Here is a 115,343-nt window from a genome sequence, read left to right as displayed (position 1 = left end):
GCTCGTCGAAAATATCAGTGAGCCCTGTTTCCTTCCAATACCTATAGGAGAGGCGTATCGAAAAGCATAGCGAATCCAGCTCGAATTTCCGCTCCCATACCCAAGGGGACATTTCCGTATCGTCATTCGCGTCCCAATGCCAATGATTTGCCGTTTCATTAAAAGCATTGGCGTATGGATCAATCGCAATATACGTCATATGACGCTTAATCAGTCCCGAAATGAGCCGCTGCAATCCCGCATCCTCTTTGGCAAAAGGCACGTAATGAATGAACTGCTCCACTGAATCCCGCAGCCACATCGCCGGAATATCGCCCGTAATGACGAAGGTCGTACCGTCGTCCATCAACTTCGTAGTCGTTTCCAGCGTATTGGGGAAACAATTGCGAAATTGCTGCTGGAGCTTCGGGCGATGGGCCAGCTTGACCTCCGCTTCCTCCAGCACCTTCATTATGGCTTCTGGCAGCACCAATTGCGGCAGCTTTACCTTCGGCAGCTTAAATCGTTCCATAACCTACAGCTCCCCTCCGCCTACTCCTGATCCTGTTCCCGTTCCAATGAAATGAGCTTCACCGTTTTTATTTCAAAAGGCTTGAAGGCCAGCTCGAATGCCCCTCGCTCACATGGCAGCTGCTCCATTTTATCCTCAAGCAAATTCACGATAGACGCCCTCACTTTCTCCTCCGGCCACTGGATACGCACCGTCTCTCTACCGCCTGATGATTCATAAAACCGCAGCACGGTTCCAGTCCCGTCCTCGGAAGCTTTAATCGTGTCCAAAATAACATGCTCGCTTTCAAAACCCAGCCATGCATGCCGTGCAGGAAATGCGGGAAGCGCTGGAACCGCAGGGAGTGCAGGAAGCCCTCCTCTGTTCGGCTGCCCTGCTGCCGTCATGACCGGATGATTTAATTCCATTGCTCGGCGAGCTACGTGAGCGCCCCGCCAATCCGCTTGATGAGGCAAAACAGAATAAGTGAACTCGTGCTCGCCTTGGTCCGCATGTTCATCTGGCCATTTCGGCGCGCGCAGCAGCGATAAGCGAATCGTCTGGCCCTTAATGTCGTACCCATATTTGCAGTCGTTCAGCACACTCAAGCCGCCGTTGCCCTCGGAAATATCGGCCCAGCGATGTCCGCACACTTCAAATTGCGCCTGCTCCCAGCTCGTATTGTTATGCGTTGGCCGCTCCAATGCACCGAATGGAATTTCATACGTCGCTTTCGCAGCAACAAGGTCAACCGGGAACGCTACCTTGAGCAATTTATGGCTCTCTGTCCAATTCACCTTCGTCTGAAAATCAACGCGGCGCTGATGGCGATACAATATCATATCCTGGCTAATTTCCGAATCATTCAGCTTCCAGCGGAAGCGAAGCACATCCTTGGTGCCCCCTCGCTGCACAACTTCTTTCGAGATCAGCTGCACAGTGCCGGCACGCTGCGCTTCAAAGCGCGGATCGATATCCCATGCATCCCAATAGGTCGGTTTATCATGAAAAAATTGCAGCTCATTTGCTTTATCACCCGGCTTCAGCCACTCCCGCTGCACAGACTTGTCATACCAACGGGTGATTTCTCCTGCATCATTAAATGCTAGCGTGTAAAAATCCGTCTCCCAAACGGCAGGAAAGGCCTCATCTGCTTGCGTATCCTTGGCGTCATCTGCATGCGCTGACACACGCAGCCATATCGTTGTATAACCGAAGGCCGGGATAGACGGAACGTACACGGATACCATCTGGACATCCCCACTCCGCTTGACATCGCAAGCCAGAAGCTCCCCGTTCACATCAACAACAGACAAGCCGCTCATTTCAGCGCTGCATGTCAAGCTGATTACTTCTCCGCGTTCCCAGCCCAGGCTGTTGAACACGATGTAAGGCAGCCCATCACCATCTGGCGCTATGCTGCCTGCAATGGCTTCAAGCGAGCGGTTGAGCTCAGCCGTCCCGATCTCCATCACCTTCGAATACTCCTCTGTAGACGTCACATAGGCTTCAGGAATAGATGTTCCCGGAATAATATCATGGAATTGATTGAGCAAAATGAGCTTCCAGCCTTCATCGAGTGCCTCCGTCACTGCGCTAGATAGCCCAGCGAACTGCGCCCACAGCTCCGCTTCACGGTACAGCACCTCCGCCTTGCGGTTGCTTCGCTTATTTCTTGCATGCGTCGTGTAAGTTCCGCGATGCAGCTCCAAATACAAATCGCCATGCCACTTAGGCAGCGCTTGCCCGTTTTTTCCGATTCCTTCAAAAAAAGCTCCGGCCGTGCTGAACCTGCTGACAGGCTGCCCGACCATAAAAGAAGACCGCTCGGCAAACTCGACCATTTCGTTCGTTACGCCGCCGCCACCGTCCCCATGCCCGTAAAGCAGCATTTGCTGCGGATGCAAATGCTTCTGTTTGTAAGACTTCCAATGTTCATCGACATCCTTTGGACGGGTATGCTCATTTACCCCATGGTTCAAATAGGCAATGACAGAGGTGCCGTCGATGCCTACCCAATCAAACAAGTCATAAGGGAAAGCGTTCGTGTCATTCCAATTGAGCTTTGTGGTCATAAAATACGGGATATCCGCCAGCTTCAGCATTTGCGGCAGCGACGCGCAGTAGCCAAACGTATCAGGAAGCCATTCGATGTTGGAGCGTTTGCCGAACTCTTCCTTATAGAAGCTTTGACCGTACAAAATTTGCCGCACCAGCGACTCGCCGCTCGGAATGTTCAAATCCGGCTCGACCCACATGCCGCCGACCAGCTCCCAGCGCCCTTCGGCGATCCGCGCCTTAATCCGCTCATACAATTCGGGATAATGCTCCTTCACAAAGGCATACAGCTGCGGCTGGCTCTGCGAATAGATGAACTCGGGGTATTCATCCATCAGCGTACATACCGTCGAAAACGTGCGGCTGGACTTGCGAACCGTTTCGCGGACAGGCCACAGCCACGCAATGTCGATATGCGACTGGCCGACCAAATGCATAAAGCCGCTGCGGCCGCCTTCCAAATCTTCTTCCTGCACCTTCTGGGCAAGCAACTGCTCCAGCCCGTTCACCCACTCAGCCTCATCCCAGCGCTGCGGCTCCGCATACATCCGATCCATGATGCGATGTATCGCACCCACAAGACGATTTCGCTTCATATCGCTCTCCGGCAGCGCGTTCAACGACTCCGATAACACCGTTACGCTGTACATCAAGCTTTGCAGCGGTTGATTCACTCGGACGAGCGCCGAGCGGATGCCAGCGATTGGCGGCTGAATGACCGCCTGGCGATTCAGCGGATCATGCGGCTCAGGAATCGGATCGTACAATTCGATTTCCAGCAGCGGCGCACTCCCTACTCGGCCCACCGGAAGCGGCACATACCAATGATTCCGGTCGAGCCCATGATAAGGAGCCCCGTTCACCTTCAGCAGCCCCTCCCCGCCCGCTTCGAAAATGAGACCAACCGCGTCTTGATGCCAAGCCTGCGGTATATCTGCTTTTTTCGTTAAAAAATAAGTCGTGCCATGTGTACTGTAAAGAGGATTCACATTTTGCACACCGACATTTTGCTCATCCAGCACGTATTCGCCGGGCCGGATATATTTCGCTTTTTGCATATGCCACTGCGGAAGCTCCACCTTATCCAGCCACTGCCGCTCGGCCATATCCTGAATGAACCGCTGAATTCGAATCATGGCTATTCCCCCTCGCGCTTAACATGCAAGCTGCATGCCAGCCAATCCTTCGAGCTGCTGCCGACCATTAAGCGGAATTCGCCCGGTTCCACAACCGGCTCCAGCTGGGCGTTAATCAATGCAAGATGCTCTTGATTTACAGGGAAAGTGACCAGCTTCGCCTCCCCCGGCTGCAAATGGATTTTGCGGAAGCCCTTGAGCGAGGTTTCGGCACGGGTCACCGATGCGGATACGTCGGTTACATACATTTGCACAACCTCATCTCCAGCCACACCGCCAATGTTCGTCACTTCGATTTGCACCTCGGCTTCTCCGCCCGGGGTTATCACTTCCGGTACAACCCGTATGTTATCGTAGCCAAATTGCGTATAGCTGAGCCCAAACCCGAATGGATACTGCGGCTCAAGATCCGTCTCCAAATACCGCTTGCCGCGCGTTCTCTTGGAATGATAATAAACCGGCAGCTGGCCGACATGCTTCGGAATGGAAACGGTAAGGCGCCCGGAAGGATTGACGTCGCCGAATAAAATGTCCGCAATCGCATTGCCGCCCTCCTGTCCCGGATACCACGCCTCCAAAATCGCATGAGCATGCTCTTCTATCCAAGGCTCGGCAATCGGCCTGCCGTTGATGTAGACGATGATAACCGGCTTGCCGAGCTTATAAATTTCCTGCACCAGTTCAAGCTGCACCCCCATGAGACTAAGCGTCGAACGGTCGATGCCTTCACCGCACTCCATGTCGTTCCATGCGTTATCCGTAACGACGGACGCACCTGTACGCAAATCAATGGTGCCTTCCCCGAAATCCCGGGCGCTGGAGCCGCCGATAACCATAACGATGGCATCCGCTTGCTCGGCGCAGGCGAGGGCATGGCCGAAGCCGTCTTTGGCGTCGCCCTTAATTCGGCAGCCAGGCGCATACAGCACCTGATCATCCGCATCCGCGCCGAGCTTGCGGCGGATACCCTCAAGCACGGTGACGATTTGTCCCTTAGGCTGCGGCGAGGTGTAATCACCGAGCTGATTGTAGACGTGGTTCGCATTCGGACCGATAACGGCTATTTTGGTGCCTGCTTTGCTGAGCGGAAGCGTGGCCTGTTCATTTTTGAGCAAAATAATGCCCTCCGCAGCTACTCTTCTCGCCAGCTCCACATGCTCCTCGCACCCAATAACCTGCTGGGCAAAATCAGGATCAACATAAGGCCGTTCGAATAAGCCAAGTCTGAATTTCATGTCGAGCACCCGTCCTGCTGCTGTATTCAGCTCATCCTCGGTCATCAGCCCCTGCGCAAGCGCGCCCGCTAAATGCTTGCCATACATATAGCCGGACATCTCCATATCGACGCCTGCTTTCAGGCTTTGCGCCACTGCCTGCTCCCCGTTCTCCGCCGTATTGTGGCCGCTGACCAGCATTTGAATCGCGCCAAAATCGGTAATGACAAAACCATCAAACCCCCATTCCTCGCGCAGCAGGTCGTTCAGCAAATAGGAATTTGAGGTGCAGGGCACACCGTCAATTTCGTTGTACGCCGTCATGACGGAGCAGGCACCCGCTTCGACCGCCTTTTTGAACGGCAGCAAATCGATTTCATGAAGCTCACGCAGCCCCATATGGACGGGAGCCGCATTGCGTCCGCCCTCGGAGCTGCCATAAGCGGCAAAATGCTTAAGCGTCGCCACAATCGTTTTGTCCGTATCCAGCCGTTCCCCTTGCAGCCCCTTAATCGCCTCGACCGCCAGCTCGCCGATTAAATAGGGATCTTCCGCGAAACATTCCTCCGTCCGCCCCCACCGCGGGTCGCGCACGACATCAAGGACAGGCGAATACGTCGCAGCGCCCCCCTGGCTTCGAGTCTCTGCCGCAATCGCCTCGCACATTTCCCGGTACAAATCCTTGTTCCAGGTGCTTCCGACCGTAAGCGGAACGGGAAATACCGTTGCCCCAATTGCCATATGACCATGAGAGCACTCCTCCCCGAACAAAATCGGAATGCCAAGGCGGGAGTTTTCAATCACGTATCGCTGGATTTCATTAGTCGCTACCGCGCCTTGCCTTGGTGTAAGTCCCGTCTCCAGCGTCACCTCTGTCCAAGGATCGGCGCGAAGAACGCCGTATAAAGAACCTACTCCGCCCCGCGCAACCTCTTCCTTGAACTGCTCCGTCACCTGCACGGTGCCGTCCGCTTCCTTGAGGTAGGTTTTCCATCCCATAGGCTGGATAAGCTGGCCGATTTTCTCCTCTGTCGTCATACGTTCAAGCAAATCCTGAACCCGTTCCCGAATCGGAAGCGAAGCGTCTTTATAGTCCATGTGCATAATCTCCTTCTGGGTTGATTTAGCGTTTGAAAGCTCTGATGCTCACTTGCTCGGGGCGATACACCGACAATAGCTGTCCTTCATGGTCAGCGGCAAACATGACCGTCCGTTCCTGTTCCAAAACAAACGCATATTGAGTGCCCGTCAACGGGTCCCGTATCTCCAGTTCCATATCACTGCTATATTCGGATACAAAAATATAAAGATTGCCTTCATCAAATTGCAGCTTCCGGCCATAAACGCCCGGAGCGTCGCCGCCGCTTAGCCATTCCAGCTCCATCTCGGCGCCAGAAGCACGCAGCGCCTCTTCATACAGCGCTTGCAGCGGCTCCCATCTGTCATTCAGCTCCAGCGGCAGCGGACACCAGATGAAGCTGCCTGCACCGAGCGCCATGCTGACCAGACTTAGGCCGGCATTGATGGCATTCCTGGTATTGCTGGCGCTGTTTGCACTGCTGGAATTGCTAGAATTGCTGCTACTGCTGCCAGACTGCGGAATCGGCCGATCGATAGCCAGCTGCCCGATTTTGCGTCCGCCGAACGATACGCTGTGCCGCTTGCCGCCTAGCAGCAGCGCCTCTTCACGACGCACATTGCCGGGCACCGTCTCGCCAATCTCAGCCCGAAGCCGCTCATTGGCAGCGCCCCAATAAGCGTCCAAGCGGAGCGGCCCCGTCCATAGCACGGTGCTGCCTTTCCTCGCCAGACTAACGAGCTGCTCAAACGCTTCGTCGCTAAAGTTATGGGCGCTCGGCACGATAATGAGCTTAGCTGGCTGGCGCGCAAGCTCCTCCAGCTGGTATTCGCCCACGCCTCGAGGATGTATGTTCATGCCAAAGGTGAGCACCCTTACCGCTTGCGAGGTAGCCTCGAAAGCCAGCTTTCGGCTCGAAAAATCATTAGAATACGGGTATACGACCGCAACGTCCTCCAATACCCGCCCCTCAAACAGTCCGCCAATGCCCTGCATAAAGCGGCCAAAATCGTACGTCACATCCGTTTCAGGTTTCTGGGTGCCATCGGCCCGAAGGGCCCCGATATTCGATTCATTCGCATTGTTCATAAAGGGATTAATATTCCATATCCATTGCACCGCTCCGGCGCCTCCAGTTGAGAAGGCGTAGGCATATTTTCGCTCCAAAATGCGATGCAGCTCTTCCTCCGAGCGTTTCGCCATGCCATCCGGGCGCTGAATATGCATAATGCCGGTTTCTTGGGTCAAGTTTGGCTTATCCAGCGTTTTGGTGAAAATTCCGTCCCACACCAGTTGATCCATCAGCCACCAGCTATGTACCGTCGTATAATCGACTACGGAACCGTAGAAAAAGGGAGAAGGACGCTGCCCGCCCAGCGCCTCATCCTGCCCAACCGTCACAAGCTGGTGCGGATTGGAGCTGCGAATGGTGGAGGCCAGCTCCAGCGCCCAGCGATTGTGCATGTCCATAGTGAACAGCGAATAGTCCAGCCATGGCCCCCATTTTTTCGGCAAAAGCACACTGTCAAAATGGATATCGCCCGGGTCCGGCGGCATCGCCGCCTCAAAGGATGGCAGCTCTCTGGGAGTCATATTCCATCGTTCCTGAAGCCGGACAAGGTCGCCGCCGTGGCGCTCCTCCAGCCACTCGGAAAACGCTGCCCGCTCATAGCGGTCTGCAAGCGATCTAGGCCCCTCGAACACACGAGCCGGATCGAATAACGAAGGCTCATTGATCAGATCCCAATGGACGTGCGTCGTGGCTTGATGGCGGGAGACGATGGAAGCGATGAACCGTTTTTGAGCCTCGACAGCCCTCGGGTCCAAATACGGATTAACTCCTTCCCACGCCTCGGGCGCAAACGAGAAGAAGGTAAAGGTGACCTCCAGCTCATTCCGCTTTGCCGTAAGCAGGAAAGCGTCGATAGCCCTCAGCACATCCTCGACGACATGCCCATCGGCGAACATCATATTCCGGTAGCCCGTCCAAATGCCGGTCCGTATCAGATTGACTCCAGCCCTTCGCATCTCTGCCATATCCCGCTCCCAGCGGCTCACATTCGGCAAATGGAGAAACTTGCGCGACACGTCGGAAGCCATATACGTCATGCCGACGATAGGCACAGGGCGTCCGCCGCGGTAGAAATAGTCTCTTCCGCAGGCAAGCAGCTCCCCGCTGTTCAGCAATTCCCTGTCCATTCCCCAATAAGCCTGCTTCATCAGCCGGACTTCGCCTGCATCTGAGCGGACTTCACAGGTGATCGAGTGAAGGCCCGCCACTGCTGGTACTGGCACAGAAATGCGGAGCAGCTGCAAATCCCGGCGCTGCGGCCCCGTCTCCGCTTGCAGCGCACTTTCCCAGACCGAGGTCTGTCCTTCACGCTCTACCTTCAGCTTGAACGTCCAGTTTTGCTCCATTAAGCAGGTACGGGACAACGACTGCAATTGAAGCGTCAAAATAGGCTGTTCACCCGGCTCATAAGCGGCGTAATTGAGCTTCAGCCACAATTCTGTGACGCCTCGTCCAACATATTCAGCGAGCTCCTTAAGCAGCTCAGCACCCGCAATGCCCGTAGTGTCCGCAGTGTCCGCTGTGTCAGCAGCACCCGCACCGTCCCAAAATGACTGCCCCAGTGTCTGATTAATCAATATCCAGCGGCCTCCTGCAAAACTCCCCTTCATGTTTTCCAGCAGAACGACCGGAGCAGCCCTTTCGCGCCCATCATGATCCACGCCAACAAGCAGCGGGTAAATAAAAGCATCCATTGGGCCACCCGAGCCCATCTCGGCGGGAATATCGCTTGATTTTGTCGCATGCAGCGTCAGTCCCCACGTCGGTTCAATGCCAAAAAGCGCTTCGCGCCCCAGAAGCAGCGGGAATTCGGCCGATGCGGCTGCCCGCACTACTTTCTGAACGGATGCTGGCAGTGTGTCATGGATATTCATGAGCTGATGATACGCGGTTTGCTCCCGCTCCACTCTCCAGCCGGCCCCAACTTTCACAACTGGCCTGCGAAAAGGGGCACCGCCTGCATGAAGCAAGCCGCCTCCTCGGTCCAGATGGGCTTTCACGCCGCTCCATGCGGATTTTGGAAAATACGGGCCGTGCAAATGAATAAGCGTTTCCCATTTCTCCTCTGCCAAACGATCGGATAGCGTATGTGCATCGGCGACTTCAGCCCATACGGAAAGCTTCTTCCATACTTCCTGCGAGGGACGCACGCCCTCGTAAGGAAATGCTTCATCGTAAAACACTAAAATTTTCATGGGCCCTCCAAATGAATATTGTTATTTTTGTTAGGTTATTATATAATAACGTTATGATAAAGCCAGTCTATAACTTTTGCCAACAAACGTCAACGCTGTTATTTAGCGTGATTTTAGCATGACGTTTGTTAGTCCTATCACCTAAGGAGAACAACATGCCACGTAAAGTATCGATCCAAATGATCGCCGACCAGCTCGGCCTATCCAAATATGCAGTATCCCGCGCGCTCAGCGGGAAATCTGGTGTCAGCCAGGCCACACGCGAGCGGGTTTTAGAGTTTGCCAAGACGCTGGGCTACGGGCTTCCTTCCCAGAAGTCGCCTTCCCCCGCTCCCGACGCTGCCTCTTCCTTTGTCCTAATCTGCATGAATCCTTCCAACCGAGTCGATCCTTTTTATTGGCAGCGAGTGCTCGAAGGAATCATTTCCGGCTGCAGCGAGCGAGGGTGGCCTCATGTCATCGTCTCCCAGCCGGTCTCGTTCCCGGCCGTATCCGATTTATCGCCGCAGGAAATTATCGCGCCGCACTTGGACTGGAACAGCTGCCTTGGGCTCATCGTCATGGGCGCATATCCTTATGCGGCCCTTCAGCTTATGGCTCGTACAGGCAAGCCATTGGTGCTGCTCGACCATAATGAGCCTTTGCTTGATGTGGATTCGGTCAATCATGCGAATATAGAAGCGGGAATTCTTATTGCCCATCATCTGCTGGTCGCTCAGAAATGCAGAAGTCTTATTTTTCTCGGTGATGATGGCCGTTCTGCCAGCTTTGCCGAAAGACGAATCGGCGTAAGGACCGCAATGGAGCGCTACGGCGGCCCGGATACGAAGCTGCAGGAGTGGGAGCTGGCCTATGAAGAGAAGGAATGGCTCGCTGCTGCCGCAGAACGGTTTGCCCAGCTGGCACCGGAGCAGCGCCCAGATGCCTGGATTTGCGCTAATGATGACATTGCCATGCAATGGATGCAGCAGCTGCAGAGGATGGGAGTAGCGATTCCCGAGGAGACGCGCGTGTCGGGTATCGACAATGTAGAGGCAGCGGCCCATACGTCACCTCGACTCACTACCGTGAACCTCAGCAAGGAGGCGCTCGGCAGCCGCGCGATCGAAGCGCTATCGCGCCGCCTTGAACGTCCAGGAACACCGATGGAGCGGCTGCATCTCAGCGCCACCTTAATTCCGCGAGACTCCGCTTAAGCAGCGTATTCCGTATAAGCTTGAACAGCGGCTTTCCCCCTATAAAAGACAAACGGCGATCGTTTTTTTGCGTATTCACAATGAACGATCGCCGTTTATTTTTGCGTGGGCTGCCCGCGCCGCTCCCTGCTATCTGTTCATATCGCCTTGCGGTAATCGCTTGGCGCTACGCCTACTACATTTTTGAACGCCCGATTAAAGGAGTTGTAGTTGGTATAGCCCACTTCCTCGCTAATTTCCTGAATCGCCCTGTCCGTCTCCAGCATAAGCTGCTTCGCCCGCTCTATACGGTGGCTGATGAGCAAATCGACGAACTTCTCGCCAACTTCATCCTTGAACAGCTTGCTTAAATATTTCGGGTTAATATCAAACAGATCGCTTAAATAATTCAGCGAAAGCTCGGGGTTATTATAGTTTTCCTCCACGTATTTGCGGATTTCTAAAATATGCGTCCGATGCTTCTTGCTGCAGCGCATCGCCTGCATCTGCTCCGCCAGCTCCCGAAACGTCTCCCAGCAGAGCAGCCGCAGATCATCTAGCACTTCCCATTCCTCCAGCCCGCGAAGAAGACGGTCGAACGAAGCCGACCACAGGTCTTGGTATTCACGAGGCAGCTCAGCGAATTCCCGATTATAATGCTGGAACAGCAGCTGCACCGTGTTCATCATTTCCTGACGGGACAATACGGAGGCGCTGATTTGATCAAACAAACGTTCAAAATGCTTTTCCCACGTTTCATCGGACAGCCGCATCGCTTGCACGAACAGAGAAATTGTCTTAAGAAACTCATATACATCATTTTTGGAATCCGGCACTTCCCCGCGCAAGATCACCCGGTTCATGCCCAACACCGCTTTATAGCCCAGAGCATGGGACGCTTCCTTAAGCGATGCTCTCAAGCCTCGCAGATCACTCGCAACTCCTCCCGTTCCAATCGTAACGGTGAAGTTCAAATACTGCCCAACCTTCTCCAAATAGCCGGACAGCACCTTGCGCTCAATCTGTTCAGACAACGCTGTTTCGGAAAGCCAAAGAATCGCATGCAGCCGGCGCTCTGAAATCCATTCCGCCCATACGTCCGCCCCCTCCTGCTGGGCACTTTCTTGCAGCACAGTGGAAAGGACGAACTTGAGCAGCGTCTGATCATGCTGATGATAATCAGCGGCAAATTGCGGATAACGGTCAATTTCCACAACCATGACCATCCATCTGCTATCCAGCTCCGGGAGCTTAAACTTCGCCATTTCAGCCTGCAGCTCGCTGCCCGTGAAACGGCGCGTTCCTTCAAGCAGCTCCTGAAAAAAATATTTCTTTTGCAAAATCAGATTTTCTTCGTATTTTTCTTGATATTGCTTCGTTTGATCGATCATCCTCTCAAGCGTGTTTTGAATAAACCGGAACTCATTTTCTTTCGCAGAGCTCGTTCCCGGTTGTTTTTGCGAGGCGACTGTCTGAATTAGCGTCACGATTTGCTGGATAGGCTTGTAGTTTCTCCGAGTGACGTAAATAACCCAAATGACGCCGATTAGAACAACTGCGATCGCGAAAGCAAACCATATATTATAAAATTGCAGCGCAAATTTAACGACTTTCCCGTTATTAATACCCGTCTCTACCTTCCAGCCGCTGTAGCTGGACGTAAAGGTTGAGAAAACCTCGCCAGAGGCAGGCTTAGCGCCCGCGCCTTGAGGCGTCTGCTCATCCCACAAATTCCCGCCAGAGCTGCTGATCACATTGACGAAGGTGTATTCGGGATCATACATTTGCATAATCGACTTCCGCAGCGTTTGCAAATCCACATTGACGACCACAAGGCCAGTTCCGCCCTCCATGCCGCGAACAAGCGTTACGACCTGCTGCGCCGATTGCGAAGGAAGAGCCTTGAAATTTCTGAAATCCACCCATTTTCGCGTCGGGTTGCTGCGGCTTTCTTCTATAAAAGAGGCATCTGGAAACTCCTCAATCGGTACCGCCTTCCCGTTGCTGAATACGATATTGTCCTTGTACCGAACCAAATAGATGGAATCGATCAATGGGAAGTTGATTTTCAGCTCATCAATAACGTCAAGAACCTGAATACCAGCGTACACATCATTGCTGCCAGCAGCCGTATAATAATTTTTCAAATCCGGATTCGTCAAAATTTCCCGCAGCACTTTAAAGTCAATCGAGCGCAGCGAATTGTCCAAATACTGCATCACTTGGGACGCCAGAAATTCATTGGCCTTTAAAGCTTCTTTGCGATTTTGCTCATTGAACAGCTGGAAGAAAATAATAAACAATATCGTCGTCACAATAAAAAAGACTGGCAAATAGGACAGCAGCAAACGTCTAAACCAATTGTTGTTCATCTCCGAGGTCCCCCCTCACTTTTTATACACGTGACAACAACCTTCAAAATATTCATTTATTATATAGGATGAAGCGGGACCGTCATAGGAGAAGACCGCTCCGAGTCATGTCTGACAACAAGGAGCAGCCCCCGAGAATAAACGTTTATGCTGTTTTATTTTTTCTCAATCGCACGCTGGTAGATCGCCAAATAATTGCTCAGGCCCAGTCCATCAAAGCCTTTGACATAGCTGTCCCAATCCTTCTCAATGCTCTTGTTGCCCAGGATAAATTGCGCCATATTCGTCTGTACATAATCTTTAACTGCGGTTGTCAGCTGAGCAGCAGCTTCCGTATCCTCTGGACGAATAAAGACGTTCGATGGATATACTTCCTTCGGCGCATAAGGCGCATACACATTCGTCGCCTGTGCCAGACGAGTGCCGTAGCCTTCGGACACTAGAGGGTCCTGTCCTTCTACGAACAAGTTGCGGAACGTATTGGATAAATCATGTGCGCCAATTTGCGACCAGCTTTCGTTAACGACGACGTTCGGATCACGCTCAGGCAGGTTGTAGTAGCTGTACTTGGCAGGCTCGCCATTAATATTTTTCTCATCGGCACCTGCCATTTGCCAGCCCTTGCCCTCCGTCGGGCCGTATTCCGCATAAAGCGCGCCTTCTTCGCTGAACATGTAATCGATAATTTCAATCGCGGCGATTTGCTGCGCTTCCGAAGCTTTATTCGTAATCGCAAACTCGAATTCGCCTACGCTTTGCGTAGCGCCTGTCGTTTGTACACCATCCGGCCCTTTGAGCGGAGGCACGATATCCCAGTGCTGATGGCGCGTAATCGTCTTATCATACGTATTGACCAGGTAGCTTACGAGCGCAGTCGTAATGGAACCAACCACTTCGTCACCTTCCCTGTTGCCGAGCTGTCCTACCGCTTGATCATTCTGCGTAAAAGCAGCCGGGTCGATCAAGCCTTCCGAATACAGCTTGTGCATATATTCCAGACCCTTCTTCCAGCCCTCTTGGTTAGCGGCAAAATCAACCTTGCCATCATTGACGATTAAATATTTATCGTTGTCGTTATAAATGAAGCTATTCATCAAATAAGCGTCAATATTCCCGTTCCATACATATTTGTTCGGAGCACCTGTAAGCGGAATTTCATCGGCTTTGCCATTGCCGTTAGGGTCTTTTTCTTTAAAAGCTTTAAGAACGGTGTACAGCTCATCGGTCGTTGTCGGCATTTCTAGCCCAACCTTGTCGAGCCAATCGGTATTGATCCAATATTTTTGCGCATACGTACAGTGATAGCATTCATTAAAAATAGGCAGGGCATAAATGTTGCCATCTGGAGCCGTAATCGCCTCTTTGAAATACGGTTTTTCTTCCATAATCTTTGTCAGATTCGGAGCATGCTGCGCAATTAAATCGTTCAGCCCAAGGAAGATCCCTTGACTACCGTATGTTTGAAGGTCTGAGGTTGTAAACTTGCCGTGTAGGAATACTTCGGGATAATCGCCGCTCGCCAGCAGCAGCTGCCTGCGGTCCTGAAGCGCGTCAGTTGGAGCGAGATCCCAATTCAGCTTAACGTCAAACTTGTTTTCAATGAATTTCGTGAATTCATTATCTTCCATAGGCGCTTTGCCTTGTGGAGCAAAAAAAGTCATCGTTACAGGCCCTGTGCTCTCTCCGCTGCCACCGCTGCTCTGTGTATTATTACTGGATGCGGAGCTGCAAGCCGACAGTACGGCTACCGTAGTAAAAACAAGCAACAACATCGAAATCCAAGATTTTTTCAAACCAGACTCCTCCTTTTAATGAACGCCATTTAAATGTTTGTGACTGCACTATTTTGTGACTGCCCTATATTGAACCCTGTCCCGGAAGCCCGCCAGACCTTCGCCCCCTTCCACAAAAGCTTCCGGATGGTAGTTATGGCAAATGCCCTACCCTTTCAAGGAACCAACCATAACCCCTTTGACGAAATGGCGTTGCACGAATGGATACATAATCAAAATCGGGATGCTCGCTACAACGATCAATGCGTATTTGAGCACCTGCTCGAACCCTTGATCGCGGAGCTGCTGGCTCGTATTAGCAAGCATCGCCGGATCGGCCGCGTTCAGAATGAGCAAATTGCGCAGCACATATTGCAGCGGGAACAAGTTTTCAGATCGCAAATAAATGAGGGCATCAAAGTAAGCATTCCAATGGCCTACCGCATACATGAGCGTCATAACCGCCAAAATCGGCTTCGACAAGGGCAGTACAACGCTGACCAAATAACGAATATCCTTGCAGCCATCGACCTCAGCAGCCTCCCGCAATTCATCCGGAATCGACGATTGGAAAAAGGTTCTGGCGACGATGACTTGAAATACCGCCAGCGCCCCCGGCAGCCACATCGCCCAGCGGGTATCGAGCAGGTGAAGATCCTTCATCAGCAAGTACGTCGGAATCAGGCCGCCATCGAAAAACATCGTAATCATCATGAAAATAATGATGGCGCCGCGGCCATAGAATGTCCGGCGGGATAACGGATACGCCAGCATCACCGTCAGGATGACATTGATCGCCGTTCCGACTACCGTGTAGATGATCGTATTATAAAAACCCATCATCAGCTGCGTGCTTTTAAAAATCGAAACATACGCCTTAATGTTGAAATCGACCGGCAGCAGCCATATTTGCCCGGCTGTAACCGCCCGGGAGGAGCTGAAGGAGGAACTGACGATATAGAGCAGCGGGTATGCGACGACGATCAGCACCAGCACGAGAAATAAATAATTGATGCCCATAAACACGCGGTCGCCGAGTGGGTCTTTAATTCGATTCCGATTAAACATAGATGGCCTCCTCCTCCTTTACCATAAGCTGTTCTTACTGACTTTCCGGGAAACCGCATTGACCAAAATAAGCAAAATCAGGTTGATGATTGAATTAAACAATCCAACTGCCGAGGAAAAGCTGAAATTCGCTCCAATTAATCCGACCTTGTACACATAGGTGGAAATGACTTCCGAAGCGCTCGTATTCAGCGGATTTTGCATTAAATAAATTTTCTCAAAGCCGACGCCCATAATGCTGCCGAGATTCAAAATCAGCAGGATGACGGTGACGGGGATGAGGCTCGGAATGTCGATATGCCATATTTTTTTGAGCCGGGAAGCCCCATCCATTCGGGCCGCTTCATAGAGCGAGGGGTCAACCCCGGCAAGCGCTGCAATATAAATAATCGAAGAATAGCCCATCCCCTGCCATACACCCGACCATACATAAATCGATTTAAAATATTCCGGTATGCCCATAAAGTTGGTCATGGTCATGCCAAGGAAGGTAAACAGCCGGTCTACGACCCCGACATGCGGCGAGAGCATCAAAATAATAATGGATACCATAACGACCGTTGAAATGAAATGCGGGGCGTAGGTGACCATCTGCACCGTCTTTTTGAAATAGCCCGTTCGCAGCTCATTGAGCGCCAAAGCAAGCAGGATCGGAATCGGAAAACCCGCAATCAGCGTGTAAAGGCTGATACCAATCGTATTTTTGAGCAGCAGCCAGAAGTTTGGAGAGTTGAAGAAGGTTTCAAAATGTTTAAGCCCTACCCATGGGCTTCCCCAAATGCCCTGAACGACGCTGTAGTTTTTGAAGGCAATTTGTACGCCAGCCATTGGCATGTACTTGAAGATAAATAGATACAGCACTGGAGGAAGCACCAATAAATACAGCTGCCAATGCCTTTTAAGACTTTTAAGGAAGGGGTGCTCTATTTTGCGTTCACTCTGATTCATGCTTTTTTGGGGCTTCGTTCGCGCTGGTATCGTTCCCGAGTTCTGACTCATCTGCATCATTCCCTCTATATTTTAATGTAATAATACCTAACGTAAATTTCATTATACAGCTTGTTTTTTTGATCAGACTTCGTTATTGCGTTATTTGTGTAAACTATTCTATCAGGTAGCGCTTTCTTGCATTGATCGTACCTTGAGTTGGACCAATTGCGCAATTTGCATTTTTCTCACACCTCTCCATATTCCAGAAACCCTTGTCAAATCAGGGAAAAACGGTGCTTTCCTCTCTTTTTTCGCCAATGGATAGTGGAGGTGCCAGGCAGAGGGGAGGAGGACGCCACACAAAAAAAATCCCGAGGGGCACGGATTCTCCCCCCGGGATTTCGAATGATGCTTATTACGATGTTAACAATCGGAACGTTTGTGTGATGGGTGCCTGCTCTGTAATGGACGCTTGCAGCAGCTTTACAGCCACTCCGGCTTCCATTCGGGTAAACGCAACATCCTCTTGATCATCCGCTCCAACAAGCTCAATTCGTTCCACATGGCCTGAGTATGGAATGACGAGCTGCTGATCGACCGCCTCATTTTCATTTGCGTATAGGCGGAAGGCATACGTTACATTATCCTTGCAGGTAAATGCCCAATCTCCTGTAAAATAAGGACCGCAAATCCGCGTTCCGTAGATGCCCTCGCCATGTACATTCAGCCAAGCGCCAAGCTCCTTGATGCTCTTAACCGCACCTGCTGGCAGGCGGCCATCCGGCTGCGGCCCTACGTTCAGCGCCAAATTCCCACCCTTGGCGACAACCTCCAGCAGAATATGGGCAAGCTGCCTAGCCGTCTTATATTTATCATCAAAGGCATAAGCAAAGGAGTTGCCAATCGTGATGCAGCTTTCCCATGGAATATTCATCGGCGACTCTGGAATCGTCTGCTCCGGCGTTACAATGTTCTCATAAGGTCCGCCAACCGTACGATCGGCAGCTAGAAGCCATGGCTGCGTCTTGCGCGCCCGCTCCACAACCTCGCCCAGACGGATATCCTGCCCCTTCCGGCCTTCCCGCACCCAGCCTGCATCGAGCCAGAGACATTCAATTCGGCCGTATTTCGTCAGCAGCTCCATAATCTGCTCATGCGTAAACTCTACGAACTTCTCCCACAGCCATGGATACTGCTCTGGATCATAGGAAGGCCCGCGCCACATATGATGTCCGCGCTCCATGCCCGGCGCCCAATAATAAGGCGTATGCCAGTCCGCTTTGGAAAAATAAGCCGAGATGCCCAGCCCCCTAGCCCGGAAGGCATCAAACAGCGTACGGCAAATGTCCGCATATTTATGCTTATGAAACGGCGTATCCGCTCCCGTAATGCGATAATCCGTCGTATGCGTATCCCACATGCAGAAGCCGTCATGATGCTTCGTCGTAAACAAAAAATATTTAAAGCCGTTGTCGGCGGCCAAATCCGCCCATACCTCGGGCTGAAAGCGAATCGGATTGAACGTTTTATTCAGATCAAAGTATTCGCGCTTGAAGTGCTCCATGTCGTCGGTCCAATCCACATCATGGCGGGACCAATCTCCGTCGTCATCGCTCAGCGCCCAGGATTCCACCAGCCCCAGCTGTGAATAAGGACCCCAATGCATCATTAGGCCAAGCTTCTGGTCCTTGAACCATTCCAATCGCTCATTCAGCAGCGGCTCCTCGGGCCTCACCCACTCGTCCTCTTTGCTGAAATGGTGGACGCCAGCTTCAACGACGTCCGTTTCCTGCTCGTGCTCTTGTTCCAGTTCCTGTTTCAGTTCCTGATCCAGCAAAATATCCTTTGGTTCGCTCCCACTCATCGCCATCGCTCCTAAAATTGAATTTCGCGTCCTTGACGAGCCGACTCGTAGATCGCACAAAGAATCTTCATCACTTCAACGCCGTCTTCTACCGGGCTCAGCGTCTCCTTGCGTCCTAATGTGCTGTCGATAAAATGGTTGATTTCATTGCTGAAGGAGCCCATGAAATCAAAGGATTTGAAATCCACCTGCGGCGTCATATTCAGGATCGTATCGAATTTTTCACCGATCATTGAAATTTCCGGTTCAAGCTCCGCGCCGCCCTTGTCTCCGTAAAGCTTGACGGAGATTTCGTCCTGCTTGGCATGCAGCGTGAAGCTGACGTCTACCAGCAAGCTCGCGCCATTTTCAAACCGAATCATCGCATTGGCCATATCCTCTACCGTATTCTCCTTCGCATCGTAGTCAGCGGCTTTATAGAACGACAGATTGCGGATGTTAGAACGGTTTCCTAAGCGATTGGAGAGGTTGGCCGATACCGACTTGACCTTGGGCTTGCCCATTAAATACCAGCAAATATCAATAATATGCACACCCAGATCAATGACTGGGCCGCCACCGGAGCGCTCGATATCCGAGAACCAGCCGCCAGGGTTGCCAAGTCGTCTCAAACAGGAGGCTTTCGCATAATAGATTTCGCCGAGCTCGCCCTCTTCAATGAATTTTTTCAAAATTTGGGCATTGTCGCTATAACGCCTTACAAACCCTACCTGCAGGAGCTTGCCACTACGATGCACCGCCTTCTCCACTTTGAGCGCTTCCTCGACGGTTTGGCAGAGCGGCTTTTCGCACAATACGTTTTTGCCCGCATCCAGGGCGGCAATGCTAATTTCGGCATGGGAATTGTTCCATGTACAAATGCTGATCGAGTGGATTTCAGGCAGCGCCAGCAGCTCTTTATAATCAGTGAACACTTTAGTCGCGTTATATTTTTTCGCCATTTCCTGCGCCCGGCCTTCGTTCAAGTCGCAGATGGCGTAGATTTCAACTTCTGGATTGCTGGCATACGCCTGCAAATGGCAATCGGATATAGAGCCCGCGCCGATGACGGCAACTTTTAATTTGGACATTTTCTTCCCTCCATGATCTGCTTATTAGCCTATTCATTTGCTTATGAGTTAGATGGTTACGCTTCTTGCCAGAAGCGGCGTACGTTGTCCATGGCTATTTTGGAAGCGGTTCTGCAATCCTCCATGCCTTCAAATTCAACGGAAATATACCCGTCATAGCCGGACTGCTTCAGCACGCGGAATACTTCGAACATATCGATATCTCCATGCCCCACAATCGCCCCCCGCAAATAATTGCCATGCGCGGTCTGAAACCAGCCTGCTCCCGGATTGCGGTAGGAGGGTCTAAGGTAAAAATCCTTGGCATGGACCATGGAGGCATAAGGAATGTTATTTTTCACAGCGCTGACAGCATCTTCGTCCACACAGAGGAAATTGCCGATGTCCAGTGTTGTTTTGAAATTATCCCGCGCTGTTTCATGCAGCAAACGCCGAATTCGCTCGCTGGATTGCACATAATAGCCGTGATTTTCCACACTCGTTGTAATACCGAAGCCTGCTGCATAATCAGCAATGGTGCGGCATGCCTCTACTAGAAGGGGCAGATCCGCTTCAAACTGGGCTACGCTTCCCTCATGTGCGGGACGGAAAGCGACGTCATGGCGCATTTTGGTGACGCCTAGCGCCCTCGCTACATCAACATGCTGCTTGACAGCTTGAATTTCGCTCTCTAGTGCTTCGGGGCCGTCATGCGCAACAAAATTGGCTCCGATAGCATAGTTGGAAATATCGATGCCCACTTCCTTGGCCGTCTGTACAATTTGCTCAACCAGCTCCGGATTGTCGATCAGGCTGTATCCAATAGGAACGATTTCTACATGTTCCCCGCCTTGCTCGGCGATAAAGCGAATCGCATCCGGTACGGTCATTTCTTTTTTGTCCAAAGCTTGCTGAAGACTGTATGTGCTGAGTCCTACCTTCATCTCTTCCCTCATCCTCTCCCGCATGTTTGTATCCTCACACCAACGTATACCCTTTTCCCGGTTATTACACAATTCGCAATAATCGTCTACTATTCTATTTTCCAGTCTAGCCGCCCAAATCCGGGGTATCTACAAACGTTACGCTCCGATTGGCCGTTCCATGCAGCTCGAATAGAACAATGACATTTTCACCCTGGCGTAAAAGCGGTGCTGGCACATACAGCGTTTGCTGCGGCCCTTTGTCCCAATATCTTCCCAGATTGAACCCGTTTACGAAGGCAACGCCCTTCGTCCAGCCTTCCAGCCGCAGGAATGTATCCTGCACATCGTCTACCTGAAGAGTCCCACGGTAAAAAGCAGGAGACGTCTGCGCAGCGGCAGTGCTGTTACTGGTTTTAGTGCTGGTACTAGCGTTGTCACTAGAGCTGAAATTAGTGCTAGCGAAGGCATCGGTGATCTCAGCCGCAAATTGCAAAGGCGATAAATCATCAAGCGGCAGACAATGGATCGTCCAGTCATATAAAAATTGAAAGCCAAAGCGGACGCCCTCCGTAATGCCCTTCGGGTCTCTGAGATACGGGCCATAATTGATCCGCCCCATATTTTCAACGAGAATCGCAATTTCGGCCCCTTCTGCTGGCACCTCGAACGACACCGTCTGCTCCTGATTGCCGCGCTCCAGCACACCTTCCAGCTTTCCATCCACAAATACTAGCGCACGATCGCGTACCTCCTGCACGACAAGCTCCTGTTTTTCCCTCGGCCCCGATATCGTTGTCTGGTATAAAATGAATCCATAATCCTGACCGAGCTTCTCCATCGGTTCGGGATTCGTTCGGCGAATCGGCGCAGACAGCCGATCTAACTGCGAGAGCAATTCTGCCTGCTCCGTCATTTCCACCTGACCGTATGCCCTTCTGCCAATAGGCTCTGGCAGCTTGAGCTCCCCAAGATTCATATAGCGGTCGATGACAGCTCGCACCGCATAAAATTTATCTGTCAGATCACCCGATTCGCTTAAGAGCGAGTCATAATCATAGCTCGTAATCGTCGGCTCATATTGATCCTTCTGCTGGCAGTTCGCACCATTATAGAAACCGAAGTTCGTTCCGCCATGGAACATGTAGAAGTTGACCGAAGCCTTCTCCTCCAGCATTTCCTCGAATACGCTCGCCACATCGCCTGCATCTCTAGTATGGTGCTGCTCTCCCCAATGATCGAACCAGCCAATCCAATATTCCATGCACATGACAGGCTGGTCTGCCTGATATTCACGCAACTTCAAAAAGGCCCCCTTCACGCCGGAGCCAAAATTCACAGTAGAAAGCTGTCCCGCCACCGATCCGCCTTGCAGCAAAGAGTCAGTAGGCCCATCAGAGGTGAACAGCAATACATTCATCCCGCGACGAACCATAGCTTGACGCAAATATTCCAAATAGCTGGCGTCGTTGCCATAGCTTCCGTATTCATTTTCAATTTGCAGCGCAATAATTGGCCCGCCGTTTGTACATAGGAGCGGCTGTAATTTGGGCAGCAGCACATCGTAATAAGCGTCCACCCGCTCCAGAAATTTCTCGTTATAGCAGCGAAGCTTAACCTCGCCATCCGCCAGCAGCCATGCAGGCAATCCGCCAAACTCCCATTCCGCGCAAATGAAGGGGCTTGCTCGCACAATTACGAGCAAACCCATCTCCCCTGCTGTCTGAATAAAACGCTCCAAATCCGCCATGCCATCAAAACGGAACTGTCCTGGCTTGGGCTCATGAAAATTCCACGGCACATAGGTTTCTACGGTATTGAAGCCGCAAGCTTTCAGCTTTTGCAGCCGGTCGGTCCAATATTCGGGGACGATTCTAAAATAATGCAGAGCTCCTGATAAAAGCTGTATCGGTTTTTCATCATAAAAAAACTGAGATTGCCTGCATTCAAAAATCGCCATTAAACAGCCTCCCCTTGATTGCTCAAATGAACACCCAGCCCAGACAAAGTAGGACACCATCTCGATCGTTGCACGGTGAGACGAATTTTCCTCGCGATTATCGGTTCGAAGCAGCAAATGCGCTTATAGCCAACAACCGTTCCTTCATATAAAAGCTTCCAGTCTTCCCCATCAAGGTATTCCACCTGAAAACGTTCAATTCGTTGTCCCGTCTTAATATGCTCCTTGAGCACGATTCGGTCAAAGCGCTGCTCTTCCTGCAAATCCAGCTCTATCCAAGCTTGCTCCGTCCCTTCGCGAGGACACCAGAACGTATCCGAATCATCGTTCAACAGCTGTGATGCCGCGTGATTGTCGTCCTTGGTTTCCGATGCTCGTATTTCCACCTGCTCTTGTGCTGCCAAATTATGCGCAAAGGTGCTGCGCAAAGCGTCGCCGAGCTGCTGTAAGCGCTGTATATCATGCTCATGAACAAGACCGCGCTTATCCGGTGGAAGATTCAGCAGGAAGGTCGCATTGCCGCCAACCGAGCCATTATAAATGCCTAGAAGCTCTTCCAGCGATTTCACCTGATCATCCTCAGCTTCATGGTAAAACCAGCCGGGTCGAATCGATGTATTCACTTCCGCTGGGTACCAGATTAATTCGTCGTACTGCTTGACGATCTCTCTGCTGCCTAGATCACTTTCCTGCGAATTGATTCGGGTTGCAAACTCGCGATCATCCGCTTGCTGCGATTGCTCTTGAATTTTTTCATTATCCTGCAAATGGGCCGGGACGACGCTCCATTCTGAAGCCCTTGTATGCCCTGCTTCATTGCCGCACCAGCGCACATCGGGGCCGCAGACAGAAATAACAGCATTGGGCTGCAGCTCGCGAATGACCGCATAGTAGCCGTCCCAATCATACACCTGCCTTTTGCCATTAGGCCCTTCCCCGCATGCACCGTCAAACCACACGCAAAAAATATCTCCATAATTCGTCAACAGCTCTCTGAGCTGATTTTTGAAAAATTCATTATAACGCTCCGAATCTCCATAGGAGGCTTCATGCCGGTCCCATGGCGACAAATAGACACCGAACTGGATTCCGCCCTTTCGGCATGCCTCGGCTACTTCCCGCACCAAATCGCCGGAACCCTTTTTCCAAGGGCTTGCCGCTACCGTATGATCCGTATACTTGCTAGGCCATAGGCAGAAACCATCGTGATGCTTGCAGGTTAAAATTAACCCCCGCATCCCAGCGGATTTGCAAGCCTCTACCCATTGATCAGCATTAAGCTCCGTCGGGTCAAAAATCGCCGGGTCCTCATTGCCGAGGCCCCATTCCTGATCCGTAAAGGTGTTTACCGTAAAATGAATAAACGCATAAAACTCCAGTGACTGCCATTTAAGCTGACGTTCTGACGGCGACACGCTTGCCGCCGATTCTACCCACTGCGCTTGGTTCATTGGGACCGCCTACCTTTCTCGACTCGATTCAGTTGAAATACCGCTTTATTGGTGCCTACTAGAAGGCCGCTGTCGTTTTTAAGCTCCCGCGACGCAAGCTGGTACATTAAGTCAATTGTAACGCGATTGCTATAATTTATCTGCTCCAAAATGGAAGCAATAATGAGCGCCCATTCCTCCTCAGAGCCGTCCAGCACCTTCAAAGCGAACGCCACTCTTTCCTTGCGAAGCGCGAACCCATAGATGCCTTTGGCACCGCCCTTCGCCACGATATTGCTATCCTTTAACAGATTGGAGCATATGAACCAAGGGGCCGAAACCATATTATGGTTTTCGTTCATCAGCCTTCCTACTTGCCCAGCTGCCTCTCGCGTTCGCTGATCTTCCAGCAAATCCGGGCAAGCAAGCTTTAGGAACATGGCCGCTATTTGCCGCAGGGGCAGCGCAAACACCGGAAAGCCGCAGCCATCCGTGCCCAGCTGGATTTCTTCCACTTTCGCCCCTGAGAATTCAGCGATTGTCTGTAAAATCTCTCTCTGCGCTGGGTGCTCCGGGTCCGCATATCCCTCTAGTGGATATCCCTTTGCTTGGCATAACGCGAGCACGCCTAAATGCTTGCCTGAGCAATTGTGATACAGACGACGCGGCGGCTGACTATGGAGCAGGAGCGTATCGCGTGCTTGCATACTTAAAGGATACGTTTCGGAGCAAATCAGACAACGTTCCTCTATTCCTATTTTGGAAAGCATCGCTTCCAGCGCTTCTACCTGATAAGGCTCAGCACGGTGCGAGGCTGTCATCAGTGTTTTTTCTGGTTCCGTCAAGCTGTAAGTATCAGGAACGCCATGTATAAAGGCTGGAATTGCCTGAAAAGGCTTGGCCGCAGAGCGCATATAGGACACCCATTCCGGGTCGCCCACACGATAAATGACCTTACCCTGATCATCGATTCCGCAAATGTGACCGTGATGAATATTTTCAAGCGTGCCGCCTCTATATTCCTCTACCAAATGTGGTGCCATAATCTGCATAACCGCATCACCTCTTGTTCTATGATTAGGGAATTAAAAGTTGTGAAGCTCTTTCGCTGCGTTTACAAGGTGCTGCTTTGCTTTTGCTACTAAATTCGAATCAACAGGTGAGTGAAAGCTGCCATCGCGGCGCACTCCTGAACCAAAATGCAATTCCGTAACGCCTGTATGCAGGACGAAAGGATGGATTTTATCTAAGATCAACCCTGCTCCGGCCATTACTGCAACGTTGCGTTCCCCACCTCGTTTGGATAGTTCCTTTAATTCGTTCATTGCCTCTAAGGCAGTGCTCTTGCCACCCGATGTGAGTACCCGTTCAATCTGGGAAAAAGCGCTTATGGCGTCTAACGTTTGGGTCAGGCTAGCACTCTCATCAATCGCCCGGTGAAAAGTAACGCCTAATTCTTGAGCTTCAGCCAAGCACTCCTGCAGCAGCGCTAGATCCGCTTCGCCCTTAGCTGTCAAAGCACCTATAACGATGCCGGATGCTCCTAGATCGCGAGCTATATGAATATCTCTTTTCATTGCCTTCCTGTCGTCCTCGTTGTAGCAGAACGATCGGCTATGCGGCCGAATCATAACGTACACTGGAATCGAAACACTGGAAACTACTTGCTCGATAATACCGAAGCTAGGCGTGAGCCCGCCTTCCGACATAGCGCAAACCAGCTCGATGCGATCCGCACCACCCGCTTCTGCCGCTTTCGCGTCTGCCTCATCCACTGCAATTACTTCTAATAAAGACTGCCTACTTGTCATAAAAACACCGCCTTTCTTTTTCACACTGGTCACTCACCCCAGTCACCTTGGTCAAGATCTATCCAAAGCCAGCTTCCAAAAAGCAATTCGATCCCTATCCACGTATAGGTTAAATTAGTGATAGCTGTTGAACGCAAAATACTTGTTATTTTTGTTATGTAAAATATAATAATCGTTATGTACCATCAGTCTAATAGGTTACGCTGTAAACGTCAATTAGAAGTCATTAATTGTTTGAGGACCCCGGTTTAAATTTGCGGGAGGCCCTACCCGCTCATTCCCCTTTTATATGAATGTGCAACTACAAATAGTGCGCACCCAAAAGGATGCGCACTGCATTTTTCATGTTGAATTAGGCTCAAAATCTAGAACTAGGGAAACAGCCTTCAAGAACAATCTTTATTTACTTTATTAAATTGGCAATCTCCTGCTCCGTTAAACCCGTAGCTTTGGATATCGTTGCAATGTCCAGATTCAGGCGCAACATATTTTCTGCCACTTCCCTAATGCCCGTCTTCATACCCTCTTGTAGGCCTGCCTCCTTACCCGCCTTCATACCTTCCTTCATACCTTCCTCCATGCCTGCCTTCATGCCCGCCTTCATGCCCGCCTGCATCGCGCTTTCCATCATGGATGCTTCATCATGCAAATACTTCTGTCTGGCCTCGTATAATCGTCTGGCTTCTGAATCCTGGCTCAAATATTGCAGCGTATCCATCGCCTTCTCCAAGCTCGGCTCATTCATTTTCAGCACCTCCCATTGTGATGTATGGGCCCCTTTCAAAAACAGCAGCCAATTAATCAACCCGCCCTCTGATGGAACGATTCGCTCACTCAGCTTAGGCAGTTCTAAGAAATGAACCTCAATATCGTCAATTAAGGCTATTCCTGTCTTATCTTCACGCAGATGAAACACATTATGGTATTGATCGTTCTTCAGGAACGAATAGTTTAAAATGTTGATCGTCACGCATTTCTTAAGCTCCGGATATTTATCGCCCTCACTGAGTTGACTCGCATACCGTTTGCTCCAATAAAACAGGGTTCGTTTCTCTATGTCGTACTTATTGAAAAGCTGCATCTCGATATCAATTAGTTTGCCTTCCGAGGTCTTGGCATAAACATCAAAAATGGACTGTTTATCGAGTGGATCGTCTTTATCCGTATACGGATTCATAAGAATAATTTCAGTCAGCGGAGTTTCTCCAGCTTCAATAAATATACTGTTCAGAAAAGCTAACAACACATCTTTATTGTTTTCACTTCCAAATATCCGTTTGAATACAAAATCCACACGCGGGTCCAACAAATCCATCGGCATCAGCTCCATTCGTTATTATTATATCATTTTTCCGTTTATTTGAACCTTGCAAAAAGGTGTAGAACAGCTCTTACACGCTGCCTCATCAAGTATGGCAGTTCCAAGTAGGCTGCGCACCTCTTGCCGCTACAATTGTTTGTTTGGCCTCAACCATCAAGCCCAAATATGGAATAAAACTTATTTGTTTAACAGTATAGTACTAGCATCATCGATATCGTACAGCTTGCCCTTATTACTATTCACAAGCTGAATAATTTGCTTATAGGCTGATCCGCTTTTTGGAGCTATTGCATCTAGGACAACCTTATTCGTTTTCAGCTCGGCAATTACCTGCTTAAGAGTGAAGCTGGATTTTGCTGACGTGGTGCCTTTATCGTGAACAGAGGCATCCGTTATAAAGATGATCCTTTTGGCATTCGTTCTGCCCGATAGCTTGTTCATTGCCATATAAATAGCATCGAGTCCCGACTCAGGCTCGTCCCCTCCTCCGGCAGCTTTTAATTGATCTAAATTAGTCTTTAACTCGTTTTTATTGTTGGTAAAAGAATAAAATTCTAGATTTTTGTTTTGATCAACATAATTAATATCCCGATAAGCAACAATTGCAAAATTGGAGCCGGCTGGAACAGAATCCACAAAACTTTTAACCGTTTCTTTTATATAATCGATGACCCCTCCCATACTGCCTGTAACGTCTATGACAAAAACAATATCCGTAGGAGCGGTAATGCCTTTCGATATTTTTGTTAAAATAGGCGAAGAACTAGTCGCGTCAGATTCCGCCTCCTTCTCACTTTCTACAGTTGTAGAGATAATCGGCTCACTCTGAAATACAACAACTGAATTAGCTGCCACGTTCCACTCTACCAATCCCCCTAGTGCCTCGCTAACGAATCGAACAGGAACCATTGTGGTTCCATTGATTAGTTGCGGTGCTGCGCTCAAAGTTATAGCCACACCGTTCACATAGGCAATGTTGGAGCCAATCGTTAATACGATGGTTTTTCCTTCTTTCGTTGCCGTAACGGTTTGAGTGGTGCTGTCCCATTCCACTTTTGCCCCCAGCGATTCAAAAATGGACCTGAACGGAACGAGTACATTCCCATTTGTATTCACTGGAGCTTGTGCATAAGCTTGCATATATCCTGAAATAAACACTTTAATATGTTTAGCTTCATTGTTAATCGGAACGAATATAGGTAGAGAAGCTGCCAATCCACCTGATTGATTAATGGTTTTCAAATAAACATAATATCCGCCTGAAGGCAGTCCAATCTTCCTCAGTGAATAGGTTGAAGTACTGCCGGCTTTAACTCTGATTCGCTTAACGACCTCACCACTTGCATTTTTGACCATTAAATAGGAAGTGTAGGCTGGTTGTTTAGCCTGAATGGTTATTTTAACCGTAAGCGTATAATTTTTGTTCAGCGTAATAGAGCCAGGGTAGCTTTCGCCCCCAAGCAGTTGAAATTCTGGTTCAGCCTCTGTACCTGTAGATCCAGTACCACCCGAGACAGGACTCTCCCCTGTTTCTCCAGATGGAGGATTCACCGTCGTTCCTCCAGAAGCAGGCTGCTCTGTTGTCCCGCCAGATATCGGCTCCTCTATTGTCCCACCAGAGGATGATTGGGTACCCGCGATTGAAGTTTCAGGGAAATAAAAGTATATTTCCTCATCAGCTCTAGGTGCCTGGCGTTTTGCTAATATGGTAATGGTATAATTCTCATGGTTAAAAGTGAACTCCGAGTTGGGAACCTTGTTTCCGTCTATTTTGAGAACGACTTTTTTACTCGAATTTATAATATATTTTGTAGTTAGTTTAAAAACCCTTGTTGAATCATCCCCATAGGAGAGAGCAATTCCTATATAAGACCCTCCCGAAATCCCTTCTTTCCATTCATAGGTCGGAATGATTGCGTATTTTATTGAAAGCTCTGATCCCGGATAAGGTGCTTTATTAAGGGTAATGGTGTAGCTCTCATAATCAACCGTATATTCCTCAGGTTCAATTTCTCTGGCATTGATAAACAGACGCAGCTTGGTATTACTGGCCGTAATTTTATTGGGAGTCTCGAATTTAAATACGCGGTTTTGTCCGTCTCCATCTTCCAGGATATTAACGAGGTAATCGTTTTGCCGATACTCAAACGGGGTATAGGCACTCGCCGTCCCTGTCCAAGACTCTAGTCCTCCGGCAAACATAATAAACACCATAAACAACAAAACCATTTTTTTAAAATTCATACTCTCTCACTCCGTTTTCGTAAGACATGGTGGGTTCATAATCTGCAGCTTATTCCTTTAAGTGTAATGATACTCACTTTACCATATATAACGGAGTTTTTATAGTAAAATATCCCTGAATTGTAGTAGTGATTTGGATTTTACCTAAGGGCTCTCCTAAATTACCATCAACATCCATTAAAACGCAAAAAAGAGCACCTGATACCGTGCTCTTTTAATAGCTTTATTTATTCAAGCGAAGAGCTGGCTGCGGTCGATAACCGCCGATTGCCCAAAAAGCTCCCAATGGCAGCAGCCGCCTGCTTATATCCACCAGCCTCGCGCAGCGTTTCGCCAATCACGCCAGCCTGCTCCCGGTAGGAGGCATTGCCGAGCACCTCTAATACAGCGTTCCTCAGCACCTCGGGCGTGAGGTTGTTCTTATCCACGATTACTCCCGCTCCCAGCTCCTTCACGCGGCTTGCTACACGAGGCTGATCAGAGGTTAATGGGAGCATAATCAATGGCACATTATAATACAAGGCTTCGCTTGTACTGTTCATGCCCGCATGTGTCAGAAAAGCATCTACACGCTGCAGCACTTCCAGCTGGGGAACATAGGGCCTTATGATGAAATTGTCAGGAATGAGATCTGCCACTGGCTCTAAATCGGTATCTTTCCCCGATGATAATATAAACTGTACAGGCAAATCATGAAAAGCGGTAAAGCAGAGCTTATAAAAATCAAGGTCTTTATTTAAAATCGTTCCCATCGAAATGTAAACCGTCTGTTTATAAGGAGCATGAAGCGGCTCATAGGCAAAGGCTGGCGCATCCTTGCGCGTTATAATAGATGGGCCGGTGAACACAAAGCTGTCATCCAGCGTGTCACCCATCGGTTGAAAATAACGGCTTGTATAGACAATCTTCAATTGTCCTGGATGTCCGGCAAGTTCATCCAAGGAAGGGGCAGCCACATTAAACTGGGCAGCTAGTTGCTGCGACAATTCCATGATGCCGTTATAAAGCTCCTTGACCTCATCATCGTCATCGTCCAGTTTATTGCCCGATCCAAGCAGCTCTACAAAAACAAAGGTAGTCGTCGAGCAAACCGTTGGTATACCCAGCTTTTCACCTAAAATTTGTCCTCCCCAGCCTATTAAGGAGTCAAAAATGATATAATCATAGGTTTCATTTTCAGTCAGCTTCAGAACATCCGGAATAAATCGCTGAATAATATGTTTTAAAATCATATATATAAATTGATAGGGATGCTTGATTTCAAAAGGCTTCATATCAGGGTTATTCATCAGGGTTGCCTCGTTGAACGAGTAAGCTCTAAATTGCACACCGATCTGTTCAATCTTCGTCCGGTATTTCTCCGTACAACAATAGACGACTTCATCGCCGTTCTCTACCAGCTCCTTGATCAATCCCAATGAGGGATTGATATGCCCTTCTGCAGGCATCATTACCACTAATACACGTGCCAAGTATTCCACCTCCAATAAAATTCCAATCAACTAATCGTGGGGACATTCTATCCTAATCTTTCAGACTCTACGGGATAAGCGACGTACTGAAGCTTTCGCTTCTATGGATATTTTATACATTAATACCATTTTTGTAAATAGTATGTCGTTTTTTGTTTTTACGAAAGGAACAGGCGCAACGAAAATATGCAGGCTATTTGCTTAAAATAATAAAAACTCTACAACCTCAAGGAGGCTGTAGAGTTTCTAATAGTGGAGACAGGAGCAATTAAGTCCATAATGTCTACCGTTATTTTACAATGACTGGCTGGTCACGGTACCCAAACATCCCTTTTGTAAAAGGTTACGCTGTAAGCTGCCGTGTCGCTGTAGCGTCCATCTTTGCTTATTACTTTAAAATATACATTATCGTAGTCGACAAGAACCGTATCCGTTCCTGACGTATTCGTAGAAGAAGCTACCAAATTCCCTGCACTGTCATAGGCGTATAAATCGTAATCATAGCCGGAAGGAGAACCTAACACGACAGATTTGCCATGCCCTCTGAATGTAAAGTAGTCCACATCTGTCGGGGATGATAAATAGGACCAAGCGCTTCCCCCCCAGTATGACGGGCCATAGGGAGTAGCCACCGTTTGCGTTGGAATTTTATACGCTGTGCTTAAAGTATCATTCGACTCGTAATTATCCGCCCAGGCGGCACCCGCAATCGATCCTGATAACAGCGTTAGCATAATAGCGGAATACAATGTTTTCTTCATTTCATTCTCCCTCCATTTCTTTTGATAGATTAGCACGCCAATAAGGCTTCAAGCTTTTTCCCCGTTCTTAGAAACGTCTGCTCAGAAAAAGCCCCAAACCACCCCCTATCAAAATATGGAATTAAATTGATTATAATGTAAACGGATACAAATTGTCCACTTTTTTCTCCCTCACTCAACCTCTATGAATTGACAAAGGATATTCGAGATGATAAGTTGGCGTAATACCCATTTTGATGGGTCATATTATAAGGGGTGTTTGCTATGTTTTTACCTGTGCACAAACGATTCCTCAATCAAGCAAAGGAAAAACTCAGTCAAGATCAACGAGTTCGCGGCCTTCTTGCCGGCGGCTCCATGATGACGAATACGATGGATGAGTATAGCGATCTAGACCTAATCATCGTTTACGACTCAGCCTACCAGGAGCAGATGATGAATCAACGGCTTCTCATCGCTGAAGGCTTGGGCAAGCTGCTGTCTGGATTTACAGGTGAACATGTCGGAGAGCCTCGCGTGGTGATTTGCTTATACGGGCCAGAAGCGCTGCATGTCGATCTTAAATTCGTCACATTGGAAGAGCTTGAAATTCGAATCGAAAACCCTCTTATTTTATGGGAAAAGGATCAGGAAATCAGTCACATTTTTGAAAAAACCGCTCCCTCTCATCCGTACCCGGATGCCCAATGGATAGAGGACCGTTTCTGGGTGTGGGTTCATTACGGCGCAGCGAAGCTAGGAAGAGGAGAATGGTTTGAATTAATCGACCATCTAACCTTTATTCGCAGCGCTGTCTTAGGTCCGTTGGTATTAATGAAAAACGGGCAGCTTCCTAGAGGCGTTAGAAAATTGGAACAGTATGGCATCAATGAAATAGACAACTAAAAAAGACGATTCCTTCGCACCATTTCGAAAGCTGCTACCATGCATTAAAAAGCACAATCGATTTATATAAACGCTTGCGTCAACAATCGGATACACTCGTTTTAAAAGAAGAAGCCGAGCAAGCTTCTATAGCTTACCTTGAAAAGATATATGCTTCTTCGGAGCATTAGAAAGCAAAAAGAGCACCTGATACGGTGCTCTGCTCTTTTTCATGATGATGGGTTATAACTTCTTTGCGAATTGATTAAGCTGCTCCGACATGCGATGAACCTCTTCAATAAAGGTCAAAACCTGCCGGGAAGATATAGCCTGCTGATCCACGATGGATGTCATACTTTCAATAGATAAACGCATGCCGTTTATTGCCTCTTCGAATGTTTTCAGAGTATGCTGAATCGCGTTTGTTGAGGCAACCGTCTCATTGGACAATTTCCGTATCTCGCCCGCTACAATGCCGAATCCTTTTCCTCGATCCCCTGCATGTGCTGCTTCAATCGCCGCATTAATGCCTAATAAGTTCGTCTGGTCCGCTACTTTTCTGACAATTGCTACAACTTTACCCGCTTCATCTACCTGCTCTACCGTCTGATGGGAGAGGGAAAGAAGCTGCTGGGCAGACTCAGCCAGTGTAAGCGAGCTATCTGCAACTTGCGAGAGCTGATTGTTAGCTTGCGATAATGAAAATGAAATTTGGTCCGCAATGGCTATTAATTCGCTCTGTTTTCGAAGCTGAATTGCTATTCCTCCGATTACATTGCCTTTGGAATCATGAAGCGGTGTTGCCGTCCCAATAAATTCAAAACCATAAAAGGTGGCAGGAACTTCTGCCCTTAGCGCTACATTATTCCGAATCGCATGCATTAGCGGTTCCTCGTGATGCAACGATTGGCCAACACGTATGTGCAAATCAATATTTTCGCCAGCCCAATAAGCAATAAATTTTTCTGTATCACAAATAGCAATCGATAATTCCGCAGGAACTGCCGCTTTAAAGATAGGAACCATGGTAATCAAAGCTTCAAGAGATTCTATGCTGTTCATTTTGGTGTTTCCCCTATCTATGTCTGTATATAGAAGCTTTAGCATTTTAAATATATCGCAGAAAACAAAAATGTGCTATTTATTCATGGTCTGATTGATGAACTGGATGCTTGTATAAGACAGAGTGATGAGGAGGCACTCTAATGTTGTTGATATTTACATAGAAAAACAATGCATCAATATTTTTAACAGCAAGTAAAAGTCACACTAATTCTTTATGCCATTCTGTATCGATATAGCCTCTACTAGTGTAAAAATCGGCCAACATTCTCCTCTGCTTTAACTCAAGCTCGGGATATGGTACTGCTAAATATGAAATTTTTTCAAAATATTCACTAAAGTAAGGTCCTTCTTTGAACTTCCTTGTAGCCCCAAAAGTATTATCATTTGCCGCCCATATGACCTGTTTTATGTTCGACAATAAAATAGTACATGTGCACATTGGGCAGGGTTCACAAGTAGAGTAAATCGTAAAATTGTTATCAACAAACCGTTTAGTACTCGTGTCTATTAATAGATTTGAGGCAGCTCGTATTAAATTAACTTCAGCATGGCCAGTTGTATCACAGTGCGAGAACACTCTATTTCGCTCTCTTGCAATAATTAACCCAGTACTATTGTCGACTAAAATGGCACCTATTGGGAATGTGCCCTCTTGTTTAGCAAGCTCCGCCTCTTCAAATGCAGCTAATAAATAATTATATATATCCACAGCTCATCACCTACCCTTATATTAATTTGATATATTATATCAAACTTATTTCTCCTCTAGCTTAAAGTTTACGACTATAGCTATAAGGATAGTTAAATACCACTCTGTCCAAAGCAAGATTTTTGCAGTCAGCGATATCTCATTTTCTGAATTTAGGGCAAGCCTAATTCATTTACTACCTTTGATATAATATCCTTTTCTTTTAATCTAGTTAGTTCAAGTTCATCTATAATTTTTGTAATAATCCTTTTTTCTCCTGAGAGCTTATATTTAAGTTGCATGTTTCGAAGAATTAGAAATTTATTCTCGATTTCGCTATATGCATTAGAATAACTCATGGAGGATAAGTAACCTTTCTGATAAAAATACTCAAATCGATTCTTCATACTTACTTTATGCTCCCATAACAGATGAAGCTGCCTAGAATCCCAGTACACCTCGCCTTGCGCCAGCCGATTAAAATAATCAATTAATAACATATACACATCAAGTCCATAGACCTGTTCATTTCTTACTTCTTTCTCCTTTAACTTTGGAATATAAAAATCAATAAACTGCAAGTTTAATCTTTGCAGAGAGTTTTTACTATTTACATAGTCATCCAATAAATCTCTTATATCATCTATATTCATTTTATAGCTATTAAGATTTGTGGTTGGTAGCAACGTGACCACCGTTTCATCGACATCAGTATTTAAGAAAGCATCCCGAAGATCATCATAATTCACTTTATTTTTGGTAAAAATCATATCTTGATTATAGCCTATTGATTGATACGTTTGTGTAGCTTCATCATACCCACATAACATAATTTCATGATAAAGCGATTCTTGTTGGTAAGTCTTCTTACCTGGTATGTAGAATTCATCAATACAAGTATAAATATAATATCCGCTCTCAATACATTGTGTAAAAAAACTTGTTATGTCGGGGTACAGCTTAAGAAGCATCTTTTTAGTTAGACATTCATGCTTTACAGAATCCCAAATAGTTCCGCAAAACCCCATTAAATAATTACTATCACAATTAATCTGAATAAAATTACTATTAATCCATTCTTTATAATTCCCGCAATTAGATAGAGCAATCAAATTGTATGCATAATACAAGTATCCTCTAAACTCAGGTTCATTAAGCGGTAATGTTTTTTGTTTATGAAGACCCATGAAAAACACCTCCATTTAACCTTTCGTCTACACATTTTATTAAATGATAGAGCACTTCTGATTCTTGCGCTTTGATCTCAACTATTAATTTCTGTGCTTTTTCAATTTGCGCCTCTGAAATAGAGTGATGAAATATATTGTTCAATGCAGCTGTCATTTCCAAAATTTCTTTGTATTTTTCAAAATGCTCTAAAGATAAACTCAACAATGAAGTCATTAACTCAATACGTGCTAATAACATATATTTGTGCTCCATTAAAGTTCTTACCATATGCTGGTTTTGCTTATTATTTGAAACAAATAACCTTGCACTTACTTGATTATAAACATCAAGCCCAAAACTTCCTTCTTGTGAATTTCCAAAATTAATTCCCCTTACCCGTATTGAAGAATTATAAGAATACAAATAATCATGTAGTAAATCCCGTATTAAAGAAATATCAATATCCCTTTCGTTTTTATCATACTGGAATGCATAGAGTATATGCATAGGTTCCATCATTTCTTCATAACCAACTTCAACGATTTCGAGTGTATGGTTGTTTATTAATAGCTTAAAGGTTTTCTCATCATTGTTATAACCAAAGAAAATAGCTGGCGTAAATTTATTCCATAACGTATATATATATTGATTTTCATCAATGGAAGCAATTATTAAAGCAACAGGGTTATTAAATCTTATATCACTCAGTAAGTTTTTCAAGTACATTGTTGGCCTGATGTGAGGGCATCTTATTAAAACCTCGTAGCTCCAACCTGGCACATAAAAATCAATGTGACACTCCTCATTTTCTTCATATGCAAACAGCTGGATAAAATTATTATAAAACCAGTTTTTATAGGAAGGGTCTGTTGTTAAAATAGAAAGCGCGAGTGCATGATTGTCATTTGTATACGTTGGTATATTGGTATTGACAGGAAGTGTTTTAATCATCTCTTAAACTCCCAACCGTTTATTAGTATTATGTGCCGGTGCCAGAATATCTATTAATTCCCCTTTTCCAAAGATAGATAGAAATCAATAGCCAGACCACAGCTAGAAGAGGCGTTAGCAGACCATAATTTCCATTTTCTTTATCCAGAAGAAATAACGATGGAAAATAACTTGTGAAAGATAAAGGAATAGCCATAAACAGAAATTTCACAGCTTTTGGGTAAATATCCATAGGATATCTGGTAGATAGCCAAAATATTCCTACTATTCCGTTTATGGCAGGGATATTTCCAAGCCAGAAAGAGATACTGACTACGGAGGCATATATAGCAAAATTTAATAGATTAGCAGAGATAACAAGTATAATAAGCCACAGCCACTCATTAAAGCCCCACAAAAAATTGCCCTCATTATAAGCATAAATAAAGATAACAACACCAATAATTAATCGGCTAATGGCTGAATAATTAAATTTTATTGTGGAGATATAAAATAACGGACTTGTCGGTTTAAGCATGATAACATCCAAATCACCACGTCTTACAATATCAGGCAAACGCTCTACATTTTGAATGAACATTTCATATAGTGAAAACCCCAACAGCCACATTGAATATAAGAACAGCATTTCTGCGTGATTCCAAGAATTTAATTCATTGATATTACTGAAGATAATGTCTATAAAAAACAAATTCAAAAAAGTTTCGAGCATACTGGCAAGAAGCTCTAATAAGAAATCGGCCCTGTATTGAGCGGCTCGAGATATATTTAATCTGAAAATATAATAATAGATCTTTACATACTGAATCATTATCAGCCACCCTGTACAACAATATAGTTTTTCGCCTTATTCCAGCATAAAGAACATAATATCATGAGCAGCAGAAGCCAAATTAACATATCCGCTAATAGACTGCCCCGTGTAGAAAATCCACAGTATTGCAAAAAACCACTTAATAAGGATGCGGTTTCTTCGTTCGTTGTTTTATTATTGATAATACTGAGAGGAACATAATATAAAGACCTGAGCGGCAAATTCATGACAATTCCCTTTAAAAATTTCGGATACATATCTAGAGGTACCCAGGCACCTGACAGAGCTAACACCATAAAATTTCTAAATCGCCAGACCCCAGTCGAATTAATCGTAAATACAACCAATAAACCAATTAAAAATTGAATACAAAAAAAAGTAACCCATGCTATTGCTACACTAATAAAAAAATAGAACCAAGTTGATAGTCCGATATTTAGATTAATGTTAAAAATGTAGATCATTAGTAAAGATAATGGCACGATTGAAATGAATAGACGATATGAAGTTTCTCCAAGTCGATCAAAAAATACATAGTTCGGAAACGAAATTGGTTTTAACAAGAAGTGGCTAATTGAGCCGTCTTGAAATTTGGATGAAATAAAATCCTCCACAAAGAAAAAATAGACAGTGGCAAGTAATTGCCCAATCAGTACGTAACGAATCATTTCATCAAATGAATATCCACCTACCATTTCCTTTTGTTGATACACAGCGACCCATAAATAATAAAGCATTGTCGTTTGTATAATAGTAAAAAAAACCTCTATAAGCATGTTTATTTTATAAGCTGATAGATTACGGAATGCCGTAATTGAAATAAATAAATACTTCATTAATCTATTTCTTCCTTTCATATGCTTGAATGCTAAAAGAAAGTTTACTGGTTAAAAGCTGCTTGATATTGTACCGGAATATTTAAAGTATTATTCAGTTCTTCGGCAGCACTCATTGCCCAGTACGGATTTTTCAGCATACCACGGCCGACTGCTATAAGATCAGCCTCTTTATTCTTGATAACTGCTTGTGCTAACGCTGGTGTGTCCAAACCTCCCACCGCTATAACGGGTATGCTCAATTTATCCTTCAATGTTCTAGCAAAAGGTACCTGATAGGCAGGATACCGATTTGGCAAAGCCCCTTCTCCACCTGAACTGACATGGAAAATATCAACGCCTGCATTTCTGTATTTTTTACATATACCTATTAACTCGTTTAAGTCATATCCTCCATCGGCATATTCCACTGCAGATACTCGCATGATAAGAGGCATAATGCTGGGCAACTCTGATTTCACTGCTTCAATAACCTGTACGCCAAACCGTTCTGGATGCACTCCATATTCGTCATTTCTTTTGTTGGTGAGAGGGGACATAAATTGATGAATTAAATATCCATGGGCACCATGAATTTCGATAGTATCTACCCCTGCCTGAATTGCACGCCTGACCGCAGTGGCATACAATTCAATAAGTCGATGTATCTCCTCTTTTGATAATTCTGCAGGCTTCTTAAAATTCGGACCATCAAACTTAATTGCTGACGGAGCTACTGGAATCAAAGCATCTTCAGCCTTTCGACCTGCATGGGCTATTTGAATTCCTACTTTCGCTCCATTTTGTTGCAATGTCTCTACTATTCTTGCATAACTAGCAATATGAAAATCGGACCATAAACCCAAATCATAATTTGTAGTGCGTCCATCAGGCTCAACTGCCGTCATCTCCATAATTATTAACCCAGCCCCGCCGATTGCCCTGCTTACATAATGGTGATAGTGCCAGTCATTAGGTATCCCATCTTTGGTAGCCACTGAATATTGACACATTGGGGGCATTACAATACGATTTTTTAGTGTAAGTCCCCTTAATGTGAAGGGGGATAACAAGCCCAATTCCTCTTTCATAAAAACCTCCTGTTAAATATAGTAAGCATTCCCCTGAATAGCAACTGGTGGAGATTGATAGGTACGAATAGCTGCTGCAGGCAGGTTCGAAACGATTTTCATCATATCTGTTTTCATTTTATGATTACTCGCTCCATACGATAACTGAACATGATTTTTTTCCCCTTCCCAAAAATAACAGTGAAAAGGATGATTAAAACTCCAATTACTTGCAATTAGATTACCATTTAAATGCCCATAATAATGAAAAGACGAAATAAAACCGAATTTCTCAACCGAATTATCGAGATCAACTGTTAAATTGAAAATTTCTTCCGGAGATTCGTCATAACATGAGAAACGGAATATACGATTTTCAGAATCGCTATTTAACGAATGAATAGATGATTCAAATGAGGCTTTAAACTTTGGTTCACCAAACAACATTTGGCCCGCAGCGATGGCATTATCATTATCGCAAGGAACTTGAATTCTATAATAACCAATGGAGTTGCTGTTCTCTCCGAATAATATAAATTGTTCAAAGCTCAATTTATAAACGCAATCCACTGCTTTCTCGGGAATACATACAATGCTCATCTCGATTTCTTTTGTTGAAAAGGATCCATCTGAAAATTGTGAGGTGTAATTTTGATAGTTCACAGTTACACACGCCTTATCACCAAATAATACCGGTTTAAGACCCGTGTTTTTAAGATAGGAATGTACAACAGATTCCTCGACTAGAAAAATGACTTCGAACATACTTAAAGATGAGTAATAAAATGGTAATAGGTATGGTGCTGGTACTAATGGAAGATTACTATTGCCTAAATTGCTCATTTGATTATTTTTGCTCATATGCTCATCTCCTTATTACTTTAAATATTCAAAAGACGGCCCCACAGGTAGTGGATGAAGGCCTGTAAATGAATTCTTCATTAACAAAATCGCTTTTTCCCTAATATTAAACATAATCAGTATAGCCTCTCTTAATAGCGACGGATTACCATTTACTACTGAGTCTAGCTGTTTTAAAAGAGCTGTATATAAATGGTTAAATTCTTCTGATGCCTTGGCCAAATCCTGGTGCTCAGCAAAATCAGCACTTTGAGGATTAAGTGCAGCAGAGTAGACCTGATCCCATCTCACTTTAAATGTTTTGCCCGTGGGCTCTCCATGAATCGTGTCCTTAGCTTTATAACGGCGGCCATATTTAATTTCTTTAAATCTGCAATAATGAGAAACATCACCCTGTTCGTCTGAGATTAAATTGCTATTTCCATGGCTTTGCTCTACCACAATATCCAGTGCATAAAGAGCACTTTGTAAATCAAGAACTTTAACTACTTCCCCCCCACTGTTGTAATAATGCTCGTTAGTCAATTGTCGAGTTGGACATCCAATGAAAAATCCACTCTCACCTAACTCACTTGTAAGGAACAGTAAAGCTTCTCTTATTACTTCGTACAAATCTCCTATAGAATGATATAGACCCGACTCTTGAGCTGAATGTTGTGTACTTTCCCTCTTTACATAAGGCTGCTCAATCATAATAAAATTTTCAACCGCCTCCGGTGAAAATTTTCTAAGATCCAGTCTTATTTTTTTGTTGTTATTAAGGATAGGCAATTCAAAAGGATAACGAGGAATAAACCCTTCATGCCCAATTTGTGGTTGTCCGCCGATAGCATTCAATATATTTGCGACCTGGATCATATGTAACATTTCTTCAACAACGACTGTACGTATTGTTTCAAATGCTTCTTCATTGGAGCCAGGCATGATTGAATACATTGCATATAAATAGGGTGGAATGGTTGCATGCTCTAGCTCAAGGGCAATCTGTAATAAACATTTCAACTCTTCGACTGAATTTATTCTATTTGGTAATTTCTCTGTTTTTTGTTTCATTGAATACCCCTCCCTTTAGGAATCAATATATTTTAGTTTTTTTATAATATTATCTGCAGCCATGAAAGTTAAAGCAGCCATCGTTAATGTTGGATTTGCAGTGCCAATAGAGGGCATATTTCCGCATCCTACCATATACAAGTTATCGTGCCCCCAAACCCTTTGCTCTGGGTTAACAACTGAATTACGACAGGATGTCCCCATAATATGTCCACCCGCAAAATGGCCTGCACCATAATAAACATATCCTTTTTCTTTATACTTGACGTATCCTGGTTCATGAGGTGAGTACCTTGTATGGTCTTGAATATTAAGCTCGCTATAAATATGCTTCGATGTTCTTGCTGCTTCTTCCATACCTGCTTTTAGATAATCACTAATTTGATAATGAATAACAGGGTACGGGTTTCCAATTGCATCTTTTTTTACAGGATCTATCGTAATATAGTTCTCTTCCTCAGCTGGTTGTTCCAACATAAAACCCAGCAATACTTGTCTTTGAGCAATGTTATGAGCATTTCCTCTTAGCACTTTTCCGAAAAGATTATTAGAATAGACCAAATCATATATTAAACGAAGTGGATCACCCTTTACCCAATTCCAACCCCAATTTGCGATTTCAATTCGGAAAGCACTTCGTCTTTTCCTAAACGGGCCCCAGCGTAAAGTCTCAATACCTGAAGTAGAACTAGGGCCCCTGAACGTTCCTAGATTGTCATTAGCTAAGCCCCAAGTAAGCATAAAAGGGTGATCCATTAAATACTTACCTATTTTTTCACCACCCAGCCCGGAATTAATCATTATTTTCACATTTTCTACCACATGAGCTGCTAAAACAAAAATTTTACCCCTAGCTTTACAAACACGATATGCTGGTGATTCCGGGCTGACATATGCTTTGTATTCGATCTCCCTTACTTTTCCATCACTCTCAACGTTGATCTTAGTTGCCACTGCCTGCGTAATTACATCGACTTTGCCAATTTTTATTGCATCGTTTATCGTTTTTAAAGCGTTATATTTGGCAAAAGAAGGGCAAATAGGTATGCAGCTGGCATAACCTTGACATCTATGTCCTTGATTATGATTTGTTATAGAACCTTTAGTTTTAAAGCCTTCCTTTGAAGCATAATTCATATTAGGTATGCTGTTTCGACCTTGAGGCGTGCTAGTGACACGAATGGGGTATGGTTTGTCCTCGAATGCTATAGTTGTATCTTTTAATCCATTTTTAAAATATTTATCCAAATAGCTTTGCGGTATGCGATGCATAGGATATACATAGCCATGATCAAATAACTCATCCGTTATCCCTGTTAATAATGCTAATTCCTTTTGATCCTCTACCTCAGCGGAGACACCTATTTCTTTTTCAGCCATATTGTAATATGGCTTTAACTCCTCGTACTCTATTGGCCAATCCAGGCCAACACCATAATTTTTTTTTAATTTAAAATCTTCGGGGTACATTCTCAAGCTCGTTCCCAGCCAATGCAAGGTGGTACCACCTAAAGTACGAGTGTAGTCACTTCTGAATGGAGAAGGCCCCTTCTGAATAAAATAACCTCTTCCTGATTCATCTCCAACATCAAGTACATCTGGTTGAGGCGAATTAGGATTATTAGGATAAGCGGAGTTAGGCACCTTAATATTACTTCTGTAAAATTGATCAAGGCTCTTATCATATTGTTTAAAATTTGTGCTTGTTCCAGATTCCAAGATTAAAACGCTCGATCCATTTTTAGCCAATTGTTTAGCTATTATTGCACCCGAAATGCCACCGCCAACAACAACTACATCATAGACACGATCATTTAAATCTGTGTATTCGAATAACCCCATTAGAATCTCCCCCTTAAGCTTCCTCAGGTAAACGGGCCCAGGCTCCAAATCCTAATGGTTTTCCACCCATTGCTCGGCTACCAATCGCCTTCCACATTAGACCTTCCCTATATGATTCTGCTGATAAAATAAATGAGGAGTCCTGATTCTTATACCAACTTCCGGTATACCACAACATAATTATTTTTTTAGCGAGTATTTCATATTGTTCATGCTTTAAAATTGTTTTCTCCAAACGTTTATAGTTTTCAGGGAAATCTTGCGGTTTCTGGATTATACGCCAATTATCCAGTAGATCAGAAAAGTTCGAAGCATTTTCCAAGATATAATCAAAGTAAATTTTATGCATACCGCTTCCCTGAAGATCATACTGTTCAAAACCGGTGAGACATTCCGATAATGATAAAAAGTCATGAAGATAGTCTAAATCGTTCACTTTCTTTTCTCCTATACTGAGTTAATCTATTTTTGCTCAAAATTGCATTGATTTAGCGGAATAGATTTGTTTGATGACATCTTCTATCTTAGGCTCTTCGACGACAACATCTTTTATTAATAGCTCCTGTGCTACTTGCGTAATAATCAATGATGCATTCGATTTCTCATGGTCATACGTAACTATTAATTTATTATCTATTCTCTCTATTTCAGTGAATGGCAATGTAAGCCCTGTCGAATCGGATGCTTCATCTAATTCAATTATTAATGTTCTATTTTTGGTATACTTACTTTTGAGATAACCCATGGTTCCATCGTAAATTAATTTACCTTGTTCAATAATCATTAGTCGATTACATGTCTTCTCAATGTCCAAAAAATCATGTGTGGTTAAAATAATTGTGACTCCATACTCTCTGTTTACAGATAATATCAAGTCACGAATTGCTTGCTTTGCAAATATATCCAATCCAATTGTTGGTTCATCCAAAAACAATATTTTTGGCGAGTGAATAAGTGATGCCACTAGATCCGAACGAACTCTCTGTCCTAAACTCAGCTTTCTTACAGGTGTGTTAATAAACTGTTTCAGATCAAATATTTCATAAAAATTACTTAAGCGTGCTTTAAAATCCTGGTCAGATATTCCATACAGCTTCTGGTTCAATTTCAACGAATCAATGAGAGGAAGATCCCACCAAAGTTGTGTCCGATGACCAAACACCGCTCCTATTTGGTTCACAATCTTTTTCCGGTTCTGTGTAGGGTTTAAACCATTTATTGTTACTGACCCCGATGAGGGATTTAAGATGCCACATAACATTTTAATAGAAGTGGATTTGCCGGCCCCATTTGGACCTATAAAACCAACGATTTCACCTGGAGCAATCTCAAAGCTAACATTATTAACTGCATTTTTATTTTTAAATTTAGGAAAGAAGAAGTCTGCTGATTTTCCAAGTAAACCCGATCTCGGCAACGGAATTTTATAAGTTTTCGAAACATTTTCAAACCTTATCACATAATCACCCCTTATAAATGACTCTTTTGATAGGGGATGCTATCCGCCTTTTTTGTCTCAGCAAGCAAGATCAATTGTTTTTTAATCCAATGAAACCATTCCAAATCTGATTTTGTTTTTGGAAACTCCATACTGTTATTTCTATATTCCGTTAATTCTCCACTTAATTTTGCACGCAACAAATAAAACCAGGAAGGCTCATAAAGAATGGAAAGCTTGTCTGCCCAGCATAATTTACTTGGATATTTGTCTTTCTTTCTGGCGTAATGTCTACTATGAAATAAAACCAGGTTATAATATTCATTACCAAAGAGAAAACCTGCAATTTTGGCTCCACACTCCGGGTGAATTACCCCTCCTTCTCCATCCATATCTTTTTTATTCCAATATCCCCAGTCATGAATAACTATACATACACTCTCTTTCCAGGTTGGCCTGCCATATAGATGACACCAAGCACGGTATACGGTATATGGATGCCATAAAAACTGATGAACTCCAAACAATAGGCTTTTTGTTCCAACAGGGAAAAGTTTTTGTATTAATCCATTCATAAATGTCCTTTCGCTACCGATTCTTTTTCATTCTTGCAGGTTAGTTATTGATTTTAAGAAACAGAGGCTCTGGTTTACTATTTGAAAATGATGAGCTATTTCCGTAATTAGCTATTGAATCTAATTCTTGAATAGATATTTCTCCTCGCATTAATTCCATCAAAGAGGATACCTCTGGAGTTTTATGCTTTTGACAAAAATAGTTAAAGCTTCTATCCATCGCCTCAAATAACGAACCTTGCTCCCTGGAGTGGGCTAAATGATAATTGATTGCTTTCTTGTTATTTTTAAAAATGACGCCTTGTTTATGTAACCGATAACCTAATTCAAAATGTTCAAAACCCCAGTCAGTAAACTCCTCATCAAACCAGTTGACTTGGTCTAATAACTCTTTAGTTAAAGACATATTACCGCTTAAAGTCGCAATCCAAGGAATTTGACAATCTGTAAAGCCATTTTCATTAAAGATCCCGTAAATCACTTTATGCACTGGAATTATTTTTGCACTTCTCGAATCATTCCTAACCACTTCCATAATCTGATTATTCTTTTCACCAATATTTGTGAAGTATATTTCCTTTGCCGTTCCAATGCACAGTTGCTTTTTATTCTGCTGATGAAAAGTGAAATGCTCCATTAAAAAATTAGGGCCAGGGATTCTGTCTGCATCATTAAAAACTACAATATCTCCTTTAATGGATGGCCTTGCGGCATTTCTGGCCTGTGATCTTCCCCTGTTTTTTTGATAGATGTATATTATATTCAATAATGGTCTATATTCATTTACAACTGTATCTGCTTTTGGGTTTGAACCGTCGTCAACTACATAAATCTCGTATTCTACTGGAAAATTCGATTGCTCGGAAAATCCTTTCAATGTAAGTCGCAATGATTCATTTGCATTATACACAGGTATAATTATACTAATCATATTTTATCCTCCTTTAAAGGATCTTTATTTTATAAACTTATATTTGCTGGCACATGAGATCAGATCAGCCAGCTTTTCTTCGTTTGTTATTATTAATTCCAACTGACTTTCATGCCATTTTAGATTAAAAACTCCAGTTAATTTACTTTTAATAAGTTTATTACGAAAATTAATCCACAATAAGTTGATCTCGTTAACTTTATCTATCATCGGATCAAATATTTTTGATTCTAATTTAAGCTTTTGATAAAACAAAAACTCCAGAAATGACTCTCGGACATTTATAACCTCATGCATCATGCTAGAAATATCCTCTAAGTTTATAAGCTCTAGTTCTTTTAAGTCTGAATGAAATTGTCGCATTCCCTGTATTCCTGTTCGTTTTTCTCCTATAATCTGACAGTTACATTTAAGAAATTGTTCTTTCAATGAAGGAAATTGTTCGACCATTGGCATGGATAATTCAAAACTATTTACTTTAATGTCCGAATCTAAAATTTTCTCTGTTATACAAGCATCTATTATTTTTTTTATCGGAACCCAGCCAGAATAATAAACAGGCAGCCATGCTACTACATAAACCTCATCTGATATAGAGTTATACGCAGTAATCGAAAAATAATTAGGCCTGTCACTCCTTCTATACTCTGGAATCCACGGTATTTCTCTAGTATCACCGCATGCAAACAAATACTGACCATCGCCAACGACATGCTTTATTAATTCCTCTGAAATCAATTGTTTGTCATAATCTTTTTTTTTAATATGATATATTTCTAATAGATTAATCCAAAATGGTGTTCCTAAAGTGTTAGATGTGGTAGAAATACTAAATTTTCTATTGTAAACAAATCCCCAACTATCAGACACAAGCCATTGGTAAGGAAGATCCTTTGATTCAATAAATGCCGAAATTGCAAATTCAACACAACTGAAAAACGTTTTTCTGGGCTGCAGAATAGTAATATTGTTTAGCAAGTGAAAACCTCCCAGGCCCTAATAGTCATATCATTTTTTCTATAATTTTTTCCGTTGGCATATTCGGTACCCAACCGATCATACTACGTAGTTTATTATTAGAAGGGATACGAATCCTTATGTCTTCAAAGCCACTCTTATACTCAGTATGATTAAACTGTATGGATGATTTGGACGCTGTCATACGGATTATTAACTCCGCTAACTCTCTTATTGATATTGGATTGCTCCCGGCAATGTTTACGATTTCTCCCACAGCCTGTTCCTGAGACATTAAATCTATTACCGCATCCGTCGCTTCATCAATATCCGTAAAAGTTCTAATTTGGTGACCATCACCATGTATCAGTAGAGGTTCTCCTTTTCTTGCCCAATTCAAAAAACGAGGAACGACCATCCCATAATCACCAATTTGTCCAGGCCCAATTATATTACAAAATCTCCCTATAACAACCTGTAAATTATCTTTTTCAGCCATAGATAAGGCTGTCATCTCATTAATAATTTTGGAGGCAGCATAGCTCCATCTCAGCTTAAGTGGTGATCCTATATGACAATCATCATTTTCTTCAAATGGAATTTTCGTTAATTTTCCATACACTTCAGAAGTTGATGCTAAAAATATCTTTTTTTTATAAACTCGACAAAGATTTAATATCCGTTCTGTTGTATTTACATTAAAATGAATCAGTTCATGAGGGTTACTCAAAATTTTCTTAATTCCTACGTAAGCTGCCAAGTGATATACGATATCAACTACCGGTATGATTTCTTCGAGACTTTTTGAATGAAGCAAATCCTCTTCTATTAGGTGCAAGACACCATTTTTTATACAGTGAACATTCTGTTTATTGCCAGTAGAATAATTGTCTAAAACATAAACCTCATGACCAAGTTTTAAATATTTTCGGGCTAGAGCCCCTCCTATAAAACCAGCCCCTCCAGTAATTAAAATTTTCATTTAATTTATCCTCTCTTCAGAACCATTATTTATATTATCTTTAGTCAATGTTTCGAATATATCAGCAGCCTTTTTAAAGCCACCTCGCTTTAAAGAAATACTTACTTTTTGTGCGGCTTCCTTCATGACTTTATTTTCTAAAAGTAGGGCTATGCTATCATTAAGCTCTTTATCACTAATTTTATCCATATTCCTCACAATTCCACTCCCAGAGGCTTTAACCCTAGCTGCCCATAATGGTGTATCGTTAATATGAGGAAATACCAGCAATGGCTTACCATAGTAAAGAGATTCTAAAGTTGTACTCATCCCCCCATGACAAATAACTGCATCAACAAGCTTAATTACTTCAATTTGCGGAAGGTACTCCTCGACAATAAAGTGCTTAGGTATTTGTATGGAATTGAGCAACTTACTTTTACCAATGCTCATGATAATCATTATGGGGGTGCTTCCAAATAATTTTATTAACTTAGCGAAAAAATCCACATTTTTAAATACGGTCCCTAGGGAAACATATATTTTAGGTCCGTTAAATCCTTTTATCTTGTTAACAGGATATTTATCATCATTGGATTGTGAATCATCGAATGATGCCCCTATATAAATCACATTATTCGTTTCTACGAATCCATTGATATCAAGATCAGGAGAAGAATACACGATTGCTTTATCATTTGAAATTGCAAATAACTCATCATCTGATCCTTCATCCAGGCCATAGTTGGTCCTGACTTTATTTAATAATCGATTTAATATGCCTGACAATTCCTCCATATGGAAGTCAGTAGGGCTAAAAAACCTGGCCCTCTCATCTTCAGAAACCATCGTAATGACAGAAGAAATTACTGGAATCCCTGCTGACTCCGCAGCAATTCTCGGTCCAGGCATTGTACTATCAACAAAAATACAATCTGGCTTCTCGCTCATCAATAAAGAACGTATTGGCTCAATAAGTTCTATAGCATCAAATACTGTTAGCGATAACTCTAATGCTTTTGAATATTCGAACGATTTCACAAGAGTTGCTAAAATGCTCTCTTTATTCATCCCATTATCGTTTAAAAGACGCATTGCTTTAACAGCTCTTCTCAATAATTCGGATGATGATTTATAATCCTTCACTAAAGAAATCGAGCCTCTAACCACCAAATCTTCTAGTGAAAAAAAGGGGATACCCGTATTGCTAATTACATTTCTGAATTTTTCATAGTTATAATATCTTACATGATGACCGCGCTCTAATAGCTCTCTTGCTATAGGAAGAGTAACATTCACATGTCCATAGGCAGCTATATTAAAAAAGAAAAAGGTGCTCGTAGTTATCCCCCCTTTTTTATTAAAATTCATCCTCTATATACTCACATTTTCTTGCATATAAATAGCCTTCTGCCTTCTTCACCAGCCATTTTGAAGTCATGCAACAGATCATAGGATGAAATATCAATAAACCCCTCATCTCTTAATGCGGCAATAATTTCAATCTCGGCGTAGCATCTTAATTCTTTACTAGTGTCGATGCGTTCCCAGGTATTTTCATTCTTAACAAAAAGAATAAATTTCTGAGCTCCCCTTTTAGTTTCAACATTATAATAGGATTGATCAAAATACACGTAGCCAGCCTCAACCATAGGCTTGCTGTTTTTTAATCGACGTAAGAGCCCCTCTTCAGTAGTCATATCGAAGACAAATGTGCCATTATTCTTCAAGGATAATATCACATTACGAAAGATGCTTCTTAAATCATTCAGTTCTTGTATATGGTTCAAACTATCAAAGGTACATGTTACAGCCTCAAAGCTATCAATTGCACAGTAATTAATAATATCTTCGACAATAAATGTGCTTCTGGGGGCATTTTTTTTTGCATATTCAATCATTTTTTCTGAAATATCTACTCCTGTGACCTGAAAGCCTTGTCTAGTTAAATAACTTGCTATTTGCCCAGTCCCGCAACATAAATCCAGTACTGCCGCATTCGAAGGAAGATCTGCAAATACCACTTTTTTCAATACTTGCGTAATACGTCTGCTAAATATGTTGCCCCAGTGTTTGTTATAAAAAGCTGCAATATCGTCATAGCCGTTAGTAAGATTAGACATACTTCCCTCCAGTAAAAAGCATTATTAATTTAATTTTTCTACAATTGCGACTATTTTGTTGATAGTATTGAACTTTTCAAATATCAGGTCCTCATCGTCAATGACGATTGAAAACATGGATTCCAGTTCTACAATCAACTGAATAGATTTCATGGAATCCATCCCCCATTCTTGTAGATTTTGATCGAAGCTAATTTCTGCTTCAGCAATTCCAAGCAAACCTTTTACTTTTTCATTTACCCTTTGAACAATCTCCACTATCATCACTCCTATCCATTCTTAAAACATTTCAATCTCAGGGAACCTGCACAGTTGTATCAGATTTATAGTTATAATAGATAGGGGCACCTAGTGTAACAATATTATCGCTTCTTTTTTTCAAGTGATTTCTTGTGTCTATAACCAATATGTCTTTATTCAATATTGGATTGTAATCAATACAATCATGTATAGTGAGAATAACTACACAATCACTGTTACTAGACTCAAATTGTTCTATGCTTATTGAATGAATTTTCACCCCATCTATAATTACATTTGGCACAAGTGGATCATAATAAACTACAGAATGGGCAATTTCTTCTAGTTTGGAAAAAATTTTTAAAGAAGGCGATTCTCTAACATCTGATACATTTGCTTTGTAGCTCATGCCAATTAGTAGTATCTGGCTTTCTTTAATCTGCTTACCCCTTGATTTCAATCCTTCCTGAATTAATTTTAGAATATGAACATACATATTCTCATTTGTATGCATTGCAGACACAAGCGTTGGTATATTTTTTTTGTTCTGATTAGCTGCCCATAGAAGATACCACGGATCAACTGGAATACAATGCCCCCCTACTCCCGGTCCTGGATAAAATGGCATATAGCCAAATGGTTTAGTAGAAGATGCATCTATTGTCTCCCATATATTGATCCCAAGATCGCCAGCTATTATAGCAAACTCATTAACAAGTGCAATATTTACAGCCCGAAAACTGTTCTCTAATAGCTTTGATAACTCAGCAATTTCAGGAGAACTAACAACATAGGTATTATCTACTACATCTGAATAAAAGTGTTTGGCCACAAGACTGCAGTTCGGGGTAATTCCACCGATTAACTTCGTTATATTTCTGGTTTGATATTCTCTATTTCCCGGATCTATACGCTCTGGTGAATAGCAAAGGAAGAGATCAGAACCTATCGTGAATCCCAAATCTTCAAATCGCTTCACCATTAATTCCCTCGTTGTTCCTGGATAAGTAGAGCTTTCCAGGCAAATAAGCGTACCTTGTCGAACATATTTCTCTATTGAAGTTAAAGAGCCCTGAATATATGATAAATCGGGCGAATACTCACGGGTAATAGGCGTCGGCAAACAAATACATATAATATCTATGGATTTAAGTTGTGAGTAATCGCTACCAAACTCAAGATTGTATTTTGATACAGCACAATGAATATCTTGATCTGACAAATCATCTAAATAGGAAATTTCATTTTCCAAAGAATTCAACTTATTTTGATCCGTATCTATTCCGTACACACGGTAGCCCAGTTCGGCTGCAAGCATAGCTAAGGGTAGTCCAACATAACCCAGGCCAATTATAGCAACACGCGCTTGTCGGTTAGTTATTTTCTCCAGAATATTGCCTAAATATTTATTAACCATTATTTATTTCCTCCCCCTCAGTCATTCGAACGTATATAATACGGAGGGTGCCGCATTAACCTTCAAAATAGCGATTATTTATAATGGCTTAGCAATTCATCACCTACATAAGACGCTTCGATATCATGGTTAATGCTTGCAAGTATAAAATCCTCAATACCCGCTTCTCTATATTTTTCCAAAGTGTCAATTACTTCCTGGGTAGATCCGACTAGTGTAGGCACACTTCCAGTACGCCCTGAAATAAACGAGGTCCATAAACAGGAATCCTGCACCTGACCGGTACTTGCATTATGTAACATTATTTTCTGACCTATAGAATCTGTCTGTTTTCCTATCAATTCTAGAACCCTTTTTGATTTAGTGAATTTTGCTAAGTACCTCTCGGCAAGTTCAACAGCTTCTGATCTATTTTTTCTAACGATTACATTTAATCTCAAGGCGCACGATACGTCTTTATTCATACTGTTTTTTTCTACAAAATAACTATTATGCTTTTTAATCGCCTCAACTGATTCAGCAAAAAGCAAATATGCCGTTTTGAAATTACTTGCAACCTCTTTAGCATTGGAAGAGGAGCCTGCTACGTACATTTTTATTTGTATGTGATTTGGAGGATACAGAGTAGAATTCTCTGTTTGATAGTAGGTTCCATTAAAACTATAAGGTCCGTTAGTTCGCAATAGATGGGTAAAAACGTCCATAAATTCTTGAGTACGCTCATACCGTTCTTTATGGTTTAAAAAGCAGCCTTCTTTCGCCAACTCAATAGGGGATCCTCCAGTTACAATATTAAGCTGTACTCGTCCATTACTTAAATGTGCCAACGTTGAAATCATTCTTGCCGCATAGACAGGTTCGATGTACCCTGTTCTCAATGCAATAATAGGCTGAATTCTCTTGGTCGCTTGTATCATATAAGTCGCAACTATCCAAGGATCCAGACAGTTTGAATCTGCAGGTGTTAAAATCGCATCAAATCCATTTTTTTCAGCTATTTCTGCTGATTTAACAACATCTTCAACTGTAAGGGTATAAGGTTGACCATTACCTCCCGGACCATGACTTGGACAAAACCAGGCAAAGGATGGAACTGACATTAGACTCCTCCTCCTATTATGCTGTAAATATTTTTCCGACATCATGTTCACTAAAGTAGTGATCTGCCCAAATATCCAAATCTTCTTCTACACTTATCCGTTCTACCAATAATGGCTTATGCCCAGTAGAAACGATAACCCCTTTCCCCTTTATTACACTCATGATTAGCCCCGGCTTTATTTGAGCATCCGAGTAGTCTTCATTTTGAATCTTTGAAACTTTCCATAGATATATCCGCTTCTGATCCAAGTAAGTAAAGGCTCCGGGAAATGGTTTGACAAGTGCCCGAACCAAATTAAATATTGTTGTTTCATCTTCATTCCAATGGACTAACCCATCAGACGGTTTTCTTTTTGGAAGCGGTGCCTCTTCTATTATTTCTTGCTTAATTCTATTAACAAGGCCGCTCTTAATCTTTGGTAGTGCATCAAGAACCATCTCTATCCCTAACTTTGTAGCTGTATTATAGATCGTCCTTGCATCATCCCTATCCTGTATTAAAAAATTTTCCTGACATATAATATCTCCGGAATCAACTCTTTCTTCCAGAAAATATAAAGTGTTCGCCCAGCTCTCCTCCCCCCGAATGATAGCCCAGTTGATCGGAGAGTGCCCCCGTGAATAGGGCAAGGGTGAAATGTGTGTGCCGATTGCACCCAGGCGTGGTATTTTCAATAAAGCTCCACCAATAATTTGTGACCAGCCCATTTCAACAATCAAATCAGGTTTTATGGCTTCAATTTGCTTCAAAATGGATGGTTCATTTATATCTACAACCTTGATTATCGGAATGCTATACTTCATTGAAATATCTTCATAGGACTTAAATGTAGCCTTTGTCGAGATTAACGATGTATCGATCGATATAATTCCGCACACATTATAACCCTTCTCTAATAAACTAGTTGTGCAAAACCAGCCTGAGGCCCCTGCACCAATCATCAAGATTCGCATCTGAATTAATAATCTCCAATCTTAATATTTAATCAACTTAATAATTTCAAATGCCTCAGCATGCGTCGTATTAATTCTAAAACCGTTACTGCGGGTCCGCCCATTTATCGCCTCAATCCAGCCTTCCCCGAATTTGGCTAACTGTGTTTTATGTGCTCGTATACTTTCTTCTTTTTTATTAATATAATTTGAGACATCAATAAAGAGATTTGGTTTAAAAACATGATTTGTTATCCCGCAAGGAATGATAGGCTCAAAAAAAATAAGATCAAAGCTGTTTTTTCTACTGACCGCAATAACGGATTTTGAAACAGCCTCGTGCTCTTGATGAGAGTCATGTCCCCAGCAAGTATAAATTCGATATGGTTCATACTCCATAATAAATTCATCTAGTTTATTAATTAAATCTCTGGAGACAGTTAAGAAGGTATTGTTAAAATCCATAAATATAATTTCTGCGCCCAATATTTGAGCTGCTTGTAAGGCTTCTTGCTTTCTAATATCCTCCGAGTTGTTCCAAACTGGAGATGTTACCTGAATAATAATAACTCTTTCACTTTCTTCAATATGCCTCAATATAGTTCCGCCCATTTGTGGTTCGATGTCATCTGGATGTGCCGCAATGACTAAAATATTTTTCATCAATCCTCAATCCCTCGCTTGATCCAGGATAGGGTCTTAGAGAAGAGCTCTTCGGCATGTTTTCTGTTTGCAAATAAGTGGCGGGCTTCCATAATTGTGTATTCTTCTACATCAAATGATGCGGTTTTATGACTTTGCATAAGCCTTTTGGTTTCTAGTGTCTGAGAATCATCGCCCCCCCAAACCATTAGTACTTTATCTTCGTATTTCAGCCATTTTTCGTGTATGTTCAGCTCTTTTTCTTGCACATCTTTATAGAAAGCAGAACTTAAGTATATACCGCCCACTGTCCACAAAATTTTCCCAATTTCCCTGTCAATTATGGGCTTATTACTACCCCCACTTATTTTATTGTAGACTAGCGTCGGGTTCCAAAATATAAGTCCGTTAACACATTCATTTCTTAATGCAATATCTAAAATATTGCGCGCCCCATCACTAAAGCCTAATAAAACCAACTGCTTGTTATGTCCAAACATATCCAAAATATATTTCATCACGTTTTCAATATCGAGTATTTTACTTGAGATTGTAATGTCCCATGAGTTCCCATCTGAAATACCGAGACCGCGATAATCAAAACGAACAACGCTTACTCCATTACGAGCTGCATATCTGCCGAATTTCACGCCTATTCGGTTGATGTCTGTTCTCTCGGCATTAAGTCCACCACAGTATAGAATCACGATCGATGAATCTGAATTTATTGGAGTATGAATCACTCCACGTACTACATTTCCGAGCTCATCATTCACTTGAACTTCAAAGAGTTGTTCTCTCTGCTCTTTATAATCCGTTGCATTACCTGATCTCATAGGCTCTCCTTTCTAAAAAACTCAGAGATAGCGTTAATTGCTTCTTGCTGCCATTTTGGATGCTCGTAAAGCAGGCCATCAATGTTATCAAATAATGTTATTCTTATATCTTCATTAGACATTGGTTGTTGTATCATGGAGCTTTTCCCTGCCAAAATATGCACGGGTATAGAAATATTCTCAAGCTCTTGCAACAACGAAAGAGAATCTACTTCCATAATAAAATCCGTATTAATTTCCTCAACAATATTTTCAAAAAGAATAGCCCCTAATTGAACTAATCGTTCATGCAGCTTTTTATTTTCGAATTTCCTTATGTCTCCAAACAGCCCATTCGTCTTCTCATACACGCAACCTAGAAATTCATCTATATAGACAAAGCAGCGTCCCTTATCCATTTCTAATCCAAATGCTGATGAGAATCCATTAAAACTATGTACAGGATCAAGCATGGTTATTGTAGCCACATTCATTTTTTTAGATGTTTGTTTATAAACCAGTGGAGCTAAAAAGTTACCGATACCAGTCCCTATCAGATGAACCTTCCGGATGTCCTTATTTTTATTAACCCAATCCAATACGTGTAAGGCCTCAGTAACCATTTTAGATAAGGTTAATTCGCCAATTTCACCAGTACTATCCCCATGACCTGAATAATCGAACTGAACACTAAGAAAATGATGCTTCTCTGTAAAATTACGAGCCATTTTAGTAAACATGAATTCTTTTTCAGACTTGGTTGATGTAAATCCATGTAAAAAAAGTACACATTCTTTTTTCGCCTCCTCCAAGTCGGGGGCAGTCATTAAAACGCATAATGCTGAATCATCACATTCAATGTATATCTGTTCAATCGTCATATTCATTCTCCAATAGATTTAGATTGAATATATTGAATGAGATGTTGCACCGATATATCGGTGGCATTTGCTACAAGCTCCTCAAACTCCATGTCAAAGGCAGTTTCCAATATAACTACAAATTCGATAAACGATAATGAATCGAATCCTAAATCAGCGAATAAATACGCTTCCATTCCTACTTTGTCAGCCGGTATTTTCTTTAGCTCAACTACCGTATCCAAAATCAACTGAAAAACTTCCTTTTCCTGAGCCAATTGATTAGTCATAAATAACAACCTCCATTTTATTTTCAATAAGTTCAATGATTTTTTTCCTATCAAGCTTTCCTGACAGCGTAAGTGGCATAGCAGTTCCTACGACAAATATCTTCGGCACCTTCCAAGATTCTAAACAGTTGGAAAGAATCATTTTTATCTGTTTAACAGTCTGATCTATTTCTAAATATCGTTCTTTGAATATAATAAACAGAGCAATTTTTCTACCTAGTAATCTGTCAGGTATCCCTACTGCAACACAATCATTCACTTCAGGAAAGTTGTGCGATACAGCGCTCTCAATCTCGAACGGTTCAATTCTATACCCATTTGACTTAAACATACTGTCTTTCCTGCCAACATAATAAAGATAACCTTCATTATCCTTATAAAATATATCCCCCGTTCTTAGGAATCGCTCGTTCTTAATATCAATAAAAGTGTCATCGCTTTTTAATGGCATTCTCCAATATCCTTGGCAAACATTAGGGCCCTGAATAAAAAGCTCACCCTCCCGATAGGATTCGCATTCTTTAAACTGATCGTCCATAACCTTGACCGTAGTTCCTGCCAAAGGAATACCTACCGAATCTATCTTTTTTGACAAATCGCCTACCGGGAGAATAGAAACCCTTTTACATTCTGAAAGTCCATACATTAAATGAATATTTGCATTAGGAAAACAGCCCTTGAGATTAGTCACTAATTGATTTGGCAGGTTATCTCCTGTATTTGTAATATATCTTAAATTTGGAAAAACGCTCCCCTTATCACTGATGAATGTAAACAGACTTCTCAGACCTGGAAAGCCCGTAATCAATTCCCTTGTCATAAGCTTGGTAATTTCAGCAGCAAACATTTTAGAATCTCTCAGATAAAGAGTTGCTCCAGTCGATACTGTCAAAAAAACTTGATACAAACCATAATCAAAAGATAAAGGAAGATAACTCAAAATTCGATCATTGAATGAGTTTCCTAGAAATTCGTTAATAGCATTAGTCGAAAAAATAATATTCTCATGCGAACTAATAATGCCTTTAGCTTTGCCTGTACTACCCGATGTATAGATTAAAGCAGCTATAGATGAATCACGCTCTGTTTCCATTACATAATGATCTTCACCCTCCAACCATTCATTATATGAGACGTAACAATCATTTTTTTCTCTATCTTGATTTTCAGAACTGTTTATGAAAATATTAAGCTTTACAAAAGGTACTAAATTTATAGACAACGGGCTCTCTGAGACCACCATATTTGGAGTGCAATCATTTAGCAAATCCAATATTTTAGAATCTGGCATGCTTGAATTAGCACATACAATTACCCCTCCAGCCTTTAGCACACCAAAAATCGATACGATAGCCTCTAAACGATTTGCAGTTGCGATGATTACTCTGTCACCTGGACTTAATCCTGAACTAATACAGGCACTCGTGAAGCGCCGTGCTTCTGCTAAGAGTTTAGAAAATGTTATTTCTCTGTCTTTGGTAATGATTGCTATCTTATTTGGCCATTTCTCTGCAGAAAGTTCAAGCCACTCATGAACCTTTCTCATATTTCCCTAATCCTTTCAATTTAGTTTATGTTAGAAGAAAAATTGAACTCTGTGATTATATTGGTCTTAGACAAGAACGTTAATCTATTGCTCCATAAAATACAGAAAAATAGGCGCTTTCATTATTAGGTACAGCTGAACACTTTTCATAAAAATTTGAGGAGTACTAGAGTTTACTTGGTTACATCAAGTATATTAGCACATCATTAAATGCACTCTCGATGGTATAAACCCACTCTTTAACGATGCGTTTTGTATACTAATTTAACATTCATGGTAGATACTTAATTGTTTTTGAATGTTTAACCATTTTAAGAAACAACCAAAATCAATTTTAGTATAAATTTGTAAATAAAAACACACTAAATATTTGCACATTTTTCATATAGAAATTAGTGGTTTATTGCATCCCGAATTTATTAACGTATGATATGAAGAAGTAAGAAAAATATAAACTATTAGTTAAAATCAGGAGTATTTGCGTTCTAGCTTTTAGGCCCCTATTAGGGAGGATCACCATCCTATTAAGCATATTATTACCGTTGAGATTGAATTTAAGGCTCGTAATAGTTGTGATTCTTGGGGTAATCTAGCTGCCCTCTATTAAAAAAATAATTAAAAGCCATTAACCCATTCACTGGTTAGTGGCTATTCTAAAAATCCATCCAAAAAAATTGGGAGACAGCAAGCACAAGCGCAATACCATTTGCAACGATAAACAGCCACTTTTTGGCTCTTCGGCTTACGGGCTCTTGTCCTGTAAATAAAGTCCAAGCTACAATTCCATTAAACACAACCATAATAATAAGAGCCAACCACCAATTAGCAACCATTTCGACTTCGTCCTCTCTAACCAGAATACCTATTCCATGGATTTCTATATAAAATTACTTTTATTTCCTCTTTACTGTCAAGCTTTAAAATGACATATTCCTACAAATTTCAATCAATAGAAGATGATCATATGAAGATCACCATGACAAAAAGCAAATAGTGACTCTCCACAGAAAAGAGTCACTATTTGCTTTAGGTTGGGCAGGTATTGAAGTTTTCCTAAAAAATCATGCCCAGCACCTCATCTAAACCCTGTTCTTGTCGGCTCCCGTTGAGGCAAAATCGAGATGCACTAGCTCGTTTATATCTACATTTATTTGTTGCTTTCAAGCAAGTTAACAATGATGTCCAACTGTTTTTCTACTGAAATCGGATCACTGAAAAGAAACTGATTGAAATCAATATTGTAGATCTTTCCTGCTTTCCCTGCTGGGGAATTTTGAATAAGCTTCTCCACCTTCTTCAGTTCTTCCTCTGCCCCTTCATTTACAGCTAACAATAGTCGATCACCTATGAAATCAGGAATGACCTCGGTAGATATTTCCCACGTATCGCCATTAATAACGTCTGTTTTTACTTTTTCGGTTGGCTTCAAACCCAAGTACTTGTAAAGAATATTGCCTCCCATATTCGTATCTCCGTAAACAAGGACGGCATCGGGACGCACATTTAAAATCGAGAAGGTTTCATCCGCTCCAATAAACGGGGTAATCTTCTCCTTGTAATCAGCTATTTTTGTCGCAAATGCTTCATTCCATTGCTTGGCTTCCTCTTGCTTGCCGAGAATATCGCCAAACATTTCGACATCCTTAATCGGATCGTTATATTGTTCCACAACAATGGTTGGCGCGATCTGGCTCAGTGCTTCGTACCCGCCATCTACTGCCTCTGCAAACGGTGCCGTTGTAACAATCAGGTCAGGCTCAAGCGAAAGAATCTTCTCCGCATCAGGCGGAACTCCAACATCTTCAATACCGGAAGTATCATTTAATAACGAATTATTCAAAATGTAGGTGGTTGCCCCTACCGGCTTTACCCCAATTGCCATCAGCTCACCCAAATGAAAGAGGCTGACCACCCGTTGAGGCTTCAGAGGAATTTCTGTTTTGCCCTTCAAATGCTCGTAAATGCGTGTTTCTGCAGCTGCGCTTTCTGTAGCGGCACCCGCTGAAGCAGGCTGGGATTCCGCTGCCCCTGTATTGCTGCCTGTATTACTGCCTGTATTGCTGCCTGTCTGACAAGCATTCAGCAGCAAGGCTGTGCATAATAGCAGCATTGCTCCGAACGCGGGTCTTGAAAATCTAAACATGGATGTGTCCCCTTCCCCATTGCATTGATAACAAATCTCATTCTCATTATGGGAAACAAGCTTTGGGGTTACAATAGACGATTTTAACAGACGTAATGGATTATTCTGAACAGCCCGCCGATTGTCCTCCCGAAATTGAAGCGGAGAGCAGCCCGTATGCTTCTTGAATAAGCGGCTAAAATAATAGACATCCGCATAGCCAACGCTGCTAGCTATTTCCTGGATACGTGCCTCCGATTTCAGCAAAAGCTGCTTTGATTTATGAATGCGTACATGAATCAGATATTCAATCGGGCCGGCTCCAATCTGGTTTTTGAACAAGCGAGACAAGTAGCTCGCGCTGCAGCTGTAAATCCCGGCCAATTCCTCGGCGGTAATTGCCTCCCTGTAATGCTCTTGAATATAGTGAATCGCTTCGGTTACCAAGTTCGGCCTGCTGTTTTCCATGGCCAGTGTGCGGATTTGCCGCATAACCTCATAAACAAATGGAAGAAAAACCGACTGTGCCTGCAATTTGTCCATCGGGGTTGCCTGCTGCCATAAGTAATGCATGGTTTGGCACTTTTCCTGCAGAGGCAGCGACGCATAAGGAGTGAATGCATACGGCATATGGAAGCTCTCTCCATCCTCCGGCGATTCACACTCGGCTTTATAAAGAAGCAAATAGCAGGCAAAGTCGTTTCCTAGCGGCTTAAAATCCAGCTCCGCATCCTTTCCTCCGTGCAAAATGTGAAGGGGTTGGGTGCGATAGACCGTTCCCGACAGGTTCACCCTTGCTTCTCCATGGGTAGTAACTACGAAAAAGCTGGTATGCACCATATAATGCTCAGGGACAGTTCCATTTTCCACGCCATACTTTTGAACATCCAGCAGTCTAACAGAGGCCCGGCTCCACCGTTCGATGTGGGCTTCCCAATCCATACGTTCTCCCCCTCTCTCTGTTTTGGCAAACTTCGCTCACTCGCCCAATTTCTTTATCTTGAGAGCTTATTTTTATAATATTGAAAAACATCAGGTTTACCTTGCGATTAATCCGCTTCACGGTTATGATGTCGCCCTAGCAAACGCCCTGACTATTTGATTAGCCTATCACATGTTGAAAAATGGGTACTGCTCCTTACACTTGTGTCCTCTTTCCAGAATATGATTGTTTAGAAAAGAATCGAAAGTGTGACGCATGCTCTAAAGGAGATGGGGTTCAATGGCAAAACGTTTAGGCTCAACGACATATTCGAGAAATTTGAAGAGGTTCTCCAGTCATGCACGCTATTTTATAAAAAAACTAGGCTGCGAGCAGAACGAACAACTGAATTTCATTTTAGTCCATGACGATAAGAACAAAAATACAAAATACAGTTCCACTTCCAAGCACCCAGCCATGACACTTCATAAACCGCTAAGTCTACTTGAAAGCCATACTCCTCAATTCACACTCTTTACCAAGAGGAATAAACGCATACATGTTCTCAGTCAAAATAAGAAAGGTTATGCCGTATTTATGGAGATCAATTACCGAGAATCAAAGACTAGTGATTTCAAAAAAATCAGAGCACAGTTTATCGATGTAGATCTAAACAAGATTTCCGTGCATTTAGACACCAAAGAACAGGTCAAACAGATGATTGAAACGATTCAATCCGACCCAGCAGAACAGCTTCAATCGATTACGGTTAAAAAAAATAAAAAAGGCCAATACCACCTGTTGGCTCTGCGAAAAAAACAGAGAGTAGCTAAATTGAAGAATGCATTTTTAAAAAAGTTTAACACTCACATTAAGGATACAATGATCGTCGAAACTAAAAACGGATATCACATCTACTGGGTTATCCAAGGTGGCTCCGTAAGCAAATTCGTTCCTATTCAAAAAGCTTTAGCCAAAAAATTCAGCTCTGATCCCATGATAACCAATCTATCCAGAGTCATGCGCATACCTGGCTTTTACCATATGAAAAATCCTAGAAGCCCCTTTATGGTAAGGGTTAAACAATTGGGCAGGAAAAAACCTTTCTCCCAAGCAGAAATTATTCAATCTCTAGCTTTAAAACCCTTTAATTAGCTTATATAGCTTAAGCAAATGACGCCTCATAATCGGAGGTCTATTTTGCTGCTTTTACTAACTTCTTCGCCGCCTTTTGAACGGAGCTTTTGGGATGGACTTCATAATCATATCCATACACCAAAACTTCGGCCGCTAAACTCGGGGAGACCTTAGCGATTCCAATCATGGCCGTTAACAATTTAGATAGAAATTTCTCTTCTAATTGAAGGAGTCCCTTCTTTAATATCGGCAGAATCATTTTGGCTTCCGCTTCACCGCAGGATGCCAGATTCCCCAAGCAAAGGATAGAATAATCTTTTACGATTGTACTTTGATCCAAAAACATCCGTTCTTGTATTTCTTCAAGTACATCGAAAATTCGATTAGGTATGCTAAAACTTATGAGAGCAACAGCATGCATGGACTCCCATCTCACCCGTGTATGTTTGTGATGAATCGAGGAGAGTAGCTGCTTGGCATATGGCGTAACTAGGTGAGGGTGAGTTTCTGCTACCTTTGTAAAAACTTCTGCGCAATCTCCCGCAATTTTCACGTCGGTATGTAATAAGCCTTCTGCAATTTGATTTAATAGGGTTGGGGTTTCTTTGCACATTAACGCTACATTTTCATTCGATTGCTGCGTCGAATCTCCAGTCTGCGAGGACAACATTGAGACTACAGTTCCTCTCTCCTCCACTTAACGATCACACTCCTTGTTTACTATCAGGTTAATAGTATCTGCAGAATGGTGTCTTGGCAAACACAAATAGGTTCTCATCGTAAAGGCTATGCCAGTAACACAAATGGGCTAATGGCTAATGCACATAGACTGGGGTTGAATATAACCCAGATTCTTTTGCATTGGAGATGTAAAAATTGAGCAATTTTAAAAATAAGGTTAAAGCTCAGCAAATTCCCATGAAAAAGCTTGCTCCCGTAAGCATTGCAAGAGAGCTTCCCACCGTCCGCGGTACTTTAAGGACCTCCTCCACCTCCACAAATCCTAAGGCCACCGATAATTTGGGATTCCGACAACCAATCCGTAGACGATTTCTTTAACAGTGTTCAATGGAGAGAGGTCTTTGCCAATTGGGCTGCAGAGGTAAGGGGTAACTATTTGCTTAGAACGGAACCCCTGTTCAATAATCAGCATTAATTAAAAATCCACAACCGTAATCGGTTGTGGATTTTGCAATATGGAGGCGAGGGGAGTCGATCCCCTGTCCGAAGATCTCGCCACTCTTGCTGCTTCTATGGGTGTAATCATTGTTTTGATTTCGTCTGCGGGAGCGCCCTGTACTAAACGGCCCTATTCGCTACAATCTCGTCTATTTCACACTTCAGTAACAGGTATCTATGGGCACTTCTCATGATTGGGACTTTTGTTAAGTGATATTTATCCACAAAGATCTTCATTTGATCTTTGGAGAGACCCATTAATCCTCCTGCCTCCGTAACGGTTAATACAACTAAGTTGCTCGTTGCATTAAACGTCTTTTTTACTTTTAGATTCCAGTCTTCAAATCTGTTCATATCGAGTTTCCTCTCTCGTTCCTAATCGATCGGAATACTTCATTATATCATGCCTTCAGACAAATACGGATTCTATTCCGAAAATCCTTTCCAACACAAAACCCAGCCCTCATGCGGACTGGGTTTTCATGGCGGAGGCGAGGGGAGTCGAACTCTATCCGAAGATCACGCCACGCAGGCATCTATGGGTGTAGTCACGATTTTGATGTCACCCAGGCGGAGACGAGACAGCGTATCCCACTACCCGCTGGCTAATCCACTATTATTTTCATTGCATCAACGTCGATTTTTGCTCCAATTCGTTTTAGAAAATTAAAACCTATTATCCCTTGCATTTCCAACCCATAATCCATATTTCCAATTTCAACTTGAAAGTTTTGAGTGACTGCTTCTCCGATTGCTATTGAATTAACAATTTTGGTATAAAAGTACTCAACACCGCTTCTTCCAGCACAGCTGCTGTTTCCTCAAGCTTTGCAGGAAGCTCATTTGGATCTGTAGCGGCGTATTCGCCAGCTTCTTGCTGCGTGAGGGTATGAATATGCGCAAGGGTCTCCTGCACCTTTACCTTGAGCTTTTCCTCAAAGCGCAGCGTGGATTTTTTTCCACACAAACAAATATTTGTTAGCATCGGCTTCGATCTTTGTACCGTCGAGAAAGCAGCTCTCCATCGTGATGTAGTGATCTGCAATGAGCTTGTGGGTCATCGTTTCAAACAACTCATCCATGAATGCTTTCATGCGCACGCCTCGGAAGTCGTTTAAGGTACGGAAGTCCGGCTTCTGCATCTCGGCCAGCCACATCGCGGGGATGTTTTCTCGCAGCAGCTTTTCGATCCCTCGGCATGCATCTAATAAAAACGGGGCGTCCAGTAGTCAGCTTTCACCGACTTTCTGGACAGCCCCTTTTGTAGTATGGAGGCGAACCGTGGTTGTGCAAAACAACAATTCCTCGCCGCGTGTTGAGCAGAATTTTAGATAGGTGGAATCATTTATTCTTGGAAGCATGTTGTATATAAAAAACTTCTTACCTCTCCAGCAATTGCTTATAACCATTTAGACATTTATATATCCCCTGATGCTAATTCTTAATACTAATGCTCTTCAACACGTGCCTGCAAAAAATCCTTCATCAGCTAATAAACAATAAAATCCCCAACGTCTGCATACGTCCTTACTTCGTGTTCACGGCCTAGATACATTCCTATGGCCTGCACAGCATCTTACTCGTCTTTAACTCTGACCGATTCGGCAATCAACTCTGGAGTTTCTTTTTCTGTCCTTTAAGGCTCAATTCCCCACACTAGGCTGCCGCCTTTATAGAGGGTCACCTTGTTCCAGTCCTGATAGGATGTTTTGGTTGGATCGTAGGAATAATCATTCGTTTCGTCAAAGTTGGTCCAGTCCGTTTTGTACATGCGGAGCTGGATATCCCCGGATTGTCCACCTGCCTGGATCGCGCTGGCTCCGGAAGTGAAGCTGAGCTCTACATACGTATCGGTGAACGTGCGCAGGATGTTGGTACCGCCAACCTGAGCCCAGTCAATGGCCGAGTCCATAGCTGCGGTGCCTTCCTTCGAGAAGTAATAACGGATTTTCAGATCACTCAGATCTACAGCCGTGCTGCCAATGTTTTTGATATTGAAATACGGCTTGATCTGGTTGTCTGTCGCATTGGTATCTCCCGCACGATATTGCAAGACCAGATCGCTGGTCGGAACAACCACGCTTTGCGGAGTTGCGGAAGCAGCGGCAGAATTGGCGCTTTCCCCCGCAGCGTTCACAGCAGTCACAACATAGTGATAGGTTGTACCATTGGTCAGACCTATATTCGTGTAAGAAGTGCCGCTCACATTGGCAGCAACGGTAGTGAATGGACCGGACGCGCTCAGCGCGCGTTTCACGTTATAACTGGTCGCTCCTGCAGAAGCCGTCCAGGATAGGCCGATCTGTGCATTGCCTGCTGTGGCCGTCAATGCAGTAGGTGCAGCAGGAGCGATGGCTCCAGCTACCGGCACAGCATTTTTTACAGCCGAATTCGCGCTTTCACCTGCGGTATTCACGGCGCTGACCACATAATAGTAGATCGTCCCGTTGGTCAGACCCGTATTGGTGTACGATGTGCCGCTCACATTGGCGGCAACGGTGGTAAACGGTCCGGACGCACTCAGCGACCGCTTCACGTTATAGCTCGTTGCTCCTGCGGAAGCCGTCCAGCTCAATGATACCTGTGCATTGCCTGCTATCGCAGTCAGTGCTGCCGGAGCTGCTGGAGCCGTCGTTCCGCCGCCATTGGTGGCCGGAAGAACAGGGAATGCGTTTTGCACCAGCATGACGAATTGATCATGGAACCAATGGCCAGATACCGGAGCGTTAGGAAGCGCCCCCGTCAATACACCATCACGAGTTGTAAACGTTGGATCACACATCCGGTCGAAGCCCTTGCCCTCATTGTTTGGAATTTCCGAACTGGAACCGTCGGATTCACCCGGAGGCTTGACCCACACATAGGCATCCAGATGGGCAGGTCCCGGTGCTGCCTTAGGTGCTTCACCTATGCCTGCTCCACTGTTGTTGCACCAGTTCCCCCGGTGATCCCGGCGATCGACACGCCCGGAATTCACGTAGGTGTTAATATCACTGCCTGTAGCCGATGTCGGACGGTTTACCCCTCCCCAGCCATTGCGGCTGGTATCAATCAGGAAGCCTATGCTGGCCGGCCAGCCTGCCTGCACAAACCCGCTATACAATGCAGCCGTAAAATCGGTTTCGTCAAAATACGGATTCCACTCATAAAACTTGGACGACTTGATCGGTTGTCCTCCGATGTTCAGATCCGGGTTGGGCAGATTCGGTTCATTCAGCGGAGTGCTGTTCGCCGTGTTGGTAATGAAGCCGTCTGCGCTATTCAGGCCAGCCGCTGTCCCCTGGACAACGCTCGTATACAGCGAGATAGTAGCTGTCCGGTTGTTATCCCATCCGAGCCAGCCGGAGTGACCGATATCCAGGTAGTTGTACACATTCGGAATGGCATGCAGCTTGTCCAGTGCATATTTCACGCCAGCTTCATAGATGCCTGTCGAACTGGCTTGAGCACAGGCTGGTGTATTGAGATTGGTGACCAGGTTAGGCAAACTGTCCGGTTCAATGATGGCAATGATGCGAATGTCCTGATACTTGGGTTTGGCAAAAATACCTGCGATGACATCAATATAATCCGTTTTGTACGTCTGCAATGCGGCCTGCGTCAGTGGCAATTCACCGTTGGACGCCAGCGCATGGCAGTCCCGGCCCGGCAGATTGTAAATGACGAATGAAGCGGTAATCGGAGTACCCACTTTCTTTTGAGCCAGAGCAGCATCCAGATGCTCCTCGATACTTTTGCGTCCGGCATTGTTCGCCCCGCCATTAATGGCGGCAATTCGGTCAATCCAGACTGCAGTTGGATAAGATTTGACCGTTTCCATCTTTGCTTTTAGCGACGTGTCACTGGTAAGCGTGATGGATGTATCGACAAGGGCGGAATAATCCGGGTTCAGGTACGCTGTAGCTCCGACAAACGGATTATTCTGATGCGCTTCCGCAGCCTGGATCGCCCCCGGGGCCATGCCATGGAAAATCCCCACCACAAGCAGCGCTATTACAAGTATTTGCTTTATACCTTCACGGAGAGCCTTACCGCCATTAAATTTAGTTTTCAATTTCATCATCATGGATCCACCTTTCCTTTGGTTAGATTTATTAAATATTCATAATTGATCCTCTGTCTCGGCATGATGTGTATGCACCCTAGAGAACGTACGGATGAACTGTGAATTTTCACCTCCGGCTAAAATGATAGCGCTTGCAATAAGGTGGCAGATAGCCTTTAAAGCTGCAAACAGAGCAATAGAAATAGTGACTAAATATGCAAATCAGTTTCCTTGGTGAGGGGTACCGCTTGTGGGTAAATGCGGGTAATCATCGGTGTAAAAGCTTCAGGACATGTAACCGGGCACCAAAAAAGAAAGCGCTTACTTTTTGAGCTTTTAAAAAAGGCTTATCCTCGATATAGACTTCACAGCGCATGTTCACCTCCTTATGAATCAATTATACTTTATGGATATTTTGCTGTAAATTGAATCAATTAAAATTATTTATATTTAATACCAAAAACTAGATGATAATTTAGATAGCCCCCTTCCCATCCCAATCACGGCCGTATCTCCATCTTTATCCCGCTTGTAAACACCTTATGAAATCTATGAACGAATATATACTCTAGTATATTTCTTATACCCTTTTTAAAAACTCATTATTTTATTACATTTTGTTTTTATTATTATATATTTTAGTTTAATGTAATGTGAACGGACTTCTGATCGGTGTTAGTCAAGATAGTTGTCGCGAATATATTAATATAAGATAGCCATGTTTGAGCTTTTTGCTCAGCTTGAATAGCGCTTGCTTTTTCCGGATTGAGCCCAACTTCTTCATCCAGGCCTCAATTGCGCCTTGCCCCTGACCAGCGACCAGGATTCGAGGCTTTCTGTCAAAGTAAAATCCCCTCGCAATCGCAATCAATGGCTTTATGTCCTATGTATTTTCATAACAGCGTTTCAACCCGCTAGACTGATTTTTGAAAAGCAGATCATAGGTTTCGTTTCTGTTACGCAGATTTTCATGGATATCAAAGGCTGCCATTGCGCCATCTTTTATAACCATCATCTTCTCGAATCAATTCAACCCTACCCTGAAGAACAGCTTCAATGGATTACAGTTAAAAGAAATAAAAATGGCCACTACCATCTGTTAGCTCTGCGCACAAAGCAGAGAGTACCGCAATTGAAGAGGGCGTTTATAAACAAATTCAGCTCCGATCCACTATTAACCAATTTATCAAGAGTCATGCGTATACCGGGCTTTTACCATATGAAAAATCCTAGAAGCCCTTTATCGTAAAAGTTAGACAACTGGACAGAAAAAAAACCGACCTTGTGCGGTCGGGATTTGCATATTGATTGTTGGGGGATTTGAAGTCCTATCCGAAAACCACACCACGCTTGCTTCTACGGGTGTACTGCCCGGTCCTCTGATTCCAACATAGCGTTCCCTCGCTTCTAATTCCGATCGAGAGGTGTGAAAGAAGCAATATTCACGACTAGGCTCTTCCCGATGAAGTTGACTGTACCGGCGAAGGGCTTCTGATGAATCAGCAAACGTATCGATTACAACGACTTCCTCAATGTAACGATGACCTCTTTCTGAGTGAGCCTTGTAAGCCTCCAAGAAACTTCAATATATATATTCATTGCAGCATAATTAAAATTCAGAAGAATAGAGACCTCAGCGAACCCCTGTACGAAGATCACGCCACACAGACATCTACGGGTGTAGTCACGATTTTGATGTCACCTTCGGAAAGCCTCCCCACTCTAGACCTTGGTAGTCTTCAGCACACCCTAGGTGCAGTTATAACCGTGTATCACGATGCAGTTTAGGTAACTTGACCTGAAATTTGACCGTACAATCGAACGATTGTAATTACGCTCATCTCTCTTGTATAATGGGCCTTTGGACTAAAATTATTATTCCCTGTGCCTTTCATGATTTCATTTGTTGTGCAAAAATAAACTGATTCTTCCGCCCAAGCAGAAATTTGATTATGATCGGTGAAGGATTTATTGGAATCTACCCTAATCTCGCTGTCTATTCCGATAAATTTTGACGTTTTCATTAAAATAAGTGACGCTTGTTCTCTGGTTATAAGACCATTCGGATTAAACCTACCATCTCCAACTCCGGTAATTATACCGAATGCAGCGATATTTAAAATGTTATTGTCGTCTGTATCATTAAAGGGTTCTGCCAATTTCAAGCCTTTCTCATTCATGATTGTATCTAATTCCTTGCCTGTTGTTGTTTCTATTAATGGGACAATTAAGGATATAAATTCTCCTCGTGTTATATTTTTCTCATATCCAGATTGCATCGACAAAGGTAATAGTTTATTTTTAATCGCAAAAGATACATCGTCTTTGGCCCAAACCGACGGAAAGGAAGCCGTCGTATAAGGGATTGCGACGTTATCCATTATCTGAATAGGTGTAGGATGAGGATCGTAATCGAATGTGTCAAGAGCTAATTCTCCCACACCATTAGATCCAGAGCCCATCAGGTTGCCATCGGATTTTAATGCGAACGTAAAAGCCGCTTTTGCCGTAATATCTATGACATCATCAAGAACTTTTTGAGGTGTATAACGCGACTCTGTTGAGCCATCCCCTAACTGTCCTTCTTGATTACCGCCCCAGGTCCATAGACTATGATCCTTTTTAATGACAGCTATGTGATTGCGTCCATCGACCTTTATAACATCACTCATAATCTTAACAGGTGTAAACTGTGCCTTCACTATACTTTGACTTCCATCAGCATAGGGCTTAAACGCCCACGTCTCTCCTTTACCTGTAAATAGGAGACCATCTTCATTCTTGCCCCAACCCCAAAGGGTGCTGTCCTTCTTAATTGCAAATGCGTTACTGCCAATCCCGTGAACGCTTTTTACATCCATCATTATTTTAACTGGTGCGATTATATCAACCTCTTGCGTCTTAATTCCTAATCCGCCAGAATAGTTATCTCCCCATCCCCAGAGTGAGTCATCCTCTTTCAAAGCATAATAGCAATTAAGATTAGCACTGATTTGTTTTACTCCAGACATAACTTGTTTGAAACTCTTGTTGTCTGCATAGGCAGGCTTCACCCATACGGTTCCGTCTGTTTTCAGTACTAACACTTTACTGTACGAAGCAGTAGCTTCTCGAACCCCCTCCATTACTTTAATGGGTTTTGTAACGCCTTGGTCGTTTTCATCACTTTGTATAGACCATAGACTGTGATCTGATTTAATGGCAAAACTACTCCACCAATTTCCATATACGGCTATGACATCATCCATTAATTTGGATTTGCTTGCTCGTTGAGGAGATTGATCACCTCTAGAATCATTAAATGTGCCCTTTCCCCAATACCACAGACTCCCATCTTTCTGGATTGCAAGTACACGTCCGTTCGCACTAGCAATCGTATCTCCGAATTTTCTTTCTGCTGCTAATACATTAGAAGGAACTAAAGAGAAAAATAGCGCCATAGTAACAAGATATGCCAATAATCCTTTTTTCATAGTTGGTACCTACTCCTCCGAAAGAAACTTGATCCATAGGACAGACCGTATTAATTAGAAATAAGCCACCAATGCTGTGCAAAAACACAATTCGCCGCTATGTATTAGTTAGGATGTTTTTGGGGGAGGTGTCTACGATTCAACCTTATTAGCAACCCCAAAAGGAACATGCGCAGTTGGAGAAACACTCGATACTCCCTCAATATGACCTACCTGATCGTCGAAAAAGATATGTGGACGAAATACCTTTAATACTCTCCCCTTCTCTATTCCGCCAAGGAAGAAAGCTTCATCGACCAGTATACCAAGAGTTCTTAGTGTGGTTACTACGCGTTCATGTGCTGGTGCATTTCTAGCAGTTACTATAGCTATTCGAATACGTGGGGAATAAGCATTATCCTTCTGCTTCTTTTTCCATTCACGTCGCTGAAGAACGGCTATTTCACCAAAGAATTTAAAAAGCGGTCCGGGCGGCAGGGCTTCACTTGCCTTTTGTCTCTCATTCTCATGAAAGCCTTCCATTCCAAGAGCCTGATAAATCCCTTCCGCTGAATCGTCTGCAATGATACCATCAAAGTCAAACGCAATCCGAAGCTCCAACTCTTTCTCATCATCAACAAATTCAGTAGGAAACACCTGGGCGGCTGGCAAGCCCATTTCGATGGCAGATCGCACATCGTTAGGATCTGCCGAAAGAAATAATGAAGCGTTAAATGCATTCATGTAAATGAAAGGATTCGATCCTGCAACGAATGCAGCACGCGATATGGTAAGTCCATAATGTTGAATAGATTTGAAAACACGAAGACCCGTATCGGGATCATTCCTCGACAATAGCACGACCTCAACCGGTTGGTCGGTCGGATCATCACCATTGATCATGAGTAAACGTTTGATCAATGGAAAAGCAACTCCCGGTTCTAGCACATCCTGTTCATGATCATGTTGATATTGGCGATATTCTTCCTCTCCCTTTTCCTTAAATACCTTGTCAGACTCCTTCAAGTTGAAAAGGGCACTCGAAGCGACAGCTACTACAAACTTTTCTTCAATTGGAAAAGGCATGTTCTCCCCCTTACTGTTAAATGTGAGATAGTAAATTCCAGTGAGGAAAAGCCAGTCCTTTCCCGTTGATTATTATCTCATATAATATTACATTATTGATTCGACAATATCTTCCACATTCCTCCACTTATAAACAAAAAAGTACCTACCAGCGTCGCATTGACGTAAGTCAGGTACTTCTTTAGCCACAAACACGTTGGCCCCTATCCAGTATTATTAGTTGTGGTTTTACAGGGACAAGGGTTCACAAGAGCGAGGGAATCTGAACCCCTGCCCGAAGATCACGCCACACAGGCTTCTACGGGCGTAGTCACGAATTTGATGTCACCCGAGTATCGACCCGTAAACGGCTATACGTTGGGTCAGCCTGATTATCCTCTTCAGCACACCCCAAGCGGAGATGTGACAGCGTATCCCACTACTTGTTAGACCCTAATTCTATCACATGGGCGATCCAATACAGGTTAGAATCACGCACACAGGTTATTTTGTTTTTATTTTATTGTATTTGCCAAATGCCTTTTAAACGGTTAATGGTATGAACCCATTTGGAAGCACGCGGCTTACAAACGGTGTTTTGGTTTCCGAAAAATCCAATCTCAGATATAGCTTTATTCGCAGGCAGAGCCTCTATCCAGTTCACTTTCACAATGAACTCGGCCCTATCATCGTCATACAAGAAGTCTTGAAAGTAATTTGCATTATTGCTAAGCTGATATATATTCTGTTCCTTTCCATTTTCTTGGAAGAAAACTTCATCTGCCTTTTTAGCTGTATCCGTAACACTTCCAACACCAACATAACCAATACCAGGAATGTTAACCCAAACACGGTCTCCAATAGACAACTGATTAAGTGTACGTGAGTACCACTCCCCGCCGCCGCCTGAGATAAATCCGTATTTTAAAGCATCAGGCCAACTACGATTTATTCCATCACCGAAAGATACATAATACTCTCCGTTCCAAGGCTCCTTATCTTTAACTACGATAGATGCATTGTCTAAGGTTTCTTGTGGATCAATCATCCATGCACGGCTTATATATTTAGTAGAATCCTCTTCAAAAACAGTAAAGAAGATGACGTTTATCGGTATTAAAGAATCACTTAGATACTCTACAATTCTTTCTGTGCTTGAATCCAATTCAGTTGCTACAATAACGATCTGATGGGAGTGATTAATACTTTCTTCTTCGAGGTTAATCTTAAATTTATCATAATATTCCTCCTCTAAACTATTTTGTTTTTGAGAGTATCTAGCTATATAAGTCTCATATATTGCAGATATTTGACTTGCTGACAAGTTCTTAACCCATGATGCATAGTCCAGGCCCTGTGCCACAACTTCTCGACTTGTCTTATGTTTTTTTAATTCAATAATGATTATAGAGCCGCTATTATCAATTGCTAATAAATCAATGTATGTATTAAACTCGGTCATGACTTGTCTTCCGATGATCAGCCAATTGTCATCCAGTATAGCTGGGTTTGATTGAATGATATTTTCAAGTTCGATTTCCAAATCTAACGTAATATTCTTTACTTGTCTGACCTCATCACCAGCAACTCTCCATATTCCATGCTTGATAGCCATTATACTCATCTCATTTCGTTTTAAAATTCAACTAATATCATTATAACTCTACTATTAGCTCTAAGCCCGAGTGTTATTAGACAGTACCGAACAAACCATAACGGTTTAAATTCAAAAAGCATCCGATTCTTATGACTAGCTTATCATTGATTATACAAGTCTTTTCTTGAGCTATACATTGAGAAAGCGATTGTATTATCACCTTTTCCCTTCATCATACCAGGTGGAAAAACTTATTACCTTAAATTGCACTTTGATTCCAAGCAAACAAAAACGGACACCGAATGGTGTCCGTCACTGGTACTACATATGGAGGCGAGGGGAGTCGAACCCCTGTCCGAAGATCACGCCACACAGGCATCTACGGGTGTAGTCACGATTTTGATGTCACCCAGGAGGACGCCTCGTAACCGGCTTCTTCCAAGGTCAGCCTGATTGTCTTCTTCAGCTCACCCCAGGCGGAGATGAGACAGCGTATCCCACTACTTGTTAGCCCCTAGTCTAGTCACATGGGCGATGCTAGGTAGGAGCACGCTCACAGTTTCTTAGGCTGCGAAAGCGTAGTTTGTTTGTTGTTTGCCATTTAATAGGCTTTAGCGTTGATGAAGTGGACGCGTCCCCACTACCCGCAACCCGCGCTCGTCCTATCCCCGTCGAATCCAAGAACGCCCCCGAGTTGGCATAAATGACTCATCCTTGCCAGCTCATAAGAGCCGCAACCAGATCATCATTTAGCTAAGAACTTGCTTCGTTACTTTGTTAGTATAACACGATTCAAGGAATAATCCCTAAAATGTTATTGGTACTGTTAGTAAAATTCAACACGCTTTCCTTGAAAATCTACAGACGCTCAACTTTGCGCTTGCACTCAGGATCTTCGCGCTTAACGTATAATCTTCTGCTTCTCGCGCAGCGCACGCTGAATATCACGCTGGGCATCACGCTTTGCCGCGGAATCGCGTTTGTCGAACTGCTTCTTACCTTTACCTAGCCCAATTAGAAGCTTCGCGTAACCATTGCGCACGTAAATCTTCAACGGCACAATCGAATAGCCTTCCTGCTTGGATTGGCCGAGCAGCTTGTGAATCTGAGCTTTATGAAGCAGCAGCTTGCGGGCACGCGTCGGATCCGTTGGATTGTGACGATTCCCCTGCTCGAAAGGGCTGATATGCAAGTTGTGGATGAAAATTTCGCCGTTACGTATCGTCGCAAATGCGTCGCTAATATTGGCTCGTCCGTTGCGGAGCGATTTAATTTCCGTCCCCATTAGCACCATTCCCGCTTCATACGTGTCTTCGATGAAATAATCATGGGAAGCTTTTTTATTTTGCGCAAGCTGCTTGCCGTCGTTTTTCTTGCCCATTCTTATCACCTCGACATCATCATTAGCTCCAGAAAATTGAAAAAGCCGCTAGATATATATTGTAGCAATTTTTGAAAATGAAAGCAAGAAAGCAGCTGCCATATTATAAAATATGGTTTGCTCGTCAAAAGCATAAAAAGCCGCTCCGACCTTACGGTCGAAAGCGGCTAAATTTCGCAGTTGATTAAACTACTACAGTTTTACTACGTTTTCAGCTTGTGGTCCGCGGTTGCCTTGAACAACGTTAAATTCTACGCGTTGTCCTTCTTCCAGCGTTTTGAAGCCTTCGCCAGTGATTGCGCTGAAATGTACGAATACATCGTTGCCGCCTTCAACTTCGATGAAGCCAAAGCCTTTCTCAGCGTTAAACCATTTAACTGTACCTTGTTGCATTTGTAAAACCTCCAAAAATAAAATTAATATGCGCCTGTTTCGTTTTGAGAAACAAAAAATTCACACATTGAAAAAGGTCCATGACTGTAATGACACCCTTTTCAATATGTGAATTCAGGTCCATATCATCAATTGCTTTGAGTGTACTATACCCATATTCAAAAAGCAAGCGACAAGCTTAAATAATTTCTAAAGCTTGGCCCGCTGTACCAGCGCTGCTGAGCCTCTGTATGAGGGGCAGCGCTGATGCAAGGGACTTTACAACTATTTTGTTTTATTTACGTTTTTTTCTAACAAAAGCAGCCGTTGAATTGTTGCCTCCGTTTTTCTTCTTGCGCTTCCTCTTAGCCGCATCTCCGCCTGCTCCAGCAGCATCTGGCGAAGCCTGCCCACCAGGGTTGGCGCCGCTGGTTGAGCCTGGCTGCGCCGCCTGGCGCCGCTTGCCGCCTTCAAAGCCACGGCCGGCTCCGCCGCTTCGCTCGCCGTCATCGCTGCGACGGCTGCCTCCTCTAATCGGCAGCCCCCACATATCCGTGCGCGGCGCTCCTTCGCCGCCGCGCCCTTCGCCTCGATCCTGCGGCTCCGCCCGCACGATCCGCTGCGTCTGCTCCGCCGGCGCAAAGCTGCCGCCAGCGTCGCCCTTGCGCCCGCGGCGCGGCGCGTTCCCGCCGCCGCTTGCGCCTGGCGCAGCTCCGCGCCCAGCGCCCTTGCGCTGGCGCTTCGCGCCTTGGCCGGCTCCGCCGGCCTGAGCAGCTGAGTTCCACCACAGCTGCTCCTCACCAGCGCCGCTATCCTGGCGCTGGCTCTCTCCTGCCGGACGGCTTAGCGCGTCCGACAACCCCGGCGCGGCGCCATCACCCTCGCGCCGCTGCCCCGCACCAATGTCGTCGCGCTTGCCGCGACGACGCGCCCCGGCAGCAGCACCATCCAGCTGCCACGGGTTCTGCCCATTTCCGGCCAGACCGCTGCTTTGCTGGCCGCCATCTCTTGCTCCTGCTTTACCGCTGTTCCCTGCTCTGCCGCTTTTCCCTGCTCTTCCTCCATGCCCTTCATTCCCGGCTCTGGCGCCTCTCGCTCCATTGCCCGCTTTGGCGCCTTTGCCGCCCTTGCCTTTAAAGCCGCCGTAGCCGCCATTTCCGCCCTTGCTGCCAGCAGCGGTACTGTCGCCCTTCGCTCTAGTGTCGGTGCCCGCACCGCCACCGCTGCTGCGTCCGCCTTTGTTAAAGCCGCCGCTGCGCCCGCGCCCGCCGCGCGATGCGCCGAACCCAGCATCAGCGATGCCTTTAAAACCGCTGCGAGGCTTCATATCGACCATTTCAAAATCAATCGTATGGTCATTCATATTCACATTGCCAATGCGGATTTTCACCTCATCGCCAATCCGGTACACCTTGGAAGTACGTTCGCCGATAAGCACCATATGCTGCTCTTGGAAGTGGTAATAATCATCCGTCAGATCGCTCAGACGAATAAGCCCTTCCACCGTATTATCCAGCTCGACAAACATCCCGAAGCTGGTTACGCTGCTGATAATGCCATCGAATTCCTCGCCTATTTTATCAAGCATGAATTCGCATTTTTTCATCTGCTCGGTGTCACGCTCGGCATCAGCCGCTACCCGCTCACGCTCAGATGAATGCTGCGCGATATCCGGCATGCGTGCAGTCAGCGCCTCATTGCGCTTCTCGCTGAGCGCTCCGCCGCCCTCCAGCACCTCGCGAATGACGCGGTGGATAACCAAATCCGGATACCGGCGAATAGGCGAAGTAAAGTGCGAATAAAATTCCGCTGCCAGCCCAAAATGTCCCAAGCTTTGCGCATCATATTTCGCCTGCTTCATCGAGCGAAGCATAACGGTGGAAATAACCGTCTCTTCCTTCGCGCCTTTAATTTCCTCCAACAGCATTTGCAGCGCACGCGGATGGACCGAGTTGCCTTTGCCCTTCACCACATAACCGAAGTTCGCAGCAAACTGCATGAAATGCATCAGCTTCTCCTGATCCGGGTCTTCATGAATCCGGTATAGGAAAGGAACGCGCAGCCAGTGGAAATGCTCGGCAACCGTCTCGTTCGCCACAAGCATAAATTCCTCAATGATCTGCTCCGCGATGGAACGATCCCTTTTCACAATATCGACTGCCTTGCCCTGCTCATCAACGATGACCTTCGACTCCTGAAAGTCAAAATCAATCGCGCCCCGCTTCATCCGCTGCTTGCGAAGCTTCATCGCCAGCTGCTCCATCAGCGTGAACATATCCAGCAAATCAGCGTAGCGCTCCTTCAGCTCGGTTTGCGGCTCCTCTTCGGTTGCCGTCAGCAGCTTGCGAACGTTCGTATACGTCATGCGCTCCTTCGTACGAATAACACTCGTAAACACATCATGGCGCACGCGTTTCAGCGTCTTGGCATCAAACTCCATCTCGCAGGAAAGCGTCAGCCGATCTACTTGCGGATTAAGCGAGCAAATGCCATTCGACAAGCGATGAGGCAGCATCGGAATGACGCGGTCCACCAAATAAACGCTGCAGCCTCTGCGGAAAGCTTCTTGATCGAGCTCGGAGTTTTCACGCACATAATAGCCGACGTCTGCGATATGGACGCCCAACAAATAATTGCCGTTGTCCAGCACCTTCACATGGACGGCGTCATCCAGATCCTTAGCATCCTCGCCATCAATCGTTACGATGACCTCATTGCGCAGGTCACGACGGCCCTGCTCTACAATTTCTTCCTCGGTAATCGAATCAGGAGCCGCTTCCGCCTCTGCATCCACCTCTTCCGGAAAGCCTTCCGGCAGCTGATGCTTGCGGATAATCGACAAAATATCGATGCCTGGATCATCCTTATGGCCAAGGATTTCAATAATTTCGCCTTGTGCCGCTGAACGGCCTTCTGGATAGGTAACGATGCGCACGACAACCTTTTGACCGGATACAGCGCCTTTAAATTCATTTTTCGCGATGAAAATGTCGCGGTTAATCCGTTTGTCATCCGGCACAACAAAGGCATACACTTCATGGCTTTCGAAAGTGCCGACCACCTGTGTAACCGCTCTCTGCACAATGCGGACTACCTCGCCCTCCAGGCGGCCTCCAGCTTGGCTCTTGGACGTCACGCGCGCAAGGACAATATCGCCGTTCATCGCGCTGAGCTGATCATTGGCGTGAATATAAATGTCAGGATGCTCTTTGTCGTCAGGAAGCAGAAATGCGAAGCCTTTCGCATGCACCTGCAATTTTCCGCGCAGCAAATTCATCCGTTCCGGAACGCCATAACGGTCATTGCTCGTACGGAGGATTTTTCCGCTATCCTCCAGATGGGTAAGCAGTTGCAAAAAAGCTTTGAAATCAGCAGCCTCCATCACGCCAAAATGCTGCTCCAGCTCCTGATAAGTCATCGGTTTATAAGCGGTCTCCCGCATAAAATCAAGCAATTCCTGCTCTTGTGTCATTAGTTTCCTCGTCACCTCATATACCGGAGGCCATTCTATCAGCACTTGCAACCGGTTGATAGATTATCATATACCAATTAGTATACACGAAATTACCCAATCGCATCCGCGAAACAACGAAAAAACAAAAAAAGTGGAGGAAGCTCCCCCACTTTTTGCATTCAATACAGATTATTACTGTTGTACGACGTAAGCAACAACGAGCGACAGGACGAAAAATCCAACAGCCAGTGCAATCGTCAAACGCTGCAGGAACAAGTCCAAACCACGCGCTTTCTGCTTGCCGAACAAATGCTCAGCGCCACCACTAATGGCTCCGGACAATCCCGCGCTTTTACCTTTTTGCAGCAATACGACCGCAATTAGGCCAACCGAAAAAATAACCAGTAAAATTTTCAAAGCTATATCCATTCAATCCACCTCCAGCATAGGAGCTCCATTAAAACATATAAAATGATTGTATCACAGCGATTTACTGAAAACAATACTTTGCTGTTTAACCCTAACATTTCCTGTTACGGCTATCCCTTGGCTGGCTGCGGTCCTTGCATGAGCCTTTGCATAAAATGAAAGCTCATCTCTGCGCTTTTCAGTGACGTTTCCGTAAACTGCTGCTGCTCAATAATGATATATTTTACTCCCGAATGTTTTACCACCTCATACAGCTCGGTGTAGCCGACATCTCCTCTCCCGAGCTCCGTATCCTTGCGTCCCTCCTGAAAATCTTTAAAATGGACGAGCGGCAGCCGATCCGAATAATATTTCACGTATTCAGCCGGGTCATAACCCGCCATGTAAATCCATCCCAAATCCAGCTCCGCCTCTAACAAATCCGCAGGCACAAGCTCCAGCAGGTGCACATACAGCGGCTTGCCTTCAACCTTTTTCCAATCCGCATCATGGTTATGCAGGCATAGCTTTATGCCCTGCTGCTTCGTTTGCCAAGCACATCGCTCCAAAATTTCTGCCAAATATTTAATATCGTCCATTTTCGGCACCTCTGGCACAGGAACCCAAGGCACGACCATGTATTTCAGCCCAATCTCATTTGCATATTCAACCTGCTTCTCGAAGTCTGATGGAATTTTTTTTATATTTTCAAAATTAAGCGGGATGTGCGCGGAAGGCGCAATGAGCCCCAGTGAATCCAAACGCTCTTTCAACCTTCTTGCCGGTGCGTGAAAATAACCCCCGAATTCGACCGCTTTATAGCCGATTTCAGCTACCTTGTCCAGAGACCCCAGTAGGTCGCTTTCTGTAATGTCCCGCAGCGAATACATTTGCAGACTCAGCACTTGTTTATCCATAAAATAACACCTCCTTTTCTGCTCAAATCCAGCAACCATTTGCAAAACAGGCTCGTCATTAGAGGTGACCAAAACAAGCAAAGGCTTCGCACACTACTTATGCAAAGGGGGATACTGCTTTGTTTATCATCATTTGTTTGGCCGGGATTATCCTAACCATGATTGTTCTCAAAAAGGCTGGCGCCTTATACATTTACTCGAAAGGCGTGTTCATTTCCGTCATTGTTACGCTTATAGCTGCAATTGGTCTTTCACAAAATTATTTATACAGTCTGATTCCCTCGTTCGAGGACGGTATTGCCGTTTCTAATTTTATTGCCTATTGGATTATTGGCGATGACGGCTGGTCGGTGAGGCTGTTTCAGCAGTATTCGGAAGGGTCGATAGTGCTGGCTATTGGTTTGCTGGTTATCTACATTATTGTGCATAGTGTGGAGTTGGCTGTTGGTCGTAAGACGGTACGGCGATAGGTGGGTGGAAGTCTGCTGAAAAGGATCTGCGCTGCGTAAAAGGGTTGGGATTCGATCGCTGTTGCCTTTGGAAATCTTTGAACAATAACTGCTTTAGCGGTAGATTTCCAACGACAAATGCGAACGCTGCGCTTCTCCACTCCAACCCTTTTACTCCGCTTGTCTTTTCAGCAGCTTCCCACACTTTTACATACCAAAAATCCCTGCTCCACAATATTTGTGGGCAGGGATTTTTTAAGTACATAAGTGCATAAAAGCTTATTCGCATTGATACTTGCTCATTTAGAGAAGACCAGAGTACTGGACAATCAAACTGAACAAGCTGTCATTGGTTTAAGCTTATTTGAAGTTTTTGAGGTTGTAGAATGCAGATTTACCAGCGTATTGAGCTGTAGCACCCAGTTGGTCTTCGATACGAAGCAATTGGTTGTACTTCGCTACGCGGTCCGTACGGGACGGTGCACCTGTTTTGATTTGGCCAGCGTTTGTTGCAACTGCGATGTCAGCGATTGTGCTGTCTTCGCTTTCGCCGGAACGGTGGGAGATAACCGCTGTGTAACCAGCGCGTTTCGCCATTTCGATTGCGTCGAATGTTTCAGTAAGGGAACCGATTTGGTTAACTTTAACCAGGATCGAGTTGCCCACGCCTTTGTCGATACCATCGGACAGACGCTCAGTGTTTGTAACGAACAGGTCGTCACCAACGAGTTGAACTTTGTCGCCCAATTTTTCAGTAAGCAATTTCCAGCCATCCCAATCGTCTTCGGAGCAGCCGTCTTCGATTGTGATGATTGGGTATTTATCAACCCATGAAGCAAGCAGATCAACGAATTCAGCAGGCGTGAAGGATTTGCCTTCGCCTTCCAGATGGTATTTGCCATCTTTGAAGAATTCAGTCGAAGCTACGTCCATACCGAGGAATACGTCAACGCCTGGCTTGTAGCCTGCGCTCTCGATAGCGGAAATGATTGTAGTGATTGCTTCTTCGTTCGAACCAAGGTTAGGAGCAAAGCCGCCTTCGTCGCCTACAGCTGTGTTCAGGCCTTTGTTTTTCAGAACCGATTTCAGGCTGTGGAAAATTTCAGCGCCGATACGAAGAGCTTCTTTGAACGTTGGAGCGCCAACTGGCAGAACCATGAACTCTTGTACGTCGATGTTGTTGTCCGCGTGCTCGCCGCCGTTGATGATGTTCATCATTGGAACTGGCAGAACTTTAGCGTTGAATCCGCCCAGGTAAGTGTACAGGGATACGTTCAGTGCATCAGCAGCAGCGCGAGCTACAGCCATCGATACAGCAAGAATCGCATTAGCACCCAGCTTAGCTTTGTTCGGCGTACCGTCAAGCTCGATCATTTTGCGGTCGATAGCTACTTGATCAAGAGCGTCCAGACCAATGATTTCAGGAGCGATAATCGTGTTAACGTTATCTACTGCTTTTTCTACGCCTTTACCAAGGTAACGGCCTTTGTCGCCATCACGAAGCTCAACAGCTTCGTATGCGCCAGTGGATGCGCCGGATGGAACGATAGCGCGGCCTTGGCCACCGGACTCTAGGGATACTTCTACTTCTACTGTTGGATTACCGCGGGAATCCAATACTTCGCGTGCATATACGTCAACGATAATAGACATGTTTGAACACTCCTCTTAGTTTAATGATAGTTGCTACTTCTGAATCAGGGAAATGCCCGTCATTTCTGCCGGCTTGGAAAGCTGCATCAAATCAAGCACCGTCGGTGCAAGGTCTGCCAAAATTCCGCCTTCACGCAGCGTTGCTCCAGCAACCGTCACAATGCATGGCACCGGGTTGGTTGTGTGCGCTGTGAAAGGACGTCCATTTGCATCAAATACCATATCGGCATTACCATGGTCAGCTGTAATAATACATACGCCGCCTTTAGCAAGCACAGCTTCAACGACTTGGCCCAAGCATGCATCCGTTGCTTCCACCGCTTTGATTGTCGGCTCCAGCATGCCGGAGTGACCTACCATATCGGGATTGGCAAAATTCAAGATAATCGCATCATGCTTATCTGCTTCAATCTCGCTGACTGCAGCTGCCGCTACCTCATAAGCGCTCATTTCTGGTTGCAGATCATAAGTCGCTACTTTAGGCGAATTGATCAGAACGCGAGTTTCACCCGGCAATTCATGATCGCGGCCGCCGCTGAAGAAGAACGTGACATGCGGATACTTTTCCGTTTCCGCAATGCGAAGCTGCTTCTTGCCGTTTTGCACAAGCACTTCACCAAGCGTATTATCAAGGTTTTTCGGCGAATAAGCGACAAAGCCGCCAATCGTTTCGCTGAACAGCGTCAAGCATACGAAATACAGATTTTTTGGAGCATGCTCCCCACGTTCAAAACCGCGGAAATCTTCATTCGTAAATACTTGTCCCAGTTGAATCGCACGGTCAGGCCGGAAATTGAAGAAAATAACTGCATCCTCCGACTCGACAAGACCAACAGGTTTGCCATCTTCGCCCACGATAACCGTTGGCATAACAAATTCATCATAAACGGATTTCTCGTACGATTCAACTATCGCCTTGAGCGGATCGTTATATTGCGGGCCTTCGCCATACACCATAGCGCGGTAAGACTTCTCTACCCGCTCCCAGCGTTTGTCGCGGTCCATCGCGTAATAACGTCCTTGCACCGTTGCAACATGGCCTACGCCAACCTCTTCGATCTTCGCGAGAAGCTGCTCCATGTAGCCTTTTGCGCTATCCGGGGCAACGTCGCGGCCATCAAGGAATGCATGGATATAAACATCTTCTAGGCCTTCCTTCTTCGCCAGGTCAAGCAGAGCAAACAAATGCGCAATGTGGCTGTGTACGCCGCCATCGGACAGCAGGCCGTACAGGTGAAGCTTCTTGCTATTTGCTTTTGCATGACGCACAGCGCCGAGCAGCGTTTCGTTGTCGAAAAACTCGCCATCGCGGATCGACTTGCTGATGCGAGTCAAATCCTGATAAACGATGCGGCCTGCGCCGATGTTCAAATGGCCAACCTCGGAGTTGCCCATTTGTCCATCTGGCAAGCCTACCGCTTCACCGCTCGCTGTCAGCTGCGTATGAGGGTAAGTCGACCAGTAACGGTCGTAGTTAGGCTTTTTCGCTTGGGCAACTGCATTGCCTGTCACGTCATCGCGCAGACCAAAGCCGTCAAGAATAATTAATGCAACTGGAGCAGCCATCTTACTTGGCCCCCTCGATCAGTGCGATATAGGAAGCAGGCTCAAGGCTAGCTCCGCCTACAAGCGCGCCGTCGATATCTTGCTGACCCATATATTCAGCAACATTGTTAGGTTTAACGCTGCCGCCGTATTGGATACGAACCGCTGCTGCTGTAGCATCGTCATAAAGACCTGCAATTACGCTGCGGATATAACCGATAACGTCCTGTGCATCTTCAGAAGTTGAAGATTTGCCAGTGCCAATCGCCCAGATCGGCTCATAAGCAACAACGACTTCAGCTGCTTGAGCAGCGGACAAGCCTTGGAATGCCGCTACCGTTTGCACGTTGCAAACATTTTTCGTTTCGCCAGCTTCGCGCTCTTCAAGCTTCTCGCCTACACATACGATAGGAGTCAGATCATGCTTGAATGCTGCATGTACTTTTTTGCTAACGATTTCGTCTGTCTCAGCAAAATAAGCACGACGCTCGGAGTGGCCGATAATGACATATTTTACGCCCAGGTCTTTCAGCATCACGCCGCTGATTTCGCCTGTGAATGCGCCATTGTCTTCGAAGTGAAGATTTTGAGCGCCAATCGCGATCGTTGTTCCTTTAGCTGCTTCAACAAGGGAAGGAAGTGCTGTAAATGGCGCGCAGATCACGCTCTCTACGCCATCAACCTCTGCTTTGCCTTTCACATCTGCGAAGAAGGAAGCCGCTTCAGAAACCGTTTTGAACATTTTCCAGTTGCCTGCAATAATTGGTTTTCTGCTCATATATATACCCTCCTGTACTGTATGGGTTGCTTATTTATCGTTAAGTGCTTCAACGCCCGGCAATACTTTGCCTTCCATGAATTCCAGGGAAGCGCCGCCGCCAGTAGAAATATGATCCATTTTGTCAGCAAGACCGAATTTCTCAGCTGCTGCCGCCGAATCGCCGCCACCGATAACCGTGTAGCCAGCTGTTTCTGCACATGCTTTCGCTACTGCTTGTGTACCATGGGAGAAAGGCTCGATTTCGAATACGCCCATTGGTCCGTTCCAAACAACCAGCTTGGAGTTTTTGATCGCTTCAGCGTAAATTTCACGCGTCTTAGGACCGATGTCGATGCCTTCCCACTCAGCTGGAATGCCGTCAACGTCAACGATTTGCGTGTTGGCGTTTTTGCTGAAATCATCAGCTACAACGATATCAACCGGAATGAGGAAGTTTTTGCCCAGCTTTTTCGCTTTCTCGATGAACTCAAGCGCCAGATCAAGCTTGGAGTTGTCTACGAGCGACTTGCCGATTTCATGGCCTTGTGCTTTGAAGAATGTGTAGGATAAGCCGCCACCGATAATAATGTTGTCGGCAATTTCGATCATTTTGTTGATAACGTCGATTTTGTCCTTAACCTTCGAACCGCCTACGATAGCTGTGAAAGGACGCTCAGGGTTGTTCAGCGCTTTGCCAAGAACATCAAGCTCTCTCTCCATCAATAGACCGGAAACAGCCGGCAGGTGGTGCGCAATGCCTTCAGTCGAAGCGTGAGCACGGTGTGCAGCTCCGAAAGCATCATTCACGTAAAGATCAGCAAGCTCAGCGAAAGCTTTCGCCAGCTCAGGATCGTTTTTCTCTTCGCCCGCATGGAAACGAACGTTTTCAAGCAGCAATACATCGCCAGCGTTCAAAGCCGCGATTTGCGCTTTAACATTTTCACCGATCGACTCATCCGCTTTTACTACCGGTTTGCCAAGAAGCTCGGACAGGCGCGCTGCCGATGCTGTGTGGCGAAGCTCTTCTACAACTTCACCGTTCGGGCGGCCCAAGTGGCTTGCCAAAATAACTTTCGCGCCTTTTTCGATCAAGAAGTTAATCGTAGGAAGCGTCTCACGGATACGCTTGTCATCGGTAATTTTACCATCTTCGAGCGGCACATTGAAATCGACGCGTACGAATACCCGTTTGCCTGCTACTTCTACGTCACGAACACTTTTTTTAGCCATGAATGTAACCTCCTGATATTAGCGTACAAAGCTTAACACTTTCTATATTCAAACAAAAAGAAGCGTTCCCTCTTTATTAAAAGAAGGAACGCTCCCTCTTGGCCCGCAGCCAGAAGGCTCGCGAACCTGAAGCTGCGCTTCGTCATGAAGACAAAATCGCGCCCCTGTTAAGGTTTCGCTTGAATCGCATACGATGCCCCGGGAGCGCCGCGGATTAAGCGTATCCCAAGGGCCAGTGCAATACCGGCCTGGGACGTAAAGCGTTCCATGTAATTGTGGGGGATATTTCCCTTGTTCTTACAGACCTTTGCTTGCGATATAAGCAGCGAGATCAACTACGCGGTTCGAGTAGCCCCACTCGTTGTCGTACCAAGAAACAACTTTAACCATGTTGCCTTCAACAACCATAGTCGACAGACCGTCGATTGTGGAAGAAGCTGGATCGTGGTTGTAGTCGCTCGATACAAGCGGCAATTCATTGTAGTTTAAGATGCCTTTAAGAGCGCCGTCAGCAGCTTCTTTCAAAGCAGCGTTAACTTCTTCAACTGTAACGTTAACTTTCAGTTCAGCTACCAGGTCAGTAACGGAAACGTTAGGTGTAGGAACACGCATAGCCATACCGTTCAGTTTGCCTTTCAGCTCAGGAAGAACAAGGGATACCGCTTTAGCAGCACCAGTCGATGAAGGAATGATGTTCTCAGCAGCTGCACGAGCACGACGAAGGTCTTTGTGCGGTACATCCAGAACGGATTGGTCATTTGTGTACGAGTGGATCGTTGTCATCATGCCTTTAACGATGCCGAATTTATCGTTCAATACTTTTGCAAACGGAGCAAGACAGTTCGTTGTGCAAGAAGCGTTGGAGATGATTGTGTGGGAAGCTGCATCGTATTTGTCTTCGTTAACGCCGATAACGATAGTAATGTCTTCGTTAGTAGCAGGAGCGGAGATGATAACTTTTTTAGCGCCGCCTTTAAGGTGAAGCTCAGCTTTTTCTTTAGCTGTGAAAATACCAGTGGATTCAACAACGATTTCAGCGCCTACAGAAGCCCAAGCCAGGTTCTCAGGGTTGCGCTCAGCGAAAACTTTGATTTCGCGGCCGTTAACTACGATCGCGCCTTCTTTAGCTTCAACTGTAGCATCAAGAGTACCGTGAGTTGTATCATATTTCAAAAGGTGAGCCAGTGTAGCTGTGTCTGTCAAATCGTTTACTGCTACGATTTCAACATCAGCGTTGTTCAGAGCTGCGCGGAATACGTTACGACCAATACGACCAAAACCGTTAATACCTACTTTAACCATTGTTGTTTCCTCCTAGAGTGTTTTGGGATAAAAAATATATTTCAAGACATTTCGCATGCCGGATGCCATTGTCTCGCCCGGCGCGCGAAGCATCAAGATCACTTGCCAAGCAAAAACGACTTTGTCGTCCTTCTAGGACGAGCGAAGAGCTTTGCCCTAGAATTCTAAGCGGATATAAGGATAAAACTTATAAATTCTTAGAATTCAAGCGTAAACGGCCGAAAGCCGTCCTCTGGCGGTAAAGCTGCCGTTTCGCGGTGAAATATAAGTCCTATTTATAAGCTGCAACTTATAAATTCTTATATTTTTATGGAGCTGAGCCTTCAATAATCGCAATGATTTCTAATGCGGCAGCCTCATCGGTAACTAACACATCATTGTGTCCAAAACGCATAACTGCAGCGATCGCTTCACCTTTGCTTTTGCCTCCGGCTACTCCGATAACTACTTCAGTCTTCACAATATCCTCGAGCCGTAGTCCTACCGTCGGCATCTTGTGAACCACTTGCCCGCTGCGATCAAAATAAAAACCGTATGCTTCAGCAAGCGCTCCTTCAGCTTCAATACCCTGCATCGTCGCCTCATCAAGCTTCCTGCGCCGAGCCATCACCATAGCGTCTCCGATGCCGTGCACGACAATACGCGCCCTGCGGATCACTTCTATAATGTCCTGGATATTCGGTTCCTGCATAATGGGAGCATAAGCTTCCTCGCCAAGATGATCAGGAACGTGAAGCAGCCGATAGTTGGCACCTGTCCGCTTCGCCATGGTGGAAGCAATCGTATTCGCCTGATAATCGACGCTTTCGCCAAGTCCGCCTCTTGCAGGCACGAACCAATTGGTTTTAAGCGGCGCCACAGCCGAAAGCTGATTGGCTACCTGAGCAGTCGTCGTACCGCCTGTAACGGCTATGACGTCGCCTTGCTCCATCGCTTTGCGCAGTACCTGCCCTCCTGCTCTGCCGAGTTCCCGCTTCGTCTGCGCGGATACATCAGAATCGCCGGCCACAACAACAACTTGGCTCAGCCCGAAATAACTTCTGATCTTCTCCTCAAGCTCCGATAAGCCGAAAATCGTCTGCACAAAAGGCTCAAACTGTTCAAGCAGTTCTTTGCCAGGTTCACTGATTCTCATGCCTGAAGCATGAATTTCAAGCAAGCCCTGCGACTTTAGAAAGTCCGTTTCTGCTCGCAGCACCCTCTCCGTCATACCGAGCGTTGTCGCAAGCGTTCTGCGGCCGATGAGATCAGAGAGCATAACCTGGTGCAGTATCCTGTAGCGCTTCCTCATCACGTCGAGCAAATCTGGCAGAAGCTGCTGCTGCAATTCAATCATTTGGCGCATCTTCTAATTATTCACTCCACCCGTACTAAGTTAAGCGAAACCGATACTCATGCATTGCGGTGGACACGAAACGTCCCATGCTTTCGTTTTAAGTCCCACCTCTATTTTACCGAACTTGATCTAACATTTCAAGTCAACAATTTCATATGAAACCGTTTACTGACACGATTTTATCAAATTTATTTTTAATAGCTGGCTTGATTTCTATTCACATTTAACATATACTAAATCTTGCTGTTACTTTTATACATGCGCCCGTGGTCCAATGGATATGACGTAGGCCTCCGGAGCCTGAGATCTAGGTTCGATTCCTAGCGGGCGCGTTCTGATTTGCCAATAACGACATACAACAAGCAATCGTGTTTATGAAGCCTAGTATGTGGCCACCCTGATGAAAGGGTGGTTTTTTTATATCGTTTTTTAGCTGCAAAAAGGCATGCGATAGAGAAAAATCTGATTTGTCTGACTATCTTTGACTTTTAACGTTTCATCCGCTATTATGATGTTACGGCAATATCAATCTTGTTATTTTTCGGAGGAGGTTTACAGGATATGAATTTCGTCCCTATGGTTATTGAGCAAACTAATCGCGGAGAGCGCTCCTACGACATCTATTCCCGGTTATTGAAGGACCGTATTATCTTCTTGGGCTCGGGCGTCAATGACGTTGTAGCCAACTCCATCATCGCACAGATGCTGTTTCTGACAGCTGATGACCCTGAGAAAGACATCTCCCTTTACATTAACAGCCCTGGCGGTTCCATCACCTCGGGTATGGCTATCTATGATACGATGCAATACATCAAGCCTGACGTATCCACCATTTGTGTAGGTATGGCAGCATCGATGGGCGCTTTCCTGCTTGCAGCAGGCGCCAAAGGCAAGCGTTACGCGCTTCCGAACAGCGAGGTTATGATTCACCAGCCGCTGGGCGGCGCTGAAGGCCAGGCGAGCGATATCGAAATTCGCGCACGCCGCATTATCAAAATGCGCGACCACTTGAATGGCATCCTGTCCGAGCGCACAGGCCAACCGCTTGAGCGCGTGGAGAAAGATACCGATCGCGACTATTTCATGAGCGCAGCAGAAGCTTGCGAGTACGGTCTCGTTGACAAGGTTATTGAGAAAATCTAATTGCCCCGCATTATTGTGGACGCATAACAAAAGAACCCCGGTTCAGGCGAACCGGGGTTCTTTTGTTATGGACTTTTGTTATGGACTTTTTTTAACCAAAAAACCGCCCCGGATCATTCAGATCCAGAAGGCGGCATGGCCAAATAATAGGGTTATGAGCAAGCGAATCCCTGCTGCATAGGGCTTCTTATTGGTTCTCCAGCTCTTCCTTGCTTACCAATGCAGCTAAAGCGTTTACAGCCTGTTCTGCGTCCGAACCTTCCGCACTTATGAAAACTTCAGTGCCCGAACTGATTGCCAAGCTCATAATTCCCATAATCGATTTGGCATTCACTTTCTTGTCGTCTTTCTCGACGAATACTTCAGATGAAAATTTATTAGCTTCTTGTACGAATAATGCTGCAGGTCTTGCATGAAGACCCGTCTTTAGTCGAACGACAACCGGAAGCCTTGTCATGGAAACCATACCCCCTATATCTTATTCATTCCTTAATTATGCCGATAATTTTAAACTCATTGTATCATTATACCATCGGAAACAAGAAGTTAAAAGTTTAGCCATTGCGTATTTTTTCAGCAAGCTCGTCAATTTTGCGAAGACGATGGTTTACGCCCGACTTGCTTACTGACCCTTTCAGCAGTTCGCCAACTTCCTTCAAGTTCAGATCGGGGTGCTGCAGGCGAATTTCAGCGACTTCCCTGAGCTTATCCGGCAAGTTATCAAGGCCCAGCTCGCGGTCCAGCAGTTTAATATTATCAATCTGCCGCACGGACGCGCCAATGGTCTTGTTCAGGTTCGCCGTCTCGCAATTGACGATGCGATTGACGGAATTGCGCATGTCGCGCATAATCCTTACATCCTCGAATTTGAACAGCGCCTGATGAGCACCGATAATGTTCAGCAGCTCAATAATTTTCTCGCCTTCCTTAATGTAAAAAATAAAGCCTTTCTTCCGTTCAATGCAGCGGGCATTCAGCTCGAACTTATTGGCAAGCTCCACTAATGAGGCGCAATACTCCTCATACATCGAAGAAATTTCCAAATGGTACGAGGAACCCTCAGGGTTATTCACTGAACCTCCAGCAAGGAAAGCCCCGCGCAAATAAGAACGCTTGCAGCAAGACTTCTTGATCATCGCTTTATCGATTCCGGAGTTGAACACGAAACCTTCCGATACGATATGAAGCTTGCTCAATATAGATTGTACCATTGTTGGAATACGTACGATATACACATTGTTCTTTTTCAGCCGCATTTTTTTCCGAACCAACAGCTCGGTGTGTACCTCAAAGTGCTTTTTGACCAGAGAATAAATACGACGGGCTATGGCAGCATTTTCTGTTGAGATGTCCAAAATGACTTTGCGGCTGGATAAGCTGACAGAACCATTCATCCGAATGAGTGCGGAAAGCTCTGCAAGCTCACAGCAGGAATCCGCTTCAATAAGCGTAAGTTCCTTTTTCGTTTGTGCCGCAAACGACATGGTTTGTCACCTCTTTCTAATCATCCAGTTTTCCACTAGCTTATAAATATGATGGCTTAGACGCTCGGCATCATGCCTTAGAAACGTCTGGAATAAAACAAAACGATCCGCAATAACCTCGCAGCCCTTGCTGCGAATAGCTTCTAAATCAATAGCGACGGGCTTTGCGCCCATCTCTGCATATTTGGCTTCCACTTGCGGTGAAATTTCACCATTGTTCACAATGACATAATCAAATAATTGCAGGCCGATATGGGCCTCAATCGCATTCATATGATCCGATACCGTATAATTGTCCGTCTCGCCCGGCTGCGTCATCACATTGCACACAAACAGCTTGACGGCGCAAGATTCCGTAATTGCTTGGGCAAGCATGGGAACAATCAAATTCGGCATAATGCTCGTGTACAAGCTTCCAGGCCCAATAAGAATGGCATCTGCTTGCTCGATCGCCTTAACCGCTTCCGGCAGCGCGTGTGCCTTCTCCGAATCAATGAATACACGCTTGATTGCTTGACCCGCCTTTGGAATCATCGACTCGCCAATGACGATCGAGCCATCGGCCATTTCTGCCTTGAGCACGATAGCCTGGGCTGCCGCAGGCAAAACACGCCCGCGCACCGCCAGCACCCTGCTCAGCTCGCGTACGCCCGTCACAAAATCGCCTGTGATGTCAGCCATAGCAGCCAGCATTAAATTGCCGAGACTATGCCCGGCAAGCCCCGTGCCTGAATTGAATCGGTATTGCAGCACCTCTGCAAGCAGCGGCTCCGTATCGGCGAGCGCCATCAGCACATTGCGAACATCGCCCGGAGGCGGAATTTGCAGCTCATTGCGCAGCACGCCGGAGCTGCCCCCATCATCCGCAACGGTGACGATGGCTGTAATATCCATGGGCTTTTCCTTCAGCCCGCGCAGCATAACGGATAATCCTGTGCCTCCGCCAATGACTACGATCTTGGGAGGCGCTCCTATTTTGTGCCTGTTCTGCATACATTCCCTCCGTTAATGCCTGTCGCGGTCGGAATCGCGATGGCTGACGCGTACCCGTTCCGTATCGCTGCTTCCCAGCACACGGCCCAAGTATTCCGAAATCGCCACCGAGCGATGTTTTCCTCCGGTACAGCCAATGCCGATAACGACCTGGCTCTTCCCTTCCTTATGATAAAGCGGAAGGAGGAACTGGAGCATATCAACCAGTTTAGCCAGAAACGCCTGCGTTTCCGGCCATTTCATCACATATTCATAAACCTCTGGCGTCTGGCCGGTATTTGGGCGCAGATGCTCAATATAATGAGGATTAGGCAAAAAACGCACATCATAAATTAAATCCGCATCAATCGGAATGCCATATTTAAAGCCGAAAGAAATGACATTGACCGACAAGCTATTTTGCTCCAAATTCGTAAACCTGGAAATAATCCGTTCTTTCAGCTGTGCGGGCTTGATACTGCTGGTGTCAATGACCAGCGATGCAGACCCCTTCAAATCCTCCAGCATTCTGCGCTCCAGCTTGATGCCGTCCAGCGGCAAGCCATCGGGCACAAGCGGGTGGCGGCGGCGGCTCTCCTTATAACGTTGAACGAGCACGCCGTCCGTCGCATCCAGGAACAGTATCTCACAGCTTATGGTAGAATGGTCTTTAATATAACTTAAAGACTCCGCTAAAGCTGTAAAAAACTCCCTGCCGCGCAAGTCAATAACTAAGGCAACCTTGCCGATCTTCCCGTTTGATTGCTCAATCAGCTCTGCAAACTTAGGGATAAGCACCGGGGGCAAATTATCGACGCAGAAGAAGCCAAGATCCTCTAGACTTTGTACAGCAATCGTTTTGCCCGCGCCTGACATCCCTGTAATAATAACAAGCTTCGCTAGTGCCGCTGCCGTCTCCATCTTCTTCTCCTCCTCACAAGCGGGGAAATTGTCCCTGTTATCCTATGTTTATCGCTACGAGCGCAAAATCAATCCCGCTGCGCCAACGACACCTGCATTGTTGCCGAGCGTAGCAGGGATGATTTTCACGCCATCCTGCGCTTCTTTCTGTGTATACTTCTCGAATACTTCGCGAATTTGCTCGAACAGAAACTCGCCGGCTTTGGACACGCCGCCGCCAATAATGAAGCATTCCGGATTCAGCACGACGGCCATCAGCGCCATCGAGCGTCCCAAATAATACGCCGCACGGCTTACAATGCGCATAGCTACTTCATCTCCAGCTTTTGCTGCATCGATAACGTCCTTCGCCATAATGTCTGTCACTTGAGCAAGCGTCGTACGGTCGCCGCGCTCCACAGCATCCTTCGCCATACGGATAATGCCCGTTGCGGAAGAAACCGTTTCGAGGCAGCCCATCTTGCCGCAGCCGCACTGAATCGCTTCGAGATCCGGCACAATTGCAATATGTCCAAGCTCGCCAGCCATGCCGGCGAAGCCTTCGACGATTTTGCCGCCGATAATAATACCGCCGCCCACACCTGTACCAAGCGTGTAGCATACGCAGTGGTCGATGCCTTTGCCCGCGCCAGCCCAAGCCTCGCCCAGCGCTGCCACGTTTGCATCATTGTTTACAAGCACTTTAGTTGCCAGCTTGGCTTCCAAATAATCTTTCAAATTTACGTCGCGAATCTTCAAATTCGGCGCGAACTTAATATAGCCCGACGGAATGTCCAGGAAACCGGCGATTCCTACGCCTACACCGCCAACCTGCTCCCATTCATAGGAAGATTCAGCGACGATGGCACGCGCATAAGCAGCAATATTTTCAAGGATAGCATCCGTACCTTTATTCGTTTCTGTGGGACCTTCATACGTGTGAAGCAAATCCCCGTTCTCGTTGCACAATCCGACCTTAATTGCCGTTCCGCCAACATCGATTCCAACGTAAATCTTTTGAGACATTTGTAGTCCACCTCATTAATATGTTAATCTTCTCTGTCCACTATAAGCGAAGCTCCTCCCTCTGGTCAAGGCAGGAAGCTCCTTGCTGCCGCTGGATTTGCACGTTGAGTTCACCCCGTATATCCATTAGACTAGGGTCAAGCGTAAACGGCTTTGCCGTCCTTTGGCGGCAAAGCTTCGTTTCGCGATGAAATATAGAGAAAGGATGAGAACATCACATACTTTCCTATATTTCAAGGTGAAACGGCTGTCGCCGTCCTTTGGCGGCGTGGCGCGTTTCATTCCGAGAAATATAGAGAAGGGATGCGAAAACCATATCCTTTCCTATATTTCAAGCGTAAACGGCTTTGCCGTCCTCTGGCGGCAAAGCTTTCGTTTCGTGATGAAATATAGAGAAAGGATGGGAACATCACATACTTTCCTATATTTCAAGGTGAAACGGCTGTCGCCGTCCTTTGGCGGCGTGGCGCGTTTCATTCCGAAAAATATAGAGAAGGGATGCGAAAACCATATCCTTTCCTATATTTCAAGCGAACACATCACTTCCCGCCCCAGATGGCGGACTCCGTTCCGCATTGGAATCGAAGCCGCGTATACACGCCTAGCTGGCAGCTTATTATAGATCAATGAATCCACATCCCGATAAGGAGGTATTCGGCCTTGCCCTTTCACAACCAGCAAATATTGCCTGCCCCGCGAAAAACGAAAGATTTGGAAAAGCTGATGACTTCTGACTTCTCCTATATTGTGCTGCTGGAGACGCATATCAGCCAACTGAAGAGCATTTTCGAGCTGGCGAATGCCCATGGCAAAAAAATACTGCTCCACGCCGATTTAATCGGCGGCCTCAAAAATGACGAATACGCAGCCGAATATTTGTGCCAGATGATTCGCCCGGCCGGACTTATTTCTACACGCGGCGCTGTCATTAGCACAGCCAAGAAAAATGGCCTTATTGCGATACAGCGCTTGTTTCTGCTGGATACCCAGGCATTGGAGAAAAGCTATGTGCTGCTGGAGCGCACGAAGCCTGATTATATTGAAGTGCTGCCAGGCGTCATGCCGCATATCATTCGTGAAGTTTTTGAACGGACGGGCATTCCGATTTTTGCCGGCGGTCTGATCCGAACTGTAGCAGATGTGGAAAATGCAACTGCCGCTGGGGCTACAGCAGTGACCACCTCGCGCAGCGAGCTGTGGACGCATTTTGCGTCTACAAGCAAATGATTATTTTCGGCAAGCTTATGCCGCTTGCGTCAATGCTGCGCCACCTGTACGCCACCCCAGCTCATAGTGCTGCTTGTTCTAGGGTACTGCCCAAACATACAAGCGTACAATAAACATACAATAAATACCCCTTTGCCTTATTCATCAGGCAAAGGGGTATTTGCTGCATTTCGATCTAGGGAACTAGGAAGCTCAGCGTTTGATAGGCGCTTGCGCCTTATGTGCGCTAACTGAACCTAACCGCCGATCTATGTTTACAGGGACTGGCTCCAGTCATGCGTCATGCTGCCTTCAAGGAAACGTTCGCAATCGAGCGCTGCCATACAGCCGCTGCCCGCAGCGGTAATCGCTTGGCGATATTTGCTGTCCTGCACGTCGCCACAAGCGAAGATGCCTGGAACGTTCGTCTCGGAAGTACCCGGTTTTACTTTAATGTAGCCATGCTCATCCGTATCGATCTGTCCATTCAGGAAGGCCGTGTTCGGCGTGTGGCCGATCGCGATGAAAATGCCGTGCGTCTCAATGACTTCTTCACTGCCCGTTTCATTGTTGCGTACTTTAAGGCCAGTAACGCCCATTGGCCCAGCTACAACCTCAACTGGCGTGCGGTTTAGGCTCCAGTCGATTTTTTCATTTTCGCGTGCGCGGTCCTGCATGATCTTAGAAGCGCGCAGCTCATCGCGGCGGTTAACAAGCTCTACATTCGTCGCGAAGCGAGTCAGGAAGCTAGCTTCCTCCATAGCGGAATCTCCGCCGCCCACAACGATGATTTTTTTGCCACGGAAGAAAAATCCGTCGCAAGTGGCGCAGGTGCTGACACCGCGGCCTACGTTTTCTTTTTCCCCAGGGATGCCTAGGTATTTCGCTGAAGCGCCCGTCGAAATAATAAGCGACTCGCCTACGAATTCGCCCTTGCCTTCTACTTGCAGCTTGAACGGTCTCGCGGAAGTATCCACGCTGTTCACCCAGCCCGTAATGAACTCTGCGCCGAAACGCTCCGCTTGCTTGCGCATATTAGCCATCAAATCCGGACCCATAATACCTTCTGGGAAGCCCGGGAAGTTCTCTACTTCCGTTGTCGTCGTCAATTGTCCGCCTGGCTCCGGTCCTTCAATAACTAGCGGCTTCATGTTTGCACGAGCCAAATAAATCGCAGCCGTCAGTCCCGCAGGACCCGTACCGATAATAATTGCTTTATACATCCTGTAACCCTCCTTAGATTTTGCCCTATTCTTATTATATTTCACAGACACGCCTGCTCGCTATTCCAGCGGTTCATCTGGCGCAAATACCGAATTGATCGAACGCATCTTTTCCTTAATGCCGCACACTTGATCGATTCGCTTCGCATTTTTGCTGACCGTTGCAATGGAAGTGCCATAACGAACGGATACCTCATGATACGAAATCGTGCGCCGATGCATCTTCGCCGTCAAATATTCCAGTGCTGCGGCCCAGCCTTCGACCTTGCTCAGCTTCGGAACGTCCGGATAAACCCGGCTGAGAAACTCGACCCACAGCGTCATTAGATCATGCTGCTGGATCAGATCATAACGTTTGTTCATTCGCGATAACGCAGCTTCGACTACTTCCTGCCATTTGGCTTCCCACACAGGCAGACGAGAAGGAACACGATTCGGTTCAATGACCGTTTCCTTGCCTTCCAAAATCGCCTGCAGAGGCTCCTGTACATCAATGGTGCGCAGGACGAAAATCGCAATCCGCTTCAAATAATCGTCTTCGCCCGGTTCGATTAAAAACGCTCTTAGCGCATCCTTCACTTCATTGTCGGCAATCATGCCGAGCGCCTGAATAACTTGCAGCTTCGTGTTCCGATCGCCGTGGCGCAGCGCCCAGAAGAAGGAGGAGCGGACGAGCGGGTCGCGCTTCAAATGATCAGGCAGTCCATCCGAGGAGTTTTCCCAAAGCTTGAACTGCTCCTCAAACGGCAAATGATAATGGTAGCTGACTGCTGATTTATGCTGCCCTTGCTTTACCAGTTCCAGCTGCTCCATATAATAGCGGGGAATATTCGACTTTGGATCAAGCTTCGCTGTCTGCCGCCACAAACGCTCGGCTTCATGGAACCGACCAATATTGCATGCTGCCACAGCCGCATAATGATACAGGCATGGGTCCTGATTTAGATCAGGGTCCTTCAGCAAGCGAAGGAAGTGGCGGTAAGCCGCCTCATGCTCGCCAAGAATGCCCATCGTCGTAGCCAGCTTAAACACATGCTCCTCATGAAAAGGTGCCGTCTTGCGCAGCAGCTCCACCAGTGGAGCCAAACTTTTCTCATCCTCTGCATGCTGATAAAAGATGGCTAAATTGCACAAGGCATGCAGGTTGCCCGCATCAATATGCAGCGCCTCATGAATCGTTTCCATCGCTTTATCGAACAGACCCATATAATAATAAGCGAGCGCCAAATTGTTGCGGGCGGCCAGAAACTCCGGCTGTGCCGCAATAATGTCCTCCAGCAGGCGAACCGCCTCGGTAAACTTGCCTTCCTCCAGAAGCGTGCGTGCCTGATCATGCTCAAACAGGCCTTCACGCGCCTTAATGCTCGTTACCCGCGTTGGACGCTCCAGCTCATAATCGAGCAATTCCATCATTTCTTCCGCCTCATCGAGGTACTGCCCATCCGCATCCTCTTCGAGATATTGCACCAAAGCCCCTTCAGCGGCTTCATATTGTTCCATATTGGCATAGTTGTTCGCCATATAAAAATGGCATTCCGTCATCGTAGGATCAAGCTCATCGACGATCCAATGCAAAATCTTATTGGATTCCTCATAATTGCCCATTTCCGATAAAATGCCAGCCATATTACAATGGTTAACCGGATTTTCCGGCTCATATTCCACAGCACGGCGAAAATATTTAAGTGCCTTGTCATAGTGGTATCGGTCCAATGAGCGGACAGCCCGTTCGAAAAAGAATGTGGCATCCCACTGAATAGGTATGATTTTCGTTTTTGGCTCAGCTGTCGCCGCGCGTTTCTTTCCCTTCATTGGCAAGGCACCTCCCGGAAACTTCATTTTCTACGATTATAACATAGGAACGGTCAAGTCGCGCACTCAAACTAAAGGAAACGCTCCAGGACGGCTGCAATTACCCGCGTTCCATTGTGGCAAAAGGCAAAAAGTTATGAAAATCGCGGGCGTTTTAATAACCGCCCGCGATTTCATATAAGTATTTATGCTGTTTGTGATAAAGAGTCGACAAGGTGAAACGGCTGTCGCCGTCCTCTGGCGGAGCAGCGCGTTTCATTCCGAGAAATATAGAGAAAGGATGGGATAATTATATACTTTCCTATATTTAAAAAAAGTTCTCGCTACACGCCTGCATTTTTGAACAGGGTGCTGATCGAACCGCCTTCAATAATGATGCGTGTTGCTTCTGCAAGCAGAGGAGCAACCGATAGCACCGTGAAACGGTCCGGACGGTTGTCAGGCAGGAGAATAGAGTCGGTTACGACTACTTCTCTAATACTTGGAATATCCAAACGCTCAATAGCATTGCCGGAAAAGAGAGGGTGAGTAGCGCACACGTACACATCTTCCGCACCACGTTCCTTCAAGCTTTCGACTACATTGACAATTGTTGTGCCGGTATCAATCAGATCCTCGATAATAATCGGTGTCTGGCCTTCAACATCACCAATAACATGGGTAATCGATGATTCATTATGTGCTGGACGCTTCTTGATCATAATCGCGAACGAAGTGTCCAAGTAGTTGGCAAGCTTCTCGGCAGTCGAAGCGCGTCCAGCATCTGGCGATACGACAACTGGGTTTTTAATATTTTTCGATTTCAAATAATCGCTGAGCAGATCAAGAGCTGTCATATGATCGACCGGAATATTAAAGAAGCCCTGAATCGCTGGTGCATGCAAGTCAATCGTAACGACGCGGGTCGCCCCAACTGTCGTCAATACGTCTGCAACCATTTTTGCGGAAATCGGTTCCCGCGGCGCGGATTTACGCTCCTGACGGGCATAACCGTAATACGGCATAATAATGTTAATCGTTTTCGCCGAAGCCCGTTTCGCTGCATCAATCATAACTAGCAGCTCCACGAAATATTCGTTGATCGGATGCGAAAACGATTGAACCAGAAATACGTCGCAGTTCCGGATGGTTTCTTCATAGTGGACATAAATTTCGCCACTCTTGAATCTGGACATCTTAATGGCGCCGAGCGTCAATCCTAAATCCGAAGCAATCTTCTGAGCTAGTTCCGGATTAGACGATCCCGAGAAAATACGCAACTTGTCGCTTAACATAATACCCTCCTGAGCGTTTAAACCAAATAAGTTTTACCTGACTAGGCTTTCAATGCGCAACGCCTGCTTGCCCTAAGCTTGTGCTACGGGCACAGCCCGTTTGCGCTTGGTCAATACCATTATACATCGAATTGCTAATAATTCAAAAATCAATACTGACTAATTTTCGACGATCAAAGGTCGCGAGCTGCGAAAAACCGACTTCTTTCAACATCAGACGCGCTTGATCGAGGTATTGTGCCAGTCTTTCTGGCTGATGCGCATCCGAGCCAACCGTAATTGGAATGCCCAGCTTAAGCGCATATTCCAGCATTCTGCGGCTCGGGAACATTTCCTCCGCTGGTGTCCGCAAGCCCGAGGCATTCAATTCAATCGCAACGCCATGCCGCTTGACGGCTTCGAGCGCTGCATTTTCCAAATGCGTCACATCTTCCTCCGGCTTAAAGCCAAAACGCTTGATTACATCGATATGCCCGATAAAATCATAAAGCCCGGTTGCTGCCGCCTTCTGCACCGCATCATAATATTGCTCATATACCGCCAGCCGGTTTTTGCCTTCCCAGCCGTGCGTCTGGCGAAAATCGGTAATATCCCACTCGCCGAGAAAATGTACTGAGCCAATGACATAATCGAACGGATATGCTTTAATAATATCCTCGATTTGCCGCTCATAACCCTCGATATAATCGCCTTCCAGTCCGACGCGAATGTCGATTTGATGTTTGTACTTCTCCTTAAGCGTCAAACACTCCTCGACATAACGCGGCAGCTCCTCCATGGGCATGGCCATCTCTGGATAATACGTCGCCGGATCGACATGAATAAGCGGCAAATGGTCGGACAAGCCGAGCTGGTCAAGCCCCAGTTCAATGCCCTTCTGTACGTATTCCTCAAGCGTGCCAACTGCATGCCCGCAGCGAACATGATGGGTATGGTAATCGATAAGCATAAGGCAGTCCTGCCTTTCCCTTTTTAATCATCTGAATTAAAACCGCAAAACGCGGCAATCCGCCTGGCTAGGCTTTGGACTGCTCGCGTTTCATTGCATTATTGCTGGCTGGTTTGCCGTGGCGCTGCACAAGCTCCTGCATCACATCATCCAGTGGCAAGCCCCTCTCTCTGAGCAGCACCAGCAGGTGGAAGATCAAGTCGCTAGCTTCAGAGCGCAGCTCGTCGTTGTCTTGATTTTTCGCCGCGATAATCGCTTCGGTTGCTTCCTCGCCGACTTTTTTAAGAATTTTATCGATGCCTTTATCGAATAAATACGTCGTATACGCACCTTCTGGACGCTCCGCATGACGCTCGGCAATGACGCTTTCCAAACTTCCCAAAATCGCAAAGCGATCTCCGCCTTGTCCGGCTGCAGCTGTCCCAGTTGACGCGGAATCTTCGCCGGAATTGGCCTCAGCAGCTTTATTGACCCGCTCGATATCATTGAAAAAACAGCTATAGCTTCCCGTATGGCAAGCCGGGCCAACTTGATGAACGCGTACCAGCAGCGTGTCGCCGTCACAGTCATAGGATAAGGACTCAATACGCTGCGTATGGCCGCTCGTTGCGCCCTTGTTCCACAGCTCGCTGCGCGAGCGGCTCCAGAACCAGGTCGAACCCGTCTCCACCGAAAGCTTGAGCGAATCCTCGTTCATATAAGCGAGCATCAGCACTTCCTTGCTCTGTGCATCCTGCACGATCGCTGGCACAAGGCCGTCCTCGCTCCACTTAATCTGTTTTATCCAGTCTGTCATCTGACTTCCACGCCCTTCTGCCGCAAATCATCCTTCACTTCGCGAATCGTCATTTCTTTGTAGTGAAAAATCGTCGCCGCCAGCGCAGCGTCCGCCTTGCCCTGATCGAAAACATCGCTGAAATGCTCAATTCGGCCAGCTCCGCCCGAAGCTATAACCGGAATGCCCAGCTTGCCTGATACAGCAGCGGTCAGCGGAAGATCAAAGCCGTCCTTCGTGCCGTCTGCATCCATGCTCGTCAGCAAAATTTCGCCAGCGCCAAGCTTCTCAACCTCACATGCCCACTCCAGCGCTTTAATGCCTGTCGCCTGGCGGCCGCCATGCGTATACACTTCCCACTCGCCCCACGCTTCGTTAAATCTCGCGTCTATCGCGACAACGATGCACTGGGAGCCGAATTTGCGCGAGCCGTCGCGTACGAGCGAAGGATTTTTGACTGCGGCCGTATTAATGGCGATCTTGTCTGCGCCTGCGCGCAGCAGCCGCTTCATGTCGTCGACATGCGAGATGCCGCCGCCAACGGTGAACGGAATCGTAATTTCGCCTGCCGTGCGTTTGACGACCTCGATCATCGTAGCCCGGCCTTCAACCGAGGCGGAAATATCGAGAAATACGAGCTCATCCGCGCCCTCGCGGTCATAGGTAGACGCCAGCTCGACCGGATCGCCAGCATCGCGCAAGTTAACGAAATTAACGCCTTTAACGACGCGGCCGTCTTTGACATCGAGACATGGAATAATGCGTTTTGCCAGCATTTTGCACGCTCCTTATATTAGACTCATCTATGGCTTCGCATGCGACAGCCTGTAGATATTCATTTTTTAAAATATAAGAATGTATAATTTTCACCCTTATACTCCGCTTATATTTCACCGCGAAACGTTAGCTTTACCGCCAGAGGACGGCGACAGCCGTTTACGCTTGTAAAAAAATAACGTTGTCGATCGATAGTTACATGGTGCTGATAAGCGACTTCCCAGTGATGTAGTCGGCGGGGCTAGACTAAGCCTTGCTGCTGCCGGTCAATGCGAGGAAGTTGCCAAGCAGTTGCATGCCCAGCTCGCCGCTTTTTTCCGGGTGGAACTGCATGCCGTATACTTGCTCACGCCCAACGATAGCTGTTACCTGCTGATAATAATCAGTCGTAGCCAGCAGATCGCTGCCTTGCTCCGGCTTCGCATGGAAGGAGTGGACGAAATATACATGGCCCTCTTCCAGTCCCGCAAACAGCGGGCTCTGCTCCTGCTCAAAGCTAAGCTTGTTCCAGCCCATATGCGGGATTTTGTAATCGCCTTGGAAACGGATAACCTTGCCTGGCAGCAGGCCGAGGCCCTCGTTGTCGCCGTACTCCTCGCTCGCGCTGAACAACAGCTGCATGCCGAGGCAAATGCCGAGCAGCGGCTTGCCGGAGGCGGCAAATTGCTTCACGACCTCATCCAGCTTCGTCTCGCGCAAATTGCTCATCGCATCACCGAAGGCGCCGACACCTGGCAAAACCGCGCCATCCGCCGCCAAAATCTCCTGCGGATCAGCTGTTACTACCGCAGCATAGCCCAGACGCTCAACTGCCTTGCTAACGCTGTGAAGATTGCCCATGCCGTAATCGATGATTGCAATCATGCTACAGCACTCCTTTCGTCGAAGGCACTCCTTGTACGCGAGGATCAATGCTCGTCGCTTCATCCAGCGCCCGGCCAAGCGCCTTGAATACCGCTTCAATCATATGATGCGTATTCTGGCCGTAATGTACGATAACATGCAGCGTAATGCGCGCTTCCAGCGCCAGCTTCCATAGAAACTCGTGTACCAGCTCCACAGAGAAGCTGCCTACTTGGCTTGAAGGATATTCCGCGCGGTATTCGAAATGCGGACGGTTGCTCACATCGATAATAACCTGTGCCAGCGCCTCATCCATCGGCACGAATACGCTCGCGTAACGCTTGATGCCGCGCTTGTCGCCTAGTGCTTCACGCAGCGTTTGCCCGAGGCAAATGCCGATATCCTCCACCGTATGGTGGTCATCGATTTCAATATCGCCTTTGGCATTGACCGTCAGGTCGAACTGGCCGTGCTTTGTGAACAAATCCAGCATATGGTTCAGGAAAGGCACATCCGTCTCAATGTTGGCCGTTCCGCTTCCGTCTACCGAAAACGCCAGCTTGATGTCTGTTTCATTTGTTTTGCGAGCTACTTCCGATACGCGTCCTGTCAATTCCGCCATTACCGATTCCTTCTTTCTTCCCGTAAAATAAATGTTCGCTTTGTTCGCTTTGTTTGCTTTGGCTGTTGCTTATCTAGTCTTGCTCGTTACCGCCCTTCGCGCTCCAAACGGATTTGAATCGCCCGCGCATGGGCTTCAAGCCCTTCCTGCCGGGCCAGCGTCATAATTTTGTCGCCATTTGCGAGCAGCGCTTCCTTGCTATAGTAAATCAAGCTTGATTTTTTCAGAAAATCATCCACGTTGACTGGCGAGGAAAATCTCGCCGTTCCATTCGTCGGGATGATGTGGTTCGGTCCGGCGAAATAATCGCCAACCGGCTCCGAGCTGTAAGGGCCGAGGAAGATTGCCCCGGCGTTTTCGATCAAGCCGAGCAGCCTCATTGGATCGGCTGTCAGCACCTCCAGATGCTCAGGCGCCAGCTTGTTCACGACGTCGATGCCCGCTTCCAGCGAGTCGACCATGAGCACGGCGCCGTAGCTGTCGATAGAAGCCCGCGCAATTGCTTGGCGCGGCAGCGTAGCGAGCTGACGCTCCACTTCAGCGGCTACAGCGCTCCCGAGCTGCTCCGAAGGCGTAACGAGGATGGAGGATGCCATCTCGTCATGCTCCGCCTGCGACAGCAGGTCAGCGGCGATATAAGCCGGATCAGCCGATTCGTCGGCAAGCACGACGATTTCGCTTGGACCTGCGATGCTGTCGATATCGACAGCGCCAAATACTTCGCGCTTCGCCAGCGCGATATAAATATTGCCCGGCCCGCAAATTTTATCAACGGGCGCGATTGTTTCCGTCCCGTGGGCGAGTGCGGCAATTGCCTGCGCTCCGCCTACGCGGTACATCTCCTTGACCCCTGCTTCAGCAGCAGCCACGAGAATACCTGGATCAATGCCGTCCCGTCCGCCAGTTGACGGCGGCGTGACCATTACGATTTCCGGCACGCCAGCTACCTGGGCCGGAATGACATTCATGAGCACGGACGACGGATACGCCGCCTTGCCTCCGGGCACATAGACGCCGACCCGCTTCAGCGGTCGCAAAATTTGCCCGAGCAGCGTCCCGTCCGGCTGCAAATCCATCCACGAGTTGCGCTTCTGCTTCTCGTGGAAAGACCTGATGTTGACAGCGGCCTCGCGGATCGCTGTCAGAAAAGCGGCGTCTACCTGGTCATACGCCGCATCAATTTCCGCCTGCGTCACGCGCAGCTCCGCTGCCGTCAGCTCAGCCCTGTCCAGCTTTGCCGTGTAACGCAGCAAAGCAGCATCTCCTTCTTTGCGGACGTCTGCAATGATCGTCCGCACTACTTCATTTTGCTCCGGCGATCCGTATTCCACCTCGCGCTTCAACCCGAACTGCTCCGCTCGCATAATTCTCACAATCGCCAACCCCTTTCCTTTCAGGCTCTGTTCCATTTGCTTTTATGGCTCTGCTCTGTCCTTCTATTATCGCTCTTTCCTGCTTTTAACGCTCTGTTCCATCTACTTTAATGCCCGCGTTCCCGCAATCCTAGAGCTTCGCGCCAAGCGTTTCCTGCAATCTATCGCAGAGGCTTTGAATTGCCTCGTTCTTCATCCGGTAGCTGACGCGGTTCGCGATCAAGCGGCTCGTAATGCCGAAGATGGACTCCATCTCGACCAGTCCGTTTTCGCGCAGCGTCTGTCCCGTCTCGACCATGTCGACAATGCGGTCAGCAAGGCCGATAAGTGGCGCAAGCTCGATCGAGCCGTTCAGCTTGATCACTTCTACCTGCTGCCCCAACTCGCGAAAATATTGCGAAGCCACATTCGGATATTTCGTCGCTACCCGCGGATTGATAACCGGCTTCCAGTCCGGCAGCCCGATTACCGACATCCGGCACTTGGCGATGCCAAGATCCAGCAGCTCGTATACATCTTTATTTTCCTCCATCAGCACATCCTTGCCGACGATTCCAATATCTGCGACGCCATATTCCACATAAGTAGGCACGTCTACAGGCTTTGCCATAATAAACTCCATGCCTGCTTCCGGCAGCTCAATGATCAGCTTGCGAGTATCATCAAAATCGCTTGGAATCGGCAGTCCCGCTTCGCGAAACAGCTTCGATGCCTGCTTGTAAATCCGGCCTTTCGGCATAGCTACCTTCAATATCTCTCTGCCTGCTCCGCTCACTTGCCATCCCCTCCAAGCATTTCGTCCATACCTTCGGTAAATAGTAGAAACTCCACATATTCCACGCCTTTGAAAATAAACCGTCCAGACGTGTTCTTCGCCAGCTCCGCTGCCTCTTCTTGCCCGATACGCTCTGTTACAACCGTCGCTCCTTGGCCTCTAAGCTGCTGCGCGATTGCCAGCGCCGCTTTGCGCTCCGTCTCATCGTAGCCGATCAGCACGCGCTCAGCCTTCGCTGGCTCGTCTTCATTGCCGAGCACTTCGAGTATCCGCGTCGTCTTCAGCGCAAAGCCTGTTGCTGGCGCCGGGCGGCCGAATTGGGCTAGCAAATTGTCGTATCTTCCGCCGCTCACTACAGGGAATCCAAGATCCGCCGCATAACCTTCAAAAGTCATGCCTGTATAATAGGAGAAATCGCCGATCATCGTCAGATCGATCAGCACATGCTCGCTCAGTCCGTAAGCGTCGAGCACGTCCCACATCTCGCATAAATGCTGGATAGACGCCTGTGCCGTCTCATCTGCGCTTAATTCAAGCGCCTGCTTGCATACCTCTTGGCCGCCACGCAGCCTTAAAATCCCTTCCAGCTCGCGCTTTACAGGCTCCTCCAGCGACAGCTGGCGCAGTTGCTCGCGGTAGCCGACATAATCGCGTCCCAGCAGGCACGCTTTAAGCTGCTCCTGCTCTTCCTTGCGTCCAGACAGCGATTCCTCGAACAGCCCGTTCAGGAAGCCGACATGGCCAATAGCGATCTTGAACCGTTTTACACCAGCCGCCTTCAAGGAAGCGATAGCGAGCGCCACAACCTCCGCATCCGCATCAGCCGAAGCATCGCCAACAAGCTCTACGCCCGTCTGGAAAAATTCAGCCTCACGGCCTGCTTCTTCTTCAATTGCACGGTACACATTCGCATGGTACGACAATCGCAGCGGGAATGGAGACTCCTTCAATAGCGAAGACACTACACGCGCAATAGGTGCTGTCATATCCGATCGCAGTACGAGCGTCGTTCCACGGTTATTAAGCAGCTTGAACAGCTTTTGATCAGAGGTAGAGCTTGCTACCCCTACGGTGTCGTAATATTCCATAGTTGGCGTAATGATTTGCTCATAGCCCCAGCCCTGCATGCAGGCAAGAGCGGCATGCTCGATCCGGCGCAGCTTTGCAACAGCTTCCGGAAGATAATCTTTAACACCTATCGGTTTCTCAAATACTTTTGGTTTGGACATCTATTTTCACCCACAATTTACTTTAGTATGTTAACGCGTTGCCATATTAGCAATCTGCCAAAATAAAGAACCTAGTCGTTATGGTAACATGAAGCTTCTACTCCGTCAAGATTAGAGCTTTCCCGAATGAGGGACGTATCATAACTGCACAAATGCCGATTACCGCAAGGCATGCAACTTTCTTCATTTGCTGCTCGTCTCCTTATTAAAGGAGCCAAGAATAAGGAGGGCACGAACACTTGAAACCTGCTAGAAACAAACTTGCGATTTGGATATCCAGCATCATGATAGGTATGATTTTATTCGGCGCGATCATCGGTGTTATAGCTCTAAATAAGAGCTTGGATATCCTCAATATGTTTAGAAACTTCACTTTGACCATCCATAATGAATCTGATCATGAGCTTGTAAGCGTTCAAGCAGGCATACTTTCCAGCGATGAGAAAGGCAATATTATTGAAACGGATTCCAAACAATTGTACAACGATTCCATCCCCAGCGGGGCCAAGAAGAAAATCACTCCCGATCTAAGCTTAACTGGCGAAGGAGGCATTTATCTTACATATACGGATGTCACTGGCGTTACACGTACAACCTCCGTATGCTCCTATACAGAAACCTTGTCCGGCTCCTCAACGATTACGATTCATAATGAAACTGCCAAGGTAGAGGAGAAGTGCTACTAAGACGAAAAGTGCTTCTCTCAGCATCTCAACGTGAATAAAGCTGATGCTCATTATGGGCACCAGCTTCATTCGTGCAGCATTACCAGATTTAGCTGTGATCCTCTGAGCGGTTCCCATTACCAATTTCCCGAATCGGATTCCCGCCAACGAAGGCATGGGCTGGCACATCCTTGTAAACGACTGAGCCAGCGGCTACAACCGCATGATCGCCAATCGTAACGCCCGGCAAAATCGTCGTATTAGCACCAATCATGACGTTCGCCCCTATTTTCACATCTCCAAGCCGGTATTCTCGAATTAAATATTCATGCGTAAGAATCGTCGTGTTGTATCCGATAATCGTATTATCCCCAACCTCAATCCGTTCCGGAAAAAAAACATCCACCATCACCATTAACGCGAAAGCGGTATGCTGACCGACCTTCATGCCGAGCACACGGCGATAGATCATATTTTTGACCGGCAAAATCGGACAATAACGGGCCAGCTGAATGAATATGAAATTACGAACCGCCTTAAAGCGGCTGACCGTGCGATAGACCTGCCAGAGCGCATTAGGTCCCTCTACCGGATAACGTTCGACATTACGCAATTTATCTCCGCTCCAATCCTGCGAAAGCGTACAGCTCCCGCATATCATCAATGACATACTGGGCACCAGAATCTCTAAGCAGCTGTGATCCCTTCATCGACCAGGCTACACCAACAGGCAAAGCGCCGGCCGCCTCAGCGGATAAAATATCGACCGAGCTGTCGCCCAGCATCAATGTCGTCGCCGGATCTGCACCAAGCGCAGCAATAGCCATGCTGACAGGCTCTGGATGAGGCTTCGGATTTGTGACGTCATCGATGGTCACGATCGTGTCGATATAGTCGCTCAAGCCGACATATTTCAAGCCTCGTTCTGTCGTCAGACGCATTTTCGTCGTTACAATCCCAATCTGGATACCTTGTTCATGCAAATTTCTAATGACCTCTACAACATAGTCGAAAGGCTTAACATACTCATCATGCAGGCGAAGGTTTACTTCGCGATAAGCCGCTACCAGATGCGTAACATCCTCCAGCCCCGAAAACTGCTGCATTTGCATCGTCAAAGGCTGTCCCATGCTTGGAATAATATGCTCTCTGGAGAAATCCGCCGGAACGACATCTTTCAGCGCATCCAGAAACGAGCGGATAATCAGTTCATTCGTATCGATAATGGTACCATCCAAATCAAACAGCATCGTTTTTATGTTGCCTAGCACATCTGTCTCCTCCTAAATCCGCTTTAAAACTTCTCTATAAGCCTTACAAAAAGTCTTACAAAAACATAACGGCTACTGCCTTCAAGAAGGCAATAGCTCGTCTTATCTCCATTTAACTTCCGCCGTTATGCTTTTGGAACATCATCCGTTGCAATAGCCGCATGCTCCACCTTCGTGGAGACAATTGGATCGGAATAATGCTCTTTGGCAGCTCCTGTTTTGCGGCGAACAACGATAAACGCAATGGCGCCAACAATGAGCAGAAGCGCAAGCAGCTGTGAAATTCTCAGATTGCCGTAAGCCGGGTCCAAGTAACCAGGCTGGAACAAAATCGTCATTGGCGACCAAAGAACGTCAACAAGGTTCACGAGCCAATTAGGGCCATGGAAGGCCAGGCTGTCCGTACGCACCATTTCAATGTAGAAGCGGCCGAGGGAATACCAGATGAAATAGCTCGCCAGCAATTCGCCCGCACGCAGGAAGCGTTGACGGCGCAGTACGCAAAGCAGAATGATACCTACAAGGCTCCACAGCGATTCGTACAAAAAGGCCGGGTGATGGAAGACGCCATTCACATTCATTTGATTCACAATAAAATTAGGCAGGTGAAGCGTATCACGCAGGAAGCTTTCCTCTACAGGACCGCCATATGCCTCCTGATTCATAAAGTTGCCCCAACGGCCAATCATTTGACCGGCAAGCAGCCCTGGAACGCACACATCGGCGAGTCTCAAGAAGCTGTAGCCCTTATAACGGAAGTAGAAGAACCCGCATAGAAAGGCACCGATCAGCGCGCCATAAATGGCTATGCCGCCCTCCCAAATTTTAAACACATCGAGCGGGTTCGCCTTATAATCTTCCCATTTGAAGGCAACATAATAAATCCGAGCACAAATCACGGCAGAAGGAACGCCAAGCAGCAGCATATCCATAAAGAAATCCGGCTTAATACCAAAGCGTTTGCCCTCTTGTATCGCCAGCAGCAAGCCTACCAAGGCAGCTGTGCCGAGAATAATGCCGTACCAACGTACAGTTAGGGGACCCAGTGAAAAAGCAATCGGGTCAATTAGCGATGTAAGCATCTTTTATTAGCTCCTTTATATCAATCGTAATCATCCGCATCTTCAGCGATCGTTTCTGTCAGCTTATTAGTAAACTGCAGCGCCGCATTATAGCCCATCCGCTTCAACCTGAAGTTCATAGCCGCCACCTCAATAATAACTGCAAGGTTCCGTCCCGGCCTTACAGGCACGGTTACAAGCGGCACATCGGTATCAATGATACGCGTCTTCTCTTCATCCAGCCCCAGACGGTCATATTGCTTATCCTGCTGCCAATTCTCGAGCTTGATGACTAACGTAATCCGCTTCTGCGTACGTACGGCACCCGCGCCGAACAGCGTCATTACATTAATAATGCCCAAGCCGCGAATCTCCAGCAAATGACGGATCAATTCCGGTGCTGTGCCGTGAAGCTGGCTGTCAGAAGTCTGTCTAATCTCAACCGCATCATCGGCAACGAGGCGATGCCCGCGTTTTACAAGCTCAAGCGCAGTTTCGCTCTTGCCGATACCGCTGCCGCCAGTGATGAGCATGCCCACCCCATATACGTCTACCAGAACACCATGAATGGTTGCGGTAGGCGCAAGCTTTTTCTCCAGAAAATCCGTAATCCGGCTCGTCAAAATCGTAGTCGCCACATGGCTGCCAAGCACAGGAATATTTGTTTTATTCGAATAAGCAATCAGCTCATCCGGCGGTTCTAGTCCACGGGTCAAAATAATACAAGGCGTGTCTGAATGGCACAGACGCTCCATACGCAGCCTGCGCTCCTCTGATGTCAGCGTGCTGAGAAACGTAATTTCCGTTTTCCCTAACAGCTGCACCCGCTCACTCGGAAAATAATCAAAGTACCCTGCCATTTCAAGCCCCGGACGATACAGGTCATCAACCGTAATCGCACGCTTCAGACCTTCCTCACCCGATATGATTTCTAACGAAAAATGCTGCACTAATTCTGATACTTTCACTTTCTTAGGCATAGCATGGCCTCCTTATATCACAACAGCGTATGTAAGCTAATTACCAATGACTTCATCGTATAGGAAAAAAGCGCCGAAAGCAATGTCTTCCCGCTTTCTGGCGCTCAAATTGACGCTCAAATGAATGATAAGATTCACTTATTTATTCCCAGTGGAATAACAAAGAGCTGTTGGACGAATCCAACAGCTCTCTTATGAAATCTATAATGGCTTTAGCAATTAGTTTTCGAAAATGTTAAGCTCGGACTCAGTGTCGAACAGGTGAACTTTGTTCATGTCCAGAGCAAGTTTAACCGTCAGGCCATCACGCAGAGCGGAACGTCCGTCTACACGTGCGATAACTGTGTCTGTGCCAATACCGTTCAGGTACAGGTACATTTCGTGACCCAGGTTCTCTGCAACTTCGATCGAAGCGTTAACGATCGTGTTAGGCGAAGCTTCCAGGAATACTGGCTCTTCATGAAGATCTTCTGGACGAATACCCAAGATTACATCTTTGCCGATGTAGCCTTTGGAACGAAGTGTAGCAGCTTTGCCTTCAGGCACAACTACATCTACGCCAGTCGATTTGAAGCGAACAGTACCGCCTTGATCCGTCAATGCACCTTTAATGAAGTTCATGGAAGGAGCACCGATGAAGCCAGCAACGAAAATATTAACTGGGTGGTTGTAAAGCACTTCTGGAGAAGCTGTTTGTTGAATAAAGCCATCTTTCATAACAACAATGCGATCACCCATCGTCATAGCTTCGATTTGGTCATGCGTTACATAGATTGTTGTTGTTTCAAGACGTTTAGTCAGCTTGGAAATTTCAGCACGCATTTGACCACGAAGCTTCGCATCCAAGTTGGAAAGCGGCTCATCCATCAAGAATACTTGCGGCTCACGAACGATCGCACGACCAAGAGCGACACGTTGACGTTGACCACCGGAAAGAGCTTTCGGTTTACGGTCAAGCAAATGCTCGATATCTAGAATTTTAGCAGCTTCACGAACGCGTTTGTCGATGTCTGCTTTTTTGAATTTACGAAGTTTCAAACCAAAAGCCATGTTTTGGTATACGTTCATATGCGGGTAAAGAGCGTAAGATTGGAATACCATTGCGATATCGCGATCTTTAGGAGCTACGTCATTAACAAGACGCTCGCCGATAAACAATTTACCTTCGGAAATTTCTTCAAGACCTGCAATCATACGAAGAGTTGTCGATTTACCACAACCGGATGGACCTACAAGCACTAGAAATTCTTTGTCCTTGATATCTAAGTTAACGTCAGTTACCGATGCTTTATCAGAACCCGGGTATTTTTTGTAAATGCCTTCTAAACGTACGCCTGCCATGTGAATTTCCCCCTAAAAGAAATTTTCTTATAGGACTATCTTATCCCACATGCAGTCAGATGACTATGCACAAACTTTACAAAAAAACTAATGTCTTTTCGTAACTTTGTACAATAGCAATATAATTTTGACTAAGACGGCATCACGAAACTGTCGTACATCCAGCCCCGTCTCCTGTTTTAGCTTGTCCAAACGGTATAATAACGTATTGCGGTGGATATAAAGCTTCTTCGCGGTTTCGCTTACATTACAGTCCAGTGAGAAGAAGGTTTCGAGTGTAGCGAGCATTTCTGCCTCTACGAAAAGCTCCGTACGTTTTAGCGATTGCTCCAAATACCGGGCCCGCTGGCTCTCCGGTATACTATTCAGCAGGCGCTCCAGCTGCAAATTCCATGGAAAATGAATATTGCTCCCAACATGGAATTTTCGCCCCAAATTAATCGTTTCGCGCAGCGCAGCCGTCGTCTCTACGATACCCTTCGCCGGTCTGATCGGATGGGACACCGCCAGATGGCATTCGCCAATCCACTCGCTGGCAAGCATCTCATGCAGCCCCAGACAGATAGAAGCCAGATTATCCTCCACCGACTCTTCATCATCGTCATCAAACAGCTCTGAATCCGCTTCCTTAAGCAGCGATACCGGACCCCAGATAAGCCATTCCTGCTCTCGAAGCGGTATTAATAAAATTTCCTCAGCGAGAAAGGAACGCAGCAGCTTCTCCAGCTCCACGTACGCCGCTTGCTTTGTATTTGAATATTCCGTTACTAATAAAAAAGGAATCATATCCGCGAACAGCTTGCCACCCGCGGTTAAGTGATCCGGCATCGATTGCCCCGGCTCGCCTGTTTCGAACTGCTCCTGAATCCACTCGCCGATGCTGCGAGCTGTTTTCTCGCTTTCTGTCAGCTTGCCAGCCGCTTTATCTTGTGCTGGCCTCGTTTCATTCCAGCGCAGCATTAGGCTCAATAAATCCAGCGTACTCGCCTCAAAGCGGCTGCCCTCTATTTCCAAAACCTCTATTTCATGCTCCTCTACTCTGACGGCCACCCACATTTTATCCTCGCGTTGGACGCGTTGTCCTTCCAAAGCTAAGCTGCGCCCATGCTCCTCCGCCTGCAGATAGTGATTTTTCTCTGCTATATCATTCCATTCGGACAATTGCATTTTTACTAGACGAACTGGACAGTCCAAAATGCGCTCCAGCGGTTTCAACCATTCTGTCGTGCTCATTTTCTGCTATCTCCTATCGCAAGCCTCACGAATGAACGCTTTTTCTCGTCATTGTAACATATTGGTGGAGGGAATTCAGCCCATGACCAGCAAAAGGATGATCGACAGCATGGAGAACAACGCCGCGATTAAATATAGAAAAGATACGGTTTGCACCTGGTTCAATCCCCATTTCATCAGCGCATGATGCGTATGCAGCTTGTCCGCATGGTGCAGTCCTTTGCCACGAGCGAGCCGCCGCAGCATGACGATGGAAGTATCCATAATAGGCAAACCCAGCGCCAGTAACGGAACAAGCACTGTAATGAAGGTTGCTTTCTTAAAAGCCCCGTCTACTGCTACAACGGCGAGCGTATATCCGAGGAATGTAGCTCCCGCATCTCCCATAAAAATCCTTGCCGGATAAAAATTAAACAGCAGAAAGCCCAGGCATGCCCCGCCTACAATGGCCGCTAAAATCGCCGTTTCAGCTTGTCCTTTGACCAAGGCAGTAATAAACAGCGTTATCGCCGATAACACGCATACGCCCGACGCCAGCCCATCAACCCCATCCATGAAATTAATCATGTTGATAAGAGCGAATATCCAGATCGACGTCCCAAGCCAAGCTACCCAATGCGGGAGAAAAAAGAACAACCCAGAAGCAGGGTTCGTCACCCCTGCGATTTGAATATGGAACCACAAAGGCAGCGTGGACACCGCGCCATAAACAAGTACTCTGGGCCAGACAGGAAAATCCCTTCCCTCCGCTTTAGCTTTATCATCTAATAAACCGATGGTGACAAGCACCGCGCCCCCAGCCGCAATCGTCCAGCTTAATGACGTCATCCCCTGAAAAGCAATAATCGTAACCGTACACGCCACATAAATCGCTATGCCACCGAGCAAGGGAATCGGCTGCCGATGAATTTTTCGCGCATTCGGCCGATCCATAATACCATATTGCAAGGCGAGCCTTTTCACAATGGGAACCATTACGCTTACAATCGCCAAACTTATAAAAGCCGCCAACCCATATATCATCTTAGACGGACCCCTTTGCATCGCTAATCAGCTTGTTTCCGCCTATTGTTCCCTAATGAGCAAAAAATCATGAACCGTTTTCGTAAATGTCATTGACGCCGAAAAGATTAGAATGCTAAGATTAAACAAAGTTGTCTTATCGGAATAAATATGTATACAACAGAGGAGCGATTTTCATGTCAACGATTGTCATCATTTCGGGCAGCCCGAATCCTGGTTCCCGCCTAACCGGCATTACCCAATATATCGAACAGCAGCTCAATAGCCAAAATGTAACGGTCAGCCATATTACAGTCGCTTCGCTGCCAGCGGAAGATCTGATTAACGCCCGTTTCGACAGCCCTGCCATTAAAGAAGCAACGGCCTTAGTAGAAGGTGCTAGCGCCGTCATTATCGCAAGTCCAGTCTATAAAGCCTCATTTACTGGTGTTCTTAAAACCTTCCTCGATCTATTGCCGCAAAAGGGCTTGGAAGGGAAAATCATTACACCATTTTTTATCGGTGGTTCACTTGCCCATCTGCTATCCATTGATTACTCCCTGAAGCCTGTGCTTGCATCCATGGGTGCCAAGCATTTTGCCAGCGGTGTCTATGCGGTAGATTCTCAAATCGCTCGTGTACAATTGGATGATGGAGCAGCCGGGTTTGAGCTAAATGACGAATTAAAGCTCCGTCTCGACGCTTCCCTAATTGAAATACAGGCCGAATTAAAGCTTCGCTCCTAATAAAATACATGCAAAAAAGGCTAGGTCATGGTGAATACACCAATACCTAGCCTTTTATTTTCATATAAACAAAAAAAATTCACAGATTATTTTCTGTAAATTAGCTTTTAAAAAAATGGTGAGTCATGTAGGATTCGAACCTACGACACCCTGATTAAAAGTCAGGTGCTCTACCAGCTGAGCTAATGACTCTCGATGTGAAAGAAATGGTGGAGGGCGATGGATTCGAACCACCGAACCCGAAGGAACAGATTTACAGTCTGCCGCGTTTAGCCACTTCGCTAGCCCTCCATAAAAATGGTGGCTCGGGACGGAATCGAACCGCCGACACGAGGATTTTCAGTCCTCTGCTCTACCGACTGAGCTACCGAGCCGTATAACGAAAAGAAAATGGCGGAGCTGACGAGATTCGAACTCGCGGTCTCCTGCGTGACAGGCAGGCATGTTAGGCCTCTACACCACAGCTCCATAAATTATTGCTTAAAAATTGGTTGCGGGGGCAGGATTTGAACCTGCGGCCTTCGGGTTATGAGCCCGACGAGCTACCGGGCTGCTCCACCCCGCGTCATTGTAAAACATATATGGTGGAGGCTGAGGGGATCGAACCCCCGACCCTCTGCTTGTAAGGCAGATGCTCTCCCAGCTGAGCTAAGCCTCCGAAAATATGGTAGCGGCGAAGGGGATCGAACCCCCGACCTCACGGGTATGAACCGTACGCTCTAGCCAGCTGAGCTACACCGCCACATTTTCCCGATAACTTACATTGCAGACCTCGGGATGTACTGCAATATCAACGTGAATTGCACGCTGAAAACTGGATGCGAAAGACAAAGTCTGAAACTTTAGCGTGTTATTAGGATAAGCCCTCGACCGATTAGTATTCGTCAGCTGCACGCATTGCTGCGCTTCCACCCCGAA

The 115,343-nt window shown here is 45.9% G+C and carries 98 protein-coding genes, 8 tRNA genes, 1 other RNA gene and 1 pseudogene (1 of these 108 running past the window's edge); 9 read left to right on the top strand and 99 right to left on the bottom strand.

Annotated elements, in window-relative coordinates:
* The 4 genes in view from AC6B99_RS16370 to AC6B99_RS16355 are tightly spaced (at most 25 nt apart) and all read right to left on the bottom strand, a layout consistent with a single transcriptional unit that may run on beyond the window.
* Window positions 1-511, bottom strand: the start of a protein-coding gene (locus AC6B99_RS16370; protein WP_494863616.1) for a glycoside hydrolase family 125 protein. 830 nt of this gene lie to the left of the window's left edge; 511 of the gene's 1,341 nt are visible here — the first part of the coding sequence; its start codon is at window positions 509-511; its stop codon lies beyond the left edge, outside the window.
* Between the two features lie 20 nt (window positions 512-531).
* Window positions 532-3,684 carry an alpha-mannosidase gene (locus tag AC6B99_RS16365; protein ID WP_496663759.1) on the bottom strand — a complete coding sequence of 1,051 codons (3,153 nt, stop codon included), beginning with the start codon at window positions 3,682-3,684 and terminating at the stop codon, window positions 532-534.
* A gap of 2 nt (window positions 3,685-3,686) precedes the next feature.
* Window positions 3,687-5,996 carry a glycoside hydrolase family 3 N-terminal domain-containing protein gene (locus tag AC6B99_RS16360; RefSeq protein ID WP_496663758.1) on the bottom strand — a complete coding sequence of 770 codons (2,310 nt, stop codon included), beginning with the start codon at window positions 5,994-5,996 and terminating at the stop codon, window positions 3,687-3,689.
* 25 nt (window positions 5,997-6,021) lie between these two features.
* Window positions 6,022-9,243: a glycoside hydrolase 5 family protein gene (locus AC6B99_RS16355; RefSeq protein ID WP_496663757.1), complete on the bottom strand. Its 3,222-nt coding sequence runs from the start codon at window positions 9,241-9,243 to the stop codon at window positions 6,022-6,024.
* Window positions 9,244-9,398: 155 nt separating this feature from the next.
* Between AC6B99_RS16355 and AC6B99_RS16350 the strand changes: the two genes are divergently transcribed.
* Window positions 9,399-10,439 (top strand): LacI family DNA-binding transcriptional regulator, encoded by a 1,041-nt coding sequence (locus AC6B99_RS16350; protein ID WP_056032389.1) that lies wholly within the window; start codon window positions 9,399-9,401, stop codon window positions 10,437-10,439.
* 137 nt (window positions 10,440-10,576) lie between these two features.
* Here the strand turns inward: AC6B99_RS16350 and AC6B99_RS16345 are convergent, their stop codons facing one another.
* The 15 genes from AC6B99_RS16345 to AC6B99_RS16275 all read right to left on the bottom strand — a co-directional run bounded on the left by AC6B99_RS16345 (window position 10,577) and on the right by AC6B99_RS16275 (window position 31,395).
* The gene (locus AC6B99_RS16345; protein ID WP_496663756.1) at window positions 10,577-12,790 is read right to left on the bottom strand and encodes a helix-turn-helix domain-containing protein; all 2,214 of its coding nucleotides are present in this window, start codon (window positions 12,788-12,790) and stop codon (window positions 10,577-10,579) included.
* Window positions 12,791-12,945: 155 nt separating this feature from the next.
* Window positions 12,946-14,583: a type 2 periplasmic-binding domain-containing protein gene (locus AC6B99_RS16340; RefSeq protein ID WP_496663755.1), complete on the bottom strand. Its 1,638-nt coding sequence runs from the start codon at window positions 14,581-14,583 to the stop codon at window positions 12,946-12,948.
* A 147-nt stretch (window positions 14,584-14,730) separates the two neighbouring features.
* Window positions 14,731-15,630: a carbohydrate ABC transporter permease gene (locus tag AC6B99_RS16335; protein ID WP_056032396.1), complete on the bottom strand. Its 900-nt coding sequence runs from the start codon at window positions 15,628-15,630 to the stop codon at window positions 14,731-14,733.
* 18 nt (window positions 15,631-15,648) lie between these two features.
* The gene (locus AC6B99_RS16330) at window positions 15,649-16,578 is read right to left on the bottom strand and encodes an ABC transporter permease subunit (RefSeq protein ID WP_494863881.1); all 930 of its coding nucleotides are present in this window, start codon (window positions 16,576-16,578) and stop codon (window positions 15,649-15,651) included.
* 397 nt (window positions 16,579-16,975) lie between these two features.
* Window positions 16,976-18,424, bottom strand: coding sequence for an alpha-L-fucosidase (locus AC6B99_RS16325; protein WP_496663754.1), 1,449 nt, complete (start codon window positions 18,422-18,424; stop codon window positions 16,976-16,978).
* 11 nt (window positions 18,425-18,435) lie between these two features.
* The gene (locus tag AC6B99_RS16320; RefSeq protein ID WP_496663753.1) at window positions 18,436-19,494 is read right to left on the bottom strand and encodes a Gfo/Idh/MocA family protein; all 1,059 of its coding nucleotides are present in this window, start codon (window positions 19,492-19,494) and stop codon (window positions 18,436-18,438) included.
* A 56-nt stretch (window positions 19,495-19,550) separates the two neighbouring features.
* Window positions 19,551-20,417 (bottom strand): sugar phosphate isomerase/epimerase family protein, encoded by an 867-nt coding sequence (locus tag AC6B99_RS16315; RefSeq protein WP_056032405.1) that lies wholly within the window; start codon window positions 20,415-20,417, stop codon window positions 19,551-19,553.
* Window positions 20,418-20,523: 106 nt separating this feature from the next.
* The gene (locus AC6B99_RS16310; protein WP_496663752.1) at window positions 20,524-22,356 is read right to left on the bottom strand and encodes a glycoside hydrolase family 35 protein; all 1,833 of its coding nucleotides are present in this window, start codon (window positions 22,354-22,356) and stop codon (window positions 20,524-20,526) included.
* Window positions 22,356-23,807: an alpha-L-fucosidase gene (locus AC6B99_RS16305; protein WP_496663751.1), complete on the bottom strand. Its 1,452-nt coding sequence runs from the start codon at window positions 23,805-23,807 to the stop codon at window positions 22,356-22,358. The genes AC6B99_RS16310 and AC6B99_RS16305 overlap by 1 nt, the downstream gene beginning before the upstream one ends.
* Window positions 23,804-24,838 carry an asparaginase gene (locus tag AC6B99_RS16300; protein ID WP_056032412.1) on the bottom strand — a complete coding sequence of 345 codons (1,035 nt, stop codon included), beginning with the start codon at window positions 24,836-24,838 and terminating at the stop codon, window positions 23,804-23,806. The genes AC6B99_RS16305 and AC6B99_RS16300 overlap by 4 nt, the downstream gene beginning before the upstream one ends.
* A gap of 33 nt (window positions 24,839-24,871) precedes the next feature.
* Window positions 24,872-25,597, bottom strand: coding sequence for a copper homeostasis protein CutC (locus AC6B99_RS16295; protein ID WP_496663750.1), 726 nt, complete (start codon window positions 25,595-25,597; stop codon window positions 24,872-24,874).
* Window positions 25,598-26,000: 403 nt separating this feature from the next.
* Window positions 26,001-26,912, bottom strand: a complete 912-nt coding sequence (locus AC6B99_RS16290) for an Rpn family recombination-promoting nuclease/putative transposase (protein WP_494863589.1) — start codon at window positions 26,910-26,912, stop codon at window positions 26,001-26,003.
* A 183-nt stretch (window positions 26,913-27,095) separates the two neighbouring features.
* Complete coding sequence (locus tag AC6B99_RS16285; RefSeq protein ID WP_056032421.1) at window positions 27,096-29,162, bottom strand: stalk domain-containing protein; 2,067 nt, start codon at window positions 29,160-29,162, stop codon at window positions 27,096-27,098.
* A 227-nt stretch (window positions 29,163-29,389) separates the two neighbouring features.
* Window positions 29,390-30,634 (bottom strand): macrolide family glycosyltransferase, encoded by a 1,245-nt coding sequence (locus tag AC6B99_RS16280; protein ID WP_496663749.1) that lies wholly within the window; start codon window positions 30,632-30,634, stop codon window positions 29,390-29,392.
* Window positions 30,635-30,945: 311 nt separating this feature from the next.
* Window positions 30,946-31,395, bottom strand: a complete 450-nt coding sequence (locus tag AC6B99_RS16275) for a hypothetical protein (protein WP_056032426.1) — start codon at window positions 31,393-31,395, stop codon at window positions 30,946-30,948.
* A 264-nt stretch (window positions 31,396-31,659) separates the two neighbouring features.
* On the opposite strand from AC6B99_RS16275, the gene AC6B99_RS16270 reads away from it, so the two are divergent.
* The gene (locus AC6B99_RS16270; protein WP_496663748.1) at window positions 31,660-32,280 is read left to right on the top strand and encodes a nucleotidyltransferase domain-containing protein; all 621 of its coding nucleotides are present in this window, start codon (window positions 31,660-31,662) and stop codon (window positions 32,278-32,280) included.
* A gap of 222 nt (window positions 32,281-32,502) precedes the next feature.
* Here AC6B99_RS16270 and AC6B99_RS16265 read toward each other — a convergent pair whose 3' ends face one another.
* The 29 genes from AC6B99_RS16265 to AC6B99_RS16125 all read right to left on the bottom strand — a co-directional run bounded on the left by AC6B99_RS16265 (window position 32,503) and on the right by AC6B99_RS16125 (window position 60,481).
* Window positions 32,503-33,321 (bottom strand): methyl-accepting chemotaxis protein, encoded by an 819-nt coding sequence (locus tag AC6B99_RS16265; RefSeq protein WP_496663747.1) that lies wholly within the window; start codon window positions 33,319-33,321, stop codon window positions 32,503-32,505.
* 202 nt (window positions 33,322-33,523) lie between these two features.
* Window positions 33,524-34,033: a nucleoside deaminase gene (locus AC6B99_RS16260; protein ID WP_496663746.1), complete on the bottom strand. Its 510-nt coding sequence runs from the start codon at window positions 34,031-34,033 to the stop codon at window positions 33,524-33,526.
* 152 nt (window positions 34,034-34,185) lie between these two features.
* Window positions 34,186-35,199, bottom strand: coding sequence for a hypothetical protein (locus tag AC6B99_RS16255; protein WP_496663745.1), 1,014 nt, complete (start codon window positions 35,197-35,199; stop codon window positions 34,186-34,188).
* Complete coding sequence (locus AC6B99_RS16250) at window positions 35,186-36,133, bottom strand: hypothetical protein (protein ID WP_496663744.1); 948 nt, start codon at window positions 36,131-36,133, stop codon at window positions 35,186-35,188. Before AC6B99_RS16250 ends, AC6B99_RS16255 begins: the two co-directional genes overlap by 14 nt.
* A gap of 28 nt (window positions 36,134-36,161) precedes the next feature.
* Window positions 36,162-36,944 (bottom strand): ABC transporter permease, encoded by a 783-nt coding sequence (locus tag AC6B99_RS16245; RefSeq protein ID WP_496663743.1) that lies wholly within the window; start codon window positions 36,942-36,944, stop codon window positions 36,162-36,164.
* Window positions 36,945-36,946: 2 nt separating this feature from the next.
* Window positions 36,947-37,783, bottom strand: a complete 837-nt coding sequence (locus AC6B99_RS16240; RefSeq protein WP_496663742.1) for an ABC transporter permease — start codon at window positions 37,781-37,783, stop codon at window positions 36,947-36,949.
* Between the two features lie 44 nt (window positions 37,784-37,827).
* On the bottom strand, window positions 37,828-38,853 hold the full coding sequence (locus tag AC6B99_RS16235; protein WP_496663741.1) for an NADH:flavin oxidoreductase/NADH oxidase: 1,026 nt from the start codon (window positions 38,851-38,853) through the stop codon (window positions 37,828-37,830).
* A gap of 12 nt (window positions 38,854-38,865) precedes the next feature.
* Window positions 38,866-39,693 carry an acetoacetate decarboxylase family protein gene (locus tag AC6B99_RS16230; protein WP_496663740.1) on the bottom strand — a complete coding sequence of 276 codons (828 nt, stop codon included), beginning with the start codon at window positions 39,691-39,693 and terminating at the stop codon, window positions 38,866-38,868.
* A gap of 15 nt (window positions 39,694-39,708) precedes the next feature.
* Complete coding sequence (locus AC6B99_RS16225; protein ID WP_496663739.1) at window positions 39,709-40,746, bottom strand: ferritin-like domain-containing protein; 1,038 nt, start codon at window positions 40,744-40,746, stop codon at window positions 39,709-39,711.
* A 15-nt stretch (window positions 40,747-40,761) separates the two neighbouring features.
* Window positions 40,762-42,588, bottom strand: coding sequence for a GMC oxidoreductase (locus AC6B99_RS16220; protein ID WP_496663738.1), 1,827 nt, complete (start codon window positions 42,586-42,588; stop codon window positions 40,762-40,764).
* Window positions 42,589-42,601: 13 nt separating this feature from the next.
* Window positions 42,602-43,024: a sugar dehydrogenase complex small subunit gene (locus AC6B99_RS16215; protein ID WP_496663737.1), complete on the bottom strand. Its 423-nt coding sequence runs from the start codon at window positions 43,022-43,024 to the stop codon at window positions 42,602-42,604.
* 36 nt (window positions 43,025-43,060) lie between these two features.
* The gene (locus tag AC6B99_RS16210; RefSeq protein ID WP_496663736.1) at window positions 43,061-44,047 is read right to left on the bottom strand and encodes an ABC transporter ATP-binding protein; all 987 of its coding nucleotides are present in this window, start codon (window positions 44,045-44,047) and stop codon (window positions 43,061-43,063) included.
* Between the two features lie 11 nt (window positions 44,048-44,058).
* Window positions 44,059-44,601, bottom strand: coding sequence for a hypothetical protein (locus AC6B99_RS16205; protein WP_496663735.1), 543 nt, complete (start codon window positions 44,599-44,601; stop codon window positions 44,059-44,061).
* 40 nt (window positions 44,602-44,641) lie between these two features.
* Entirely contained in the window at window positions 44,642-45,532 is an 891-nt protein-coding gene (locus tag AC6B99_RS16200) for a glycosyltransferase (protein ID WP_496663734.1), read from the bottom strand.
* A gap of 24 nt (window positions 45,533-45,556) precedes the next feature.
* Window positions 45,557-46,510, bottom strand: a complete 954-nt coding sequence (locus AC6B99_RS16195; RefSeq protein ID WP_496663733.1) for a hypothetical protein — start codon at window positions 46,508-46,510, stop codon at window positions 45,557-45,559.
* A 25-nt stretch (window positions 46,511-46,535) separates the two neighbouring features.
* Window positions 46,536-47,471 (bottom strand): NAD-dependent epimerase/dehydratase family protein, encoded by a 936-nt coding sequence (locus AC6B99_RS16190; RefSeq protein ID WP_496663732.1) that lies wholly within the window; start codon window positions 47,469-47,471, stop codon window positions 46,536-46,538.
* A complete protein-coding gene (locus tag AC6B99_RS16185; RefSeq protein ID WP_496663731.1) occupies window positions 47,472-48,821 on the bottom strand; it encodes a glycosyltransferase in 1,350 nt (449 codons plus the stop codon).
* 11 nt (window positions 48,822-48,832) lie between these two features.
* Complete coding sequence (locus AC6B99_RS16180) at window positions 48,833-49,573, bottom strand: class I SAM-dependent DNA methyltransferase (protein ID WP_496663730.1); 741 nt, start codon at window positions 49,571-49,573, stop codon at window positions 48,833-48,835.
* A gap of 24 nt (window positions 49,574-49,597) precedes the next feature.
* Entirely contained in the window at window positions 49,598-49,831 is a 234-nt protein-coding gene (locus AC6B99_RS16175; RefSeq protein ID WP_496663729.1) for an acyl carrier protein, read from the bottom strand.
* Window positions 49,832-49,868: 37 nt separating this feature from the next.
* Entirely contained in the window at window positions 49,869-51,230 is a 1,362-nt protein-coding gene (locus AC6B99_RS16170) for a nucleotide sugar dehydrogenase (protein ID WP_496663728.1), read from the bottom strand.
* A gap of 74 nt (window positions 51,231-51,304) precedes the next feature.
* The gene (locus AC6B99_RS16165) at window positions 51,305-52,330 is read right to left on the bottom strand and encodes an LLM class flavin-dependent oxidoreductase (RefSeq protein WP_496663727.1); all 1,026 of its coding nucleotides are present in this window, start codon (window positions 52,328-52,330) and stop codon (window positions 51,305-51,307) included.
* Between the two features lie 16 nt (window positions 52,331-52,346).
* A complete protein-coding gene (locus tag AC6B99_RS16160; protein WP_496663726.1) occupies window positions 52,347-53,273 on the bottom strand; it encodes a methionyl-tRNA formyltransferase in 927 nt (308 codons plus the stop codon).
* Between the two features lie 33 nt (window positions 53,274-53,306).
* Window positions 53,307-53,927 carry a PIG-L deacetylase family protein gene (locus AC6B99_RS16155; protein ID WP_496663725.1) on the bottom strand — a complete coding sequence of 207 codons (621 nt, stop codon included), beginning with the start codon at window positions 53,925-53,927 and terminating at the stop codon, window positions 53,307-53,309.
* Window positions 53,927-54,742: an alpha/beta hydrolase gene (locus tag AC6B99_RS16150; protein WP_496663724.1), complete on the bottom strand. Its 816-nt coding sequence runs from the start codon at window positions 54,740-54,742 to the stop codon at window positions 53,927-53,929. The genes AC6B99_RS16155 and AC6B99_RS16150 overlap by 1 nt, the downstream gene beginning before the upstream one ends.
* On the bottom strand, window positions 54,739-55,602 hold the full coding sequence (locus AC6B99_RS16145) for a hypothetical protein (protein ID WP_496663723.1): 864 nt from the start codon (window positions 55,600-55,602) through the stop codon (window positions 54,739-54,741). Before AC6B99_RS16145 ends, AC6B99_RS16150 begins: the two co-directional genes overlap by 4 nt.
* A 2-nt stretch (window positions 55,603-55,604) precedes the next feature.
* Window positions 55,605-55,871 (bottom strand): acyl carrier protein, encoded by a 267-nt coding sequence (locus AC6B99_RS16140; RefSeq protein ID WP_496663722.1) that lies wholly within the window; start codon window positions 55,869-55,871, stop codon window positions 55,605-55,607.
* A complete protein-coding gene (locus AC6B99_RS16135) occupies window positions 55,864-57,417 on the bottom strand; it encodes a class I adenylate-forming enzyme family protein (protein WP_496663721.1) in 1,554 nt (517 codons plus the stop codon). Before AC6B99_RS16135 ends, AC6B99_RS16140 begins: the two co-directional genes overlap by 8 nt.
* Before the next feature lie 653 nt (window positions 57,418-58,070).
* A complete protein-coding gene (locus AC6B99_RS16130) occupies window positions 58,071-58,250 on the bottom strand; it encodes a hypothetical protein (protein ID WP_496663720.1) in 180 nt (59 codons plus the stop codon).
* A gap of 314 nt (window positions 58,251-58,564) precedes the next feature.
* Window positions 58,565-60,481: a helix-turn-helix domain-containing protein gene (locus AC6B99_RS16125; RefSeq protein ID WP_496663719.1), complete on the bottom strand. Its 1,917-nt coding sequence runs from the start codon at window positions 60,479-60,481 to the stop codon at window positions 58,565-58,567.
* 280 nt (window positions 60,482-60,761) lie between these two features.
* Between AC6B99_RS16125 and AC6B99_RS16120 the strand changes: the two genes are divergently transcribed.
* Window positions 60,762-61,616, top strand: a complete 855-nt coding sequence (locus AC6B99_RS16120; protein WP_496663718.1) for a DNA-primase RepB domain-containing protein — start codon at window positions 60,762-60,764, stop codon at window positions 61,614-61,616.
* A gap of 40 nt (window positions 61,617-61,656) precedes the next feature.
* On the opposite strand, the gene AC6B99_RS16115 is transcribed toward AC6B99_RS16120, so the two are convergent.
* The 14 genes from AC6B99_RS16115 to AC6B99_RS16050 all read right to left on the bottom strand — a co-directional run bounded on the left by AC6B99_RS16115 (window position 61,657) and on the right by AC6B99_RS16050 (window position 79,468).
* Complete coding sequence (locus AC6B99_RS16115; protein WP_155972897.1) at window positions 61,657-62,295, bottom strand: hypothetical protein; 639 nt, start codon at window positions 62,293-62,295, stop codon at window positions 61,657-61,659.
* A gap of 602 nt (window positions 62,296-62,897) precedes the next feature.
* Window positions 62,898-63,131: a DNA-binding protein gene (locus tag AC6B99_RS16110; RefSeq protein WP_430161399.1), complete on the bottom strand. Its 234-nt coding sequence runs from the start codon at window positions 63,129-63,131 to the stop codon at window positions 62,898-62,900.
* Window positions 63,132-63,531: 400 nt separating this feature from the next.
* Window positions 63,532-63,762: a hypothetical protein gene (locus AC6B99_RS16105; RefSeq protein WP_496663717.1), complete on the bottom strand. Its 231-nt coding sequence runs from the start codon at window positions 63,760-63,762 to the stop codon at window positions 63,532-63,534.
* The gene (locus tag AC6B99_RS16100) at window positions 63,713-63,934 is read right to left on the bottom strand and encodes a transposase (RefSeq protein ID WP_496663716.1); all 222 of its coding nucleotides are present in this window, start codon (window positions 63,932-63,934) and stop codon (window positions 63,713-63,715) included. The genes AC6B99_RS16105 and AC6B99_RS16100 overlap by 50 nt, the downstream gene beginning before the upstream one ends.
* Before the next feature lie 479 nt (window positions 63,935-64,413).
* On the bottom strand, window positions 64,414-66,840 hold the full coding sequence (locus AC6B99_RS16095) for a glycoside hydrolase family 6 protein (protein ID WP_496663715.1): 2,427 nt from the start codon (window positions 66,838-66,840) through the stop codon (window positions 64,414-64,416).
* Between the two features lie 1,766 nt (window positions 66,841-68,606).
* Window positions 68,607-70,295 carry an S-layer homology domain-containing protein gene (locus AC6B99_RS16090; RefSeq protein WP_056032458.1) on the bottom strand — a complete coding sequence of 563 codons (1,689 nt, stop codon included), beginning with the start codon at window positions 70,293-70,295 and terminating at the stop codon, window positions 68,607-68,609.
* A gap of 132 nt (window positions 70,296-70,427) precedes the next feature.
* The gene (locus tag AC6B99_RS16085; protein ID WP_056032461.1) at window positions 70,428-71,360 is read right to left on the bottom strand and encodes a 5'-nucleotidase; all 933 of its coding nucleotides are present in this window, start codon (window positions 71,358-71,360) and stop codon (window positions 70,428-70,430) included.
* 499 nt (window positions 71,361-71,859) lie between these two features.
* Window positions 71,860-72,954, bottom strand: coding sequence for an endonuclease NucS domain-containing protein (locus AC6B99_RS16080; protein WP_056032463.1), 1,095 nt, complete (start codon window positions 72,952-72,954; stop codon window positions 71,860-71,862).
* Between the two features lie 307 nt (window positions 72,955-73,261).
* Window positions 73,262-73,627, bottom strand: a transfer-messenger RNA (tmRNA) gene (ssrA, locus tag AC6B99_RS16075).
* 210 nt (window positions 73,628-73,837) lie between these two features.
* Window positions 73,838-74,317, bottom strand: a complete 480-nt coding sequence (gene smpB / locus AC6B99_RS16070; RefSeq protein ID WP_056032466.1) for an SsrA-binding protein SmpB — start codon at window positions 74,315-74,317, stop codon at window positions 73,838-73,840.
* A gap of 192 nt (window positions 74,318-74,509) precedes the next feature.
* Window positions 74,510-74,710, bottom strand: a complete 201-nt coding sequence (locus tag AC6B99_RS16065; protein WP_028609190.1) for a cold-shock protein — start codon at window positions 74,708-74,710, stop codon at window positions 74,510-74,512.
* 274 nt (window positions 74,711-74,984) lie between these two features.
* Window positions 74,985-78,161, bottom strand: a complete 3,177-nt coding sequence (gene rnr / locus AC6B99_RS16060; RefSeq protein WP_494863565.1) for a ribonuclease R — start codon at window positions 78,159-78,161, stop codon at window positions 74,985-74,987.
* Between the two features lie 174 nt (window positions 78,162-78,335).
* Window positions 78,336-78,572, bottom strand: coding sequence for a preprotein translocase subunit SecG (gene secG / locus AC6B99_RS16055; protein WP_046234099.1), 237 nt, complete (start codon window positions 78,570-78,572; stop codon window positions 78,336-78,338).
* Between the two features lie 110 nt (window positions 78,573-78,682).
* Window positions 78,683-79,468, bottom strand: a complete 786-nt coding sequence (locus AC6B99_RS16050; RefSeq protein WP_494863563.1) for a TIM barrel protein — start codon at window positions 79,466-79,468, stop codon at window positions 78,683-78,685.
* Window positions 79,469-79,587: 119 nt separating this feature from the next.
* Here AC6B99_RS16050 and AC6B99_RS16045 point away from each other — a divergent pair, with 119 nt between their 5' ends.
* Window positions 79,588-79,938, top strand: coding sequence for a hypothetical protein (locus AC6B99_RS16045; RefSeq protein WP_496663714.1), 351 nt, complete (start codon window positions 79,588-79,590; stop codon window positions 79,936-79,938).
* Between the two features lie 339 nt (window positions 79,939-80,277).
* On the opposite strand, the gene eno is transcribed toward AC6B99_RS16045, so the two are convergent.
* From eno to AC6B99_RS16015, 6 genes are all read right to left on the bottom strand, one after another.
* Window positions 80,278-81,570 (bottom strand): phosphopyruvate hydratase, encoded by a 1,293-nt coding sequence (gene eno / locus AC6B99_RS16040; protein ID WP_046234101.1) that lies wholly within the window; start codon window positions 81,568-81,570, stop codon window positions 80,278-80,280.
* Window positions 81,571-81,603: 33 nt separating this feature from the next.
* On the bottom strand, window positions 81,604-83,136 hold the full coding sequence (gene gpmI / locus AC6B99_RS16035) for a 2,3-bisphosphoglycerate-independent phosphoglycerate mutase (protein WP_056032479.1): 1,533 nt from the start codon (window positions 83,134-83,136) through the stop codon (window positions 81,604-81,606).
* A gap of 1 nt (window position 83,137) precedes the next feature.
* Window positions 83,138-83,893 (bottom strand): triose-phosphate isomerase, encoded by a 756-nt coding sequence (gene tpiA / locus AC6B99_RS16030; protein WP_494863560.1) that lies wholly within the window; start codon window positions 83,891-83,893, stop codon window positions 83,138-83,140.
* 30 nt (window positions 83,894-83,923) lie between these two features.
* Window positions 83,924-85,105 (bottom strand): phosphoglycerate kinase, encoded by a 1,182-nt coding sequence (locus tag AC6B99_RS16025; protein ID WP_496663713.1) that lies wholly within the window; start codon window positions 85,103-85,105, stop codon window positions 83,924-83,926.
* Between the two features lie 297 nt (window positions 85,106-85,402).
* Window positions 85,403-86,407, bottom strand: a complete 1,005-nt coding sequence (gene gap / locus AC6B99_RS16020) for a type I glyceraldehyde-3-phosphate dehydrogenase (RefSeq protein WP_099517684.1) — start codon at window positions 86,405-86,407, stop codon at window positions 85,403-85,405.
* A gap of 307 nt (window positions 86,408-86,714) precedes the next feature.
* Complete coding sequence (locus tag AC6B99_RS16015) at window positions 86,715-87,752, bottom strand: sugar-binding transcriptional regulator (protein WP_056032491.1); 1,038 nt, start codon at window positions 87,750-87,752, stop codon at window positions 86,715-86,717.
* 251 nt (window positions 87,753-88,003) lie between these two features.
* Between AC6B99_RS16015 and AC6B99_RS16010 the strand changes: the two genes are divergently transcribed.
* Window positions 88,004-88,075, top strand: a tRNA-Arg gene (locus AC6B99_RS16010).
* Between the two features lie 229 nt (window positions 88,076-88,304).
* Window positions 88,305-88,886 carry an ATP-dependent Clp endopeptidase proteolytic subunit ClpP gene (gene clpP, locus AC6B99_RS16005; protein ID WP_056032494.1) on the top strand — a complete coding sequence of 194 codons (582 nt, stop codon included), beginning with the start codon at window positions 88,305-88,307 and terminating at the stop codon, window positions 88,884-88,886.
* 187 nt (window positions 88,887-89,073) lie between these two features.
* On the opposite strand, the gene AC6B99_RS16000 is transcribed toward clpP, so the two are convergent.
* From AC6B99_RS16000 to AC6B99_RS15980, 5 genes are all read right to left on the bottom strand, one after another.
* A complete protein-coding gene (locus AC6B99_RS16000; protein ID WP_046234108.1) occupies window positions 89,074-89,343 on the bottom strand; it encodes an HPr family phosphocarrier protein in 270 nt (89 codons plus the stop codon).
* Window positions 89,344-89,440: 97 nt separating this feature from the next.
* A complete protein-coding gene (gene whiA / locus AC6B99_RS15995; RefSeq protein WP_056032497.1) occupies window positions 89,441-90,370 on the bottom strand; it encodes a DNA-binding protein WhiA in 930 nt (309 codons plus the stop codon).
* Between the two features lie 6 nt (window positions 90,371-90,376).
* On the bottom strand, window positions 90,377-91,363 hold the full coding sequence (locus AC6B99_RS15990) for a gluconeogenesis factor YvcK family protein (protein WP_056032501.1): 987 nt from the start codon (window positions 91,361-91,363) through the stop codon (window positions 90,377-90,379).
* Between the two features lie 12 nt (window positions 91,364-91,375).
* Window positions 91,376-92,263: an RNase adapter RapZ gene (gene rapZ, locus AC6B99_RS15985; protein ID WP_056032504.1), complete on the bottom strand. Its 888-nt coding sequence runs from the start codon at window positions 92,261-92,263 to the stop codon at window positions 91,376-91,378.
* Window positions 92,264-92,317: 54 nt separating this feature from the next.
* Window positions 92,318-93,268: an ROK family glucokinase gene (locus AC6B99_RS15980; RefSeq protein ID WP_056032507.1), complete on the bottom strand. Its 951-nt coding sequence runs from the start codon at window positions 93,266-93,268 to the stop codon at window positions 92,318-92,320.
* Between the two features lie 660 nt (window positions 93,269-93,928).
* Between AC6B99_RS15980 and AC6B99_RS15975 the strand changes: the two genes are divergently transcribed.
* Complete coding sequence (locus AC6B99_RS15975) at window positions 93,929-94,495, top strand: glycerol-3-phosphate responsive antiterminator (protein WP_056032510.1); 567 nt, start codon at window positions 93,929-93,931, stop codon at window positions 94,493-94,495.
* A gap of 254 nt (window positions 94,496-94,749) precedes the next feature.
* On the opposite strand, the gene trxB is transcribed toward AC6B99_RS15975, so the two are convergent.
* From trxB to AC6B99_RS15920, 11 genes are all read right to left on the bottom strand, one after another.
* A complete protein-coding gene (gene trxB / locus AC6B99_RS15970; protein WP_494863559.1) occupies window positions 94,750-95,697 on the bottom strand; it encodes a thioredoxin-disulfide reductase in 948 nt (315 codons plus the stop codon).
* A gap of 60 nt (window positions 95,698-95,757) precedes the next feature.
* Window positions 95,758-97,509, bottom strand: a complete 1,752-nt coding sequence (locus tag AC6B99_RS15965) for a tetratricopeptide repeat protein (RefSeq protein WP_056032516.1) — start codon at window positions 97,507-97,509, stop codon at window positions 95,758-95,760.
* Between the two features lie 323 nt (window positions 97,510-97,832).
* Window positions 97,833-98,783 carry a ribose-phosphate diphosphokinase gene (locus AC6B99_RS15960; RefSeq protein WP_056032519.1) on the bottom strand — a complete coding sequence of 317 codons (951 nt, stop codon included), beginning with the start codon at window positions 98,781-98,783 and terminating at the stop codon, window positions 97,833-97,835.
* 142 nt (window positions 98,784-98,925) lie between these two features.
* The gene (gene hisJ, locus AC6B99_RS15955; RefSeq protein ID WP_056032522.1) at window positions 98,926-99,732 is read right to left on the bottom strand and encodes a histidinol-phosphatase HisJ; all 807 of its coding nucleotides are present in this window, start codon (window positions 99,730-99,732) and stop codon (window positions 98,926-98,928) included.
* Between the two features lie 67 nt (window positions 99,733-99,799).
* Window positions 99,800-100,528 (bottom strand): bifunctional phosphoribosyl-AMP cyclohydrolase/phosphoribosyl-ATP diphosphatase HisIE, encoded by a 729-nt coding sequence (hisIE, locus tag AC6B99_RS15950; protein ID WP_494863556.1) that lies wholly within the window; start codon window positions 100,526-100,528, stop codon window positions 99,800-99,802.
* Window positions 100,525-101,283, bottom strand: coding sequence for an imidazole glycerol phosphate synthase subunit HisF (gene hisF / locus AC6B99_RS15945; RefSeq protein ID WP_056032528.1), 759 nt, complete (start codon window positions 101,281-101,283; stop codon window positions 100,525-100,527). Before hisF ends, hisIE begins: the two co-directional genes overlap by 4 nt.
* A gap of 247 nt (window positions 101,284-101,530) precedes the next feature.
* A complete protein-coding gene (hisH, locus tag AC6B99_RS15940) occupies window positions 101,531-102,148 on the bottom strand; it encodes an imidazole glycerol phosphate synthase subunit HisH (protein ID WP_056032531.1) in 618 nt (205 codons plus the stop codon).
* A gap of 1 nt (window position 102,149) precedes the next feature.
* Complete coding sequence (hisB, locus tag AC6B99_RS15935; protein WP_046234120.1) at window positions 102,150-102,749, bottom strand: imidazoleglycerol-phosphate dehydratase HisB; 600 nt, start codon at window positions 102,747-102,749, stop codon at window positions 102,150-102,152.
* Window positions 102,750-102,835: 86 nt separating this feature from the next.
* Entirely contained in the window at window positions 102,836-104,113 is a 1,278-nt protein-coding gene (gene hisD / locus AC6B99_RS15930; protein ID WP_494863880.1) for a histidinol dehydrogenase, read from the bottom strand.
* A 139-nt stretch (window positions 104,114-104,252) separates the two neighbouring features.
* Window positions 104,253-104,861, bottom strand: coding sequence for an ATP phosphoribosyltransferase (gene hisG, locus AC6B99_RS15925; protein ID WP_046234141.1), 609 nt, complete (start codon window positions 104,859-104,861; stop codon window positions 104,253-104,255).
* Between the two features lie 32 nt (window positions 104,862-104,893).
* Entirely contained in the window at window positions 104,894-106,126 is a 1,233-nt protein-coding gene (locus tag AC6B99_RS15920; protein WP_494882890.1) for an ATP phosphoribosyltransferase regulatory subunit, read from the bottom strand.
* Window positions 106,127-106,365: 239 nt separating this feature from the next.
* Between AC6B99_RS15920 and AC6B99_RS15915 the strand changes: the two genes are divergently transcribed.
* On the top strand, window positions 106,366-106,812 hold the full coding sequence (locus tag AC6B99_RS15915) for a hypothetical protein (protein ID WP_496663712.1): 447 nt from the start codon (window positions 106,366-106,368) through the stop codon (window positions 106,810-106,812).
* A gap of 88 nt (window positions 106,813-106,900) precedes the next feature.
* Here the strand turns inward: AC6B99_RS15915 and AC6B99_RS15910 are convergent, their stop codons facing one another.
* The 7 genes and pseudogenes from AC6B99_RS15910 to AC6B99_RS15880 form a co-directional block, all read right to left on the bottom strand.
* Window positions 106,901-107,404: an acyltransferase gene (locus AC6B99_RS15910; protein WP_200931591.1), complete on the bottom strand. Its 504-nt coding sequence runs from the start codon at window positions 107,402-107,404 to the stop codon at window positions 106,901-106,903.
* Between the two features lies 1 nt (window position 107,405).
* Window positions 107,406-108,062 (bottom strand): pyrophosphatase PpaX, encoded by a 657-nt coding sequence (gene ppaX, locus AC6B99_RS15905; protein WP_496663711.1) that lies wholly within the window; start codon window positions 108,060-108,062, stop codon window positions 107,406-107,408.
* Between the two features lie 170 nt (window positions 108,063-108,232).
* Window positions 108,233-109,144 (bottom strand): annotated as a pseudogene (lgt, locus tag AC6B99_RS15900) (prolipoprotein diacylglyceryl transferase); the annotation flags it as partial.
* A 20-nt stretch (window positions 109,145-109,164) separates the two neighbouring features.
* On the bottom strand, window positions 109,165-110,103 hold the full coding sequence (hprK, locus tag AC6B99_RS15895) for an HPr(Ser) kinase/phosphatase (protein ID WP_056032546.1): 939 nt from the start codon (window positions 110,101-110,103) through the stop codon (window positions 109,165-109,167).
* 219 nt (window positions 110,104-110,322) lie between these two features.
* On the bottom strand, window positions 110,323-111,444 hold the full coding sequence (locus AC6B99_RS15890) for an ABC transporter ATP-binding protein (protein WP_056032549.1): 1,122 nt from the start codon (window positions 111,442-111,444) through the stop codon (window positions 110,323-110,325).
* A gap of 87 nt (window positions 111,445-111,531) precedes the next feature.
* Entirely contained in the window at window positions 111,532-112,677 is a 1,146-nt protein-coding gene (locus tag AC6B99_RS15885; protein ID WP_056032552.1) for a PucR family transcriptional regulator, read from the bottom strand.
* 75 nt (window positions 112,678-112,752) lie between these two features.
* Window positions 112,753-113,700 (bottom strand): MraY family glycosyltransferase, encoded by a 948-nt coding sequence (locus AC6B99_RS15880; RefSeq protein WP_496663710.1) that lies wholly within the window; start codon window positions 113,698-113,700, stop codon window positions 112,753-112,755.
* A gap of 176 nt (window positions 113,701-113,876) precedes the next feature.
* Between AC6B99_RS15880 and ssuE the strand changes: the two genes are divergently transcribed.
* On the top strand, window positions 113,877-114,425 hold the full coding sequence (gene ssuE / locus AC6B99_RS15875) for an NADPH-dependent FMN reductase (protein WP_496663709.1): 549 nt from the start codon (window positions 113,877-113,879) through the stop codon (window positions 114,423-114,425).
* A gap of 116 nt (window positions 114,426-114,541) precedes the next feature.
* Here the strand turns inward: ssuE and AC6B99_RS15870 are convergent.
* The 8 genes from AC6B99_RS15870 to AC6B99_RS15835 all read right to left on the bottom strand — a co-directional run.
* A tRNA-Lys gene (locus AC6B99_RS15870) sits at window positions 114,542-114,617 on the bottom strand.
* Between the two features lie 15 nt (window positions 114,618-114,632).
* Window positions 114,633-114,716 (bottom strand) — tRNA-Tyr (locus AC6B99_RS15865).
* Window positions 114,717-114,723: 7 nt separating this feature from the next.
* A tRNA-Phe gene (locus tag AC6B99_RS15860) sits at window positions 114,724-114,799 on the bottom strand.
* 17 nt (window positions 114,800-114,816) lie between these two features.
* Window positions 114,817-114,893 (bottom strand) — tRNA-Asp (locus AC6B99_RS15855).
* A gap of 20 nt (window positions 114,894-114,913) precedes the next feature.
* Window positions 114,914-114,990: transfer RNA gene (locus tag AC6B99_RS15850), tRNA-Met, on the bottom strand.
* A 17-nt stretch (window positions 114,991-115,007) separates the two neighbouring features.
* Window positions 115,008-115,083: transfer RNA gene (locus tag AC6B99_RS15845), tRNA-Val, on the bottom strand.
* 7 nt (window positions 115,084-115,090) lie between these two features.
* Window positions 115,091-115,167: transfer RNA gene (locus AC6B99_RS15840), tRNA-Met, on the bottom strand.
* Window positions 115,158-115,343: hypothetical protein (locus AC6B99_RS15835; RefSeq protein WP_494882900.1), on the bottom strand; the 186-nt coding region annotated here is incomplete at its 5' end. The genes AC6B99_RS15840 and AC6B99_RS15835, both read right to left, overlap by 10 nt.

This window comes from Paenibacillus liaoningensis (assembly GCF_059609455.1).
The sequence above is the reverse complement of the archived record's forward strand: the minus strand, read 5'-3'. Positions and strand labels throughout refer to the sequence as shown.

Bases quoted from the DNA above. Each gene is read 5' to 3' on its own strand.
- AC6B99_RS15960 (WP_056032519.1), bottom strand. From the start codon at position 98,783: ATGTTAAGCGACAAGTTGCGTATTTTCTCGGGATCGTCTAATCCGGAA.
- AC6B99_RS16190 (WP_496663732.1), bottom strand. From the start codon at position 47,471: ATGAAAATTTTAATTACTGGAGGGGCTGGTTTTATAGGAGGGGCTCTA.
- AC6B99_RS16285 (WP_056032421.1), bottom strand. From the start codon at position 29,162: ATGAATTTTAAAAAAATGGTTTTGTTGTTTATGGTGTTTATTATGTTT.
- AC6B99_RS15890 (WP_056032549.1), bottom strand. From the start codon at position 111,444: ATGGCAGGCGTACGTTTAGAAGGCATTTACAAAAAATACCCGGGTTCT.
- AC6B99_RS16090 (WP_056032458.1), bottom strand. From the start codon at position 70,295: ATGAAAAAAGGATTATTGGCATATCTTGTTACTATGGCGCTATTTTTC.
- secG (WP_046234099.1), bottom strand. From the start codon at position 78,572: ATGGATATAGCTTTGAAAATTTTACTGGTTATTTTTTCGGTTGGCCTA.
- AC6B99_RS16335 (WP_056032396.1), bottom strand. From the start codon at position 15,630: ATGTTTAATCGGAATCGAATTAAAGACCCACTCGGCGACCGCGTGTTT.
- AC6B99_RS16255 (WP_496663745.1), bottom strand. From the start codon at position 35,199: ATGGGTCTTCATAAACAAAAAACATTACCGCTTAATGAACCTGAGTTT.
- AC6B99_RS16145 (WP_496663723.1), bottom strand. From the start codon at position 55,602: ATGACGATTGAACAGATATACATTGAATGTGATGATTCAGCATTATGC.
- rapZ (WP_056032504.1), bottom strand. From the start codon at position 92,263: ATGGAGACGGCAGCGGCACTAGCGAAGCTTGTTATTATTACAGGGATG.
- AC6B99_RS15880 (WP_496663710.1), bottom strand. From the start codon at position 113,700: ATGATATATGGGTTGGCGGCTTTTATAAGTTTGGCGATTGTAAGCGTA.
- AC6B99_RS16295 (WP_496663750.1), bottom strand. From the start codon at position 25,597: ATGACAAGTAGGCAGTCTTTATTAGAAGTAATTGCAGTGGATGAGGCA.
- AC6B99_RS16120 (WP_496663718.1), top strand. From the start codon at position 60,762: ATGGCAAAACGTTTAGGCTCAACGACATATTCGAGAAATTTGAAGAGG.
- whiA (WP_056032497.1), bottom strand. From the start codon at position 90,370: ATGTCGTTTGCGGCACAAACGAAAAAGGAACTTACGCTTATTGAAGCG.
- AC6B99_RS16220 (WP_496663738.1), bottom strand. From the start codon at position 42,588: ATGGGGTTATTCGAATACACAGATTTAAATGATCGTGTCTATGATGTA.
- AC6B99_RS16265 (WP_496663747.1), bottom strand. From the start codon at position 33,321: ATGAACAGCATAGAATCTCTTGAAGCTTTGATTACCATGGTTCCTATC.
- AC6B99_RS16085 (WP_056032461.1), bottom strand. From the start codon at position 71,360: ATGCCTTTTCCAATTGAAGAAAAGTTTGTAGTAGCTGTCGCTTCGAGT.
- AC6B99_RS16130 (WP_496663720.1), bottom strand. From the start codon at position 58,250: ATGGTTGCTAATTGGTGGTTGGCTCTTATTATTATGGTTGTGTTTAAT.
- AC6B99_RS16320 (WP_496663753.1), bottom strand. From the start codon at position 19,494: ATGTCCAAATTAAAAGTTGCCGTCATCGGCGCGGGCTCTATATCCGAT.
- AC6B99_RS16065 (WP_028609190.1), bottom strand. From the start codon at position 74,710: ATGCAACAAGGTACAGTTAAATGGTTTAACGCTGAGAAAGGCTTTGGC.
- hisD (WP_494863880.1), bottom strand. From the start codon at position 104,113: ATGCGAGCGGAGCAGTTCGGGTTGAAGCGCGAGGTGGAATACGGATCG.
- AC6B99_RS16160 (WP_496663726.1), bottom strand. From the start codon at position 53,273: ATGATTGGTGCAGGGGCCTCAGGCTGGTTTTGCACAACTAGTTTATTA.
- hisG (WP_046234141.1), bottom strand. From the start codon at position 104,861: ATGCCGAAAGGCCGGATTTACAAGCAGGCATCGAAGCTGTTTCGCGAA.
- AC6B99_RS16270 (WP_496663748.1), top strand. From the start codon at position 31,660: ATGTTTTTACCTGTGCACAAACGATTCCTCAATCAAGCAAAGGAAAAA.
- AC6B99_RS16110 (WP_430161399.1), bottom strand. From the start codon at position 63,131: ATGAACAGATTTGAAGACTGGAATCTAAAAGTAAAAAAGACGTTTAAT.
- AC6B99_RS16365 (WP_496663759.1), bottom strand. From the start codon at position 3,684: ATGATTCGAATTCAGCGGTTCATTCAGGATATGGCCGAGCGGCAGTGG.
- AC6B99_RS16290 (WP_494863589.1), bottom strand. From the start codon at position 26,912: ATGGATTTGTTGGACCCGCGTGTGGATTTTGTATTCAAACGGATATTT.
- AC6B99_RS16155 (WP_496663725.1), bottom strand. From the start codon at position 53,927: ATGAAAAATATTTTAGTCATTGCGGCACATCCAGATGACATCGAACCA.
- hisJ (WP_056032522.1), bottom strand. From the start codon at position 99,732: ATGCTTATCGATTACCATACCCATCATGTTCGCTGCGGGCATGCAGTT.
- AC6B99_RS16080 (WP_056032463.1), bottom strand. From the start codon at position 72,954: ATGGCTATCAAGCATGGAATATGGAGAGTTGCTGGTGATGAGGTCAGA.
- AC6B99_RS15965 (WP_056032516.1), bottom strand. From the start codon at position 97,509: ATGAAGGGAAAGAAACGCGCGGCGACAGCTGAGCCAAAAACGAAAATC.
- AC6B99_RS16200 (WP_496663734.1), bottom strand. From the start codon at position 45,532: ATGATTAGTATAATTATACCTGTGTATAATGCAAATGAATCATTGCGA.
- AC6B99_RS16300 (WP_056032412.1), bottom strand. From the start codon at position 24,838: ATGCAGATTATGGCACCACATTTGGTAGAGGAATATAGAGGCGGCACG.
- AC6B99_RS16345 (WP_496663756.1), bottom strand. From the start codon at position 12,790: ATGAACAACAATTGGTTTAGACGTTTGCTGCTGTCCTATTTGCCAGTC.
- AC6B99_RS16205 (WP_496663735.1), bottom strand. From the start codon at position 44,601: ATGAATGGATTAATACAAAAACTTTTCCCTGTTGGAACAAAAAGCCTA.
- AC6B99_RS16025 (WP_496663713.1), bottom strand. From the start codon at position 85,105: ATGGCTAAAAAAAGTGTTCGTGACGTAGAAGTAGCAGGCAAACGGGTA.
- hisIE (WP_494863556.1), bottom strand. From the start codon at position 100,528: ATGACAGACTGGATAAAACAGATTAAGTGGAGCGAGGACGGCCTTGTG.
- trxB (WP_494863559.1), bottom strand. From the start codon at position 95,697: ATGTATAAAGCAATTATTATCGGTACGGGTCCTGCGGGACTGACGGCT.
- AC6B99_RS16185 (WP_496663731.1), bottom strand. From the start codon at position 48,821: ATGAATTTTAATAAAAAAGGGGGGATAACTACGAGCACCTTTTTCTTT.
- gpmI (WP_056032479.1), bottom strand. From the start codon at position 83,136: ATGGCTGCTCCAGTTGCATTAATTATTCTTGACGGCTTTGGTCTGCGC.
- smpB (WP_056032466.1), bottom strand. From the start codon at position 74,317: ATGGGCAAGAAAAACGACGGCAAGCAGCTTGCGCAAAATAAAAAAGCT.
- AC6B99_RS16000 (WP_046234108.1), bottom strand. From the start codon at position 89,343: ATGACAAGGCTTCCGGTTGTCGTTCGACTAAAGACGGGTCTTCATGCA.
- AC6B99_RS16165 (WP_496663727.1), bottom strand. From the start codon at position 52,330: ATGTCAGTTCCATCCTTTGCCTGGTTTTGTCCAAGTCATGGTCCGGGA.
- AC6B99_RS16310 (WP_496663752.1), bottom strand. From the start codon at position 22,356: ATGGCGATTTTTGAATGCAGGCAATCTCAGTTTTTTTATGATGAAAAA.
- eno (WP_046234101.1), bottom strand. From the start codon at position 81,570: ATGTCTATTATCGTTGACGTATATGCACGCGAAGTATTGGATTCCCGC.
- AC6B99_RS16095 (WP_496663715.1), bottom strand. From the start codon at position 66,840: ATGATGAAATTGAAAACTAAATTTAATGGCGGTAAGGCTCTCCGTGAA.
- AC6B99_RS16275 (WP_056032426.1), bottom strand. From the start codon at position 31,395: ATGAAGAAAACATTGTATTCCGCTATTATGCTAACGCTGTTATCAGGA.
- hisH (WP_056032531.1), bottom strand. From the start codon at position 102,148: ATGATTGCAATCATCGATTACGGCATGGGCAATCTTCACAGCGTTAGC.
- AC6B99_RS16355 (WP_496663757.1), bottom strand. From the start codon at position 9,243: ATGAAAATTTTAGTGTTTTACGATGAAGCATTTCCTTACGAGGGCGTG.
- AC6B99_RS16135 (WP_496663721.1), bottom strand. From the start codon at position 57,417: ATGAGAAAGGTTCATGAGTGGCTTGAACTTTCTGCAGAGAAATGGCCA.
- AC6B99_RS16100 (WP_496663716.1), bottom strand. From the start codon at position 63,934: ATGTGGCTGGCCGAGATGCAGAAGCCGGACTTCCGTACCTTAAACGAC.
- AC6B99_RS15990 (WP_056032501.1), bottom strand. From the start codon at position 91,363: ATGCAGAACAGGCACAAAATAGGAGCGCCTCCCAAGATCGTAGTCATT.
- rnr (WP_494863565.1), bottom strand. From the start codon at position 78,161: ATGACACAAGAGCAGGAATTGCTTGATTTTATGCGGGAGACCGCTTAT.
- ssuE (WP_496663709.1), top strand. From the start codon at position 113,877: ATGTCAACGATTGTCATCATTTCGGGCAGCCCGAATCCTGGTTCCCGC.
- AC6B99_RS16050 (WP_494863563.1), bottom strand. From the start codon at position 79,468: ATGGATAAACAAGTGCTGAGTCTGCAAATGTATTCGCTGCGGGACATT.
- AC6B99_RS16235 (WP_496663741.1), bottom strand. From the start codon at position 38,853: ATGAAAGAGGAATTGGGCTTGTTATCCCCCTTCACATTAAGGGGACTT.
- AC6B99_RS16180 (WP_496663730.1), bottom strand. From the start codon at position 49,573: ATGTCTAATCTTACTAACGGCTATGACGATATTGCAGCTTTTTATAAC.
- AC6B99_RS16140 (WP_496663722.1), bottom strand. From the start codon at position 55,871: ATGACTAATCAATTGGCTCAGGAAAAGGAAGTTTTTCAGTTGATTTTG.
- hisF (WP_056032528.1), bottom strand. From the start codon at position 101,283: ATGCTGGCAAAACGCATTATTCCATGTCTCGATGTCAAAGACGGCCGC.
- AC6B99_RS16105 (WP_496663717.1), bottom strand. From the start codon at position 63,762: ATGCTAACAAATATTTGTTTGTGTGGAAAAAAATCCACGCTGCGCTTT.
- AC6B99_RS16170 (WP_496663728.1), bottom strand. From the start codon at position 51,230: ATGGTTAATAAATATTTAGGCAATATTCTGGAGAAAATAACTAACCGA.
- AC6B99_RS16305 (WP_496663751.1), bottom strand. From the start codon at position 23,807: ATGAACCAAGCGCAGTGGGTAGAATCGGCGGCAAGCGTGTCGCCGTCA.
- AC6B99_RS16330 (WP_494863881.1), bottom strand. From the start codon at position 16,578: ATGAATCAGAGTGAACGCAAAATAGAGCACCCCTTCCTTAAAAGTCTT.
- AC6B99_RS16240 (WP_496663742.1), bottom strand. From the start codon at position 37,783: ATGAAGTATTTATTTATTTCAATTACGGCATTCCGTAATCTATCAGCT.
- AC6B99_RS16245 (WP_496663743.1), bottom strand. From the start codon at position 36,944: ATGATTCAGTATGTAAAGATCTATTATTATATTTTCAGATTAAATATA.
- AC6B99_RS16230 (WP_496663740.1), bottom strand. From the start codon at position 39,693: ATGAGCAAAAATAATCAAATGAGCAATTTAGGCAATAGTAATCTTCCA.
- AC6B99_RS15920 (WP_494882890.1), bottom strand. From the start codon at position 106,126: ATGTCCAAACCAAAAGTATTTGAGAAACCGATAGGTGTTAAAGATTAT.
- AC6B99_RS16250 (WP_496663744.1), bottom strand. From the start codon at position 36,133: ATGATTAAAACACTTCCTGTCAATACCAATATACCAACGTATACAAAT.
- AC6B99_RS16315 (WP_056032405.1), bottom strand. From the start codon at position 20,417: ATGAAGGTAGGACTCAGCACATACAGTCTTCAGCAAGCTTTGGACAAA.
- AC6B99_RS15885 (WP_056032552.1), bottom strand. From the start codon at position 112,677: ATGAGCACGACAGAATGGTTGAAACCGCTGGAGCGCATTTTGGACTGT.
- clpP (WP_056032494.1), top strand. From the start codon at position 88,305: ATGAATTTCGTCCCTATGGTTATTGAGCAAACTAATCGCGGAGAGCGC.
- hisB (WP_046234120.1), bottom strand. From the start codon at position 102,749: ATGGCGGAATTGACAGGACGCGTATCGGAAGTAGCTCGCAAAACAAAT.
- AC6B99_RS16350 (WP_056032389.1), top strand. From the start codon at position 9,399: ATGCCACGTAAAGTATCGATCCAAATGATCGCCGACCAGCTCGGCCTA.
- AC6B99_RS16125 (WP_496663719.1), bottom strand. From the start codon at position 60,481: ATGGATTGGGAAGCCCACATCGAACGGTGGAGCCGGGCCTCTGTTAGA.
- hprK (WP_056032546.1), bottom strand. From the start codon at position 110,103: ATGCCTAAGAAAGTGAAAGTATCAGAATTAGTGCAGCATTTTTCGTTA.
- AC6B99_RS16150 (WP_496663724.1), bottom strand. From the start codon at position 54,742: ATGAGATCAGGTAATGCAACGGATTATAAAGAGCAGAGAGAACAACTC.
- tpiA (WP_494863560.1), bottom strand. From the start codon at position 83,893: ATGAGCAGAAAACCAATTATTGCAGGCAACTGGAAAATGTTCAAAACG.
- AC6B99_RS15980 (WP_056032507.1), bottom strand. From the start codon at position 93,268: ATGTCTCAAAAGATTTACGTTGGAATCGATGTTGGCGGAACGGCAATT.
- AC6B99_RS16015 (WP_056032491.1), bottom strand. From the start codon at position 87,752: ATGCGCCAAATGATTGAATTGCAGCAGCAGCTTCTGCCAGATTTGCTC.
- gap (WP_099517684.1), bottom strand. From the start codon at position 86,407: ATGGTTAAAGTAGGTATTAACGGTTTTGGTCGTATTGGTCGTAACGTA.
- AC6B99_RS16360 (WP_496663758.1), bottom strand. From the start codon at position 5,996: ATGGACTATAAAGACGCTTCGCTTCCGATTCGGGAACGGGTTCAGGAT.
- AC6B99_RS16225 (WP_496663739.1), bottom strand. From the start codon at position 40,746: ATGAAACAAAAAACAGAGAAATTACCAAATAGAATAAATTCAGTCGAA.
- AC6B99_RS16325 (WP_496663754.1), bottom strand. From the start codon at position 18,424: ATGAGTGGGAGCGAACCAAAGGATATTTTGCTGGATCAGGAACTGAAA.